We start from the raw sequence: 115,343 nt of genomic DNA, 5'->3' as shown, positions 1-115,343 counted from the left end.
CGAGCTTGTGGATCGCCGCAAGCGCGCCGGCGATGCGGATGAGCGTGCTCTGGGCCATCTCGGCGGTCATGCCGCTCTTGATGATTCCGCGCAGGTCGCCGCCCGGGAAATGCTCCATCGCGATGTAGGCGAAGCGCTGGGTGAAGCCCTGCTCGAAGATGCGCGCCACGCTCGGATGATCGACCTGCGAGATCGTCGAGTACTCCTGGATGAAGCGCTGGAGCGTCTCGCCGAGCGTCTTGTCGTTGATGGGCAGCAGCTTGAGCACGACCTCGCCGGCATCGCTCTCGCGCTCGGCCAGATAGACGAGCGACATGCCGCCCTCGCCGAGCTTGCGCAGCAGCCGGTAGCCCGGAATATCGGGCTGGCCATCGGGGCCGACGCCGCTGCCGTTGCCGCTCGCGGGGCTGGCGCCAGTGGCGCGGCGGGAGGGCCAGCGCCGGATGATGTCGGAGTTGGTCTGCACCGCCGCCGATACCGCTTCGTAAAAGCGCCGTTCCTGCTCGCTCGCGCGCTGCTTGGGGTCGAGCCCGACCACCTCGACGATGTCCACCGGCTGCACCCGGCCCTTGAGGCTGACCTGGCTGCGGCGTCCGCCGCGCAGGCGCGGGCCAGCGCCGTCGAAGGCGGGCTGGCTCGCAACCACGCTCCATTGCAGCTCCTTCGTGGCTTCTTCGAGCCGCGCGGCGGTGTTGACCGTGTCGCCGATGATCGTGGTCTCGACCGTGTCGTGGCTGCCCATCTTGCACACGGTGACGTCGCCGGTATGGATGCCGACGCCGATGCAGAACTCGGGCAGCTGCTTGCCCGGATGGCGGTCGGAGATCCAGGTGCGGAAGCGCGTCGCGGCCAGGATCATGAGCAGGCCGGCCTTGAGCGCGCGCTCGGCGTGATCCTGCATCTGATCGGGCGGCGACTCGAACAGCGCCACCAGTCCGTCGCCGAGAAATTTCACGACCCAGCCGTGCTGGCGCTGGATCGGCTCGCAGGCCCGCGCGAAATAGGCGTTGAGCAGTTCCACCACCTGCTCGGATTCGAGCTTCTCCGACATCGACGTGAAGTTTCGGATGTCGGAGAACAGCACCGTGCCGGTGGTGTTGCGCTTGGTGATCATCTGGCTCGCGGCCAGATCGAAGTCGGGATTGAGGATCGACTCGTTGATGAGCGTTTCCGGCGCCTGATCGATGAACTGCGCGAAGTTGGCCGGCAGGGTGTGCTGTTCGAGTTTCGGGCCGGGCTTCGGCGACGGGAGGTCGCGCGCGGGGCTGCGCGGATCGGTGCGCGTCATCGGGTTGGGCAGACGCTCCGGCTCGATGACCGGGAGGCTCGCCTGGGTGTTGCCCGACAGCGTAAGACCGGTAAGCGTGGTCGCCGCGAGCTTGCTGTGATCGCGCAATTCCTCGGCCAGCGCCAGCAGCAGCACCTCGCGCGGCATCGGGCGCGCCAGCACGATGTTGGCGCCAGCGGCGCGCGCACGGGCGGCAAGATCGCTGTCGCTGCGTTCGCCCACCAGCACGATCGGCAGATGGCGCATGCGTTCGTTCGAGCGCACCGCGCGTACCAGACCGATGCCGTCCATCTTGGGCATGACCAGTCCGGCGACGATGAGCATCGGCGCACGCATCATGATGGCTGCAAGACCCTGAAGCCCGTCGCCTGCGGTGCGCACCCGGTAGTCCGCCGATTCGAGATCGAGACGCATCCGCGCCAGGCGCTCGCTGTCGCTGTCGATCAGGAGAATGTCGGAGGGGGGCGTTGCCATGGCCGAGCGGCAAGTTCAGCAGAGGACATATTCTGCAACACGCACTGTGCGAATTCTCCCTGCTTCGGGCGCCTAAATTTGGTTGGCGCTGACTTCGGGGCATGACGGGTACACTTCCCGCCGCGAAGCGGATCGGACAGCCGCCGGGCCGGCTTGCCGGCCGGGAGGAAAGTCCGGACTCCGCAGGGCTGCGTAGCAGGTAACACCTGTCCGCCGCAAGGCGCGGATCAGAGCAACAGAGACGAGCCGATTCAGTTCGGGTGAAACGGGCAATCTCTACGCGGAGCAACACCAAATAGGCGGTCGATGACCTTGCCCGGCGAGGCCGCGGGTAGGTGGCTTGAGCGGCGTGGCGACACGTCGCCTAGAGGAATGGCTGTCAGGGCGGGGCAACCCGCCGTCACAGAATCCGGCTTACAGATCCGCTTCGCACTTCTTCTTCTGCGGTCGGGACAGCGGCGGCGTCCCACCCTTTCCCACGATCGACACGTTTTCGGCTGTCCGGCGGCCTGTGCCCGATCGGCTCCCTCCATCCGCTTTTAGATTCCGATTTCCACGAGTGCTGCCGCCTGGCGGAAAGGCGGTTTTGATCCTGCGCATTCAAAAGCGACCGCAAGGCTCTAATTCCATGGGGTTTTTTGCCGTCGCGCGACTTGGGGCTGAAAGGCTAAGTGCTTGTTCCGATTGGGTAATTCCCCTGACCTCGCCTTGACCCGGTTACAGCCCGTCGGTAGAGTGGGAAAAAGTGCAAAAAAGTGAGCTTTTGTGGAACGAATCGGCCTAAATCGGGCCTAAGTCGCGCTTCCCCATATAGCTTGCGCGGCCTCGACACAGGGGCTCTCCCGGTCGATTCGACTCCAGGCGGCAGGCGTGTTCCAAGGCAATTCGGCGTTGACCCTCGATGCGAAAGGAAGGCTTTCCGTGCCATCCCGGTATCGCGACGCCCTCAATGCGCTTGGCGGCGGCCAGATCACGATCACGCGCTCGCCCGACCGCTGCCTGCTCATCTATCCGCGTCCTACCTGGGAAGCGAAGCGGGTCGAGATCGCGGCGTTTCCGGCCTCTGCGCGCGGTTTCCAGCGCCTGCTGCTTGGCAATGCTCAGGAAGTTGAGCTCGATGGCGCCGGGCGAGCCTTGGTCAGTCCCGAGCACCGACAGTTCGCCAAGCTCGAGCGCGAGGTGATCCTGCTCGGCATGGGCCAGTACTTCGAACTGTGGGATCGGGCCAGCCATGACGCCGCCGAGGAGGCGACCGTCGCGGCGGGCATTCCTGAGTCGATTGGTGACTTTTCCTTCTGACTCATGGCCGATCGTCCCGTCACCGGGCAGCACGTCAGCGTGCTGCTCGAAGAATCCCTTGCAGCCCTGCGCATCCGCGCCGATGGCGTCTATGTCGATGGCACCTTCGGTCGGGGCGGGCACAGCCGTGCCCTGCTCGCGCAACTTGGGCCGCAGGGCAGGCTGCTCGCCTTCGACAAGGACCCGGCCGCCATCGCCGTCGCCGCATCCATCGACGACCCGCGCTTCGCAATCGTCCACGGCAGCTTCGCGACGCTGGCCGGTGCGCTGGCCGAACGCGGCATCGAGCGCGTGGATGGCGTGCTGCTCGACCTCGGCATCAGTTCGCCGCAGATCGACGAGGCCGAGCGCGGCTTCAGCTTCCGTCACGACGGTCCGCTCGACATGCGCATGGACCCGACGCGCGGGGAATCGGCGGCCGACTTCGTCAACACGGCCGACGTGGCCGAACTCGCACGGGTGATCCGCGACCATGGGGAAGAACGGTTTGCTCTTCCGGTTGCAAAGGCGCTTGTGGCTCGCCGCGCGAGCCGGCCTTTCGACCGTACCCTCGACCTCGCGCAGGTCGTGGCTGGCGCAGTCCGCACGCGCGAAAAAGGCCAGGATCCGGCCACGCGCACCTTCCAGGCTCTACGGATTCACATCAACCGCGAGCTTGAGGATCTTGAGGTGACGCTCGACGCGGCACTCGGCGTGCTGGCCGAGGGAGGGCGGCTGTCCGTCATCTCCTTCCACTCGCTCGAAGACCGCATCGTCAAGCGCTTCCTGCAGGCGCATTCGCGCGTGTCCGATGAGTACGCGCGTCTGCCGTTGCGCGAGGACCAGCTGCCGCAGCCGGCGCTGGCCGAGGTGGAGCGCGTGTTCCCGTCGGACGAGGAAGTGGCGCGCAATCCGCGCTCGCGCTCGGCGGTGCTGCGCATGGCGACGCGCACGGCGGCGCCGGTCGGCGGCAAGCCGCGCATCGGCGGCGCGGCGGGCGCGGACGACATGGCGGGCGAACGCGCCGTGGCGCTCGCGCGCGGTGGCCGGACGAAGGGGCGCGCATGATCCTCCGCGTCATCCTCATCGTCGCCGTCATGGCGAGCGCCTTCTCGATGATTACCGCGCAGCAGCGCATGCGCCGCGCGATGGGCGAGACCTATCGGCTGCAGAACGAGGAACGCGCGCTCAACCTGGAGTGGTCGCAGCTCCAGCTCGACCAGACCACCTACGGCAAGCACAGCCTGATCGACGCGAGCGCGCGCCAGTTCGGCATGCGCACCGTCACGCCCGAGCGCACGCAGTTCCTGTCGCCGGGCGAACTGGGCGGAGGGGCCAAGTGATGCGCGCGGGTGCCAAGGGAGTCGGTTTCGCGTCGAGTCCGGTGCTGGCGGTGCGGCTGCCGGCCGGCCGCTCGCGCCTGCTGCTGCTGATCATGACGCTCGCCTTCGCGGCGCTGTTCGGCCGCGCGCTCTACCTGCAAGGCATCTCGACTGCCTTCCTGCAGAAGCAGGGCGCCCAGCGTTACGAGCGCACCGTCATCCTGCCGGCCATGCGCGGCAAGATCACCGACCGCAACGGCAGCGTGGTCGCGTCGTCGCTGCCAGTGAAGGCGGTCTGGGCCGACGACGTGCCGCTCGACAACCCGAAGCTCGACCAGCTCGCCGGCCTGCTCGCGATGCCGGCCTCCGCCCTGCGCGCGCGTCTCGCGGAAGACGACGGCAAGCGCAACAAGTTCACCTACCTCAAACGCCAGGTCGGCGATGAGCTCGCGGCCAAGGTGGCGGCGCTCGCCATCCCCGGCGTGCACGAGCGCACCGAGTTCAAGCGCTACTACCCCGAAGGCGAGACGCTGGCCCACGTGGTCGGCTTTTCCGACATCGAGGAAGTCGGGCAGGAAGGCATCGAGCGCGCGTTCAACGACCAGCTCACGGGCCGCACCGGCAAGCGCCGCGTCATCAAGGACCTGTTCGGCAGCGTCGTCGATGAAGGCGAGCTGGAGCGCACCGCCTACGACGGCGAGACGCTCGCGCTGTCGATCGACACCAAGATCCAGAGCGTGGTGTTCGCCACGCTCAAGGCCACCGTGGAGCAGTTCCGCGCCAAGGCGGGCGCGGCCGTCGTCCTCGACGTGCGCACCGGCGAGGTGCTCGCGCTGGCCAACATCCCCACCTACGACCCCAACGACCGCGCACGCCTGCGCGGCGAACAACTGCGCAACCGCGTGATCACCGACCAGTACGAACCCGGCTCGATCATGAAGCCGTTCACCGTCGCGCTCGCGCTCAACACGAAGCGCGTCACGCCCGACACTCCCTACAACACCGCGCCCGGCCACATCACCATCGACGGCAAGACCGTCGGCGACAGCCATGCCCACGGCGTGCTGACGGTGCGCGAGATCATCCAGAAGTCGAGCAACGTCGGCACCGTCAAGATCGCGATGCCCATCCCGCCGAAGGAGATGTACGAGTTCTTCAGCTCGGTCGGCTTCGGTCAGGCGCCCAAGATTCCCTTCCCGGGCGCGAGCGCCGGCCGCGTGCGGCCGTGGAACACCTGGAAGCCGATCGAGCAGGCCACCATGGCCTACGGGCACGGCATCTCGGTGTCGCTGCTCCAGATGGCGCGCGCCTACACGGTGTTCGCGCGCGAGGGCGACATCATCCCGATCACCATGCTGCGCACCGAGAAGCCGGCCGTGGGCCAGCGCATCGTCTCGCCCGAGGTCGCGCGCCAGATGCGCGAGATGCTGGAGATGGCCTCCGGCCCCGGCGGCACGGCGCCCAAGGCCCAGGTCGTGGGCTACCGCGTCGGCGGCAAGACCGGCACGGCGCGCAAGCAGGAAGGGCGCGGCTACGCGGCGGGCAAGTACATCTCGTCCTACGTCGGCCTCGCGCCGGTGTCGAACCCGCGCGTGATCATCGCGGTGATGGTCGACGAGCCGTCGAGCGGCACCTACTACGGCGGCGACGTGGCCGCGCCCGCGTTCTCGCAGATCGCGGGCACGGCGCTGCGCCTGCTCAACGTCGCGCCCGACGCGCCGTTCAAGGCCAGCGTCATCGCGCCGGCGCCTGCGGTCGAGGAGAGCATGTGATGGTGATCTTCGATCCCGCCGCGCTCGATTCGGCGCTCGCCACCGCCGCCCGCTGGGCGCTCGCGCATGCGGGTGCTCAGGGCCGGCTCGTCAGCGACAGCCGGCAGATCCGGCCGGGCGACATCTTCGTCGCCTTCCCCGGCGACCATGCCGACGGCCGCCGCTTCCTGCCCGCTGCACAGGCCGCCGGCGCGGCCGGCGCCATCATCGAATCGCGCGGCGCCGAGACGCCGCCGGCCGGGCTGCCCTTCATCGCCGTGCCGGAGCTGCGCCGTCACAGCGGCGAACTCGCGGCGCAGTTCTACGGCCATCCCAACGCGCGCATGCAGACGCTCGCGATCACCGGCACCAACGGCAAGACGACGAGCGCGCTCTGGCTCGCGCAAGCGCTTGCAAGACTGGGCCGGCGCGCGGCGATGGTCGGCACGCTCGGAGTCGGCCTCGTGTCGGCCGACTCGGCCGAGGTGCAGGCGACCGGTTTCACCACGCCCGACGCGGTGCAGTTGCAGACGCGGCTGGCCGACCTGCGCGCCGCCGGCGCCGACGCACTGGCCATCGAGGCCACGTCCATCGGCCTGGAACAGCACCGGCTCGACGGCCTGCGCATCGACGTGGCCGTGTTCACCAACCTCACGCACGACCATCTCGACTACCACGGCACGTTCGCGGCCTACGAGGCGGCCAAGCACGCGCTGTTCCGCTGGCCGGGGCTGCGCGCGGCGGTCATCAATCTCGACGATCCGGCCGGCGAGCGCTTCGCGCGCGTGGTGCGCGAACGCGCCGACGCCGTGGCCGTGAAGCTGCTGCGCACCTCCTGCACCGACGCCTCGGCCGAGCTGTTCGCGCACGGCATCGTCGCGCGGCCGGCGGGCATGGGCTTCACGTTGCGCTGGCAGGGCGAGACGCATGCGGTCGAGATCGGCGTGCCCGGCCTCTACAACATCCACAACTGGCTCGGCTGCACCGGCGCGCTGCTGGCGGCGGGCTATCCCGTGGCCGACGTGCTCGCGGCGATGCGCGCCGTCACGCCCGCGCCGGGCCGCATGCAGATGCAGGGCGGCGCGCTCGACGCCGACGGTCGCGGCGAACCGCTGGTGGTGGTCGATTACGCCCACACGCCCGACGCGCTGGAGCAGGCGCTGGTCGCGCTGCGGCCGATCGCGCAGGTGCGCGGCGGCCGGCTCGTGGCGCTGTTCGGCTGCGGCGGCGACCGCGACCGGCGCAAGCGTCCGGTCATGGCCGCGATCGGCGCCGAATCCGCCGACGACGCCTGGCTCACGAGCGACAACCCGCGCTCCGAGGCGCCCGAGGCCATCCTGGCCGAGATGGCGGCCGGCGTGCCCGAAGGCCGGCGCGTGCGCGTCGAGCCCGACCGCGCGCGCGCCATCGCCGACGCGGTGGCGATGCTGGCCGACCGCGACGTGCTGCTCGTGGCCGGCAAGGGGCATGAGCGCTATCAGGACATCGCGGGTGTGAAGCACCCTTTTTACGACCCCGACCATGTCGCCGCCGCGCTCGCGCGTCGCGCCGGCAGGGGTGTGGTCTCGGCGGCGGCCGGGGCTGCGGCAATCGGGCCGACCGACGCGGCCGGCAAGGCTGTCGAAGGCGGGGAGGCCGCATGCTGAGCCTGCGCGCCGCCGCCGCCATCCTGGGCTGTTCCGTCGTCGGCGACGGGACGGTCGTGTTCGACCGCGTGTCGAGCGATTCGCGCGACCTGCGCGCCGGCGACCTGTTCGTCGCGCTGCGCGGCGAGCGCTTCGACGGTCACGGCTTCATCGCCGGGGCCGCGCAGGCCGGCGCCGTCGCGGTGCTGGCCGAGTCCCTGCCCGAGGGCTTTTCGGGCAATGCGCTGGTCGTGCCCGACACGCGCGTCGCGCTCGGCCTGCTGGCCGAAGGCTGGCGTCGGCGCTTCGCGCTGCCGGTCATCGGCGTGACGGGCAGCAACGGCAAGACCACCGTCAAGGAAATGCTCGCGGCCATCCTCGCCGCGGCTGTCGGCGAAACCGCGCGTCTCGCGACCGCCGGCAATCTCAACAACGACATCGGCACGCCGCTCACGACGTTGCGGCTGCACTCCGGTCATCAGCTGGCCGTCATCGAGATGGGAATGAACCACCCGGGCGAGATCGCCCAGCTCGCGCGCATCGCGCAGCCCACCGTCGCGCTGGTCAACAACGCCCAGCGCGAGCATCAGGAATTCATGCAGAGCGTGGCCGCGGTCGCGCAGGAAAACGGCTCGGTCTTCGCGGCGCTGCCGGCGGACGGCGTGGCCGTCTTCCCGGCCGGCACGGAGTTCGACGCGCTGTGGCGCGACCTCGCCGGGCCGCGCGCCTGCCGCAGCTTCGCGCTGGATGACGGCTTCGTGCCGGGCGCGGATGGCGCCGGTGCCGAAAGCGCCGGGCGCGCCGACGGCGCCGGGGCCGGCGCGTCCGCCGCCGCTGCCGCTTCCGCCGCTGCCGATGTGATCGGCCACGCGACGCCGACCGCCACCGGCTGGTCGCTGTCGCTCACGGGCGCGGTCGAGGTCGCGGGCATCGACCTGCACCTGTTCGGCCGCCACAACGCGCTCAACGCCGTCGCCGCCGCCGCCAGCGCGGCCGCCGCCGGCGTCGGCGCCGAGGCGATCCGCGCCGGCCTGTCGGCATTCCGCCCCGTCAAGGGCCGGCTCCAGGCCAAGGTCGCGGCGCTCGCGCCCGCCACCGGCGCCCGCGTGCTCGACGACACCTACAACGCCAATCCCGACTCCGTGCTCGCCGCCATCGACGTGCTCGCCGCGCTGCCCGCGCCGCGCGTGCTCGTGCTCGGCGACATGGGCGAGGTCGGCGACAACGGCCCGCAGTTCCACGCCGAGGTCGGCGCCGCCGCCCGCGAGCGCGGCATCGACACGCTCGTGACGATGGGCGAACTCGCGCGCGAGGCGCTCGCCGCCTTCGCCAATCCGGGCACGCCCGCGCCGCGCCATCCGCAGCCGCCGGCCGAATCGGCCGAGCAGGCCGCCCAGGCGGCGGCATTCGCGGCCGGCAGCGGCGGCAGCATCCTCGTGAAGGGCTCGCGCTTCATGCGCATGGAACGGGTCGTCGCCGCGCTCTGCGGCGAGGCCGCGACGGGGGCGCACTGACATGCTGCTCGCCCTCGCTCAATGGCTGTCCCAGGACATCCGCGCCTTCCAGGTCTTCAACTACCTCACGCTGCGCGCGGTGCTCGCCACCATGACCGCGCTCGTGATGGGCCTGCTCGCCGGGCCTGCCGTCATCAGCCGCCTCACCGCCTGGAAGATCGGCCAGGCCGTGCGCAGCGACGGCCCGCAAACCCACCTCGTCAAGGCCGGCACGCCGACCATGGGCGGCGTGCTGGTGCTGATCTCCATCGCCATCTCGACCCTGCTCTGGGCCGACCTGAGCAACCGCTTCGTCTGGGTGGTGCTGATCGTGACGCTCGGCTACGGCTGGATCGGCTGGATCGACGACTACCGCAAGGTCGTGCACCGCAATCCCAAGGGCATCACGCCGAAGGAGAAGCTGTTCGGCCAGACCATCATCGCGGCCGGCGCGTCGATCTATCTGGCCTTCTGCGTCGGCGCCGAGACCAACCAGCGCGCGATCGACCTGTTCATGGCCTGGGTGCACGGCGGCTTCGCGATGGACCTGCCGTCCAAGGCCGACCTGATCGTCCCGTTCTTCAAGCACGTCGGCTATCCGCTCGGGGTGTGGGGCTTCATCGTGCTGACCTTCTTCGTCATCGTCGGCACGAGCAACGCGGTCAACCTCACCGACGGCGCCGACGGCCTCGCGATCATGCCGGTGGTGATGGTGGGCGGCGCGCTCGGCATCTTTGCCTACGTGACGGGCAATTCGGTCATCAGCAAGTACCTGCTGTTCCCGCACATCCCCGGCTCGGGCGAGCTGCTGATCTTCTGCGGCGCGATGGCGGGGGCGGGGCTGGCCTTTTTATGGTTCAACGCCTATCCGGCCCAGGTGTTCATGGGCGACGTGGGCGCGCTCGCGCTCGGCGGCGCGCTCGGAACGATCGCGGTGATCGTGCGGCAGGAGATCGTGCTGTTCATCATGGGCGGCGTGTTCGTCGCCGAGACGGTGTCGGTGATGCTCCAGGTCGCCTACTTCAAGTGGTCGGGCGGCAAGCGCATCTTCCGCATGGCGCCGCTGCACCATCACTACGAGCTGTCGGGCTGGAAGGAGACGCAGGTGGTCGTGCGTTTCTGGATCGTCACGATGATGCTGGTGCTGTTCGGCCTCTCGACGCTGAAGCTGAGGTGAACGCATGAGCCTGTTCGCCAGCTTCACGCAAACGCCGCCGCGCGTGCTCGTGCTGGGCCTCGGGGAATCGGGCCTGGCGCTCGCGCGCTGGTGCGCGGCCCAGGGCGCGCCGCTGCGGCTCGTCGATACGCGCGACAACCCGGCGCTGGCCGAGCGCGCGAAGTCGGTGGCGCCGGAGGCGGAAGTCGTCATCGGCTCGACGCTCGATCCCGCCCTGCTCGACGGCATCGACATCGTCGGCATCTCGCCGGGGCTGTCGCCCTTCCTCGCGCCGGTCGCGGGGCTGGTGGCGGCGGCGCGCGAGCGCGGCATCGCGGTGTGGAGCGAGATCGAGTTCTTCGCCGAGGCGCTCGCGGCGCTGAAGGAACAGCGCGGCTACGCGCCCCGACTGCTCGCGATCACCGGCACCAACGGCAAGACGACGGTCACGACGCTCGCCGCCCATCTCTGCGAGCACGCGGGCCGCAGCACGATCGCCGCCGGCAACATCTCGCCCGCCGCGCTCGAAGCGCTGTCCGACGCGCTCGCCGCCGACAAGCTGCCCGAGGTGTGGGTGCTGGAGCTGTCGAGCTTCCAGCTCCAGACCACGCACCGGCTCGTGGCCGACGCGGCCGTGGTGCTCAACATCACCGAGGACCATCTCGACTGGCATCCGTCGATGCACCAGTACGCCGAGGCCAAGGGCCGCATCTACGCCAACGCCGGCCTGCGCGTCGCCAACCGCGCCGACGGCCCGACCGTCGCGCTCGCGCGCAATGACCTCGCCGCGCTCGGCGTCGCGTATCCGGTGCCGGTCGGCGCCGCCTTCGACGGCACGGTGTTCGACGCCGCGACCGTCGCGCGCGCCGGCGCCGCGCTCGGCAGCGCCTCGGCCGCCGCCGCGCTGCCGCCCGCGCCGGTCGAGCCCGAACCCGCCGCGCCCGGCCGCCCGCCGCGCCGCGCGCCGAAGCCGGTCGAGCCGGTGTACGAGCCCTACGTGAGCTTCGGCCTCGACGCGCCCGTCGCCGCCGGTGACTTCGGCCTCATCGACGACGGCGGCCTGCGCTGGCTCGCCCATGCCGAGGCGCTCGAAGACGAAGCCACCGGCCGAGGCCGCAACCGCGAGGTGCCGGTGCGCCTGCTGCGCCTCATGCCCGCTGACGCCGTGCCGCTCACCGGCGACCACAACCTCGCCAACGTGCTCGCCGCGCTCGCCCTCGTGCGCGCGGCCGGCGTGCCGATGGCCGCCGCGCTGCACGGCCTGCGCGAGTTCCACGGCCTGCCGCATCGCGTCGAGACCATCCGCACGCTCGATGGCATCGACTGGATCGACGACAGCAAGGGCACGAACGTGGGCGCGACCGTCGCCGCGCTCGACGGCCTCAAGCGTCGGCTGGTGCTGATCGCCGGTGGCGATGGCAAGGGCCAGGACTTCGCGCCGCTGCGCGAGCCGGTCGCGCGCTGGGCCCGCGCGGTGCTGCTGATCGGCCGCGACGCCGGCCGGCTGGCCGAGACCTTCGCCGGCATCGACGCCGCCATCGAACGCTTCGACAGCCTCGAAGCCGCCACGCAACGCGCCGCCGAGATCGCCCAGCCTGGTGACGCGGTGCTGCTCTCGCCCGCGTGCGCGAGCCTCGACATGTTCCGCAACTACGCGCATCGCGCCGAGGTGTTCGCCTCCACGCTCACCGACATCGCGCTCGACCGGGGGGAACCGTGCTGAACGGACTGCTCGGCAAGCTCGGCATCGGCTGCGCCGCGCCCAACTCGGGCGTGCGCACGCCGCGCCGCGCGCGCATCCCGACCGCCGACACCATGGCCTTCGCTACCGGCGTCGGCAGCGTCGGCGGCGCGCCGGTGAACGTGCGCGGCATGGCCACGCACGACCGGCTGCTGATGGGCGCGACGATCGCGCTGCTGCTGCTCGGCATCGTGATGGTGTACTCGGCCACGATCGCGCTGCCCGACTCCAACCGCTACGGCAACCTCACGCCCACCTTCTTCGTGGTGCGGCACATCGCGGCCGTGGCCTTCGCGGCGGTGGTGGCGGCGTTCTGCTTCCAGATCCCGAGCGCGGCCTGGCAGGCCAACGCGCCCCGGCTTTTCCTCATCGGCCTCGGCCTGCTGGTGCTGGTGCTGATCCCGGGCGTGGGCAAGGGCGTGCTGGGCGCGCGGCGCTGGATTCCGCTCGGCATCATGAACATGCAGCCGTCGGAACTCATGAAGCTGTTCTGCGTGCTGTACGCGGCCGACTACACGGTGCGCAAGCAGGAATGGATGCACAAGCTCGGCAAGGGCTTCGCGCCGATGGCGGCGGTGATGATGCTGGTCGGCCTGCTGCTCCAGCTGGAGCCCGACATGGGCGCCTTCATCGTCATCGTGGCGATCGCCTTCGGCATCCTGTTCATCGGCGGGCTGAACGGCATGCTGTTCATCGCGCTGGTGGGCGCGCTGGTGGTGGGCTTCGTCGGGCTGATCGAGCTGTCGCCCTACCGCGCGGCGCGGATCCTGGCCTTCTGGGACCCGTGGAGCGAGAAGAACGCGCTCGGCAAGGCCTACCAGCTGACGCAGGCGCTGATCGCCTTCGGTCGCGGCGAATGGACCGGCGTGGGCCTGGGCGCGAGCGTGCAGAAGCTGCACTACCTGCCCGAGGCGCATACCGACTTCCTGCTCGCCGTCGTGGGCGAGGAACTGGGCTTTGCCGGCGTGGCGCTGGTGATCGGCCTGTTCTATCTGATCCTGCGCCGCTGCTTCGACATCGGCCGCCAAGCCATCGCGCTCGACCGCACCTTCCAGGGCCTCGTGGCCCAGGGCGTGGGCGTGTGGTTCGGCGCCCAGGTGTTCATCAACATGGGCGTGAACCTCGGCCTGCTGCCCACCAAGGGCCTGACGCTGCCGCTCATGAGCTATGGCGGCTCGGGCATCCTGGTCAACCTGATCGCGCTCGCGATGGTGCTGCGCATCGACTGGGAAACGCGCCGGATGATGCGGGGGCAGCGCGTATGAGCCCGCCCCGCCATCTCGTCGTGGTGGCCGCCGGCACCGGCGGCCATGTGATGCCCGGCCTCGCCGTCGCCGATGAAATGCGCGCGCGCGGCTGGACCGTGAGCTGGATCGGCACGACCACCGGCATGGAGAACGACCTCGTGCCGGCGCGCGGCATCGCGCTCGACCGCATCGCCTTCACCGGCATGCGCGGCAAGGGCCCGCGCCACATGATCGAGGGCGCCGTGCGCTTCGTCGGCGCGATGGCCGCGAGCCTGAAGCTGCTGCGCCAGCGCCGCGCCAAGGTGGTGTTCGGCACCGGCGGTTATGTGTGCGTGCCGGTCGGGCTGATGGCGCGGCTCGGTCGCCGGCCGCTCGTGCTGCTCAATGCCGACGCGGCGCTGCTGCTGTCGGCGAAGCTGCTCAAGCCCTTCGTGACGCGGCTGGCGACGGGCTTTCCGCCGTCGGGCCGCAAGGCCGACGTGGTCGAGCGCTGGACCGGCAACCCCGTGCGTGCCGAGATCGCGGCGCTGCCCGATCCGGCGCAACGCTTCGCCGGCCGCGGCGGCCCGCTGAAGCTGCTGGTCGTCGGCGGCAGCCTCGGCGCGCGCGTGCTCAACCAGACGCTGCCCGAAGCCGTCGCGCTGATGCCAGCCGGCCGGCGTCCGGTCATCACCCACCAGACCGGCCGCATCGAGGCCGATGCGGTGCGCAAGGCCTACGAGCGCCACGGCATCGACGCCGAGGTGCTGCCCTTCATCGACGATATGGCGCGCCGCTATGCCGAGGCCGACGTGGTGCTCTGCCGCGCCGGCGCGATCACCGTCTCCGAACTCTGCGCGGGTGGCGTGCCCTCGCTGCTCGTGCCGCTCAAGGTGAGCACCACGAGCCATCAGCAGCACAACGCCGAGCTGGTCGAGCAGGCCGGCGCCGGGCTGCATCTGCCCCAGGCCGGCCTCACGGCCGAGAAGCTCGCGGCGACGCTCGGCGGCCTGACGCGCGAGCGGCTCGCGGCGATGGCTGCAAACGCTCGCAAGCTCGCCAAGGCCGAGGCGGCCAAGGCCGTGGCCGACATGCTCGAAGAGGTGGCGGGATGACGTCACCGCGCACTCCGGCCGTCGCGCGCAAGCACGCACTCGTCCGCCCGCGGGCATGCGCCCGCCATCGCGTCATCACACTCCCGCCCGCGCGCGTGTTGCAGCGCAGCGCGGCACAGGAACCTTCCTCCAAATGAAGCACCGCATCCAGCACATCCACTTCGTCGGCATCGGCGGCTCGGGCATGAGCGGCATCGCCGAGGTGCTGCTCAATCTCGGCTACACGATCAGCGGCTCCGACCTGTCGGCCAGCGCCACGGTCGCGCGCCTGCGCTCGCTCGGCGCCACCGTGCACGTCGGCCACGAGGCCGCCAACATCGAGGGCGCCCAGGCCATCGTCACGTCCACGGCAGTCAAGCCCGACAACCCCGAAGTCATCGCCGCGCGCGCCAAGCGCATCCCTATCGTGCCGCGCGCGCTCATGCTGGCCGAGCTGATGCGCCTGAAGCGCGGCATCGCCATCGCCGGCACCCACGGCAAGACCACCACCACCAGCCTCGTCGCGAGCGTGCTCGCGGCCGGCGGGCTCGATCCCACCTTCGTCATCGGCGGCCGGCTCAACAGCGCGGGCGCCAACGCCCGCCTCGGCAGCGGCGACTGGATCGTGGTCGAGGCCGACGAGTCGGATGCGTCCTTCCTCAACCTGCTGCCCGTGATGGCCGTCGTCACCAACATCGACGCCGACCACATGGAGACCTACGGGCACGACTTCTCCAACCTGAAGAAGGCCTTCGTCGAGTTCCTCCAGCGCCTGCCGTTCTACGGCTCGGCCGTGCTGTGCATCGACGACCCGAACGTGCGCGAGATCCTGCCCTTCCTGAGCAAGCCGGTTCTCACCTACGGCTTCTGCGCCGAGGCCCAGTTCCGCGCCGAGAATGTGCGCGCCGAGGACGGCCGCATGCGCTTCACCGCGATCCGCCCGGCCAACGGCCACACGCCGCCGCCGCTCGACATCACGCTCAACCTGCCGGGCCGGCACAACGTGCTCAACGCGCTCGCCGCCGTGGCGATCGCCGACGAGATCGGCGTGCCCGACGCGGCGCTGGTGCAGGCGCTGGCCGAGTTCAAGGGCGTGGGCCGCCGCTTCCAGCGCCACGGCGAACTGCCCGCGCAGGGCGGCGGCACGTTCACGCTCATCGACGACTACGGCCATCACCCGGTCGAGATGCAGGCGACGCTCGCGGCCGCGCGCGGCGCCTTCCCGGGTCGGCGCATCGTGCTGGCCTTCCAGCCGCACCGCTTCACCCGCACGCGCGACTGCTTCGAGGATTTCGTGAAGGTGCTGTCGGGCGCCGATGCGGTGCTGCTGGCCGAGGTATACGCGGCAGGCGAAGCCCCGATCGTCGCGGCCGACGGCCGGGCGCTCGCGCGCGCGGTGCGTGTCGCGGGCAAGGTCGAGCCGGTGTTCGTCGAGAGCATCGGCGACATGGCGGCGCAGATCCGCGCCACCGCGCGCGACGGCGACGTGGTGATGACCATGGGTGCGGGCAGCATCGGCGGCGTGCCGAGCCAGCTCGCGCAGGAGCTGACGGCATGAGCGACACGATCAACAGCTTCGAGGCGCCGCTCGCGCCGCTGGCCATCGAGCCGGCTTCGCTCGGCAAGGTGGTCGTGCTTTATGGCGGCACGTCGGCCGAGCGCGAGGTCTCGATCAAGTCGGGCTCGATGGTGCATGCGGCGCTGCTGCGCTCGGGCGTGGACGCGACGCTGTTCGACACCGGCACGCAAGCGCTTGCAGGGCTGGCCGAGGGCGGCTTCGACCGCGCGGTCATCTCGCTGCACGGCCGCGGCGGCGAGGACGGCACGATCCAGGGCCATCTCGAACTCATCGGCCTGCCCTACACGGGCAGCGGCGTGATGGCCTCGGCCGTCGCGATGGACAAGGTGTTCACCAAGCGCATCTGGCAGACCCACGGCCTGCCGACGCCGAAGTACCGCCTGCTGCGCCGGGGCGACGACCTCGCGCAGGCCGCCGCCGAGCTGGGCCTGCCGCTGTTCATGAAGCCGCCGCACGAAGGTTCGACCGTCGGCGCGAGCAAGGTCACGTCGGCCGACGGCATGGCCGCCGCCTTCGACCTCGCCGCGAAGTACGACGACGGCGTGCTGGCCGAGCAGTTCATCGCGGGCGCGGAACTCACCTGCGCCGTCATCGAGCGCGCGGGCCGGGCGGTGGCGCTGCCCGCCATCCGCATCGTCGCGCCCGGCGGCAACTACGACTACAACAACAAGTACCTGACCAACGACACGCGCTATCTCTGCCCGGCCGGCCTTCCGCCCGAGGTGGAACGGCGCGTGCGCGAACTGGCCGTGGCCTCCTTCGAGGCGCTGGGCTGCGCCGGCTGGGCGCGCGCCGACTTCATGCTGCCCGGCAGCGACGGCGCCTGGGGCGAACCCACGCTGCTCGAAATCAACACCTCGCCCGGCATGACCGACCATTCGCTCGTGCCGATGGCTGCGCGCGCTTCGGGCATCAGCTACGAGCAGCTCGTGGTCGAGATCGCCGCCGGCGCCGCCCTCAAGGGCGGCCTCGGCAAGCGGCGGGAGGCCTGACGCCATGTGGAACGACGTGCGCGCGCTGAACTACGCGACCGGTGCCTGCCTGGTGCTGGTGGCGTTGCTCTGCCTGGGCACGTTGGTGCTCTGGGTCGTGCGGCACAACAGCTTCGACCTGCGCGGCATCGTCGTGCGCCCCTCGGGCCGCGAGCCGCTGCGCCATGTCGATCCGGCGCTGGTGCGCGCGCTCGCGCTGCCGCAGATCAAGGGCAACTTCTTCACGATCGATCTCGCCAGTGCGCGCGAGGCCTTCGAGTCGGTGCCCTGGGTGCGGCGCGCCACGGTGTCGCGGCAATGGCCGGCCCAGCTCGTCGTCGAGCTGGAGGAGCACAAGCCGATCGGCGTCTGGGGTGATGGCCGCGGCGTGGACGAGAACGGACAGCTGTTCGTCGTCAACGAAGGCGAGCTGGAGCAGTACGAAGATCTTCCCGTGCTCGACGGCCCCGAAGGCAGCGAGCGTCAGGTGGTATCGCGCCTCGGCGAGGCGCGGGTGTGGTTCGAGCGGCTCGGCATGGAAGTGCAGGCGATCCGCCTGTCGGCGCGCTATGCCTGGACCATCGAGCTGCTGCCCGACGGCGCGCCCGAAGGATCGAAGCCGATGGTGCTCGACCTCGGCCGCGAGGATGCCGACCAGATCCTCCAGAAGCGGGTCGCGCGCTTCGTTGCCGCGTTCGCGCGCGTGCGAGCCTACTGGGGCGCACTGCCCGAACGCGTCGATCTGCGCTACTCGAACGGATTCGCATTGAAGGTGCCGGGTCTCAAGTTCAACGATACGAATACGAAGGCGGTCGGCGCGACGCGCTGACCGGACAGCAAACATGGCCAGAGACAACAAGGACCTCATCGTCGGTCTCGACATCGGCACCTCGAAGGTGGTGGCCGTCGTCGCCGAACTGCTGCCCGATGGCCGCTTCGAGGTGGTCGGCATGGGGCAGGCCGACTCGAAGGGCATGAAGAAGGGCGTGGTGGTCAACATCGACGCGACCGTCGAGTCGATCCAGCGCGCGCTCGAAGAGGCCGAGCTGATGGCCGACTGCAAGATCACCCATGTCTATACCGGCATCGCCGGCAGCCACATCCGCAGCTTCAGCTCCAGTGGCATGGTCGCCGTGAAGGACAAGGAAGTGACCCCGGCCGACGTGGCGCGCGTGATGGAAACGGCCAAGGCCGTGAACATCCCGACCGACCAGCAGATCCTGCATGTGCTGCCGCAGGAGTTCATCGTCGACGGCCAGGAGGACGTGCGCGAGCCGCTCGGCATGAGCGGCGTGCGGCTCGAGGTGCGGGTGCATATCGTGACCGGCGCGGTCAGCGCGGCCCAGAACATCGTCAAGTGCGTGCGCCGCTGCGGGCTGGAGGTGGTCGAGGTGATGCTGCAACCCCTTGCATCAAGCCTCGCGGTCCTGACGCCGGACGAGAAGGATCTGGGCGTGGTGCTGGTCGACATCGGCGGCGGCACGACCGACATCGCGATCTTCACCAACGGCTCGATCCGGCACACGGCGGTCATCCCGATCGCCGGCGACCAGATCACCAACGACGTGGCGATGGCGATGCGCACGCCGAGCGCCGATGCCGAGGAGATCAAGCTCCAGCACGGCGTGGCCAAGCAGGTGCTGGCCGATCCGCATGCGCAGATCGAGGTGCCGGGCCTCGGCGACCGCGGCCCGCGCACGCTCAGCAAGCAGGCGCTGGCGGCCGTCATCGAGCCGCGCGTCGAGGAGCTGTTCGCGCTCGTCCAGCAAGTGGTGCGCGCCTCGGGCTACGAGGAAGTCATCGGTTCGGGCATCGTCCTGACGGGTGGCTCGTCGCTGCTGCCGGGCGTGGTCGAGCTGGCGGAGGACATTTTTCTCAAGCCGGTGCGCCTCGGCGTGCCGGACTACCGTGGCGGCTTGGCCGATGTGGTCAAGAGCCCGCGTTATTCGACGGTCATGGGTCTGCTGTCGGAGGCCAAGCTACAGAACGAGCGCGGCCGCGTGGTGCGCTCGCAGACCGGAGGTTTCAAGCAGACGTTCAGCGCGATGCGCGAATGGTTTGCGAATTCGGCGAAGTGGTTCTGAGCCAGGAGGCGAAGGCCGCTGCGCCAGCAGTGAAGTTCGGCAGTAGCAGTTCGAAGCAGGTAACCAGGAGGACGCACAAATGGGTTTTGAAATGATCGATGCACCGGCCGAACAGCTCGGCACGGTCATCAAGGTGATCGGCGTGGGCGGCGCGGGTGGCAACGCCGTCGCGCACATGATTTCGCGCAACGTGCAGGGCGTGGATTTCCTCGCCGCGAACACCGACGCGCAAGCGCTTGCACGAATCCCGGGCGCGAGCACGATCCAGCTCGGCAAGACCGGCCTCGGCGCCGGCGCCAAGCCGGAGGCTGGCCGCATGGCCGCCGAGGAAGCGCGCGAGCGCATCCGCGAGCAGCTCCAGGGCGCCAACATGGTGTTCATCACCGCCGGCATGGGCGGTGGCACGGGCACGGGCGCGGCGCCGGTGGTGGCCGCGGTCGCCAAGGACATGGGCATCCTCACGGTCGCGGTCGTGACCAAGCCCTTCGAGTTCGAGGGCGGCAAGCGCCTGCGCACCGCCGAGGCTGGCCTCGAAGATCTCGCGAGCAATGTCGATTCGCTGATCGTCGTGCTCAACGAGAAGCTGCAGGAAGTGCTCGGCGACGACGCGACGATGGAAAGCGCGTTCAAGACTGCCGACGACGTGCTGCACAACGCGGTGTCGGGCATCGCCGAGATCATCACGGTGCCGGGTCTGGTCAACGTCGACTTCGAAGACGTGAAGACGGTCATGCGCGAGCAGGGCAAGGCGATGATGGGCATCGGTCAGGCGAGCGGTACCGACCGCGCGCGCGTCGCGGCCGAGCAGGCCGTCGCGAGCCCGCTGCTGGAGGGTGTGGACCTGTCGGGCGCCTCGGGCGTGCTGGTCAACATCACCGCGTCGAAGGGCACGCTAAAGCTGCGCGAGACCAGCGAGGCCGTGAACACGGTCCGCAACTTCGCGGCCAAGGACGCCGAAATCATCTTCGGCACGGTGTGGGACGACAACCTCGGCGACGCGATGCGCGTGACCGTGGTCGCCACCGGCCTCGGCCGCGCGGCGGCGGTCGCCAAGCCGATGGTGCTCGTCAACAACGAGCGCGGCCTGCGTACCGGTACCGACAACCTCGCCGTCGCGGCGATGACGGGTGGCACGACCGGCACCGCTCCGGCCGGTCGTGGCGCCGACTACAGCAACTACGACATGCCGTCGATCTGGCGCGATCCGCGCTCGGCCGCCGCGCGCGTGTCGGCGCTGGAAGAGAACGGCATGGACCGTCTCGACATCCCGGCCTTCCTGCGCAAGCAGGCCGATTGAGGTCGCGTCGGTCGGGCCGGGCGCTGCGTCCCGCCCGGTCCGACCGACGGGTCCGTGCGCGGCGCGTGGGTAGCCGCGCGCCGCGCACGGACCGGTTATTGCACGGGATGTGAAATCGCAACCCGGTTCTGGCAATTGCAGGCGCCTGCACATAGTGAAATTTCATCGCGTGCGATGCAATCGCGTACCTTTGCTTGCCGACCTTGGCTTGCATCAAAACCAATGGGAACAGCAGCGACGATAGAATCCGCCGCATCCCACGTCAGGCGCCGACAACGGCGATCGTCCCCATGCTCAAGCAGCGCACGCTCAGGCAAATCGTCAAGACCACCGGTGTCGGCCTTCATTCGGGCCGCAAGGTGGACCTCGTGCTGCGGCCGGCGGCGCCCAACACCGGCATTCTGTTTCGCCGCATCGACCTCGATCCGCCGGTCGATCTGCCGGCCGATCCGATGTCGGTGAAGGACACGCGCATGGCGACGACGCTCGACCGCGACGGCGTCAAGATCGCCACCGTCGAGCATCTGATGTCGGCGCTCGCGGGCCTCGGCATCGACAACGCGGTCATCGACGTGAGCGCGCCCGAGATCCCGATCATGGACGGCAGCGCGAGCACCTTCGTCTTCCTGCTCCAGCAGGCGGGCATCGAGGAGCAGCCGGCGGCCAAGCGCTTCGTGCGGGTGAAGAAGACGGTCGAGGTGCGCGAGGGCGACAAGTGGGCGCGGCTCGAGCCCTTTCACGGCTTCCGCATGAACTTCTCGATCGCGTTCAACCATCCGGCCATCGACGCGACCGGCCAGTTCGCCGAGATCGACTTCGACACGACGAGCTATGTGAAGGAGATCGCGCGCGCCCGTACCTTCGGCTTCATGCAGGAAGTCGAGGCGCTGCGCGCTGCCGGCCTCGGCCAGGGCGGCACGATGGACAACGTGATCGTCATGGACGAGTACCGCGTGCTCAACCAGGACGGCCTGCGCTACGACGACGAGTTCGTGAAGCACAAGCTGCTCGACGCGATCGGCGATCTGTACGTGCTCGGCAAGCCGCTGCTCGCCGCCTACTCGGCCAACAAGTCGGGGCATGCGATCAACAACCAGCTGCTGCGCGCGCTGCTGGCCGACGAGACGGCCTACGACATCGTCGATTTCACCGACGATGCGAAGGCGCCGGTGGCCTTCGCGCGGGCCGGCCTGTCGATCGGGGCGGCGACGGCGTTCTGAGCCGCGCGGCGGTCGCGCCGCGGTGTCGCGGTGGACGGGTTGCGACACAGGCCAGCCGCGATGCCGGCCTGGCGTGACGGGGGAAGGGCGGATTCGCGGCAGCGCGATCCGCCCTTTTTCATGGCCGCGTCAGGCCGAGGCATCGGCCTCGTCGGTCACCGTCGGCCGGCGGTTGAGGTGGGCGAAGGCGACGCAGCGCGCGAAGTCGGGCAGCCAGCTTTCGGTATCGGGCACGTAGCGCACGCCGGGTTCGCGCCGCAGCGCGAGCCAGGGCACGGGCGGCAGCGCGGCCGGATCGGACTTGAGTTCGACCTTGCTGGAGTCGTGCAGCACGCCCCAGAGCCGCGCGGCGATCGTGCCGCTGCCCGCGATCGCGAGCGTCGCGATCGGGATTTCCTCTTCGTTGCAGATGGTGGCGTAGAGCCAGTCCGGCCCGTGGTCGCGCACGACGATGTCGCAGATCGGCCGCGACCAGGGAATGCGCGAATGGCCGCGTTCGAGCGCGTCGGCGAGCCAGTGCCGCAGGTGCTGGAGCAGCTCCGGTTGCACTTCGTGCAGCCAGGCACGGCGCGAGCTGCCGTCGTGCAGGATCAGGTGGTCGAGATGGAAGATGGCCATGGCGGGAACGGGTCGGGGCAGGGAAGGGCGGTGCAACCCCGACAAAGCCGTGGGCTTTCCGCCATGCGCGCGCCCGGACTGCAATTACCGTTCCGTCGGACTTCGCACAAACGCGGCGGAAGCGTGAGCCCATGGCGATCGGTCGTCCGCCGTCCCGGCCGCGCCGCCTCAGAGCCGCGCGAGCAGTTCCGCCTTCTTCGCGCTGAATTCGGCGTCGGACAGGATGCCCTTGCGATGCAGCTCGGCCATGCGCTCGATCGTCGCGAGAATGTCGTCGCCCGTCGCGCTTGATCCGCCCGACGCCTGGGCGTTGCCGGTCGCGGGCGTGGCATTCCACGCGGGCGCGGGCGGCGACGACTGGCTCCAGGCATCGGCGGGCGGTGCCGGCGCCGGATTCCAGGCCGGTGCCGCCGGGGCGTTCCAGGTCTGGGCTTCGGGCGTGGGTGCCGGACTGCCCGCCGCGCCGCCGCTCACCACCGGCAGGCTGTCCACGCCGAAGCTGCCGTACTGGCTGTTGAACGTGACCGAGCCGGGCCAGCCGCCCTGTTGCTGCTGCACGCCGCCGATGTTGTGGTCGAGCGTGTCGTACACCGTCACCTGTCCGCCCTGCGAGATCGCGAGCCGGCGGCTCTGCGGGAAGACGGCGTAGCGCGAATCGTTCTGGCCGCCGCTCGAACTCGGGCTGCCCAGCTCGGCCGGCCACCAGTTGCCGCCCGAGGCCATGAAGCCGCCCTGCGACTGTTGCTGCTGCTGTGCCGGCGCGTACATCGGCTGGTTGGCGAGCAGCGACGACAGCTCCGAGCAGATGCCGGCCACCGTCGATTGCAGGCCGCTGTTGAACATGTCGCCGACCATCGTCATGCCGCCGCGCATCCACTGGCCGTTGCCGCCGAGTTCGGGGTGCCAGAACTGGGCCATCGTGCCGCCGCCGGCCGAGACGGCATCAAGCAGCGTGCGCACCGCATCGGAACTGACGCCGTAGCGCCGCGCGAGGTCGGCGACGGCCTGTTCGCCGGACGGGGTGAGTTGTTGCATGGCTGCCTCCGCGCAGCGTGAAAGGCAGGGCAGGGTAGCGCATGCGCATGACGGCCCCGCGCCGGTCACATCGCGGGGAGCGCAGGCGGCATCGCGTCGCGGACGCGGCAGCGGCCGGCCGGAACCGCGTGCGGGCGGATCAGCGCTGCGAGGTCTTCCAGTTCGGATTGACCCAGACCGGCGCATCCGACGGCACCAGCGGCTTGCGGCCGCGGATCGTGTCGGCCAGCTTCTCGGCCATCATGATCGTCGGCACGTTGAGGTTGCCGCTGACCACCGCCGGCATGATCGACGCGTCCACCACGCGCAGGCCCTCGACGCCATGCACGCGGCCCTGGCCATCGACCACGGCCATGTTGTCCGAACCCATCTTGCAGCTGCATGACGGGTGATAGGCGCTCTCGGCCTTCTCGCGGATGAAGGCGTCGATGTCGGCGTCGCTCGTCATCTTCGGGCCGGGCGCAAGTTCCACGCCCCTGAACTCGTCGAAGGCCTTCTGCGCGAAGATTTCGCGCGTGAGCTTCACGCCGTTGCGGATCTCGCGGCGGTCCTGCTCGGTCGTCATGTAGTTGAAGATGATTCTGGGATGCGCCTTCGGGTCGGCCGACTTGAGCGTGATGCTGCCCCGGCTGGTCGGGCGCATCGGGCCGATGTGGGCCTGGTAGCCGTGCTCGGTCGCGCTCGCGCTGCCGTCGTAGCTGATCGCCATCGGCAGGAAGTGGTATTGCAGGTCGGGGTGCAGCACGCCCGGCTCGCTGCGGATGAAGCCGCCGCTCTCGAAGTGGTTGGTGCCACCGAGGCCGCTGCCGTCGATGAGCCATTGCGCGCCGATCTTCGCCTTGGCGAACAGGCTTTGCGCGCTGTACAGCGTGATCGGCTGCTTGCACGACACCTGCACATAGCACTCCATGTGGTCCTGCAGGTTCTGGCCCACGCCCGGCGAATCGTGCACGACCTGGATGCCGAGCTTGCGCAGCGCATCGGCCGGGCCGACGCCCGACAGCATCAGCACCTGCGGCGAATTGATCGCGCCGCCGCTGAGGATGACTTCGCGCTTCGCCGTCACCGAATGACGCTGGCCGCCCTGGGCGTACTCGATGCCGATCGCGCGCTTGCCGCGACCGTCATGGTCGAACAGCACGCGCGTGACCAGGCAGCGCGAGCGCACGACGAGGTTGGGCCGCTTCATCGCCGGCTTGAGATAGGCCACGGCCGCGCTCTGGCGCTTGCCCTTGTACACGGTCATGTCCATCACGCCGAGGCCTTCCTGCTGGTGGCCGTTCATGTCGGCGGTGACGGGGTAGCCCGCCTGCCGCCCGGCCTCGATGAAGGCGCGGTACAGCGGATTGGTGCAGGCGCCGGTCGTGACCTTGAGCGGGCCGCTGTCGCCGCGGTACTTGTCGCCGCCCTTCACGCGCGTCTCGCTCTTGCGGAAGTAGGGCAGGACGTGGGCGTAGTCCCAGTCGGCCAGGCCCGGATCCTTGGCCCAGCCGTCGTAGTCGAAGGCGTGGCCGCGGATGTAGACCATGCCGTTGATCGACGACGAGCCGCCGATGACGCGACCGCGCGGGCAGTGCAGCCGGCGGTTGTTCATGCCGGGTTCCGGCTCTGTGTCATAGAACCAGTTGTACTTGTCGTTGGCGAGCGGATAGGCGAAGGCCGACGGCATGTGGATGAAGATGCTGGCGTCGCCCGGGCCGGCCTCCAGCACCAGCACGCGGACGTCGGCATCCTCGGTCAGCCGGTTGGCGAGCACGCAGCCGGCCGAGCCGGCGCCGACGATGATGTAGTCAAAGGCTTCTTGTTTCATGGCACGGAGCGCCGCTCGTGGCGGGCGTCGGAAGATGCTTCTGTTCTGCGGGTTCTGTTGAACGGCCCGCCAGGATGGCGGCGTGCCGGTCGGCGGCGCGCGGTCCCGCGCCGGGGCGCACGGGCGGCGCGGCCCGCGCCGTCGGCGTCAGGCGTAGGGATCGGCGATCTTGCCCAGCTCGACGTACACGCTCTTGATGCGCGTGTAGTGCTCGATCGCGGCGTGGCTGTTTTCGGAGCCGATGCCCGATTCCTTCGTCCCGCCGAACGGCATCTCGATCGGCGTGATGTTGTAGTTGTTGATCCAGCACACGCCCGCGTCGAGCTGGCCGGCGACGCGATGGCCGCGCGCGATGTCGCGCGTGAACACGCCGCCCGCGAGACCGAAGGGCGTCGCGTTCGCGCGCGCCACCACTTCCTCCTCGCCGGAGAACGTCAGCACCGACATCACCGGGCCGAAGATCTCTTCCTTCACGATCGTCATGTCGTCGGTGCAGCCGGTGAACACGGTGGGCAGCACGAAGTTGCCGGCCGCGAGCGCGGCATCGTCGGGGCGACCGCCGCCGAGCACGCACTCGGCGCCCTCGGCCTTGCCCTTGTCGATATAGCCGAGCACCTTGGCCGCGTGGTCGCGCGAGATGAGCGCGCCCACCTGCGTCGCCATGTCGAGCGGATCGCCGAGCTTCAGCCGGCCGGCGCGCTCGACCACGCGCTGGACGAAGCGGTCGTGCACGGCCTCGTGCACGAACACGCGCGTGCCGTTGGTGCAGATCTCGCCCTGGGTATAGAAGTTGGCCAGCAGCGCGGCGGTGACGGCCTGCTCGATGTCGGCATCGTCGAAGACGATCAGCGCCGACTTGCCGCCGAGTTCCATCGTCACGCGCTTGAGCGTGTCGGCGGCGGCGGCCATCACGCGCTTGCCGGTCGGCACCGAGCCCGTCACCGACACCTTGGCCACGGCCGGATGCGTGCTCAGCAGGCGGCCGGTGCGGCCGTCGCCCTGGAGCACCTGGAACACGCCGGCCGGCACGCCGGCCTCGAGGTAGATCTCGGCCAGCTTGGCGGCCGTGTTCGGCGTCATCTCGCTGGGCTTGAAGATCATCGCGTTGCCGCAGGCGAGGGCGGGCGCGCTCTTCCACAGCGCGATCTGGATCGGGTAATTCCAGGCGCCGATGCCGACGCAGATGCCGAGCGGCTCGCGGCGGGTGTAGGCGAAGGCATTGCGCAGCGGGTACTGGTCGCCGCGCAGCGTGGCGGCCATGCCCGCAAAGTACTCGAGGCAGTCGGCGCCGCTCGCCACGTCCACCGCGATGGCTTCCTGCAGCGGCTTGCCGGTGTCGAGCACTTCGAGGCGCGCGAGTTCGTCATTGCGCGCGCGCAGCAGCGCGACGGCGCGCATCAGCACGCGGCCACGCTCGGCGCCCGTCAGGGCGGCCCAGGCGCGCTGACCTTCGCGCGCGGCGGCGATCGCGGCTTCCACCTCGGGTTCGAGCGCGATCTCGACCTGGCACAGCGGCGCGCCGGTCGCGGGGTTGAGCTTCTCGAAGCATTCGCCCGAGACCGAGGCGCGATAGCCGCCGCCGATGTGGTTGAGAAGTCGCTGCACGATGTCGCTCGTCGGGTGGTGGGCCGTCCGGCGCTGAAGCCGGAAATGAAATGCGGGAATTCGGCCGGTCGTCTTGCGCGCCGATGGCGCGGCGCAGCCGGACCGGGACGGCTGCTGCATCGCGGCATCGGCCGCGAGCGGAGGGGGCGGTGCGCCGGCGGCAGTCGCATCGTGCCGGCCGCCTTCGTTGCGCGGTGCCTGCCGGGGCTGCCCGGCTGGCACCGCGCATCGATCAGAACGTGCGCGTCGCGCTCACGAACACCGTCGTCTTGATCGGGTTCGACACCGCCGGGTTGCCCGACGAATCGAGCGCGCCGGTCGTGTAGCGGTCGTAGTAGCCGCTCTTGTTGCCCCAGCCGCGCGTGACCGCGCCGGTGAGCAGCCAGCCGCCGTCGAGAGCCTTGGTGACCGCGAGCTTGGCGTCCTTCCAGCCGGCGTCCTTGAAGTTGCTGACCCGCTGCTGGCCGAAGTGCAGGCTGGTGCCGAAGCTGTCGCCGAGGTCGAGCGTGGCGTTGAGGTCGAGATAGCCCGACCAGCGGCTGTGCTTGTCGTCGCCGGTCAGCAGCGAGCGGCTGTTGTAGCCGAAGTAGTCCTTCGTGTAGGTCAGCCAGTACTTGGCGGTGAACCACTTCCAGCCCGCCTGCGGCACGAACTCGCCGTAGTTGTAGCTCGCGTCGGCGAACTTCAGCTTCGCGCCCGGATAGAGGTAGTAGTAGAGCTGGGCGCCGTAGGTGAAGTCGTCGGTCGCGCCGGTCCAGCCGCCGTACAGATCCCATTCCACCGAGCCGTCCTCGATGAACTTGTTGCTCACGCTGGACATCCAGGTGCCGATGCTGAAGCCGTTGCCGAGCGCGTAGTCGGCGCCGCCCTGCAGCGCCGGCTTGCCCCAGGTCTGGCGGAAGCCGCGCGACACGTACTGCGACGCGAGGGTGACGTTGGTGGTCAGCGCGGGCGCCTCGGCGGCATCGGCGGCGGCCTCCTCGGCGTGCACGGCCAGGCAGCCGCCCGCGAGGAGGAGGGCGAGCGCGACGCTGCGCGCGATCTTGGTCTTGTGGTTCACGGCGAATCCCCTGGAGTACGGTGGTTTCGGGCGCCCGCGTTTCGCGCCGGCGGGCTTTCGGCCAGGGGATTATTCGAGGGCCTCACGCAAGCCATCCGTCCATACGCGACCGGAACAATCGCTTTCCCGACAGCGACAGGCGGCTGTCGTTCACAGGCAACCGCGTGTCGTTTGATGACGCTTTCGGGTTTCGGGCGCCGTCTATCGTTCGTGCCATCACCGGGAGTTCAAGCGTGACAACAACCCACAATTTCAGCGGCGCGCGATGTCGCCGGGGGGCGCGATGATGGCGAAGGACAAGATCGTCGTCGAGAACCTGACCAAGATCTTTGGCGAGAATTCGGAGCGCTGGCTGTCGCTCATGAAGGCTGGCTGGAGCAAGGAACGCCTGCTCGCCGAGCACGGCGTGACGGTCGGGGTCTGCGACGTCAGCTTTACTGTGCGCGAAGGCGAGATCTTCGTGCTCATGGGCCTGTCGGGCTCGGGCAAGTCGACGCTCATCCGCCTGATCAACCGGCTGGTCGAGCCGACCGCCGGCCGCGTGCTGATCGACGGCCAGGACGTCGTGACGCTGCCGGCCGACAAGCTGCGCGACCTACGCCGGCGCGACATGAGCATGGTGTTCCAGAGCTTCGCGCTGCTGCCCAACCGCACCGTGCTCGACAACGCCGCCTTCGGGCTGGAAGTTGCCGGCGTCGGCCGCAAGGAGCGCGAGCGCGCCGCGATGGAAGTGCTGGAGCAGGTCGGCCTCAAGCCTTTTGCCCGCAAGCATCCGCATGAACTCTCGGGCGGCATGCGCCAGCGTGTGGGGCTGGCCCGCGCGCTCGCCGTGAACCCGTCGCTGATGATCATGGACGAGGCCTTCTCGGCGCTCGACCCGCTCAAGCGCCGCGAGATGCAGGACGTGCTGCTCCAGCTCCAGGCCGAGCACAAGCGCACCATCGTGTTCGTCTCGCACGACATCGAGGAAGCCTTCCGCATCGGCAACCGCATCGCGATCATGGAAGGCGGCCGGCTGATCCAGCTCGGCGAGCCGCGCCAGATCATCGAGAACCCGGCCAACGACTACGTGCGCGCCTTCTTCGACGGCTTCGATACCTCGCGCTACCTCACCGCCGCCGACCTGCTGCGCGCCGACGCCGTGCCGGTGCTCACGCGCCAGGACAACAGCCTCGACTTCGACGCCGACGCCCTGCTCGGTGAGCTGTTCGCCGATGAGCGCGGCTGGTGCTTCGTGCTCGACCGTGACCGCCGCGTGAGCGGCGCGCTCGACGTGCCGACGCTGCGCAACTGGCGCGCCGGTCACGGTCCGCGCGAGCTCATCCGCGTCGAGCCGGTGCGCGGCGCCTGCCGCCTCGACCAGATCATTCCGCAACTGATGCGCAGCGCCGGGCCGCTGCCGGTGGTGGACGACGATGGCCGCTATCGCGGCGCGATCAACAAGCGCGCGGTGCTCGGCCGGCTCGCTGCAAAGGGAGGGGCGCTCCATGGCTGAAGCCTTCATTCCGCTCGGCGACTGGGTCAATGAAGCGACCCAGTTCGTCCTCGCCCATGACGATGGCCTGTTCGAGAAGGCCGGCCATGTGATCGAGACCTTCACCGTCGCGGTGCAGGACGGCCTCCAGGCGATGCCCGTCTGGATGCTCGCGGGCGTCTTCGTGGTGCTCGGGCTGTGGCGCGTAGGGGCGGGCTTCGCGGCCTTCACCGCCGCCTGCTTCGGGCTCATCTACGGCATCGGCCTCTGGGACCAGACCGTGGTGACGCTGGCGCAAACGCTTGCAGCGACGGTCATCAGCCTGCTGCTGGGCGTGCCGCTCGGCATCGCGTCGGCCAAGAGCAAGCATGTGTCGATGGTGATCCGCCCCGTGCTCGACTTCATGCAGACGATGCCGGCCTTCGTGTACCTGATCCCGGCCGCGATGCTGTTCGGCCTGGGCATCGTGCCGGGCGTGCTCTCGACCGTCGTGTTCGCGATGCCGCCCGCCGTGCGCCTGACCGCGCTCGGCATCCGCCAGGTCGATCACGAGCTGGTCGAGGCGGGGCTTTCGTTCGGCTGCACGCCGACGCAGCTCTTGTTCAAGGTGCAGCTGCCCAATGCACTGCCGGCGATCATGGCCGGCGTGAATCAGACGATCATGATGGCGCTGTCGATGGTCATCATCGCGTCGATGGTCGGCGCGGGCGGCCTGGGCAACGAGGTACTGGCCAGCATCCAGCGGCTCGACATCGGTCTCGGCTACGAAAGCGGCCTGAGCGTGGTGCTGCTCGCGATCATCCTCGACCGCATCACCGAGAGCTTCGGCGGCAACGGCGGCAAGCGCCTGGGGTTCGCTGCCCGCATGAAGAAGCTGTTTGGCGGCTCGCGTCCGGCGGCGGTCGCCACGCCCGACACGGTCGCCAAGACCGTGGGCTGAACGGCTCTCCAACCGTCTTTTCTCCTGTCCCTGCCATGGGGCATCTGGCTGCGCTCCGCAAGGTGCGCGGCCTTTTTTCGTATCCGCGCGCAGCCGGCCAGATACAGCATCCGGCAGTGATCTGCTGTCAATTCGTGCATACGTGTCGGCATTCGGCACTCTTCTTGCTGACATTTGCGCCATCCTGTTTCCGACTTACAGAACTGACGCCGGTGGCACGCAGGCCGCATCACGGCGCAGCCCGCAAAGCAAAGAGGTTCCAGCATGTCCAGCAAGAGCGCAGCGCAAGACGAAGCCCTCAGCCTCACCGCCGCCGGCGCGCGGCCCCAGCCGCCCGCCGAGGTGAAGGCGCGCCGTGGCGGTGCGCCGCTTGACGATGCTGGTGCATGCAAGCCTGTGCATATCGCCTTCGTCACGCTGCCGCGCTTCACGATGATCGCGTTCAGCGCCGCGATCGAGGCGCTGCGCATGGCCAACTACGTGAGCCGGCGCACCCTGTACCGCTGGTCGATCATCACGCCCGACGGCACGCCCGCGAGCGCGAGCAACGGCCTGTGCCTGTCGCCCTGCGCGCCGCTCGATCCGCGCGACATGCCCGACGTGGCCTTTGTCGTGGGCGGCGTCGATGTGCGTGAAGCCGTAACGCCGGGGCATCTTTCGCTGCTGCAACAGCTTGCGTCGGCCGGCGTCAAGCTCGGCGCGCTCTGTACCGGCGCCTATGCGCTGGTGCGCGCCGGCCTCATGAACGGCCACCGCTGCGCGATCCACTGGGAGAACCTCGCCGCATTGCAGGAAGAGTTTCCGCGCGTGAGCTTCACGACCGAGCTGTTCGTGATCGACGCCGACCGCTACACCTGCACCGGCGGCAGCGCGCCGCTCGACCTCATGATCCATCTCATCGGCGCGCGCTTCGGCGATGCGATCGCGGCGCAGATCTCCGAGCAGTTCGTGCTCGAACGCGTGCGCGACAGCCGCGACCAGCAGCACATGCCGATGGTCGCGCGCGTCGGCTACAGCCGCAAAAGCCTCGTCGAGGTCGCGGCGCTCATGGAGGCCAACATCGAGGAGCCGCTGTCGCTGGAGGAGGTGGCCCGGCTCGCGGGCCTGTCGCAGCGCCAGCTGCAACGGCTGTTCAAGCATTTTCTGGGCGTCACGCCCACGCAGTACTACCTCAACCTCCGGCTGCGCCGGGCGCGCGAACTGCTCCTGCAGACGGACATGACCGTCACCGACATCACGGTGGCCTGCGGCTTCCAGAGCACCTGCCACTTCAGCAAGTGCTACCGCTGCCGCTTCGGCTATGCGCCGAGCACCGAGCGCCGCCGCAAGAAGATCGACGAGGTGCGCGAGACGCTCGCGCGGCCGGCGCATGAGTTCGCCGCGCTCGCCGGCCACGGCTCGCATGCCGACGACGGACGCGACGACGCCGACCTCGACGCTGCCCATGACGGGCATGACGACGCCGGCTTCGGCGCCGCCATCCATGCGGCTGAAGAGGCGCTCGCGCTCGAAGCCGACGCCGCGCTCGCGGCCGAGGGCCGGTCGCGCGGCCGACGCGGTGAACTGCCCTCGCTCGCGGCGCATGCGGCGGCGGTTGCCGGCGGCAAGCCGGTGGTGGAGGCACGGGTTTCGTGACTGTCGGCGCGGTGTGACGGCCGCGCCGGGCCATCGCGCGCAGCCGCGCGATGCGCGCCTTCTTGCTGCTCCGGCATCTCGCGGCGGACCATTCGCAAGCGCATGCATTCAGTCGGCTTTCCAGTGCGCGCCGCCGCTGGCGCCGCACGGCGCGACCGATCGGCGCACGACGTTCCTTGCCGGATGCGAGTCGTTTTCCGGCTGCTTTGCCCCTTCGGGCGACCCCAAGATTGCCGCGTCACTTCCCACGCCGCAGACCCTCAGGAGTCGCCAGATGAACCTTCGCAAGCTCGCGCTCGGCACCGCAATCGCCGCCGTTGCCGCCGCCAGCAGCACCGCCTTCGCCGCCGATCCCGCCGCCTGCCGCAAGGTGCGCTTCGCCGATGTGGGCTGGACCGACATCACCGCGACGACCGGCGCCGCGATGGCCGTGCTCGACGCGCTCGGCTACCAGCCGACCAAGCAGATCGCGTCGGTGCCGATCACCTTCGCGGGCCTGAAGAAGAAGCAGCTCGACGTCTTCCTCGGCTACTGGAACCCGTCGATGACGCCGATGATCGAGCCCTTCGTGAAGGACGGTTCGCTCAAGGTGCTCGACGAGCCCAACCTGGTCGGCGCCAAGTACACGCTGGCCGTGCCCGACTACGTGGCGGCGATGGGCCTCAAGAGCTTCCAGGACATCGCGAAGTTCAAGGACCAGCTCGACGGCAAGATCTATGGCATCGAGCCGGGCAATGACGGCAACCAGCTGATTGCCGACATGATCAAGAAGAACCAGTACGGCCTGAAGGACTTCAAGCTCGTCGAGTCGAGCGAGGCGGCGATGCTGGTGGAACTCGGCCGCGCCGAGAAGGCGAAGAAGCCGATCGTCTTCCTGGGCTGGGAACCGCACCCGATGAACGTGCAGCACAAGATGGTCTACCTGACCGGCGGCGACGACAGCTTCGGCCCCAACTACGGCGAGGCCAAGGTCTTCACGGTACTGCCGGCCGACTATGCGACGCGCTGCCCGAACGTGGCGAAGCTCGTGACGCAGATGCACTTCACGACCGACATGGAAAACCGCCTGATGGCGCCGATCATGGACAAGAAGGATCCGGTCAAGGTGGCGAAGGACTACATCAAGGCCAACCCCGGCGTGCTCGACAAGTGGCTCGACGGCGTGACGACCTTCGATGGCAAGGAAGGTCTTGCGTCGGTGAAGAAGGGCGTCGGTCTCTGACCTTGGCCGCACGGCCCGCGCGACGGCGGGCCGGCAATGAAACGGCGCCCCGCGAGGCGCCGTTTTCGCTTGCGCGCGGCGTCGGTACCGCGACGCGCAAACCCTTGCACCAGTCGCGGATCACCCCGCACGCGCCTCGCTCGGCGGATGGCCGTACACGTTGCGGAAGCTGCGCGAGAAATGCGAGTTGCTCACGAAGCCGCATTGCATCGCGATGTCGACGATGGGCTGGCGGGTCTTCTCCAGCAGCTCGCGCGCGCGCCGCAGCCGCAGCCGCAGCGCGAAGGCCGACGGGCTCATGCCGACCTGGCGCTGGAACAGCCGCGCGAGATGGCGCGGGCTCACGCCCACGTTGCGCGCCAGTTCGTCGAGCGCGCAGGGGCCGTCGATGTGGCGCTCCATGAGCAGCATCGCGCGGCGCACGCGCGCGTCGTCGGAGCTGATCTCGTTGACCGGGCTGGGCTGGGGCGCGTCGCCGGCGCGCGGCAGGTCTTCGAGCATGATGCGCAGCGCCTTGGCGGCCGTGGCCTTGTCGCGGTGGCGCGCGACCAGATGGGCCGCGAGGTGCATCACGCTGGTGCCGCCGGCGCAGGTGAGGCGGTCGCGGTCCTCGATGAACTGTTCGGTCGAGCTGGCGGTCAGATGCGGGAAGCGCGATTCGAAATCGTCGTGATGGAACCAGCTCACGCACACGCGGCGGTCGTCGAGCAGGCCGAGGCCGGCGAGGATGAAGCTGCCGGTGCACACGCCCGCGAGCGGCACGCCGGCCGCCGCCGCGCGGCGCAGGAAGTCGCCGGTCGCGCGGTTGATGCGGCTGCCGTCGAGCAGGCCGCCCACCACGACGATGTAGTCGAAGTCGCGCGGGTCCCCGAAGCGCGCCGTGGGCGTCACGTCGAGGCCGCAGCTCGCGCGGATCGGCTTCGGCTCCTCGCTCAGCACGCGCCAGTCGCAATGGATCGGGCGGCTCCAGTCGTCCTCGTCGGCGGCGAGGCGCAGCGTGTCGACGAAGGCCGACAGCGCCAGCATCGTGAAGTTGGGCGCGAGCACGAAGCCGACGCGCAGGGCAGCGGGGACGGATGCGGGCATGACGGGTCTCCTGCGGGATGACTGCCGGTGCCGTCGCGGGCGTTGCCGCCGGCGCGACGACGGTGACCGCCGGCGAATGCGATGCGGATTGCGCCGCCGGTCAGGTCCGATGACGGGCTGCAATTTCCACGCCACGAACGGATGAGGAAAGGTCGCAAACGGGCAAGCGGATGTCCGGCCCATGTCCGGCGGGGCGCGCGCGATTTGGCCCAATGGGCTTGCAAACACCCGCCGCGGGTGTTCCGAACTTCCGGCCCATCACGAGAGTCCGCCATGCCCTTCCGCCACAAGCGCCAGACCCTGACCGCGCTCGCCGCCGCCACCGTGCTCGCCTTCGCGCCCGCCGCCAGCTTCGCCAGGGACGTGGTGAAGCTCGCCTTCATCGGCCCGCTCACCGGCTCCAACTCGGCCCACGGCCTCGGCGGCCGCAACTCGGCCGAGACCGCCGTGCGCCTGCACAACGCAGACCCGAAGTCGAAATACCAGTTCGAGCTCGTGCCGCTCGACGACGAGTGCAAGCCCAACGTCGGCGTGCAGGTCGCCACCAAGGCCGCGACCGATCCGAGCATCGCGGTCGTCATCCCGCACTACTGCTCGTCGGTCGCGATCGCCACTGTGGACGTGTACAAGCGCTTCAAGGTGCCGACCGTGATCTGGGCCGCCGTGCTGCCCGAGATCATCTACGGCCAGAGGACGCACGAGATGCACCGCGTGAGCGCCACGCTCATCAACCAGAACAAGGTCGCGGCGCAATGGCTGACCGGGCCGATGAAGTTCGGCAAGTGGGTCGCGGTGTACGACACGACCGACTACGGCAAGTCGATGTTCAAGTACTTCAGCCAGTACCTCGCCGACAACAAGGGCGAGATGCTGGCCAGCTTCGGCGTCGGCGCCGACCAGCAGGACTTCTCGGCCGAACTCACGAAGATCAAGGAACTCAAGCCCGAGGTCGTCTACTTCGGCGGCCTCACGCCGCTCGGCGTGCGCCTCGCCAAGCAGATGGAGAAGTTCGGCATCAAGGCGGTGTTCCAGGGCACCTCGGGCATCGTCGGCGACGCCTTCATCGCGGGCCTGGGCGCGGCGGCGGCCGAGGGCACGGTGGCGATGTACGACATGCCGCCGATCGACAAGCTGCCCGGCGGCAAGGCCTTCCTCGACGCCTACGCGGCGCAGAAGTTCGGCGAGGCGCCCGAGGCCTACGGCCCCTATGCCTTCGCCGCGACCTCGCTCGTGATGGACACGATCGAGAAGGTCGGCCCGAAGCGCGCCGCCATCAACGACGCGCTCGCCGGCGTCAAGGACTACGACTCGGTCGTGGGCAAGATCACCTTCGACGACTACGGCCAGAACATCAACCCGACCACCACCAAGTACGTGGTGCAGGACGGCAAGTGGCTGGCCTGGGAGGACAGCGAGTACGCCACCGGCAAGCGCCGGCTGGTCGGCCGCTGAGCCGGGGCGCGGTCATGGAACTCGGCTTCCTCGGCCAGCAGCTGTGGAACGGCGTGATGCTCGGCACCATCTACGCGATGGTGGCGGTCGGCTTCACGCTGTTCTTCGGCGTGCTCGATGTCATCAAGTTCTCGCACGGCGACGTGCTCACGCTCGGCGTGTTCGCGGCGCTCGCCACGCTGGGCGGCCTGAGCGCGCTCGGCGTGGAATCGACCGCCGTCAGGCTGGTCGCGGCCACGCTCGCGGGCGTGGGCGGCATGGCGCTGCTCGGCGCGGGCATTGCAAGGGCTTTCATCCTGCCGCTGCGCGAGGCGCCGTCCTTCATCGTGCTGCTGGTGACGCTCATGGTCGGCACCGTCATCCGCGAGGGCATCCGGCTGTTCTATCCGGGCGGTTCCAACCCGCAGTCCTTTCCGCATCTGCTGCCGTCGGGCGGCATCGAGCTGGGCGGCGTGACGCTGCGCTTCGACAGCCTGATCCTGCTCGCGGCGGGCCTCGGCACGATCTGCGCCGTGCATCTGCTCATCACGCGCACGCGGCTCGGCCTCGCGATCCGCGCCGTGGCGCAGGACGGCGAGACCGCGCGCGTCATGGGCATCGACTTCACGCGCGTGGTGCTGTTCACCTTCGCGCTCGGCTCGGGGCTGGCGGCGCTGGCCGGGCTCATCAACGGGCTGTACTACAGCGAGGTCAACTTCGGCACCGGGCTGATGCTGGGCGTGATCGGCTTCAGCGCGGCGGTGGTGGGCGGCCTCGGCAACCTCTACGGCGCCATCCTCGGCGGCTTCCTGTTCGCGGCCTTGCAGATGCTTGCCGTGGTCGCGCTGCCGCTCGCGAGCGAATACAAGGACGTGGTCGCCTTCGCGGCCGTCATCGCGCTGATCGGCCTCAAGCCGACCGGCCTCATCGGGGAGCGTGCCTATGAGCGCGTCTGACATGGCGGCCGATCCGGCCCTCGCGGGCGGCGGCGTCTCGCGCCGGCCCGCGCGCTGGCTGGTGTTCGCGGGCGTGGCGCTGATGACCGCGGCGCTCGGCCTCATCCTCGGCAGCGACAGCCAGCCGATGCTGCTCGGCACGCTGGGCGCGATGGCGGCGCTTGGCGTGGGCGCGCGGCGCCTGGGCGTGGCGGCGCGCTTCGGCGCGTCCTGCGCCGCGCTGCCGGGCACGCTCGCGCTCGCGGGCCTGCTGGCCTTCGGCGCGCTGGCGACCGCGCTGCGCGAAGACCCCTTCCCGCTGCTGATCCTGTGCACGCTGCTGCTGTACGCGACCGTCTGCCTCGGCCTCAACATCCAGATCGGCTACGCGGGCGTGGTCAACTTCTCGGCCATGGCCTTCTTCGGCGTGGGCAGCTACGCGGCGGCCTGGCTCACCACCAACGCGCCGACGCTGCCGCATCTGGCGGTGCTGGCGCTGGCCGGCGGCGCGGCGGCGCTCGTGGGCGCGATGCTGCTGTTTCCGGTGCTGCGCACGCGCGGGCATTACGCCTCGCTCGTGACCGTGGCCTTCGCGGTGCTGTTCCGCAGCTTCATGGAGGTGAACGAGACCTTCGGCGGCGCCCAGGGCATGAAGCTGCCCGGCCTGTCGATGTTCGGCCACGACTTCAATGACGACATCGAGCTGTTCGGCCTCACCTTCACCTTCTATGCGGGCTATGCGGCCGTGGCCTTCGCGATCGCGCTCAGCGCGCTGGCGCTGACCTGGCGCATCGAGCGCTCGTGGATCGGCGTCAACTTCGACGCCGTGCGCAGCGACGAGATCGCCGCCGCCTGCTTCGGCATCAACATCGCGCGCTGGAAGATCACCGCCTTCCTCATCGGCAATGCCTTCGCGGGCGTGGCCGGCGCGCTGTTCGCGCTCATGACGGGCTTCGTCGCGCCCAACAACTTCAACTTCGGCGATTCGCTCGTGATGCTGTCCATCCTCGTGCTCGGCGGGCTGGGCAACCTCTGGGGCATCCTGCCGGCGGCGCTGATCGTCATCATCCTTCCCGAGAAGCTGCAGGCGATCCAGGAGTACCGCTTCCTGCTGTACGCGGCGGCCGTCATCGCCATCCTGCTGTTCCGCCCGCAGGGGCTGTTTCCGCGCGGCGTGCGCGTGCTGGGAGGTCGGTCATGAGCGGCGCGATCCTCGTGTGCGACAACGTGACGATGCGCTTCGGCGGGCTGGTGGCGCTCGACGGCCTGAGCTTCGACATCCGCCACGGCGAGGTGCTGGGGCTGCTCGGCCCCAACGGCTCGGGCAAGACGACGTTCTTCAACGTGGTCACGGGCGTCTATCGTGCAAGCGCCGGCAGCATCGACTTCGAGGGCCGCGAGATCCTCGGGCTGTCGCCGCAGGCGGTGTGCCGCGCGGGCATCACGCGCACCTTCCAGCGCTCGCGGCTGTGCCTCGGCCTGAGCGTGTTCGACAACATCATGATCGGCCACCACCGGGCGCTGAACCACGGCCTCGGCTTCAACCTGTTCCGTCGCAAGGCGCTGGCGAGGCAGGTGACCGAATCGCGCGAGCTGGCGCATGAACTGGCGAGCAGCTTCAGCCCGACGCTCGGCCGCCGGCTCGACGAGCCGGCCGGCGCGGTGAGCATGATCGACCGCCGCCGCATCGAGGTCTGCCGCGCGCTCGTGAGCCGGCCGCGCCTGCTGCTGCTCGACGAACCCTCGGCCGGCATGACCCACGAGGAATGCCGCCAGCTCATGGACGACATCCTCGCGGTGCGCGAGCGCATGCCGGGCCTGAGCATCGTCATCATCGAACACGAGATGGGCATGATCGAGCGCATCACCGACCGCTGCGTGGTGCTCAACTACGGCAGGAAGCTGTGCGAGGGGCGCTACCGCGAGGTCGCGTCCGACCCCGAGGTGCAGCGCGCCTACCTGGGCGCGGCGCTGAGCGAACAGCGGGAGGCGGCATGAACGCGGTGCTGAAGGGATCGGGCGCGTTGCCGCGCGCCGACGGCATGCAAAGCCGCAGGCCGGATGAATCTTCACGGCTCGTGGTGTCGGGCCTGACCGCCGCCTACGGCAAGGCCGATGTGCTGACCGACGTGTCGATCGAGGTCGAGCCGGGCGAGATCACCTGCATCCTCGGCGCGAACGGCGCGGGCAAGTCGACGCTGATCCGCGCCATCCTGTCGCTCACGCCGCCGCGCGCGGGCAAGGTGAGCTTCGGCGGGCGCGACATCACCGGGCTGGCGACGCATCTGGTCAACCGCGCCGGCATCGCCTGCATCCCCGAGGGGCGCAAGGTGTTCGGCAGGATGACCGTGCTGGAGAACCTGCGCATCGGCGCCTTCGGCATCGCCGACCGCGCCGAGGTCGCGCGCCGCATGGACGAGGTGTTCGCGATCTTCCCGCGCCTGGCCGAGCGCCGCGCCCAGCTGGGCGGGACGATGTCGGGCGGCGAGCAGGCGATGCTGTCGATCGGCCGCGGGCTGATGGCGGCGCCAAAGCTGCTGCTCATCGACGAGCCGTCGCTCGGGCTGTCGCCGCTGTTCGTGGCCGAGACCTTCGCGGTGGTGAAGCGCATCAACGAAATGGGCATCACCGTGCTGCTGGTCGAGCAGAACGTGCACCAGACGCTGGCGGTTGCGCATCGGGGCTATGTGCTCGCGCAGGGGCGGGTGGTGGCGCGCGGCTCGACGGCGGAGCTGAAGGAGGATCCCGAGGTCAAGGCCGCGTACTTCGGGTGAAGGGGCTTTGCGCCGGGGTGGCGCGGGGCGAGGGTGGCGGGCTCGACGGGAGCGGTCGGCCCGAGGGGCCGACTTCCCTCGGCGGCGGCGCGTGGCCGGGCCCGGGGCGGAAACTCGCCGCTGCGCGGCTCAGACAGCCGCCCCTGAGCGCTGCGCGCTCACCCGGCCACGCGCCGCCGCCGAGGCGCTCCCGAGTCGCCCGCCACCCTCGCCCCGCGCCACCCGGGCGCCGTCACGGGCCGATGCGTGCCGGCAGGCCGGCACGTTGGGGAGGGGCAGGCTTCGGGCTTGGGGCGTCGTTGTGGGCAGTTGGTGTGGATCGATGGCCTAGCTTCGCGGCGCTGGCGGTGCAATCCTTTGCAAGCTTCGAGCTTCGAGCTTCGAGCTTCGAGCTTCGAGCTTCGAGCTTCGAGCTTCGAGCTTCGAGCTTCGAGCTTCGAGTCCTGTGCCCGACGCTCGCCCGAGCCTCGTCGAACCGTTCCGGATCGGCGGGGCGTGGCGGGGTAGTGATGGCGGGCGACTTGGCGGCGCCCCGGGATTGCGTGGTGGCCGGGTGAGCGCGCAGCGCTCAGGGGCGGCTGTCTGAGCCGCGCAGCGGCGAGTTTCCGCCCCGGGCCCGGCCGCCGCGCAATCTCGGGGGAAGTCGGCCCGTCGGGCCGACCGCCGCCTTGGAGCCCGTCATCACCACCCCGCCGCGCCACGCGAAGCAAAGCCGCCGGACCGCAGCCTCAAAGCAAACGCACCTCAGCCGCGCCCGACAAACGGCATCGATGACGCCAGCACCGTCATGTTCTGCACGTTCGCCCCGAGCGGCAGCCCCGCCATGTAGCGCACCGCATCCACCACATGCTTCACGTCCAGCAGCGGCTCGACCATCACCTGCCCGTTGGCCTGCACGATGCCGCGCGCCATCGCCTGCGCCATCTCGGTCGCGGCGTTGCCGATGTCGATCTGGCCGGCGCAGATGCTGAATGGGCGGCCGTCGAGCGAGGTGCTCTTGGTCAGGCCCGTGATCGCGTGCTTGGTCGCGGTGTAGGCCACGCTGCGCGGGCGCGGCGCATGCGCCGAGATCGAGCCGTTGTTGATGATGCGGCCGCCCTGGGGCGACTGCGCCTTCATGAGCGCGAAGGCCGCGCGCGTGCACAGGAAGCTGCCGGTGAGGTTGATGTCCACCACGCGTTTCCAGTCGGCCACGCTCAGCTCGTCGGGCGTGCTGGCAAACGCGCTCACGCCCGCGTTGTTGAACAGCACGTCGAGCCGGCCGCACTCGGCCCTGACGCGCTCGAACAGCGCATCGACCGAGGCTTCGTCGGCCACGTCGCAGGCCACCGGCAGCGCGAGCTGGCCGCGCGCTGCGGCCTCGGCGGCGAAGGCATCGAGCGCGGCCTGGTCGCGCGCGGCGAGCACCACGCGCCAGCCGTCGACGAGAAAGCCCTCGGCCACGGCGCGGCCGATGCCGCGCGACGCGCCGGTGATGAGGATGGTCCTGGGGTCGGGAGAAGTCATGCGCGGTCCTGCGGAAAGGTTGGGGCGTCGCCTGCGACGCCCGGAACCGCGCGATTGTGAGCGATGCGGCGCGCCCGTCGCGCCGCTGGCGGCCGGCGCGTGCGGGCCGCGCGCGTCGTCGGGCCGCGCCGCGCGCGACCCGGCGCGTCTTCAGCGGGCTCCGCCCAGATTGACGATCGGCGTCGCCGCGCCGCTGCCCACCACCACCGTGTTGCCCGGCTTGGACGCCAGCGCCACCGCCGCCTCGCGCTGGATCTCGGCGATGCGGATGTCGCGCAGCGCGGGCGTCATGCTCTCCGCGATGATGCGGTTGGCGCGCGCCTGGCCCTCGGCCTCGACGATCAGCCGCTCGGCCTCGGCCTTGGCCAGCTCCACTTCCTTGCGCTTGCGCTCGATGGCCTGGTCGGTCTCGGCGCGCTGGCGGATCGCCGCTTCGATGGCCGGATCGGTCAGCAGGTTGCGCACGTTGACGGCAGTGACCGTGAAGGCGCCCTTGTCGGTCGCGTCGAGTTCGGTCTGGAGCGCGACACGGATCATCTCCGACAGCTCGACGCGCTTGGTGTGCATCGTGGTCGCATCGAGCTGGGCGATGGACTTGTACACGGCCTCGCGCGCCTCGCGCGACACCCGGCTGTAGGCGATCACGAGGTCGCGGCTGCCGCCCTGCACGATGTCGGCATGGCGCACCACGTCGCCCTGGTACTTCACGTACAGCGCCGGGATCGCGGCCGGCGACACCTTGAAGTAGATGTCGATGTCCACGTCCTTCATCGTCAGGTTGTCGCGGCTCTTGGGCGTCATGTCCATGAGCGAGAAGCTGACTTCCTTGGCCGTGAACTCGTCCACCCGACGGATGACCGAGAGGTAGACGCCCGGCGGCAGCGGGTCGGGATCGACCTTGCCGAAGGTGCGCGAGATGCCGATGTTGCCGGTGTCCACCTGGGTGCAGCCGGCCGCGAGCGCGGCGGCGAGGATGAGGGCGAGTCTGGCGAGCGTCATGCGGGTGTCCCTGTCGTTGTTGGCGGTGGCGGCCGGCGCGATGCGCGGACGCTGCGGCGCCCGCCGCACGGCCGGGGTTGCCTTCTATCAGCTTTCTCCGACGAGGACAGGTGGAGCCGATCAGGAAAGGTCGAGTGCCGCAAGCAGCCGGCCGAGGGCGGCGAGCGCGGGGCCGGGCGCGCCGTCCATCTGGGCGCGCAGGATCGCGCCGTCGACGGCGGTGGCGATGGCTTCGGCTGCGCCGGTCGCTCCGTTGCCGACGCCACTGCTGGGCGTGGCGGTGAGAGCGCTTGCATCGCCGGCAGGCAGCAGCCCGGCGATGACCTCCGTCATGTCGGCCTTGTGCCGCCGCGCGATTGCGCGCACCTCGGGCAGGTCGCTGCCCAGTTCCACCACGGTGTTGAGGAAGGCGCAGCCGCGATAGGCGTCGGCCGAGAACCATTCCTCCAGCGCGCCGAGCAGCGGCGCCGTGCCGCCGCCCTCGCGCGCGCCGTGGCGGCCGAGCGCATCGACGAACCAGGCCATCCACACGTCGTGGCGATGGTCGAGGAAGGCGCGCACCAGATCGTTCTTGCTCGGGAACTGGCGATAGAACGTCACCTTGGTGACGCCGGCGGCGGCGATGACCGCGTCGATGCCGGTCGCGCGGATGCCGTCGCGGTAGAACAGGTCGTGCGCGGCGGCGAGGATGCGCTCGCGCGGGGAGGGCGGGGCGTCGGCGGGCGCGGGCGGCGCGGCGCGGCGGTTGGCGGCTGGGCGTGAGGTCATGGAACGCGAGTGTAGACAGCTCGTTCCACCTGTGCCAGCCTGAAGGTAGACAAAGCTGTCTACCACCGATGCGCGAGCGCGCCGTCACTGCCAGGAAAGGCCAAGCCATGGAATCCCGTCCGCCCCTGCCGCCCTTCACCCTCGACACGGCGCGCCAGAAGGTGCGCATGGCCGAGGACGCCTGGAACAGCCGCGACCCCGAGCGCGTGAGCCTCGTCTACACGCCCGACACGCGCTGGCGCAACCGCGCCGAATTCGTCAACGGCCGCGAGGAGGTCAAGGCCTTCCTCGCGCGCAAGTGGGCGAAGGAGCTGGACTACCGGCTCATCAAGGAACTCTGGGCCTTCACCGACAACCGCCTCGCCGTGCGCTTCGCCTACGAATGGCATGACGACTCGGGCAACTGGTTCCGCAGTTATGGCAACGAGAACTGGGAGTTCAACGGGTTCGGGCTGATGGAGCGGCGGTTCGCGTGCATCAACGATCTGCCGATCGCGGAGGGGGAGCGGAAGTTCCGGTGGCCGTTGGGGCGTCGCCCCGACGATCATCCGAGGTTGAGCGAGCTGGGTTGCTGAGCGGCGCCGGCGGGTGCCGGCTGGCTGGGCAAGCACCGATCGCTGGTTTCCGCGCCGTTGCATCCGGCGGGGCGATTGCGTCACGCGCCAACGGCCGTCGCAACTTCACCAGGCAGCGCGCGGGCCGGCCCCCGGCGGCGCGCCTCTGGCCAGCCGAGCCCGAGGACGGCGCGGGTGAGCCGCGCAGCGGCTCAGGCGATCCTGTCTGAGGTCGGCGCAGCCGACCGAGTTGGATCGCCGGCCCGCGCCGCCCGTAGGCGCGAGGGAACCCCGCCGCGACGCGGCGGGGCGCAGCCAGTGAAGCGCCGCTGGGGGCCGGCCCGCGCGCTGCCGCTGCCGGTACCACAGCCGCACCGTCTCCAACGCGGCTCCTGCCATGCCACCCCCGCCGCCGACACTTGCCTGATTCCGACATCGCTCAATCCGACGCCCGTTGTCGGATTCAGCAAAGCCCGCGTCCACCGCGAGCAAGCCGCGCAAAAGCGTCAGCCCAACAATCGTCCCCAATCCGAGCACCGCCTCGACCGCCAGGGACACCCCAATGACCAACCGCTACTCCTTCTGGAGCCTGTTCAAGCAAGGGCTCAAGCATCACGAAGGCTGGACGCCCGCGTGGCGCAGCCCCAAGCCCAAGGCGTCCTACGACGTGATCATCGTCGGCGCCGGCGGCCACGGCCTCGCGACGGCCTACTACCTCGCGAAGGAACACGGCATCCGCAACGTGGCGGTGGTCGAGCGCAACCACCTCGGCGGCGGCAACATCTGCCGCAACACCACCATCGTCCGCTCCAACTACCTGTGGGACGAATCGGCGCTGCTGTACGAACACGGCCTCAAGCTCTGGGAAGGCCTGACGGAAGAGATCAACTTCAACGTCATGTTCAGCCAGCGCGGCGTCTACAACATCGGCCACACGCTCCAGGACATGCGCGACATCGAACGCCGCGCCAACGCCAACCTGCTGCAGGGCGTTGACGTCGAAGTCGTGGACCGCAAGACGCTCGCCGAGCGCATCCCCACGCTCGACTGCTCGTCGCGCGCCCGCTATCCGGTCATGGGCGCGAGCTTCCAGCCGCGCGGCGGCGTCGCCCGCCATGACGCGATCGCCTGGGGCTTCGCGCGCGCCGCGAGCGCGCTCGGCGTGGACATCATCCAGAACTGCGAAGTGCAGGGCTTCGACATCGAAGGCGGCCGCGTGCGCGGCGTGCAGACCACCAAGGGCCTGATCCGCGCCGACAAGGTGGGCGTGGTCGCCGCCGGTCACACCTCGGTGCTCGCGAAGATGGCCGGCATCCGCCTGCCGATCGAGAGCCATCCGCTCCAGGCCTTCGTGAGCGAGAGCTACAAGCCGGTGCTCGACACCGTCGTCATGTCGAACGCGGTGCACGGCTACGCGAGCCAGTCCGACAAGGGCGAACTCGTGATCGGCGCCGGCATCGACGGCTACCTCGGCTACGGCCAGCGCGGATCGCCGCACATCATCGAGCACACCGCCGCCGCCATCTGCGAGATGTTCCCGGTGTTCTCGCGCGTGCGCATGAACCGCCAGTGGGGCGGCATCGTCGACGTGTCGCCCGACGCCTGCCCGATCATCAGCAAGACGAAGGTCAAGGGCCTGTACTTCAACTGCGGCTGGGGCACCGGCGGCTTCAAGGCCACGCCGGGCTCGGGCAACGTCTTCGCGCACACGATCGCGCACGACCAGCCGCACCCGTTGAACGAGGCGTTCAGCATCGACCGCTTCCACACCGGCCACCTCATCGACGAGCACGGCGCCGCCGCCGTCGCGCACTGATCGCGCCCTCGCCACCTCACCGAATACCCAGGAGTTCCAGATGTACGTGCTGACCTGTCCGCATTGCGGCGAAGCGCGCGAGGAAGAGGAATTCGCCCCCGCCGGCGAAGCCTTCATCGCGCGGCCGCTCAACCCCGAAGCGACGAGCGACGAGGAGTGGGGCGACTACCTGTTCTGCCGCAAGAACCCCAAGGGCTGGCACTGGGAGATGTGGCAGCACACGACCGGCTGCCGCAAGTTCTTCGTCGCGAAGCGCAACACCGCGACGCTCGAACTCGGCGCCACCTACACCCTGGCCGAAGGCAAGAAGGCCTACGTCGCCGAAGAAGGAGCGAAGGCATGAGCGGCTATCGCGTCAAGGGCGTCTCCAGTGCCCGCATCGACTGGAAGAAGGAAATCGCGTTCACCTTTGACGGCGAGCGCATGTTCGGCCACCCCGGCGACACGCTGGCCTCGGCGCTCATCGCCAACGGCACCGGCATGCTGGCGCGCAGCTTCAAGTACGGCCGTCCGCGCGGCATCTACGGCGCCGGCCCGGAAGAACCCAATGCGCTGATGCAGATCGAGACCGGCGCGCGCACCGTGCCCAACCTCAAGGCGACGCAGGTCGAGCTGTACGACGGCCTGACCGCCGCGCGCACCACCGGTCGCCCCTCGCTCGGCTTCGATCTCAAGTCGATCGGCGGCAAGTTCGCCCAGTTCATGCCGGCGGGCTTCTACTACAAGACCTTCAAGTGGCCGCTGTCGATGTGGCCCACCTACGAGAAGGTCATCCGCGCCGCGGCCGGCTACGGCACGGTGCCGACCGAGTTCGACCCCGACCGCTACGACCATCTGCACCATCACGTCGATGTGCTGGTCGTGGGCGGCGGCGCCTGCGGCCTGCTCGCGGCGCTGATGGCCGGCCGCGCCGGCAAGCGCGTGCTGCTGGTCGACGAGCAGAACGAGCTGGGCGGCTGGCTGCTGTCGATGCCCGATGTCGAAATCGACGGCAAGGCGTCGGCGCTCTGGCTCGACCGCATCGTCGCCGAGCTGCGCAACATGGCCAACGTGACGCTGCTGCCGCGCACCACGGCCTTCGCGCTGCACGACATGAACATGGTCCAGGCCGTCGAGCTGTGCCAGGACCACCTGCCGCTCATCGCGCGCAGCAGCGACCTGCCGCGCGAACGCCTGCACCGCATCCGCGCCGAGCGCGTGGTGCTCGCGAGCGGCGCGATCGAGCGTCCGCTGGTCTTCGCCGACAACGACCGTCCCGGCGTCATGACCGCCGCCGCCGCCACGACCTACCTCAACCGCTACGCGGTCGCGGCCGGCCGCAAGGCGCTGGTCATGACCAACAACGACTTCGCCTATCGCGGCGCGATCAACCTCGCGCAGGCCGGCGTGGCCGTGACCCTGGCCGACCTGCGCGAAGCCCCGGGCCAGCACTGGCTGACGGCCGCCAGCAAGGCCGGCGTCGAGGTGCTGCGCGGCCACGGCATCGTGGGCGTCAAGGGCAGCAAGGCGGTGCAGGGCGCCCAGCTCGCGCGCTTCGACGGCAGCCGCAATGCCATCAGCGCCGGTGGCCCGGCCTGGAGCGGCGACCTCATCCTCAGCTCGGGCGGCCTGTCGCCGACCGTGCACCTGTTCTGCCACAACGGCGCGCGCCCGGTGTGGGATGCCAACGCGCATGCCTTCGTCGTGCCCGAGCAGGGCCGGGGCGACATCAGCTGCGTGGGCAGCATCACCGGCGCCTTCCTGCTGCGCGACGCGCTCAAGCAGACCGAGAAGGTCATGCGCGGCCTGGTCGGCGGCAATGCCAGCGTCGGCATCGCCACCGACGAGCCGGGCGTGGGCGCGACGCGCCGCATCTTCCGCGTGACCGACGGCAAGCCCGAAGGCCACGGTGCAAAGGCTTTCGTCGATTTCCAGAACGACGTGGCCGCGTCCGACATCCACCTGTCGGTGCGCGAGAACTACAAGGCGGTCGAGCACGTCAAGCGCTACACCGGCCTCGGTTTCGGTACCGACCAGGGCAAGCTCAGCAACGTCAACGGCTTCGGCATCCTGGCCGAGGCGCTGGGCGTGTCGATGTCGGAAGTCGGCACCACCACCTACCGCCCGGCCTACACGCCCGTCACCTTCGGCGCGCTGGCCGGCGCCCACGCCAAGGAAACCTTCGACCCCGAGCGCTTCACCTCGGCGCATCAATCGCACGTGCGGCGCGGCGCGGAGTTTGAAGTCGTGGGCCAGTGGCAGCGCCCCTGGTACTTCCCGAAGGGCAAGGAAGACATGCACGCCGCCGTCAAGCGCGAATGCCTCGCGGCGCGCAACGGCGTGGCCGTGATGGATGCCTCGACCCTCGGCAAGATCGACCTGCGCGGCCCCGACGTGCGCGAGTTCCTCAACCGCGTGTACGCCAACGCCTGGAGCCAGCTCGCGGTGGGCAAGTGCCGCTACGGCTTGATGCTCGACGAGAACGGCATGGTCATGGACGACGGCGTGACGGCCTGCATCGCCGACGACCACTTCCTCATGACCACGACCACCGGCGGCGCCGCCAGGGTGCTCAACTGGCTGGAGAAGTGGCACCAGACCGAATGGCCCGAACTCAAGGTGTACATGACCTCGGTGACGGACCACTGGTCCACCACCTCGGTCGTCGGCCCCAAGGCCCGCGCCGTGCTGCAGAAGCTGTGCTCGGACATCGACTTCGGCAAGGACACGTTCAAGTTCATGGACTGGCGCGCGGGCACCGTGGCCGGCGTGCCGGCCCGCGTGTACCGCATCAGCTTCTCGGGCGAGCTGGCCTATGAAATCAACGTCGATGCGAACTACGGCGAGCACATCTGGGAAGCCGTGATGGAAGCCGGCGCGGAGTTCGACATCACGCCCTACGGCACCGAGTCGATGCACGTGCTGCGCGCCGAGAAGGGTTTCATCATCGTCGGCCAGGACACCGACGGTTCGGTCACGCCCTTCGACCTCGACATGAGCTGGGCCGTGAGCATGAAGAAGTCGTTCAGCTTCATCGGCAAGCGCTCGATGGCGCGCGCCGACACCCAGCGCGCCGACCGCAAGCAGCTCGTCGGCCTGCTCACCGACAACCCGAACGAGGTGCTGGCCGAGGGCGCGCAGATCATCGCCGCGCCGGCCGAGGCGCCGGGCGTCGGCGGCAAGCCGGTGCCGATGCTCGGTCACGTCACCAGCAGCTACTTCAGCCCGACGCTCGGCCGCTCGATCGCGATGGCCGTGGTCAAGGGCGGCATCAAGCGCAAGGGCGAAACCCTCTACGCCTGGAAGGGCGGTTCCTCCACCGCCGTGAAACTCGTCTCGCCCGTCTTCGTCGATCCGGAAGGAGCCCGTCACAATGTCTAAGGTCTTCACGCCCGTCGCGCGCTCCCCGCTCGCGCATCTGGAACTCGGCAAGCGCGCCCGCAAGCAGGACGAGCGCTGCGCCGTCTGGGCCAACGAACTGCCCGTCGGCGGCTACATCAGCCTGCGCGGCGAAGCCACCGACGCGGCCTTCCTGCAAGCCGTTGCAGGCGTGCTCGGCGGCGCGCTGCCGACCGTGCCCTGCACCTTCGCGCTGCTGCCCAAGGCCGAAGCGCTCTGGCTCGGCCCGGACGAATGGATGCTGCTCTGCGCCCACAAGGACGTGGCCGCGCTCGTCGCCGCGCTCGAAGGCGCGCTCGCGGGCATCCACCATCAGGTGGCCGACAACTCGGGCGGCTACACCCGCGTCACGCTGCGCGGCAGCAAGGCCGCCACGGCGCTGGCCCATGTGAGCGTGTACGACTACGCCAGCCTCGCGGAAGGCCGCGTCGTCGGCTCGACCTTCGGCAAGTCGTCGGCCTACATCCGCCGCGATGGCGAGGGTTATCTCGTGCTGTTCCGCCGCAGCTTCGCGGAGTACATCTGGAAGTACCTCGAACGCGCAGCGACGCCCTACGGTTTCGGCGTCTGCACGCTCGAACCGGCGAGCGCGCCGGCGCGCGCAAAGGTGGCCGCGTGAACCTCAGCGTCTTCGACGTATTCCGCATCGGCATCGGGCCGAGCAGCTCGCACACCGTCGGGCCGATGCTCGCGGTGAGCCGCTTCCTCGGCGAGCTGGAGGCCGCGGGCAAGCACCGTGATATCGGTGCAGTCCGCGTGCATCTTTACGGCTCGCTCGCGCTCACGGGCGTGGGCCACGGCACCGACAACGCGGTGCTGATCGGCCTGCTCGGCGAAGTGCCCGACAAGGTCGATCCGTCCGGCGTGGCCGACCAGGTGGCGGAAATCCGCTCGATGGCGCGCCTCAGGCTCGGCGGCTGGCATGTGATCGACTTCGATCCGGCCACCGATCTCCTGTTCCACAAGAAGGAGACGCTGCCCGAGCATCCGAACGGCATGGTGCTGGAAGCCTTCGACCGCCAGCACAACGCCTGCCACCGCAACACCTACTTCTCGATCGGCGGCGGCGCCGTCCTGAGCAAGGACGAGATCGACCGCCGCGAGGCCGAGAGCCTCGCCACGCCGGGCAAGTGCGAGAAGTGCGGCGGCGATGAAGCCAGCTGCCCCGACGCGGCCAGCTGCGGCATCGCGGCCGAAGGTACGACGCCGCAACCCACGCCCGCGCCGCGTCCGGTCGAGCCGGAACTCCCGCACCCCTTCGCCTCGGGCGCCGACCTGCTGGCGATCGGCAAGCGCACCGGCCTGTCGATCGCCAGCATCGTGCGCGCCAACGAACTCACGCGCATGGACGCCGCCACGCTCGACGCGAAGCTGCTGGAGATCTGGCGTGTCATGAACTGCGCGATCGAGCGCGGCCTCGTGACCGAAGGCATCCTGCCCGGCGGCCTCAACGTCAAGCGGCGCGCGCCCGCGCTGCACCGCCGCGCGATGGCGGCCGGCGACGACTTCTCGCAGATGGACACCGTGAGCGCCTTCGCGATCGCGGTGAACGAGGAAAACGCCTGCGGCGGCCGTGTCGTGACCGCGCCGACCAACGGCTCGGCCGGCGTCATTCCGGCGGTGCTCGCCTACTACTGCCGCACGCATCGCGGCGCCGACGACCAGAGCGTGATCCGCTTCCTGCTCACGGCGGCCGGCATCGGCATGCTCTACAAGAAGAACGCCTCGATCTCGGCCGCCGAGATGGGCTGCCAGGGCGAGATCGGCGTGAGCAGCTCGATGGCCGCGGCCGGCCTCGCGGCCGTGCTCGGCGGCACGAACCAGCAGATCGAGAACGCCGCCGAGATCGCGATGGAGCATCACCTCGGCATGACCTGCGACCCGATCGGCGGCCTGGTGCAGGTGCCCTGCATCGAGCGCAACAGCATGGGCGCGATCAAGGCCATCAACGCGGCGCGGCTCGCGCTGCAGGGCGACGGGAGCCATCTCGTCTCGCTCGACGCCTGCATCGAGACGATGCGCCAGACCGGCATCGACCTCCAGGCCAAGTACAAGGAAACCGCGCTCGGCGGCCTTGCCATCACCGTGGTCGAGTGCTGATACCCGCATTCGCCGCACACCTTCACTGACCCCGAAACGCTCCGGAGCTCCGACATGAGCAGCCATCTCCACGCCTTCTTCCATGCCAGCGTCGCCGCGAGCGACCCGGCGATCCGTGACGGCCTCGACGCCGAGCTTGTCCGCCAGCAGGAAGGCATCGAACTGATCGCGAGCGAGAACATCGTCTCGCGCGCCGTGCTCGAAGCCCAGGGCTCGGTGCTGACCAACAAGTACGCCGAGGGCTATCCCGGCAAGCGCTACTACGGCGGCTGCGAATGCGTCGATGAAGTCGAGGCGCTCGCGATCGAGCGCATCTGCAAGCTGTTCGGCGCGCAGTACGCCAACGTGCAGCCGCACTCGGGCGCCTCGGCCAACACCGCCGTCATGCTCGCCATCGCCAAGCCCGGCGACACCATCCTCGGCATGTCGCTCGACGCCGGCGGCCACCTCACGCACGGCGCCAAGCCGGCGCTGTCGGGCAAGTGGTTCAACGCCGTGCAGTACGGCGTGCGCCGCGAGGACCAGCGCCTCGACCTCGAACAGGTCGAGAAGCTCGCCCACGAGCACAAGCCCAGCGTGATCATCGCCGGCTACTCGGCCTACCCGCGCGCCATCGACTTCTCGGCCTTCCGCAAGATCGCCGATGACGTCGGCGCAACGCTGATGGTGGACATGGCCCACTTCGCCGGCATCGTCGCGGCGGGCCGTCACCAGAACCCGCTCGACCACGCGCACATCGTCACCACCACCACGCACAAGACGCTGCGTGGCCCGCGCGGCGGCGCCATCCTCACCAACGACGAGGCGCTGGCCAAGAAGATCAACTCGGCCGTGTTCCCCGGCGCCCAGGGCGGCCCGCTGATGCATGTGATCGCCGCCAAGGCCGTGGCCTTCGGCGAGGCGCTGCGCCCCGAGTTCAGGAGCTACATCGACCAGGTGCTCGCCAACGCCCGCGTGCTGGGCGAAGTGCTCACGGCCGGTGGCGTCGATCTCGTGACGGGCGGTACCGACAACCACCTGCTGCTGGTGGACCTGCGCCCCAAGGGCCTCAAGGGCAACCAGGTGGACGCGGCGCTCGGCCGTGCCGGCATCACCTGCAACAAGAACGGCATCCCCTTCGACCCGGAGAAGCCGATGGTCACCTCGGGCATCCGCCTGGGCACGCCGGCCTGCACGACGCGCGGCTTCGGCGAGGCCGAGTTCCGCAAGGTCGGCGAGCTGATCCTCAAGGTGTTCGACAGCCTGGCCGCCAAGCCCGAAGGCGACGCCGAGGTGGAAGCCGCCGTGCGCGCCGAAGTCAAGGCGCTGTGCGAGCAGTTCCCGATCTATTGAACCCCACGAGACGCGATCCATGAGCCTGCATAGCGACAGCATCGTCATCGACGGCCTGAACATCAGCAAGTTCGACCGTCCGGTGTTCGAGGACATGAAGAAGGGCGGCGTGACGGCCGCCAACTGCACCGTGTCGGTGTGGGAGAACTTTCCGGCGACGATCGAGAACATCGCCGAGATGAAGCGGAAGATCCGCGCCAACAGCGACCTGCTGAGCCTCGTGCGCACGACCGACGACATCCTCGCGGCCAAGCGCGACGGCAAGACCGGGATCATCCTGGGCTTCCAGAACGCCCATGCGATCGAAGACAACCTCAGCTACATCGAGACCTTCGCCGAGCTGGGCGTGCGCGTGATCCAGCTCTGCTACAACACGCAGAACCTGATCGGTACCGGCTGCTATGAGCGTGACGGCGGCCTGAGCGACTTCGGCCGCGAAGTGATTGCCGAGATGAACCGCGTCGGGATCATGGTCGATCTCTCGCACGTCGGCGGCAACACCTCCACCGAGGCGATCGAAGCATCGAGCAAGCCGGTGTGCTACTCGCACTGCCTGCCGAGCGGACTCAAGGCCCATCCGCGCAACAAGAGCGACGAGCAGCTCAAGTTCATCGCCGACCGTGGCGGCTTCATCGGCGTGACGATGTTCCCGCCCTTCCTCAAGCGCGGCATCGAGGCGACCGTCGAGGATTACGTCGAGGCCATCGGCTACATCATCAATCTGGTCGGCGACGACTGCGTGGGCATCGGCACCGACTTCACGCAGGGCTTCGGGAAGGAGTTCTTCCAGTGGCTGACGCATGACAAGGGCCGCTACCGCCGCCTGACCGACTTCGGGACCATCAAGAACCCCGAGGGCATTCAAACGATTGGCGAGATGCCCAACCTGACCGCCGCGATGGAACGCGCCGGCTGGAGCGCGACGCGAATCGAAAAGGTGCTCGGCCAGAACTGGCTGCGCGTGTTCAAGCAAGTCTGGGGAGCCTGAAAGCATGCAACCGCAACTGCCCATCGAGGTGAATGAAGAGACCGGCGCGTGGACCACCGACGGTCTGCCGATGATCTATGTGCCGCGCCACTTCTTCGTGAACAACCACGCCGCCGTGGAAGGCGCGCTGGGGCGCGACAAGTACAGCGAGATCCTCTATCCGGCCGGCTACCGCAGCGCCTACTACTGGTGCGAGAAGGAAGCGGCGACGCACGGCTTGCAAGGGCTTGCAGTGTTCGAGCACTACCTCAAGCGGCTGTCGCAGCGCGGCTGGGGGCTGTTCGCGTTCGAGAGCGCGAATGTCGAGACCGGCGAGGCGCGCATCGTGCTGCGGCACTCGGTGTTCGTGCTCCAGCAGCCGGACCTGCACGGCAAGCTCTGCTACATGTTCGAGGGCTGGTTTGCCGGCGCGATGGACTGGGTGGGGCAGAACCTCGGGTTCTCGTACAAGACGGAGTCGCGCGAGGTGCAATGTGCCTCGGAGGGTTCGTCGGAGTGCGTGTACGTCGTCAAGCCCATCGCTGCGTGAGTGTGGTTTGAAGGTCCGTCGCGCGCCGGGGATCGGTCCGGTTCGCGGCTGACGGAGCCGGCCGCGCCTGGACGGCGCGGCTGCCCTTCGCTCCTTCGGTAGCCCGCGGGCCCGGCGTCGCAACTCGCGCCGCTGCGCGGCGCTCAGACAGCGACGCCTGAACGGCCTGCGGCCGTTCGCTCGCGTCTACCTCGTCGCTCGGCGGCTCCGACAGCCGCGAACCGGACCGATCCCCGGCGCGCGACTCTTTCTTTCTCCAAGGGCGATGGGGCCGCGTTGCGGCCCTTGGCTTGCCGGCGTGGTCCGGTTCCGATGCCGGTTGCCGGGTCTCTGCTCGGTCTTCATCGGCTCGGGTGCTTCGTTCAGGTCGTCATCACTCGATCCAGTCCACAAGACGCAAGCCCGTCACGCGCGCGAACTCCTTCGTGTTGTGCGTGACCAGGGTCGCGTCCTCGGCCAGCGCATGGCTCGCGATCCACAGATCATTTCCGCCGATCGGCGTGCCGGCCGCCTTGAGGTCGGACCCGGATCCGGTCAGCCGCCAACCACGCCATGGGCATTCACCGCCGACCCATCCCCGCCGCCTCAGCGCGAGGCCGGCGACATGCGCCGCCGGCCCTCGTCGCCGTCGGCGCCGGGGCCGAGCAGGCCGAGCTGGAAGGCGCGGATCACGGCCTGGGTGCGGTTGCGGGCGCCGAGGCTGCCGAGCAGGGCAGTCACATGCAGCTTGACGGTGCGCTCGGCGATGTCCAGGCGTGCCGCGATGCGCTTGTTGGGTTCGCCGCGCGCGATCCAGGTCAGGACTTCCTGCTGGCGCGGCGTGATGGCGGCGGTGGCGTGAGGCGTGGGCGCGCGCGCATCGGCGAGCCGGATCAGGCGCTCGACGAAGGCCTGCGCCGGCAGGCGGCGCGCCACCACTTCCCAGGCGCCCCAGTCGGCGTGCAGCGACGGCATCGCGCCGCGATCGCGGACGACCAGCATCCGCGCCGACTCCCGCGCGCGGTGCGAAATCATGGCCAGCGCCGTGCGGGCGTCGGGGCCGAGCGCGGCCACATCGACGACGACGATGCGGGCCGGCGGCGCCAGCGCCTGCGCGTCACGCATCCATTCCATGACGTCGCCGTACATGCGCGGTCGCAGCGCGACGCCCCGGCTTTCGAGCGCATGGTCCAGGCCGAGGCCGAACAGCGGTTCGCGGTCGATGAGATCGAGCCGAGGGGCGGTGCGGGGCGGGATGGTCATGGCGGGCGGCTCCTCGCGGCGATGCCGGTGTTCGGGGAGGTCGCAGCATCGGCGAACGAAGCTTTGGGTTGGCCCAGTCGCGCCGCCCCCGGCCTCAGCGCAGCAGCGGATTGGCGGCCGGCTCGCCCTTGCGCGAGCACACCGCTTCGGACACCGAACGGCCGAGCACGCTGATCGAGCCGCCGACGAAGCAGCGGTAGTCCTGACCGTTGCGGGTGTGCACGGCGTAGCGGGTGGTGGTGCCGTCGTCCACCCGGTTGCTGATGGTGAAGGACTGCCTGTCGAGGCCGAGCGCGGCGGAGGTGCGATCGACGATGGCGTCATCGGTCACGGCAATCGAGGCGCAGCCGGCCAGCGCGGACGCGGCGACGAGCAGGGACGGAACAATGAATCGGAACATGCGGACTCTCGGTGTGGAAAAAGGGCGCCGCCGGCACGACGCGCGGTCGTCCGGCGGCCGTGAAAAGAGGCATCAGCGCAGCAGGTTCACCCACAGGCTGCGGCGCGCGCCGCTGCCGGCCGTGTCGCCGCGCACCCAGGCCGCGACCGCCTTGCCGTCGCGGTTGAAGGCGCCGTTGACGGCCGCGCCGAGGCCGTCGAGCGGCTCGATCGGCGTGGCGGCGCTCCAGCCTTCGCCCCAGACCAGACGGCGCGCGTACAGGTCGGAGCCGGTGGTCGGCGCGGGCCAGCGATCGGGCGCCAGATAGACGACGACCGCATTGCCGTCGGCGTCCTGGCCGAGCTGGGGATCGATGCCGTAGCTGTTGACCTGTACCGGCGCGGTGAAGCCCGTGCCCGGCGCGTACTGCATCGCCTTGAGCGCGTAGATGCCGCTGCGCCACAGCACCACGGCGCGCCCGGCCGCCGTCATCGAGACGCGGATCTGCGCCGTGAAGCTCGACTCGACCGCATTCGTGTCGACCTCGGTGGCCGGGCTCCAGCCGCCGGTCGTGCCGTACAGCGCGGTGTAGAGCGAGTCGCCCTGATGCCAGACCGCCAGCGCATTGCCGCTCGCGTCCATGACCACGTGCGGCGGGGTTTCGGGGCTGACGTTGTCGGTGCTGCTGTCGAGCACCTGCGGCGTCTGCCAGCCGCTCGCGGGCAGGAAGCGCGCGGCCTTGAGGCTGAACCTGCTGTCGCCGGGATTGCGCTCGCGCCAGACCGACATGGCGCTGCCGTCGGCCGAGACCGCGAGGTCGGCATCGCGCGAATCGAGATCGCCGCCGTTGTCGATGCGGGTCCAGCTGCCCCAGGCATTCGTGCCGGCCGGCAGGACGATCGAATACACATCGGCGCCCGAGGTGATGACGCGGATCGTGCCGCCGGCGTCGATCGCGGCGCCCGTCAGCAGGCCGGCCGCGCGTGCCGGCGGCGCGAAGGGCGCGCTCCAGCCGGCCGACGGCGTGTAGCGCCGGGTTTCGAGGTTGGGCCGGATCCAGGTCGCGACGCCGTTGCCGTCGATGAACAGCCGGCCCGAGGCCAGATAGGACGCCGGCCCGGCCAGCCCCGGCACCGCGACGGCGGTCGTCCAGCCCTGGCCGGCGACGTAGCGGCGCGACCAGACCTTGCGCGCGCTGCCGTCGGGCTGGCCGTCCGACTGTTCCCACATGACCAGCGCGTCGCCGTTGGACGCGATCGCGGTGAGCGCGCCGTTGGCCACATCGAAATCGTTGCTGGCTTCCAGCAGCATCGGCGTCTGCCACGCGGCGGCGGCCGGCGCCGCGGCGAAGTTGCCGACCACGCTGCGGTCCTGGGTCAGGCTCAGCGTGCAGGTCGCGCCGCTGCCGGCGCAGGCGCCGCTCCAGCCGGTGAAGCGCTGGCCGGTCGCGGGCGTCGCGGTGAGGGTGACGCTGCTGCCGTCGTTGAACGAGGCCGCGCAGGTGCTGCCGCAATCGATGCCGACCGGCTGCGACCGGATCGTGCCGTTGCCGTTGCGCGTGATGTCGAGCCGGCGCAGCACGGCCGCGACCGGCGCGAAGCTGGCCGACACGCTGCGCGCCGCGCTCATGGTCACGCTGCAACTCAGGCCCGCGCCGGCGCAGGCGCCGCCCCAGCCGCTGAACACCTGGCCGAGATCGGGCGTCGGCGTGAGCATGACGACGGTATCGACCGCGTAGCTCGCTTCGCAGGTGCTGCCGCAATCGATGCCGGGGGGTGTCGAGCGCAGCGTGCCGCCGCCGGTCACGCTGGTGGTGAGTGTGACGCTGGTCGGCGGCACCGGCACGAAGACGGCGGTGACGGTGCGGTTGGCGCTCATCGTCACGTTGCAGGTGGCGCTGCTGCCGGCGCATTCGCCGCCCCAGCCGCGAAACAGCTGGCCCGTGCCGGGCAGGGCGGTCAGCGTCACGCGGGTGCCGTCGGCAAAGTCGGCGGTGCAGTTCGGGCCGCACTGGATGCCGGCCGGCTGCGAGGTGACGCTGCCGTTGCCGCTGGCGGCGACGCTGAGCCGGTGCATGCCGGCCGCGGGCCCGCCGACCTCGACGTCGGTGCCGCAGCCGGCCAGGGCGACGCCCAGCAGCAGCGCGGCGCAGGCACGCCGGCCGCGCCGGAACAGGACCGACAGGAGGCATCGGGATTGGGGTGTTCGGGACATCACGAGACTTCTCCAGCAAGGGGGACAGTCCACGGTATCGACGGGTACGCGGGCGGCGCCATAGCACCAAAGGGCATCGGACAGGACCGGCCATGCGCCGCGCGACAGGCCGGCGGCGGGCGCATTCGGACCTAGGCCGGGGCAAAGACGGGCTGACGTAGGCTGGCTGCCGGAATCGCAATGACGGGGAAAGGCATGCATCTGCTGCTGGTCGAAGACGATCTGGAACTCGGCGCCGAATTGCAGCGCGCGCTGGCGGCGCACGGACTCACGAGCGAATGGGTGCGCGACGTGCGCCATGCCCGCGCGCTGGCCGAAGTCGCGGACGAGGAGGGCGCGCCGCGCTTTGCGTGCGCACTGCTCGATCTGGGCCTGCCCGATGCCGATGGCCTGAGCCTGCTCGCGCACTGGCGCGGCCGGCGGGTGGCGCTGCCGGTCATCGTGCTGACGGCGCGCGATGCGCTCGACGCGCGGGTCGCCGCGCTCGACGCCGGCGCCGACGACTATGTGATCAAGCCCTGCGCGCCGATCGAGATCGCGAGCCGGGTGCGGGCGGTGGTGCGGCGCTCGGCCGGCCAGTCGACGCTGGTCTGGCGGGTCGGCGCGCTCGGCATCGATACCGGCCGGCACGAGGTCACGCTGGACGGCGTGCCGGTGACGCTGTCGCCGAAGGAATTCCGCATCGTCGTCGAGCTGGCGCGTCTGCCCGGCGAGACGGTGTCCAAGCATCGGCTGGCGCGCGCGGTCGCGCCGCTGGCCGAGCCGATGGAATTCAGCGCGCTCGAATGGCACATCCACAACCTGCGCCGCAAGCTCGGCAACGAGCGCGTGCGCACGGTGCGCGGCGTCGGCTACTGGCTGGAGGGCAGATGAACACCGCCGCGCCAGAAGCCTCCGGTGCCGCCCGCTCGCGCTGGACCGACTGCCATCGACCATCGGTCGCGCGCCGCGTGCTGCTGGCCATGCTGGCCGCCTGCGCCATGGGCTGGGGCGCGATCTATCTGACCGGGCGGCTGGGCGTGAACGCGCCCGGCAGCGGCAACTTCGACCGCGAGGCGCGCATCACCGCTGGCGCGGCGGCGCAACTGGCCGACACGCATGCCGATCCGCGCGAACTGGCACGGGCGCTCGAAGGGCTGACCGCATCGATCGCGTGGACGCAGCAGATCGAAGACTCGCCGCCCGGACTGGTGGCGTTCCGGGTGGTCGAGGCCGACGGCCGGGTGATCGCCAGCGGCGGCGCGGCGCCGCCCGACTGGCCGGCGGGCGACGCGCCGCTCGGCTTCGTCGCGCATGACAGCGCCGGGGGTGGCTACCGGGTGCTGCGGGCGGTCGCGCCCGGCAGCGGCCGGCGCGTCGAGGTGGCCTCGTCGGAGCAGGCGCGCGAGCAGCTGTTCAACGACGTCATGATCAGTCCGCTGGCGGTGCGGCCGCTGTTCTACGTCGTGCCGATGCTGCTGTTCCTGGTGTGGTTCGCGGTGGGGCGCGGCCTCAAGCCGCTGCGCGAGCTGGCGGCCGAACTGCGCGAGCGCCGGCCCGACGATCTCTCCCCGCTCAAGGTGCAGGGCGTGTACCGCGAACTGTCGCCGGTGATCGCCGAGCTGAACGCCGCCTTCGCGCGTCTGCGCACGCTGATCGAGCGCGAGCGCGGCTTTCTCGCCGATGCCGCGCATGAATTGCGCACGCCGCTCGCGGTGATGGTCGCCCAGTGCGACAGCCTGCACAGCGCTACCACCGAGGCCGCGCGCGCGGCCGCGCTGACCCGGCTCGACAGCGGCGTGGCGCGCGCCTCGCGGCTGGTCAACCAGCTGCTGTCGATCGCGCGGCTCGATGCGGCGGTCGAGGCCGAGCCGGTCACGATCGATCTGGCCGATCTGGCGCGCGACTGTCTCGCGATGCATGCGGCGCTGGCGCATGCGCACAGCATCGAGCTGAGCTACGCCGGGCCGGACAGCCTGCCGCGCCGCTGCCCGCGCGACTGCTTCGAATCGATCGTCGACAACCTAGTGGCGAACGCGGTGCGCTACGGCGGGCCGGGCGTGCGCATCGAACTGGCGCTCGATGTGCTGCCGGGCGGTCAGGTGCAGCTGCGGGTGCGCGACGACGGCCCCGGCATTCCGGCCGAGGACATGCCCAGGCTGTTCGAGCGTTTCCGGCGCGGCGCCAACGCGAGCGCGAGCGGCTCCGGCCTCGGGCTGGCCATCGTGCGGTCGGCGGCGCGGCGGCTGGCGGCGCGGGTCGAGGTCAGCGCCGGCATCGACGGGCGCGGGGTCGAGTTCCGCCTCGCCTGGCCGGCCGGCTGAGCAGGGCGCGTCGCCGGGACAGGCGCCGACGCGACGCCGACGCGGCCCCTGCGGCCTCATGACGAAAAGGCGCGGGGCGGGGGGAACGCGGGGCGCGGCTGTCGGAGCCGCCGAGCGCACGAGGTAGACGGCGGCAAGCGGCGCAGCCGCTTAGGCGTTGCTGTCTGAGCCTTCGCGCAGCGAAGGCGAGTTGCAACGCCGGCCGCCGGGCTACCGAAGGGAGCGAAGGGCAGCCGCCGCGTCCAGCGGCGGCCGGCGCCGTGTAGCCGCGCCCCGCGTTCCCCCCGCCCCGCGCCAGCAGCGCGACCAAAAGGCCGTATAGCCCCCCCCCGCGAAGCCGCATAACGACGCCTCCCTGTCGTTTTAGCGATGGTCCGCCCCCAGCCGGAACGGCACCCTCGCTTGCATCGAAAAGCCGCCACCCAGGCCGCCGACCGCAAGCCAGAGAGCCGATCCCGATGCGCTACCCGAACCTGTTCTCGCCCTTCAAGCTGGGCCACCTCACGCTGCGCAACCGCGTGTGCAGCACCGCCCACGCCGAGGTCTATGCCGAACCCGGCGGCCTGCCGGGCGACCGCTACATCCGCTACTACGAAGAGAAGGCCAAGGGCGGCCTCGCGCTCGCCGTCTGCGGCGGCTCCAGCCCGGTGTCGATCGACAGCCCGCAAGGCTGGTGGAAGTCGGTCAACCTGAGCACCGACAAGGTCATCGACCCGTTGTCGCGCCTCGCCGAGGCCATGCACCGCCACGGCGCCTACATCATGATCCAGGCGACCCACATGGGCCGCCGCTCTGCCTGGCACGGCGAGCACTGGCCGCACCTCATGTCGCCCTCGGGCGTGCGCGAGCCGGTGCATCGCGGCAATGCCAAGACCATCGAGGTCGAGGAAATCAAGCGGATCATCCAAGACTTCGTGCTGGCCGCGCGCCGCGTCAAGGCGGCGGGCATGGACGGCATGGAAGTCTCGGCCGCGCACCAGCAGCTCATCGACCAGTTCTGGAGCCCGCGCACCAACTTCCGTACCGACGAATGGGGCGGCTCGCTGGAGAACCGCATGCGCTTCGGCCGCGAGGTGCTGGAGGCGGTGCGCGCCGAGGTGGGCCGCGATTTCGTGGTCGGACTGCGCATGTGCGGCGACGAGTTCCATGACGACGGCCTCGATCACGAGACGCTCAAGGAGATTGCCCAGGCCATGGCCGGCACCGGCCTCATCGACTACATCAGCGTGGTCGGCTCGGGCGCCGACACGCACAACACCATCGCCAACTGCATGCCGCCGATGGCGCTGCCGCCCGAGCCCTTCGTGCATCTGGCCGCCGGCATCAAGAGCGCGATCGACATCCCGCTCATGCACGCCCAGAGCATCCGCGACCCCAACCAGGCCGAGCGCATCCTCAACAACGGCTGGGTCGATCTGGTGGGCATGACGCGCGCGCACATCGCCGATCCGCACTTCGTGACCAAGATCCGCGACGGCAAGGAAGACCAGATCAAGCAGTGCGTCGGCGCCAATTACTGCATCGACCGCCAGTACAACGGCCTCGACGTGCTGTGCGTGCAGAACGCCGCCACCTCGCGCGAGGCGACGATGCCGCACCAGATCAAGCCGACCACGGGCGCCAGGCGCAAGGTGGTGGTGGTGGGCGCCGGCCCGGCCGGGCTGGAGGCGGCGCGCGTGGCGCGCGAGCGCGGCCATGACGTGGTGCTGTTCGATAAGAACGACGCCGTCGGCGGCCAGATCCTGCTCGCGGCCAAGGCGCCGCAGCGCGAGCAGATGGCCGGCATCGTGCGCTGGTTCGATCTTGAGACGAAGCGCCTCGGCGTCGATCGCCGCCTCGGCATGCGCGTGACCGCCGACGAGGTCATGGCCGAGCAGCCCGACATCGTCGTGCTCGCCACCGGCGGCCGGCCGCATCTGAAGCAGGTGCCGGCCTGGGGCGCCGACGAAGGTCTGGTGGTGAGCAGCTGGGACATCCTCTCGGGCAAGGTCGAGCCGGGCAAGAACGTGCTCGTGTACGACAGCATCAGCACGCACGCGGGCTTCGGCGTGGCCGACTTCCTGGCCTCGCGCGGCAGCCTGGTCGAGATCGTGACGCCCGACGTGAAGGTGGCCGACGACGTGGGCGGCACGACCTTCCCGATCTTCTATCGCCGCATGCATGCGCTCGGGATCATCCCGACGCCCAACTACTGGCTCGACCGCGTGTACCGCGAGGGCGACAAGCTCATCGCCGTGATCAAGAGCGAATACACCGAGGCGCTGGAAGAGCGCGCGGTCGATCAGGTGGTGGTCGAGAACGGCACGGTACCCAACGACGAGATCTACTGGGAACTCAAGGACCGCTCCGCCAACAAGGGCCAGACCGATGTGCGCGCGCTGTTCGCGAGCGAGCCGCAACCGGCGCTGCAACAGCAGCTCGGCGGCGGCAAGTTCCTGCTGTACCGCGTGGGCGATTGCATCAGCCAGCACAACATCCACGGCGCGATCTACGACGCGCTGCGTCTCGTGAAGGACTTCTGACATGAGCCTGGCACTGGCGGTCACGGCCGCGTTCTGGGGCCTCGTCGTCGTGGTGGCGGCGGGCGTGATGAAGCGGGCGGCGCTGTGGCGCGCGGGCGCGACGGCGCCCGTGAATCTCGCGCTGCTGGCGACGATCCCGAAGCGCTACTTCGTCGATCTGCATGACGTGGTGGCGCGCGAGCCGGAAATGGCGCGCACCCATGTGTTCGTCGCGGGCGGCGCGATCGGCGCCTTCGGCGTGATCGCGCTCAACTACGGCCTGATGCTGTACTGGCCGCTGCTGGACTGGGCGCTGCTGGCGCTGGCGGCGCTCATGACGGTGGGCGCGGTGCGCGCCGTCAAGCGCCGCATGAACGCGCCGGCGCGGCTGTCGCGCGGTGCGTGGCAACGCTTTCCGCAACTGCTGCTGCTGACCGGCGCCGGCCTGCTCGTCGCGGGCGCGGCGCTGCTGCTGTCGCAGGGCGTGGGCGGTGAGGCGCAGGCGGCCGAGGGCGCGAGCGCGGCGGCACCGGTGGCGGGCGGCTTCGCGCTGCTGCTGATCCTGCCGATGCTCGCGGGCGCGCTGCCGCTGGCGCTCGGCATCGGCAGTGGCGGGCCGCTCAAACATGCATTTGCCGGTCTGCTTCATCTGGCCTTCCATCCGCGCCAGGCGCGCTTCGACAAGCGCGCTGCCCAGGGCGAGCGCACGGCGCTCGCGCCGCTCGATCTGCCCGCGAAGGAATACGGCGTCGAGAAGCCGGTGCAGTTCGCCTGGAACCGCCTGCTGTCCTTCGATGCCTGCGTGCAATGCGGCAAGTGCGAGGCGGCCTGCCCGGCCTTCGCCGCCGGCCAGCCGCTCAACCCGAAGAAGCTGATCCAGGACCTCGTCGTCGGCATGGCCGGCGGCACGGACGCGGCCTATGCCGGCAGCCCGAGCCCCGGCCTGAAGGTGGGCGCGCACGAGGGCTCGCCCGACGCGCCGGTCGTGGGCAAGCTGGTCGAGCCGCAGACGATCTGGTCCTGCACCACCTGCCGCGCCTGCGTGCAGGAGTGCCCGATGCTGATCGAGCATGTGGATTCGATCGTGTCGCTGCGCCGCCATCGCGCGCTGGTCGAGGGCGACATCCCGGGCAAGGCGCCCGAGACGCTCGACAACCTGCGCGAGACCGCCACGCAGGGTGGCCATGACAACGCCGCGCGCGCCAACTGGGCGATCGACCTCGGCGTCAAGCTGGCCGAGCCGGGCGTGAAGACCGACGTGCTCGTCATTGCCGGTGAAGGTGCATTCGACATGCGCTATCAGCGCACGCTGCGGGCGTTCATCAGGACGCTCAAGGCCGCCGGCATCGACTTCGCGCTGATGGGCCCGCGCGAACGCGATTGCGGCGACACCGCGCGCCGCCTCGGCGACGAAGCCACCTTCGAGCGGCTGGCGCGCGAGAACATCGCGGCGATCTCTGCGCTGAGCTTCGCGCGCATCGTCACGCCCGATCCGCATGTGTTCCACAGCCTCGCCAACGAATATCCGGCGCTCGGCGGACGCTGGGAGGTGCTGCATCACACCACCTTCGTCGAGCAGCTCGTTGCGGGCGGCAGGCTGAAGGTCGGCCAGTCGGCCGAGCAGCGCGAAGTCACCTATCACGACCCCTGCTACCTCGGCCGCTACAACGCGGGCTACGAGGCACCGCGCAAGCTGCTCAAGACCATCGGCATCGCCGTGGTGGAGATGGAGCGCGCGGGCCCGCGCAGCCGTTGCTGCGGCGGCGGCGGCGGCGCGCCGCTGACGGACATCCCGGGCGAGCGCCGCATTCCCGACATGCGCATGGACGATGCGCGCGCGACCGGCGCCGGCCTCGTGGCCGTGGCCTGCCCGCAATGCACGGCCATGCTCGAAGGCGTGACCGGCAACCGTCCCGACGTGGTGGACGTGGTCGAACTCGTGGCCGCGACGCTGGAGGTGAAGTGATGAACGCGCCTGTCCATTTCAACGCGGCCGCCGCGCATGACGACGGCCCGGTGCCGCGCATCAACCCGCGCCGGCCCTACATCGTCACGGCCGAGGGGCTGAAGCGGATCATCCTCGGCGCCACGACGGGCGAGGGCGGCGACGCCGGCGCCCACGGCGGCGCGCATGCGGGCGGCAAGCGCCTGCGGCTGCGCGCCGAGCCTGAGCAGTACTGGCTCGCGGTCGTGCATTCGGAGCGCGGGCTGCTCGACGGCCATGCGCGCCAGACCATCGCCGGCGCGGCGCTGCTCGCCGGGCCGCGCACGGCCGTGGTCGCGCTGGTGCTCGGCGGCATCGACGAAAGCCTCGCCGAATGCGGCGCCGACCTCGTCGTGAGCCTGCCCGAGGCCAGCGCCGAACGCTGGGAGCCCGCGCGCGATCTCGCGCTGGTGCAGCAGGCGGTCGCGCGCTGGCAGCCGGCGCATGTGTTCCTCGCCGACGGACCGGACGGCGGCGCCGATCTGGGCCGGCGGCTGGCGGCGCGGCTCGGCGCGAGCGTGGCGACACGCGCGGTCGAGCTGGCGCGGCCGGAAGGCAAGGGCGGGGCGAGTGCCGGTGGCGCGGGCGGTGCCGAACCTGCCTTCACCGTGCGCAGCCTGTGCGACGGCGGACGCGGCTATGCCGTGATGCCCGCGCCGCGCGTGGTCATCGTCGCGCCGGAAGCGGTGGACGAGCATTTGCAGGAGCTGGGCCGCGACGAGGCGGTGACGCTCGATGGCGCGTCGTCTGGCGCCGGCATGAATGGCGCGGCAGCCAACGGCGCGGCGGCAGGCGGCGCAAGCCTTGCCGGCAAGCCCGCCCCGCTGCTCTCGCGCCCCGGCGCCGCCGGCAACGCCCCGGCGCTGCGCACGATCGCGCTGGAGCGCGTGCCCGCGACCGACGTGGCGCTGGAGGAGGCCGACTTCATCATCGCCGCCGGCGCCGGCGTGAGCGACGTGGGGCTGCTGCAATCGCTTGCAGCCGATCTCGGCGCGGCGGTCGGCGCGAGCCGCGTCGCGGTGGACGAAGGGCGCTTTCCGCGCACGCGCCAGGTGGGCGCGACCGGCAAGACGGTGCGCGCGAGCTGCTACATCGCCTTCGGCATCTCGGGCGCGGTCCAGCATCTGCAGGGCATCAAGGACGTGCGGCATGTGATCGCCGTCAACACCGACCCGGGCGCGCCGATCGCCAAGCGCGCGGGGCTGACCATCATCGACGACGCGCAATCGCTCATGAAGGCGCTGCGCGCCGCGATCGCGCAGGAAAACGGAGGCCGCCATGGCTGACACCAGAATCGCGGTGCTCGTCTCGGTCGAGCGCCATCCGGTCAGCGGCCAGTGGCGCCGCAACCGCAATGACGCGGCGGCGCTCGCGCTGGCGCTGCGTCTCGCGGCCGACGGCGGCGTGAGCGTGGAAGTGATCCACGCCGGCGACGCCGCCAATCCCGCGCTGCGCGACTACCTCGCGCTCGGCGCGGGCAGGGTGGAAGTGCTGCCGCTGCCGGCCGGCGCCGATGCGCTGCCGGCGCTCGCCATGCGCCTGCGCGGCGCCGACCTGGTGCTGTGCGGCAGCGCGGCCGACAACGGCCTCGGCTCGGGGATGCTGCCCTATCTGCTGGGCGAGGCGCTGGGCCGCGCGGTGCTGCCGCAGGCGCTCGACGTGACGCTCAAGGCGGGCGGCATCGAGTCGCTGCAATTCCTGCCCAAGGGCCGGCGCCGGCGCGTCGAGGCGACGGGCGCGAGCATCGTCTGCGTGCATCCGCTCGCGGGCGGCGAGCAGCGCTGGTCGCATGCGAAGGCGGTCGGCGGCAGCGTGGTGACGGCCGGTACCGGCGCGGCCGGCGCCGTCGCGAGCGGACAGGCGGGCGTTCAAACGGGTGCGCAGGCCGCTGCCTGGCAGCCGCCCGTGGTCGAGCCCGCCACGCGCAAGCCGCGCCGTCTCAAGCCCGTGGACCGCCGCAGCGGCCATGCGCGCATGAGCGCGGCGGTCGATACCGGAGGCGCCGGCGGCCAAGTCGTAAGCGACGGGGGTTCTGTCGAAAAAGCACAAGTCCTGCTGCGCTACCTCGGAGAGCATGGATTGCGGTCGACACGCACCTGAAAAATCCCGACGACAACGCAGTTCGACAACCCCTCGACACCCTGCACCCGATCATGAGCTCCACCACCGCCCTGACCTTCCAGCCGACTCCCGGCAAGATCCGCGAACTCATCGCGAACCGTCGCCCGGGCTACTGCCTCGACGCGCCGTTCTATACCGACGAGGCGATCTACAAGCTCGACATCGAGGCCATCTTCGGCAAGCACTGGATCTATGTCGGCGTTGAGCCGGAAGTGGCCGAGGCGGGCGACTTCCTGACGGTCGAGATCGGTGGCGAGTCGGTGCTGGTGGTGCGTCATGACGACGGCAGCCTGCGCGCCTTCCACAACGTGTGCCGCCATCGCGGCGCCCGCCTGTGCGAAGAGAAGCACGGCTCGGTCGGCAACCTCGTCTGCCCCTACCACGCCTGGACCTACAACCTCGACGGCGAGCTGGTGCATGCGGGTCACATGGGCTCGGGCTTCGACGCGAGCAAGCACGGCCTCAAGCCGGTGCACGTCAAGAGCATCGAGGGCCTGATCTTCGTGTGCATGGCCAAGGACGCGCCGGCCGACTTCGACGAGCTGGCCAAGATCATGTCGCCGTACATCGCGCCGCATCGCCTCAAGGATTGCAAGATCGCCGCGTCGGTGGACATCGTCGAGCAGGGCAACTGGAAGCTCGTGGTCGAGAACAACCGCGAGTGCTACCACTGCGTGCCCAACCATCCCGAGCTGACGATCTCGCTGTTCGAGTTCGGCTTCGGCTATGCGCCCGGCAGCAACAACACCGAGGCGATCGAGGAGTTCAAGCGCATCGTCGAGACCAGCGCCTGCCGCTGGGAAGGCATGGGCCTGCCGTCGCGCGAGATCGACCATCTGGACGACCGCACCACGGGCTTCCGCACCCAGCGCCTGCCGCTCACGCAGGCCGGCGAATCGCAGACCATGAGCACCGAAGTGGCGTGCAAGAAGCTGCTCGGCGACCTGACCGAACGCGCGCTCGGCGGCCTGAGCTTCTGGACCCAGCCGAACAGCTGGCACCACTTCATGAGCGATCACATCGTGACGTTCAGCATCCTGCCGGTGAGCGCCGGCAAGACCATCGTCCGCACCCAATGGCTGGTGCACAAGGACGCGGTCGAAGGCGTGGACTACGACGTCAACACCCTGACCGAAGTCTGGCGCGCGACCAACGACCAGGACCGCAAGCTGGTCGAGATGACCCAGCGCGGCGCGACCAGCTCGGGCTACGAGCCGGGCCCGTACTCGGAATACACCGAGGGCCTCGTCGAGAAGTTCATGCGCTGGTACATCGGCCGCCTGAACGCGGTGATCGGCTGAGACGGGAGCGGGCGTGATGGAACAGGCGGGCAACAACGCGGGCGGCATGGCCGCGACGGCTTCGGCCGCCGGGGCGGCGGCGATGACGACGGGCGGCGCAACCGCGAACGGCGCCGACGCGCTCGGCCTGCTCGGCGGCGCGCTGCCGCCGGTGTGGGACCGCGAGGCCGACGACCGGCTGGTGTGCGCCCGCGTCATCGACGAGACGCACGACGTGAAGACCTTCGTCTTCCGCGCCGAGCCGCCGCGCCTGTTCCGCCAGCTGCCGGGCCAGTACATCACGCTCGACCTGCCGATCGGCGGCGAGACCGTCACGCGCAGCTACACGATCTCGTCGTCGCCGCTCACGCCCTACGAGCTGGCCGTCACGGTCAAGCGCGTGCCGGGCGGACCGGGCTCGAACTGGCTGCATGACAACCTCAAACCCGGCATGGCGCTGGGCGCGATGGGGCCGGGCGGCGAATTCAGCTGCCTCGCTACCGGCGCGAAGCCGGACGCCAAATACCTCTTTCTGTCGGCCGGCTCGGGCATCACGCCGATGATGAGCATGACGCGCACGCTCGCGGGCCTGAAGCCGGGCAGCGACATCGCGTTCATCCACAGCGCGCGCACCCCGGCCGACCTGATTTTCCACGACGAGCTGCAAGCCCTTGCGCGCCGCGATGCCGGGCTGAAGCTCGGCTTCATCGTCGAGAGCCGCGCGGGCGATGCCGCCTGGGCCGGCCTGACCGGCCGCCTGAGCATCGAGGCGCTGCGGCTGCTCTGCCCCGATTACGCGCGGCGCGAGGTGTACGTGTGCGGCCCGGCGCCGTACATGAAGGCCGCGCGCGCTGCTGCTCGCGGGCGGCCTGCCCGAGGCGCAGTACCACGAGGAAAGCTTCGATTTCGCGACGCTGATGGCGGCGGAAGGCGCCGATGCGGCGGCGGGCTCGGAGGCGGCCGCGGCCGCCCCGGCACCAGCCGTGGCCTCGGATGCGTCCGTGCCGGACAGCGCCGACGCGGTGCTGGCGACGGCGGGCTTCACCGTGAAGCTGAGCCGCTCGCGGCGCGAGTTCGCGTGCCGGCCGGGGCAGACCGTGCTCGACGCGGCGCGCGCGGCGGGCGTGGCGGTGCCGGCGTCGTGCTCGAAGGGCGTGTGCGGGACGTGCAAGGCGAAGCTGCTGGAGGGCAGCGTGGAGATGAAGGCCAACGGCGGCATCCGGCAGCGGGAGATCGATGCGGGGATGCGGCTGCTGTGCTGCTCGGTGCCGACCAGCGACATCGTGGTTGAACGTTGACGCTGTGGTTGCCGCGCGGGGGCGGTGCTTGAGGCATCGCCCGCCCCGGCCGGGCCGTCGCGCCGACTGACGCGGCCCGCTGCGCGGGCTGCCCTCGCGCCGCGCGGGTGACGGGGCCGGCGTGCGAACTCGCGGGCGTTGCCCGCTCAGACATGCACGCCTGAATGCCTCTGCGGCATTCACCCCGCCCCCCGCACGGCACTCGGCGCGTCAGACGGCGCGACGGCCCGGCCGGGGCTGACGCTTGTGGTTGAACGTTGACGCTGTGGTTGCCGCGCGGTTTTTTGTTTGGTTGAACGTTGACGCTGTGGTTGCCGCGCGGGGGCGGTGCTTGAGGCATCGCCCGCCCCGGCCGGGCCGCGACTGGGGAAACCGGGGCTGTTTCTGCGAGGCCGATCAGGGGCAAAGAGGAATCCGGCTGCCGCGCAATGCGCTTGCCAGGTGGCGGTGCAGGCCGCCGCTGTCGGGATCGACGAGAGGCTGGCGGCGGGTGATCCGGCAGGTCTTGATCGCGTCGCCCCAGAGCACCCAGCAATCGGCGCCGGCCTGCTGGGCCGAGCGGTAGAGGATGCCGTCGCAGCCCTGGGCGCGGATCGCGAGCGCGAGTTCCTGCGTCTCGTTGAAGCGCAGCGATTGCAGGACGGGGTAGTGACGGGCGTGCGGTCGCAGGTCGGCGACGCTCAGCGGGCGGCGCGTCTCGACGGTGAGCAGCGTGCGTTGCGCGACCGTGGCGAAAGATAGTTCGCGTGCCTCGCGGCGGGCGAGGGCTTCATAGAGGGCGGTTTCCGGTGCCTCGGCCAGATAGCACGCGGCTTCGTCCGGAAGATCGAAGCGCCCAGACAGCAGCCCGGGCGGCGGCAGCAGGAATCCGCTGATGCGCAGGCTCGGGCGTGTCTCGCGTGTCGTGCGGATGCGCTGGACCCGCGCGAGCGTCTGGCCGGCGGGGAAGGTGGTGATGCTCAGGAACTCAAGGTCGTGAGGCTTCATTGATGGCGTTCAGTTCCCCTCCGAGGCGGCGAGCGCGATCACGCGCTGCGACTGGCCGGCGAGCAGTGCATCGAGCGGCGTCTTCCCGTCGAGCGCGCCGAGCGGCGTTTCGAGGAAGGCCAGCAGCGCCCAGCCCTCGGTCACGCCGAGCGCCTGCGACAGCGCGGGCAGCGCATCCCACACGGCCGGTTCGAACTGCCAGCGCGGCAGGCGATAGCCGCGCTTGGTCTGCGTCAGGCCGATGCAGCGGCCCTTGGCGATCCAGGCATTCACGGTCACGCGAGTCGTTCCCAGCATTTGCGCTGCATCTTCGGTGGACAGCATGTCGTCCTGCGCGAGCCGGTCGAGGCGCGAGGCCAGGCTGTCGGCGAGCAGGGCGCGGGTGTCGGCGGGCGAGAGGTAGTCGGCGGCGGGGGAAGGCGCGGCGGCGCGGCGGCGGGCGGAGGGTTTGGTTTCGGACGAGGTGGATTGGGGCTTCATGGGGTCTCGTCGAAATCAGGGTGCGTTGCGGCCGTCGAACTTGCGCGTGTTGAAGAAGCTCGATGCACGGGGGCTGCGGTTGGTTTCCCGTGGGCGAGGATCGTGCAATGACGCGTGCGAGGTCATCGGAGAGTCGTTCGGAACGGAAAGTTCGTAAAGTCCGTTCAGTATAACGAGTGCGGCGCAAGCCGCGCGACCCCGCCCCCCCCCCCCAGCGGCCCGCCGTTGCGGCCCCCACCGCTTCACGAGGCCCCGCGCGGTCCGGTGCCGGTCGGCGCGCCTCTGGCAAGCCGGACGGCGAGGAGGGCGCGGGTGAGCCGCGCAGCGGCTCAGGCAATCCTGTTTGAAGCCCGCGCAGCGGGCTGAGTTGGATTGCCGGCCCGTGCCCCCCGCAGCCGTCCGGGAACCCTTGCGCGCAGCGCAAGGGCGCCGCCAGTGAAGCGCCGGCGGGCACCGGACCGCGCGGGACCGCTTTCAGCAAGAAGCCGCCGCCGATTCGGCCTCCAGCGCCGCGAGATCCCCCCCCGCGATCGCCTCCAGCCGCGTCGTCACCCGCGCGACCGGCCAGTCCCACCACGCCATGCGCAGCAGCCGCTCCACCGTCGCCGCGTCGAAGCGCATCCGCACCACGCGCGCCGGATTGCCCATCACCACCGCATACGGCGGCACATCCGCGTCCACCACCGCGCGCGGCCCGATCACCGCGCCGTGGCCGATCGTCACGCCCGGCAGCACCAGCGATTCGAAGCCGAGCCGCACATCGCTGCCGACCACCGTGTCGCCGCGCCCCGCCAGCTCGGCCGGGCCGGGCGTCACCTTCTCCCAGCCGCGCCCGAACAGCTCGAAGGGATAGCCGCTGAAGCCGCCGCGCCGCGTGTGGCAGCCGTTCATGAGAAAGCGCACGCCGCGCTCGATCGCGCAGTAGCGGCCGATGACGAGCCGGTCGCCGCGCACCGGCAGGTGGTCGAGCACATGGCGCTCGAATTCGGCCGCGCCGTCGGGGTCGTCGCAGTAGGTGTAGTCGCCGATGAGCACGTTCGGATGGCGCACGACATTGGCGATGAAGCACACGCGCATGCGCCCGGCGAGCGGATGCGGGTCGCGCGGGCTGGGGCCGAGCATCGTCCGGCCTCAGGGGCGCAGCAGCGCGACGGGCGAGCCGGGCAGGGGCGCGCTCGACACCGGCCTGGCGCCGGCCGCGCTCGGTTCGGCCGGCTTCGGCGCGGCGAGCGCGGGCGGCTGGGGTGCGGGCACACGGTTGCGCACCGCCGGCCGCGACTTGAGCCAGGCCAGCATCGCGCGCAGGTCGTCGTCGCTCAGGCTGCCGGTCGCGCTCCAGGGCATGGGCGGCAGGACCGGGCGGCCGACGCCGAGATGCTTGCCGGTGCGCATCGTGCGGATGAAGTCGGCGTCGCTCCAGGCGCCGAGGCCGGTGTCGGCGTCGGGCGTGAGGTTGGCCGAGTAGCTGACGCCCCACGGCCCCCAGAAGGCGGTGTTGCTGCCGGCGCCGCCCCACAGCCACGGACCGGCGGCGGCCGGCGCGGGTGGCAGGGCCATGCCCTCGGGATGGCCGGACAGGCCGCGCGCGAGGTCGGGCTCGGGGCCGTTGGGACCCATGCGCAGCGGCGTGTGGCAGTCGGCGCAGGCGGCGCCGCGCACGAGGTAGCCGCCGCGCGCGACGAGGCGACGCAGGGTGGCGGGGTCGGACGGGCGGACGCCATTGGCGCCGGCCGGGGCCGAGGTGGCGGTGGCCGGGCTGGTGGCGTGGGGCGCGTCGGTGCCCTTGGCGGCCGGTCCGCCCGTCTCCCCGGCGCGCGCCGGCAGCGGCAGGGCCGCGAGCGCGCCGAGCGCGACGATCGCCGTGCCGACCGCGGCGCGGATGAGCAGGCGGTCAGGCGACATCGACGAGCCCCTCGTGCTGGGCCAGGCCGAGGCCGCGCGCGAGCTTGTCCCAGCCGCTCGCGGGCAGATGGCGGCGCGCGATCGCGAGCACGCCGTCGAACACCGGCGCGGGCATGCCGGCGCGCATGCCGCCGAACATCTCCAGCCGCTCCTGCGGCGTGAGCGCCGGGATCATCCAGCGCAGCGTCGCGGCCATCTCGCCGGGCGGGATCGCGGCGTGGATGCGCGCCTCGATCGCGCGGATCTCGTGCGGGTCGAAGCAGGCGTGGAGCACGTCGGTGTTGTGCGATTCCTCGTGCGCCATGTGCTCGAAGTTCTCGCCGGCGAACACCGCGAAGCGCCGGTACAGCGCGAGCGTCGCCTCGCGCGCCTCGGCGCCGCGCCGGCCGCGTGCGAGCGCGGCCTGGGCGCGCAGCGCGCCGATGCCGGCGAGGTGATCGACATGGTCGTCGGCGGTCTGCGCGACGGCGCCGGGGCGGACCGCGTCGATCGCGGCGTGGATGAATTCGTTCTCGTGCGCGACATGCGATTCGCAGAGGTCGAGCGCCTCGTCGAGCTGGGCGTGGACGACGTCGCGCTCGGCCTCGTCGTCGCAGTCGAGGCGGGCGAGGGCGCAGAGCGTGTCGGCGAGCATCAGGCGGATCGCCTTGTGGATGAAGCGGTAGATGTCGGTCTGGGCGGGGCGGGTCATGCGGGTCTCCTGACGGCGTTGCTGGCCGGGTTGCGTCCGGCGCGAGAGGCGTCGGGCGGGTGAGGCAAGTCTCGTCAGGCGGGCTTCGGGGCGTTGCTAAATCTCCGCTAAGCCTTTCCTAAGAAATTGCTAAGCGGGCGGGTGCCGCGCCGCCGGTGGGAGGGCAGTGCGAGGGCGGGCCGGCGAGGGGGCCGCGCGCCGTCGCGGCGAGGCCCGGCTTCCGGCGCGCGGTGGCCGTCGCCCGCCGTCCGGCCCGTGACTTTCGTCACGTACCGCCCGGCCGCTGATTACAGTTGCGCCTTTCCCGCTCCCCGCGCCCGCGCCCATGGCCGCCCTGCCACCCGATCTCAAGGAGTTCCTGCGCCTCGGCGTGTCGATCCACATCGGCGGCTGCGATGCCGAGGGCCGGCCGGCGCATGCGCGCTGCCTGGCGCTGCGCGTCGAGCCGGACGAGCGGCTGTCGGTGCTGCTGTCGGGCGTGTCGGGCGCGCAGGTGCTGGAGGCGATCCGCCAGACCGGGCTGGTCGCGGGCGTGTTCTGCCTGCCGACCACGCACCGCACCTACCAGATCAAGGGCCGCGACGCGGTCGTCGCGCCGCCGCGCGCCGAGGACTGGCGCCACCGCCTCGCGCACAAGCACGCCTTCGCCACCGAGATCGCGCCCTTCGGCTTCTCGTTCGAATTCACGTCGGCCTGGTTCGACGCGCCGGCCGAATCGTTGATGACCGTGAGCTGGACCGTCACCGGCGCCTGGGACCAGACGCCCGGCCCCGGCGCGGGCGCGGCGGTGGAGCTGCTGCCGTGAACCGCCGTCCGCCGAGCCGCCCGACCGTCGCCACCGCCTCATCCCGGAGCCGCGCATGAACCGCCCCGCCGGCTTCGACCTCCCGCTCGCCAGCGTGCGCCGCATGTTCGAGGGCGTGATCCCGGCCACGCTGTGCACCGCCTCGCCCGACGGCGTGCCTCACCTCTGCTTCCTCACCCAGGTGGAATACGTGGACGACGAGCACGTCGCGCTGTCCTTCCAGTTCTTCAACCGCAGCCGCCAGAACATCCTCGCCACCCGGCGCGCCGCGCTCACGGTGGACGATCCCTACACCGCCGCCGGCATCGAGCTGGACATCGAGTACCTGCGCACCGAGCAGTCCGGCCCGCTGTTCGAGCGCATGAAGGCCAAGCTCGCCGGCATCGCCGCGCACACCGGCATGACCGGCATCTACCGCCTCCAGGGCGCCGACGTGTACCGCGTGCTGGCGGTGCACAAGCTGCCGGGCCGCAACGAGCTGGAAGCGCCCGCGCCGCGGTGCGACCTCGCCTCGGCGAGCCGCGCGCTGTCCGAACGGCTGGCCGCCTGCACCGACATGGCCATGCTCATCGACACCGCGATGACCGGCCTGCGCGAGCTGCTGCGCATCGACCATTCGATGCTGCTGCTGGCCGACCCGGCGCTCGGCCGGCTCTACACCGTGGCCAGCCTCGGCTATGAGCGCTCGGGCCTCGGCTCGGAGATCGCGATCGGGCAGGGCATCGTCGGCCTCGCCGCGCGCGAGGGTGTGCCGATGCGCATCGGCCACATGAGCCAGGCCTATGCCTACGGCCGCGCGATCCGCGCCACGGCGATCGCCCAGGGCGTCGAGGCCGTCGCCGACGAATCGCCGATTCCGCTGCCCGGCCTCGCCAACCCGCGCAGCCAGCTCGCCGTGCCGCTGCGCAGCATGGGCCGCGTGATCGGCGTGCTGCTGGTGGAAAGCGACCACGACCAGCACTTCAGCTACGACGACGAGGACGCGCTGACGGTGCTCTCGACCCAGCTCGCGATGGGGCTGACGCTGCTTCAGCCGGTGGAGCCGGAGCCGGTCGCGCCCGAGCCGGCGGGCCGGGGTGCGGTGGGCGGCGCGCTGCCGAGCAGCGGGGCGGCGGCCGGGACTGGCGGCGGGGCGGGCGCAGCCGGTGCCGACGCTGCCGGCATGACGGACGCGGGCACCTGCCAGCCACCGCCCGACGCGCCGCTGCTCGTGCTGCGCCACCACGCGCCGACCGACAGCGTCTTTCTCGGCGCCGACTACCTCATCAAGGGCGTGGCCGGCGCGATCCTCATGCGCCTGGTCGAGACCTGGCAGGCCGAGGGCCGCTGCGAATTCACGAACCGCGAGCTGCGCGTGGACCCGCGCCTGCGCCTGCCCGACATCACCGACAACCTCGAAGCGCGGCTGATCCTGCTCCAGCGCCGGCTGGCGGAGCGCGATGGCGGCATCCGCATCGAGAAGACGGGGCGGGGGCGGTTCCGGCTGGTGGTGGCGGGGGCGGTGCGGGTCGAGGCGATCGCCTGACGTTCGGCTGTGAGCCGTGGTTGCGTGGTTGCGAGTGCTGCGCCGGGGGCGGTGCTTGAGGCAGCGCCCGCCCCGGCCGGGCCGGGCGCTGCCCGATGCGTCGTGCTGCGATCAAGGAAACCGGGGCTTGCCTCGGCGGCCCGGGCAGCCCCGCGCTGTGCAGATCAGCCCGATCCGCGGTCGGCTCCCCAAGCAGCGCGACCGTCACACTCGCGCGGCCCCCAACGGCCGTGACCGTTTCACGAGGCCCCGCGTGGTCCGGTGCCTGTCGGCGCGCCTCTGGCAAGCCGGACGGCGAGGAGGGCGCGGGTGAGCCGCGCAGCGGCTCAGGCAATCCTGTTTGAAGCCCGCGCAGCGGGCTGAGTTGGATTGCCGACCCGTGCCCCCCGCAGCCGTCCGGGAACCCTTGCGCGCAGCGCAAGGGCGCCGCCAGTGAAGCGCCGGCGGGCACCGGACCGCGCGGGGCCGCTCTCAAAAAACAAGAGCTGCCGGTCACAGCCCCCGGTGATGCCGAACCAGCCGCAGCACCGAATCCCGCAGCGGCCCGTCGTCGAGCTCGCCCGCGAGCCGCTCCCAGCCCTCGACCTGCTCCGGCTTCAACCCGGGCTTGGGCGGATGCTCCGGCGCAGGCCCCCAGGCCGGATCGCCCACGCCGTACTTCACCCGCACCTGCACGTCATGAAAGTTCCAGCCCTCCAGCCGCAGATGCTCCAGCAGACTCGGCGCCGCGTTCTTCAGCTTGGCCGCCTGCGCCTGCATGCCCACCACCAGCAGCAGCCGGGGCTTGAGCGCGATGCCCACCGTCTCGCGCACCCACACCGCGCCCATGCGCCGCGCGCGGCAGAAGCGATCGACCGCCGTCTGCAAGGAAATGAGCCGGTCGACCGACGGCAGCATCGGGCCGAGGCCGTCGATGTCGGACAGCCAGTTGGTGAGGGGAAGGGCGCGCGGACGTGACATGACCCGATGGTAAGATGCCCAGCGTTTTTTCCGGCGCCCGTCAAGCGGCTTTCACGACGGCGCCCTTCGCGCAACACCTCGACCGGCCGTTCCCATTTCCCCTCGCTCGGCGCGCCCTTCGAGCCGGTTGTGCGCCCTCCCGACGGAGGCGCCACCGGCCCTGAACGCCGCGACGCGCGGTCCGCGAGGCCACCCGGCACGCGGACCTTCTGGTGTCTCCCATGCTCGGACTCGTCAAGAAAATCTTCGGCAGCCGCAATGACCGGCTGCTCAAGCAGTACCGCCGCACCGTCGCGCAGATCAACGCGCTCGAAGCGAGCATCCAGCCGTTGAGCGACGACCAGCTCAAGGCCAAGACCGTCGAATTCCGCGACCGCCTCGCCAAGGGCGCCACGCTCGACGACCTGCTGCCCGAAGCCTTCGCCGTCGTGCGCGAGGCCGGCAAGCGCGTCATGGGCATGCGCCATTTCGACGTGCAGCTCATCGGCGGCATGGTCCTGCACTACGGCAAGATCGCCGAGATGCGCACCGGCGAGGGCAAGACGCTCACCGCCACGCTGCCCGTCTATCTCAACGCGCTCAGCGGGCGCGGCGTGCACGTCATCACGGTCAACGACTACCTCGCGCAGCGCGACGCCGAATGGATGAGCCGGCTCTACGGCTTTCTCGGCCTCACGACGGGCATCAATCTGTCGCAGATGCCGCATGCGCAGAAGCAGGCCGCCTATGCCGCCGACATCACCTACGGCACCAACAACGAGTTCGGCTTCGACTATCTGCGCGACAACATGGTCTACGGCCTGCAGGACCGCGTGCAGCGCAGCCTCGTGTACGCGATCGTCGACGAGGTGGACTCGATCCTCATCGACGAGGCGCGCACGCCGCTCATCATCAGCGGGCCGGCCGAGGACCACACCGACGTCTACGTGAAGATGAACGCCGTCCCGCCGCTCATGCAGCGCATGGAGGACGAGCCCAAGCCCGACGAGCCCGATTCGCCCGGCGACTTCTGGATCGACGAGAAGGCGCACCGCATCACGCTGTCGGAAGCCGGCTTCGCCAAGGCCGAGGAGACGCTGTCGCGCATGGGCCTGCTGCCCGAGGGCGCGTCGCTGTACGACCCGGCCAACATCGCGCTCATGCATCACCTGATGGCGGCGCTGCGCGCGCACTACCTGTTCCACCGCGACCAGCATTACGTGGTGCGCAACGGCGAGGTGACGATCGTCGACGAGTTCACCGGCCGGATGATGGTGGGCCGGCGCTGGTCCGACGGCCTGCACCAGGCGGTCGAGGCCAAGGAAGGCGTGAAGATCCAGGCCGAGAACCACACGATGGCCTCGATCACCTTCCAGAACTACTTCCGCATGTACGAGAAGCTGGCGGGCATGACGGGCACGGCCGATACCGAGGCCTACGAGTTCCAGGAGATCTATGCGCTGGAGACGGTGGTCATCCCCACCAACCGTCCGCCGCAGCGCAAGGACATGAACGATCAGGTGTTCCGCAGCGCGCGCGAGAAGCACAACGCCATCGTCGCCGACATCAAGGAATGCCACGGTCGCGGCCAGCCGGTGCTGGTCGGTACCACGTCGATCGAGAACTCCGAGGTGCTGAGCCAGCTGCTGACCGAGGCCGGTCTGCCGCACGAGGTGCTCAACGCCAAGCAACACGAGCGCGAGGCGCTGATCGTGGCCCAGGCGGGCAAGCCGGGCGCGGTGACGATCGCCACCAACATGGCCGGGCGCGGTACCGACATCGTGCTCGGCGGCAATGTGGACAAGCAGATCGAGCTGGTCGTCAACGCCGCCGACGTGAGCGACGACCAGAAGCAGGCGATGGCGCAGACCCTGCGCGATGAATGGCAGGCCCAGCACGACCTCGTGCTGCGCGAAGGCGGGCTGAAGATCATCGGCACCGAGCGCCACGAGAGCCGCCGCGTCGACAACCAGCTGCGCGGCCGCGCGGGCCGCCAGGGTGATCCGGGTGCCTCGCGCTTCTATCTGTCGCTCGACGATCCGCTGCTGCGCATCTTCGCGGGCGACCGCGTGCGCGCGGTGATGGACCGCCTCAACATGCCCGACGGCGAGGCGATCGAGGCCGGCATCGTCACGCGCAGCATCGAGGGCGCGCAGCGCAAGGTCGAGGCGCGCAACTTCGACATCCGCAAGCAGCTGCTGGAGTACGACGACGTTTCCAACGACCAGCGCAAGGTGGTCTACCAGCAGCGCAACGAGATCCTGGCCGAGGCGGACGTGGGCGACATGGTGACCAACCTGCGTCACGGCGTCGTGACCGACATCTTCCGCGCCCATGTGCCGGAGGAGTCGGTGGAAGAGCAGTGGGACCTGAAGGCGGCCGAGGCGGCCTTCCGCGACGACCTGCACATCGACGTACCGCTCGCGCAATGGCTCGAAGCCGACGACAAGCTCAGCGACGACGACCTGCTCCAGCGCGTGCTGGCCGCGGCCGACGATGCCTACTCGGCCAAGGTGGCGCTGGCCGGGCGCGAGGCCTTCAACGGCTTCGAGCGCAGCGTGATGCTCCAGGCGCTCGACACCGCGTGGCGCGAGCATCTGGCGGCGCTCGACTATCTGCGCGAGGGCATCCACCTGCGCAGCTACGCCCAGAAGAACCCGAAGCAGGAATACAAGCGCGAGGCCTTCGAGCTGTTCGGCCAGATGCTCGACAAGGTGAAGCTCGAAGTCACGCGCATGCTGATGGCGGTGCGCGTGCAGACGCAGGAGCAGATTGCCGAGGCCGAGGCGCAGATCGACCGCGCGGGCGAGGCTGTGCTGGAGCGGGCCCAGGGCCGGCATGCGGAGTTCGACGATCTCGGCGAGGTCGCGGCGGGGGATGCGGGCGCGGCGGTGGCCGTGGCGTCGGCCGCGACGGCGGTGGCCACTGGCGAGCTGCCGAAGGTGGGGCGCAACGACCCCTGCCCTTGCGGCTCGGGCAAGAAGTACAAGCAGTGCCACGGACGGATCGAGTGATGGTGCTTGTGGCTTGAGAGTGCGGACGGGTCGCTTCGGCGGCCCGTTCTGCTTTTGGGCGTCGGCGGCTGTGACGGTCTTGAGGCTGGATGGCGCTGGCTTCTTTTCTGGCAGCGGCGCGGAGCGGGGATCGGGCCGGGGCGCGGGCGACTGGAGCGGCCGGCCCGGTGGGCCGGCTTCCCTCGCTGCCTTCGGTAGCTCGCGGGTCGGCTTGCTAACTCAGCCGGCTGCGCCGGCTTCAGACAGGCAAGCCTGAACGGCCTGCGGCCGTTCCCCCACGCCTACCTCGTTCGCTCGGCGCTCCAGACGCCCGCGCCTCGGCCCGATCCCCGCTCCGCGCCTCGTGAAGCGATCACGGTCGCCGACGCTCAACGGGTGGGCAGTACAAAAAGCATCGGTACTGCTTCAAGGCCCGACGCTTGACACTCTTGCGAGCACGAGCACGAGCACGAGCACGAGCACGAGCACGAGCACGGCCAAGCCGTGCAATCGGCCGCCAGCGCTTCGATCCCCCGCCGCGCGCCGTCCGAGAGCAAGCGCCGAAAGCGCAACGCGCGCGCCCCACCCGAAGGCAAGCCGCGCGCGTTGCAAACGCTGTCAGTCAGGCCAGGCCGGCAGCGTTACACGCCGACCTTGCCCCCGCCCGTCTTGCGGATCACCAGCGTCGCCGAGCGCGGCCGCGCCGTGCCGCCCTCCGGCCAGTGGCTGCCGAAGGCCGCCGGGTCCGCGACCGAGGCCGTGTCCTCGCCCGGATGCTGGATGTTCACGAACAGCGTCTCGCCGTCGGGCGTCTCGGCCAGGCCGGTGATCTCGCACTGCTTCGGGCCGACCAGGAAGCGGCGCAGCAGCGTGCCCGGCGCCTTGCCGACGTAGGTGGTAACTGTCTTCGTCGCGCCGGTGCTGTCGGTGCTCGTCACCGACTTCGACGCGCCGTCGCCGACCTTGCCCGGCACCGCCGCGAGCAGCATGCAGTTGGTCACGTCGGTGTAGGCGCCGTCGTCGGTCTCGATCCAGAGCAGGCCCGGATTGGCGCGGCTGAACCACAGGCCGTCGGGGCTGGAAAAGTCGTTGTCGGCCGTGAGGTTCGACAGGTTGATCGTCGCGGCGTCGGCCGTGGAACGCGCGCCGAAGGCGTAGATGTCCCAGGTGAACGTGGTCGCGGCGGCGTCGCCGCCCGCTTCCTTCCAGCGCAGGATGTGGCCGTTGGGATTGCCCCACTGGTCGCCGCCGGTGGTCTTGCGGTCGTTGTAATGGCGCGGGTTGGCGGCGTCGACGCTGGCCAGCGTGCGGTTGCCGGCGTTGCTGTTGGTGAGCGTGACGTAGACCTCGCCGTTGACCGGGTTGACGGCGGTCCACTCGGGGCGGTCCATCTTCGTGGCGCCGACCACGTCGGCGGCGAGGCGGGCGTTGACGAGCACGTCGGCCTGGCTCGCGAACGGGTAGTTCGCGGCGGCGGCGGTGATGCCGTTCTTGCCGAAGCTCAGTTCGATCCACTGGCCGCTGCCGTCGGCGTTGAACTTCGCCACGTAGAGCGTGCCGTCGTTCATGTACTTGTCGCCGGCGGCGTAGCCCTTGCCGATGTCGGCGGCGTCCCAGTTGGCCTTCGACACGAACTTGTAGATGTATTCGTTGCGCGCGTCGTCGCCCATGTACCAGACCAGGGGCTTGCCGACGGTCACGGGGCCGAGCCAGGCGCCTTCATGGCCGAAGCGGCCCAGCGCCGTGCGCTTGCGCGGCGCGGCGGCCGGCGCGAAGGGGTCGATCTCGACCACCCAGCCGAAGGTGTTGGGCGCGTTGCGGAAGTCGTCGGCGGCGGTTTCGCCGGTGACGCTCGCGTTCCAGCGCGCAAAGCGGGTGTCGGCCGCGTCCTCGGTCACGACCGTGGTCCAGCGGTAGTTGCCGCTGTTGCCGGCGTTGATGCCGACGCGCTTGAGCGCGGTGACTTCGGCGGCGCTGCGGCTCGCGTCATCGGTGGCGGCGCGCTTGAAGTAGCCGGCCCAGTTTTCCTCGCAGGTGAGGTAGGTGCCCCAGGGCGTGTTGCCGTTGGCGCAGTTGTTGATGGTGCCGCGCGTGGCGGCGCCGGTGGTCGAGTACTTCGTGACGACGAGCGCGCTCTGGGCCACCGGACCGGCGAGATCGACGGGCGTGAGCGAGGTGACGCGGCGGTTGAAGCCCGAGGTCGGCACATGGGCGTAGCCGCCGCCCGACCTGACCAGTTCGTTGATCGACACGCCGTGGGCGTTCATCTCCTTGATGCACTCGTCGGCCACGGTGCGCACGCCCTCGACCGTGGTCGGGCCGTTGGCATGCAGGAAGAGCTGGGTGATGTTCTCGTGGTTCATCGCGAGCAGGCCGCGCGCCGATGCGTTCGCGTCCCAGGCGGTGCCGGCGGCGTTGACGCCGAACCAGAACATGCCGTCGTGATGGTCGCCGAGGCGGTGCTCGAAGGAATCGCCGGTTTCCGCGCCGAGGTTGCCGTAGGCGGCGGTGGCGGCGTTCATCGGGTCGCCGAGCCTGAGGATCGGCGTGGCGGTGTAGCCGGCCGGCACGACGACGGCGTCGGCCAGGCTCTTGGCCACGGCGGTGAAGCCGAGCGCGCTCACCTGGTTGCCGCCGCCGTTGTCGTTGTCGTCGTCGCTGCCGCAGGCCGCGAGCGAGAACGCGCCGAACATCGACAGCGCGGCGCCGCCGACGCCGCCCTTGAGCAGGCCGCGGCGCGACAGGCGCGCATTCAGCACCTCGCCGAAGTGCGGGTTGGCGGACGGATTGACGATGGCGTCTTCGTCGTGGTCGATCTCGATGCGCGCGGGTTGCTGCTTCATGCCTTGGCTCCGGTGAAAGGACGGCGAAGGGTGAAGCGGCGGATTGAAAGTTTGATGACAGCTGGAGGGCGACTCGAGTGCCTGCGCGCCTGGATGTGCAAGCCGCGCGACCAGCGGGGGCCGCGCGGCGATCGTGCTCAGTCGGCGCAGCGGTGCCGCGCGCGCCAGGCATCGAGCGAAAGCCGGCCGCCGCCGGCGCAGCCGAGGCCGATCAGCGCCGCGCCCCACCAGGCGTGCGACTGGATCGCGGCCGGGCATTCGAAGCCGAACAGCGCCGGATACGAGATCACCGCCACCGCGTTCACGGCCGCCAGCGCGAGCGCCGCCGGCCGCGTGAGCAGCCCGACGAACAGCAGCGGCGGCAGCAGCAGCTCGCCGGCCGCGCCCGCGACGGCGGCGAGGTGGGGCGGCAGCAGCGGCACCGCGTACTCGCTCTCGAACAGCGCGAGCGTCGAATCCCAGTCGGCGAGCTTGAGCATGCCGGAGTGGAAGAACTGCCAGCCGACGTAAAGCCGCAGCGCGAGCAGCCAGAGCGACAGGCCCCAGCCGGCGAGCAGGCGGTCAACCGGCGACCAGAGCGTGAGGACGGGATTCATGGCGTGGGCTTTCATCAAGGGGGAGAAGACGGGTCCAGGCAGCGGCGGCGATGCCGGCTGCAAGCGATTGCATGAGCTGGTCGGCATCGAGGCCCGCAGCCTCGGCGGCGAGGCCGAGCGCCTGGCCGGTGGCGAGTTGCCGGAACAGGGCTGCTGCGGCCGGGTCGAGCACGACGGCATCGGCGCGCAAGGCCGGACGGCCCACGAGCAGCGTTTCGCGGCAGGCCGGGACGGGCGGTGCGGTGCCGTCGATCGCGGCATCGGCTGGCATGGCGGAAGCTGCGGCGCGAGTGCCGGCCGTCGGTTCGGGCCAAGCGTCGTCGCCGGAAACCTCCCCGGCGACGAGCCGCGCGTGCAGCGCATGAATGCCGGCATCGAGCACGAGTACCCGCGCGGCCGGATGCGGCACGAGCCTCGCGCCGGCGACCGTGGCGGGGTCGGCGGCAGCGAGGCAGGCCAGCGTCAGCACGGGCGCGTCGGGCGCCGACCAGGCGCAATGCAGCGCCCAGTCAAGGCGGGCAAGGTCGGCCAGCCAGCGACGCTCGGCAAAGGCGGGATGCGCCTCGACGAAACCGGCCAGCGCTTCGCCCCAGCCGTCGAGATTGCCGCTGCGCGAGGGGTGCAGCCGCACCAGCAGGCGGGCGAGCGCATCGAGATTGGTGGCACCGAGCACGCGTGCGACCGCGGGATAGGCGCCGCGCAGCGCGGCCGACGCATGCGCGGCGAGGCTGCCGCGATAGAGCGCGACGCGGTGCGCGAGGCTGCCGCGCGGCTGCGGCTGCGGCTGCGGCTGCGGCTGCGGCTGTGCCTGTGCCTGTGCTTGTGCCTGTGCTTGTGCGTCGTCGTCGGCATCGGCATCGGCATCGGCATCGGCGTCGGCCGGCGCCTCGGCCGTCCCGGCACCGACCTCGCGGATCGCGCACCAGGGCAGGAAGGCGGCCGCCGAGTCCCGATCGAGGATTGCCCGGGCAAAGGCCTGCTGCCAGTCGGCGATGGCGGGACGCGCCCGCCGCGCCTCGATGCCGCCGAGAGCGCGGCGCTCCGGCGCGGGAGCGGCTGGGCCGACCGAGGTCGGCGCCGATTCTGCAAGCGATTGCAGTGCCAGCTTGCGCACGGCCGTCGCCTCGTCGAGCAGCTCGGCGAGCGGCGGGAGGTTGGTGTCGCGCTCGATCAGCGTCGGCACCGGGCCGATGCGGGCGACGAACTCGCGGTAGAGCGCCAGTGCCTCGGCGCCGACGGCGCTGCCGTGGTCGTCGATCGCCACGTCATCGACGAGGCTGTGTCCGGCCAGATGCACCTCGGCCACCAGTTCGCCCGGGATCGCGGCGAGCGCGGCGCGCGGGTCGGTGCCGAGGTTGATGCGGTTGACCACGTAGTTGTTGATGTCCACCAGCAGCCGGCAGCCGCTGCGCCGCGCCAGCTCGACGAGAAAGCCGCTCTCGTCGTATTCGTCGCCGGCGGCGCGTAGCAGCGCCGAGACGTTCTCGATTGCGATCTCGCGGCCGAGCGCGTCCTGGGCCTCGCTCACGCGATCGACCATGAGCGCGAGCGTCGCGCGGTCGAGCGGCATCGGCAGCAGGTCGTTGAGGTGGCGTCCGGGCACGGCGCCCCAGCACAGATGCTCCGACACGAGCGCCGGCCGCACCCGGCGCACCAGTCGTGCAAGCCTTTGCAGATGCGCGCGGTCATAGCCGCGCGCCGAGCCGAGACCGAGGCCGACGCCGTGCAGGCTCAACGGCCAGTCGGCGGCGAGGCGATCGAGCAGCGCGGGTGCCGCGCCGCCCTCGGCAAAGAAGTTTTCCGAATGCAGCTCAAGCCAGTCGGGCCGGCGCGCGGCATGTTCCGGCCCGAGTCCGGCCGCGAAGGCGGCGTGATGCGGCGCGCGCAGCCCGATGCCGACCGGGCAGGCGCCGCCGCGCATGGCGATGTCCATGATGCGGAGGCGTCGCGCGGGCGTCAGGCCTTCTTGCCGCCCATCTTTTCGCAGCTGCCGACGGGCACCATCTTGAAGTCGGTCGGGTCGTTGTCGGCCTTGCTCTGGCCGGCGCAGGCGTGGGTGCCGGTCTTGTTGGCGCAGTCGTTCTGGCCGGCCTTGGCGACGCCGTAGCACTTTTCCTTGCTGGTGGCCTTCTCCATGTCGTCGGCGGCCGAGGCGGGCAGGGCGGCTGCGAGGGCGAGACCGGCGAGGGCGGCGGCGATGAGGGACTGGTTGCGCATGTGAAGCTCCTTCGATGACGGGATGGAAGGAGGCGGCAGGCTTGCCGCCCCGGGCCGCGCTTGGCGGTCCCGGTGCTTGATCGCGTGAGGGGCGGGGTTCTTACAGCCGCCGATGAAGATTTCTCAGCCGTTTGTCGGCGATGTCCGGCGACAAGGGGGGCGGGGGTGGTGTCGGACGAGACGTGGCGAGAGCGAGGCGATGGCGATGGCGATGGCGCGCGCTTCGCTGCCGCGCGGCGTCATTCGCCGGTACGGTCGCCGGGTTCGTCGCCGCTGTCGCGGTAGCGGCGCAGCAGGCGACGCATGACGGCGAGCTGCTCGCGGTAGCGGCGGCAGTTGTCGCAGATGGCGAGATGCAGGCGCAGGCCGAGGTTCTCGGCCACGTTGAGCTTGCGGTCCTGGGCGTCGGACATGAGGCGCGCGGCCTCGCGGCAGTTCAGCATGGGCGGCGCTCCGCGAACCAGCGCTGGTCGAGGCATTCGCGCAGCCGCAGCCGGGCGCGATGCAGCATCACGAAGAGATTGTTGGCGGCGATGCCGAGTTCGGTGCAGACCTCGTCGGTGTCGAGCCCGACCACCTCGCGCATCAGGAACACGCGGCCGAGGCGCGGCGGCAGGCCGTCGAGGCAGGCATCCATCACCGCGAGGAACTGGCGGTCGGACAGCGCGGCCTCGGGGTCGGCCCAGGGGCGCGGCGCGGTGGCGGGCGCCCAGTGGCCGTCGTTGACGAACAGCAGCTCGTCGAGATCGACGTCGGCCTCGTCGCCGTCGATGCCGGCCGGCGCGAGGTCGCTCGCGCACACGGTGCGGCGGCGCGCGCGCAGCTGGTCGGCGATCTTGTTCTTGAGAATGGCGAAGACCCAGGTGCGCGCGGCCGCGCGGCCGGTGAAGCGTTCGGCGCCCGCGAGCGCGCCGATGAGGGCTTCCTGCACCGCGTCGTCGGCGCTGGCGTCGTCGCCGAGTTGCAGGCGGGCGAAGCGCTGCATCTGCCGGCGCAGGTCGGCGAGCAGGGCGGGATCGGCAAGGAGGGCGGCGGCGCTGCCGGGCGGGGCGGTCGCGGTCATGGCGGGCTGGGGGCGAGAGCGGCGGGCGGCGGGGATGGTCGCACGCGCGGCAGGCGCGCGGCGCACGCGAGGCATGCGCGGGGCGCCCGCGCCGCGCGCCGGCCGGCAGAAGCGGCCGGCAGGCGCGGGCATCGAGCATCGGCGCGCCGACCCGCGCCCGCGCAAGCCGCCGCGCGCCGCGCTCGTGGACAATCGCGGCTTCTTTCAGGAGCCAGCACCATGTTCACCGGCATCGTCCAGGCGGTCGCGAAGGTCGCGGCCATCACCGACCGCGCGGGCCTGCGCACCTTCGGCATCGAGTTTCCCGAAGGCTTCACCGAGGGGCTCGCCATTGGCGCGAGCGTCGCCCATGACGGCGTCTGCCTCACCGTCACGCGCCTGACCGGCCCCAATTCCGCCGAGTTCGACGTGATGCAGCAGAGCCTCGCGATCACCACGCTCGGCGGCTTCGGCGTCGGCGACGGCATCAACGTCGAGCGCGCGGCGAAGGATGGCGCCGAGATCGGCGGCCATCCCATCTCGGGCCATGTCGATTTCACCGCCACGCTCGCGGCGATCCGCCAGCCCGAGAACAACTACGTGCTGCGCTTTGCCGTGCCACCGGCCGGGCTCAAGTACATCTTCCCGAAGGGCTACGTCGCGGTGAACGGCGCGAGCCTGACCATCGCCGAGGTCAACCGCGAGGAAGGCTGGTTCGAGGTCTGGCTCATCCCCGAGACGCTGCGCATGACGACCTTCGGCAGCAAGAAGGTCGGCGACCGCATCAACATCGAGATCGAGCGCGGCACCCAGGTGGTGGTGGACACGATCGCCAGCGAGATCGAGCGTCGCCTTGGGCCCCTGCTGCCGGCGCTGGAAGCGTTCGCGCGCGAGCGCGGCATCGCGGTGGGCGATCTCACGGCGCCGATCGCCACGCCGGTGATCGACTTCAACAAGGGTTGAGGCGCGCGGGCCGGGCCGGCGCCGCGATGCGCGCGGCGGGCCGGCTCGGCGCCGCGACCGTCAGCCCCGTCAGTCCCGCCTCACACCCGCCTCGGCGCCGCGAGCGCCGGCGCCATCGACATCAGCACCAGCGTGAGCGCGAGCGGGATCACCGCGCCGAAGCCCACATGCTTGAACGCGAGCGCGCCCGTCACCCCGCCGACGAAGAAGGCGCCCACGAGCAGCCCGTGCAGCCGCAGCCGGCGCCGGTTGGCCTGCACGGCCGGCCGGTCGGGCGCGCCGCCGTCGCGGTTCCAGTACAGCAGCTTGCCCAGCTCGATGCCGATGTCGGTCACGAGGCCGGTGACGTGGGTGGTGCGGATCTCGGCGTTGGAGATCTTGGTGATGAGCGCGTTCTGCAGGCCCATCACGAAGCACAGCAGGATCGCGCCGAGCGACACGCTCACGATCTCGTGCGGGCTCAGGCGCGCGCCCACGGCGCCGAACACGAGCAGCAGCACCGCCTCGGTCAGCAGCGGCGGCAGATACACATGCCGCCGCGCGCCGCGCCGGCCCCAGTTGACGAGCAGCGCCGTCGTCGCCGCGCCGCCCACGAAGGCCGCGATCGACAACAGCGCCGCCAGCACCAGCCCGATCTGGCCGAGCGCGAGGTTGTCGGCCGCCGCCGAGACCATGCCGGTCATGTGCGAGGTGTACTGCCCGATCGTCAGGAAGCCGCCCGCGTTGAGCGCGCCGGCCGTGAACGCGAGCGTGATGCCGAGATGCTGGTTGGCGCGCGCCGAGCGTTCGGGCGCGGTGAGGGCGCTGAGATAGGCGATGGGCATGGGGCGGGTGGCGAAGAACGTGGCGGCTGCCGGCCGTGGCGGGACGGCCGCTGGCGGCATGGCGGTCAGCCCGCATTGTCGCGCCGTGCCATGCGCGCGCCAGAATGCGACCCCGCGCGACCCGACCGTCGCGCGCTCCAGCAACGGCCAGCGGCCACCGGGGGAAACAGCCGATGCGGCTCTACATGGCCCGACACGGGCAGACCGATCTCAATGCGCAGCAGCGCTTCCAGGGCACGAGCGACCCGCCGCTCAATGCCGAGGGCATCGCCCAGGCCGAGGCGCTCGCGCTGCGGCTGCCGCCGGGGCTGACGCGCATCGTCGCCTCGCCGCTGCGGCGCGCGCACCAGACCGCCGCCATCGTCGCCGCGCGCCACGGGCTGCCGGTGCTGTTGATGGAGGGCTTCCGCGAGCGCGCCTACGGCGTGTTCGAGGGCCTGTGCCGCGAGGAGATCGAGGCGCGCTATCCCGAGCTGTGGGCGCGCCGCATCGCGCGCCACTGGGACGACGGCCCGCCCGGCGGCGAGACGATGCGCGCGGCGGTCGAGCGGGTGCGCGCCGCGCTCGACGCGCTCGCGGCCGAGCATGCGGGCGAGACGGTGCTGCTCGTGGCGCACGGCTTCGTCGCGCGCGCCGTTCATCTGCTGCTGCGCGAGCTGCCGCCCGAGGCCTTCTACGACGCGCCGATGATCGGCAACGCCGAGTTCGAGTTCTTCGACGCCCTGCCGCCGGGCGGCCCGCCGCGCTGACGGCGCGCCCGACAGCCTGCGCCGTTCCACAAGGAAAAATTGCGCGACAGCCCGGTCACCGGTCGTCCGTTATCCCGTGCACAGGCGAGGAATGCGTCACGGACCGAGCGAGTGTCATGCGCGCGTGCTTGCTCGCGCTTCTGCCCCGAGGCGGCGCGTGGCAGCATCGCGCCCCACAAAAAACGAACAAGACACCGCCCGGCAGCACGGTCACAAGCCCGACCGGGACGGCATGCCCGATCGCCCGTTCAGAGGCAACCGAAGGGAGACTCCCATGCTGGATTCCGCAATGCTGCAAAGGCTGCTCGATGTGACCGCCCCCTGGCGTGTCGCCGACTGCCGGCTTGAACCCGAACAGCGCCTCGCAAGCGTGCGCATCGCGCCCGAACTCGAGCGCGGCCTGTTCAAGACCCGTGAAGTGCGCACCGTGCGCGAGCTGCGCTGGCGCCATCTCGACATGCTCGGCTGGCGTGTCGAGCTGACGATCGCGCTGCCGCCCGACACCGCCGCACCCGACCTGCCCTGGTGCGGCGAAACCGGCCAGCCCTTCACCCGCGCGCTGGCCGCGCGGGTCGGCACGGCGCGCCGCGTCGGACTCGATGCCGACGGCATTGCCCGGCTGCTCGAACTGCCGTCCGACGAGGTCAAGCTCACGCTGCGCCTGCTCGACCTGACCGGCAACGCACCCGCCGCCCGCGCCGCGCAGCCGGCGCCGGCCGCCGCCCTCGGCGAGGCGGCACGGCTGTCGGTGCAGTCGGCCGCCGACGCGGTGCGTGCCCCGCAGGGCTCGGCGCCGCGCGCGGCGTCGGTCGCGGCCCAGGCGGGCGCGGCATCCGTGGCGGAGGTCGCGCCCGTCGCCGCATCCGCTTCCGTGGCCGCCCCCATCGCTGCGGCCGACGCCACGCCGGCGGTGCCCGACGCCGGCTCGCCGGTCTGGGGCGCGCTCGTGGGTGGCGTGATCGACATCGAGATCCAGCAGCTCGGCCTCAAGCTGCTGCTCAACAAGCTGCGCGCCGGAGTGGACGAACTGCCGCTGGCCGAGCGCGAGCGCCGCGCCGGCGAGCTGCACACCTACTTCGGCCGCAACCTGCGCCAGCTCGGCCCCGAGACCCTGCAACTCATGCGCGCCGCGCGGAGGCAGGCATGATCCCCGCCATGCTCGCGCGCGGCGGCGGCGTGCTCGTCAGCGTGGAGGAGGCCGCCGAGCGGCTGCGTACCGGCCGCTTCCACGCCGTCGCCGCCGACGAGACCGCGCTGCGCCGCCTGCCCGCCGGCAACTGGATCGGCGGCAGCATTCCCTACTTCATGGGGCCGGACGGCGGCGAGGCCGCGCGCGACAAGGTCTTCCTGACCGAGATCCGCGGCTATCGCGGCGCGCCCGAGATCCGCCGCTACGACCTGCGCAACATCGCCCGCATCTGCGAGGACGCGCCGGACAACGGCTGGTCCATCCTCATCCTGCCGGCCTTCACGGCGCTGCATTCGGCCTTCGCGCATGACGCGCCCGACTACGCCGACATGTACACCAAGCCGCTCGCCGGCTGGATCGCGGGCGTGCATCTCGACGACCTCGGCCAGCGCGTGCCGCTGGTGGTGGACGGCCGCTCCCTCACCTTCGACGCCGAGTCGGCGATGGTCATGCACATCGCGCTGCCGCCCGACCGCCATGCGCGCATCGACACGATCAACGTGTTCGAACCCGGCCCGGGCGAGGGCATCCGCTTCCCGAAATCGGGTTTCATCGTCGAGGGCTGCGAGGTGGACGGGCTGCCCGTGAGCTTCGCCGGCTGGCTGTCGCGGCATCGCATCGACACGCGGCTGCCGCTGGTGGCCGACTACTGCGGCGCGCGCATCAACGTGAGCATCAAGCGCATCGACCAGGCGCGCGGCACGGTCGAGTTCTACGCGCCGGTGTTCGAGGGCGTGGAATACCGCGTCGCCTCGCCGGTGCAGGACTGGATGAGCGCCTTCCGCGCCGTGCTGCCGCGCGACCTGGAGGCGCCCGCCTTCAGCTGCAACTGCATCCTCAACTACCTGTACGGCGGGCTGGAGGGGCAGCGCACCGGGCCGCTGACGGGACCGATCACCTTCGGCGAGATCGCCTACCAGCTCGTCAACCAGACGCTGGTGCACGTCTCGATCGAGGGCTGAGGCCGGCGCGCGGCTCGGCACCGCGCGCCATCGTGGTTTGCGCCAAGTGGTCTTTTCCGGGTTATGCAGACGCTTGCAAGAGACCACACTCCAGGTGCGGGTGGCCTTCCCGGCGCCCCGCCACTGTGGAGAGAACCATGCAGACCGTAGAAGAATTCCTGGCCCATGCCGTGCGCATCGAGCAGGACGCCGCCGACCGCTTCGGTCAGCTCGCCGACGCGATGAAGACCGCCGGCAACACCGAGGTATCGAGGCTGTTCCGCCAGTTCGCCGACTATTCGCGCATGCATCTGGCCGACGCGCGCAGCCGCGCCGGCTACCGCGAGATTCCCGATCTCGCGCATGACGACTACCAGTGGCCCGACATCGAGTCGCCCGAGACGGCCGCGATCTGGGCCGCCGATCCGCAGCTCGGTCGCGGCCAGGCACTGGAGATCGCGCTGGAGGCCGAGGCGTCGAGCCTGGCCTACTACCAGTCGATCGCCGTCGCCACCACCGATCCCGAGGTGCGCCGCTTCGCGAAGGAATTCGCGGTGGAGGAGGAGGAGCATGTGCGCGAGCTGACGCGCTGGCTGGAGCTGCATCGCAAGGGCGAGGCGCTGCCGGTGATCTGACGGCGGCGGCCGGCGTCCGGCCTTCAGGCAGCCGCCCGGCCGGCCCGCTGGCCCTGCGGCCGGCGGCGCATCGCAATCCGCAAGCAGCCGCAACCATTTGCATCGCGGCCGGCGGCCGTGCCGCGCGGCTCGCACACTGCGGTGCAGCAGGGCGGCGCGCCGGTCAGGCACCGGCAGCCGCCCCAAGCCAGAGCGGACACGCCTTCGCCCGATCCCGCAGCAAGCCTTCCGAAGCCCGGCCCCGCGCCGGGCTTCGTGCTTTGCGGAGCCGGCGCGTCGGCGCAGTCCGACGTTCGCACGGGACAGTCGGGGCTAGCGCGACAAAAGGCGGCGCCATGCTCAAACCCATCTTCGGCAAGCCCATCCTCCAGCCCGCCTCGCGCGGCAAGAAGGCAGCGCTCGCGGCGGCGCGCGAGCCGCGCATCATCATCGAGGCGCTCGACCCCGATGCCGGGCCGGACTGCGCGGCCATCAAGCGCTGCGTGGGCGACACGGTCACGGTCGAGGCCGACATCTATGCCGACGGCCATGACAAGCTCGCCGCCCGCATCCTCTGGCGCGCCACCGACAGCGCCGACTGGCAGTCCGCGCCGCTCGCGCTCGACGTCAACGACCGCTGGCGCGGCAGCTTCCCGCTTGAACGCCTCGGCCGGCACGAATACATGATCGAAGCGTGGTGGGACCGCTGGGCCACGCTCGCCGACCATCTCGCCCGCAAGCGCGCCGCCGGCGTGCCGGTGGGCATCGAGGTCGAGGAAGCGCGCCAGCTGCTGCACGCCGCGCGCGCCGGCGCGAGCAGCGCCCAGGCCGACGTGATCGACGCGGCGCTCGACACGCTCGACCGCCTGGTCGGCCCGCCCGCCTCGGCTGGCGCGCGCGCGCACGGCAAGCGGCGCGGCGCGCGCGAGCATCCCGCGCCGGCGCGTGCCGCCGCGCTGCGGATGGTCGAGGCGGGCACGACGGCGTCGGCGCCGGTCTGCGATGCCGACCCCACCGCCGTCGCCCTCGCCGAAGCGGCCGGCGCGGCCCCGGACGGCGCCGCCGGCGCCGACGCCAGGCGTCGCGCGGCCGGCAAGCCAGGTGCCGCCGCCCCGAGCGACGTGCCCGCCACCGACGACGACCCGAGCGGCACCGCAGGTGCGGCGATGACCGCCGTCGGCCCCGACCTCGCCGAGCGCGTCGCCCGCGCCAGCGACGACCTCATCGCCACCGCCGCGCGCCACGACACCGTCTCCGGCCCCGTGCTCGGCGCCGCGTCCACGCTCGACCTCGCTCCGAGCGACGCCGAACTCGCCAGCGGCGCCCATGCCTGGGGCGACGCCCCCGCCCATCCCGACCTCGCCGCCAAACCCCCGCTCGCCATCGACCCCGCCGCGCTCGACCTGCTGCTCTCCGCCGAGCTGGCCGCCGTCGTGCACGACACGCTCGACCGCGCCTTCCTCGCCCGCGTCGAGCCGCCCGTGGCCGTCGACGCCGAACGCCCGCTCGCCCACTTCGCGAGCTGGTACGAGCTGTTCCCGCGCAGCATCACCACCAGCCCCGAGCGCCACGGCACGTTCGCCGACGTCATCACCCGCCTGCCCGCGATCCGCGACATGGGCTTCGACGTGCTGTACTTCCCGCCCATCCACCCGATCGGCCTCAGCCATCGCAAGGGCCGCAACAACAGCCTCGTGCCCGCGCCCGACGACCCCGGCAGCCCCTACGCCATCGGCAGCGAGGACGGCGGCCATGACGCCATCCACCCCGAACTCGGCACGCTCGACGACTTCCGCCATCTGCGCGACGCCGCCGCCGACCACGGCCTCGAACTCGCGCTCGACTTCGCCATCCAGTGCTCGCCCGACCACCCCTGGCTCAGGCAGCACCCCGGCTGGTTCGACTGGCGGCCCGACGGCACGATCAAGCACGCCGAGAACCCGCCCAAGAAGTACGAGGACATCGTCAACGTCGACTTCTACGCCGCCGACGCCATGCCCGACCTCTGGATCGCGCTGCGCGACGTGGTGCTGTTCTGGGTGAAGGAGGGCGTGAAGATCTTTCGCGTCGACAACCCGCACACCAAGCCGATCCCGTTCTGGCGCTGGCTCATCGCCGAGGTGCGCGGGCGGCATCCGGACGTGATCTTCCTGAGCGAAGCCTTCACGCGGCCCAAGCCGATGTACCGGCTCGGCAAGGCGGGCTTCACCCAGGGCTACACGTACTTCACGTGGCGGCACACCAAGCAGGAGTTCATCCAGTACCTGACCGAACTGGCCACGCCGCCTGTGCGCGACGTGTTCCGGCCCAACTTCTTCGTCAACACGCCCGACATCAATCCGAAGTTCCTGCACGACTCGGGGCGCGCCGGCTTCCTGATACGCGCGGCGCTCGCGGCCACGCTGTCGGGGCTGTGGGGCATGTTTGCCGGCTTCGAGCTGTGCGAGGCGGCGGCCGTGCCCGGCAAGGAGGAATACCTCGACTCCGACAAGTACGAGATCCGCCCGCGCGACTGGAACGCGCCCGGCAACATCATTGCGGAGATCACCGCGCTCAACCGCGTGCGGCGCGAGAACCCGGCCTTCCACACCCACACCAACGCCCGCTTCCTCAACTGCTGGAATGACAACATCCTCTACTTCGCCAAGGCGACCGAGGACATGAGCAACTTCGTGCTGGTGGCGATCAACCTCGACCCGCACCACGCCCAGGAAGCCGACTTCGAAATACCGCTTTGGCTGTTCGACCTGCCCGACCACGCCAGCCTCGCGGGCGAGGATCTGATGACCGGGCACAAGTGGACATGGACGGGGAAGGTCCAGCACATGCGGCTGGACCCGTGGTTTGCGCCTTACGGGGTGTGGCGGGTGACGCGGGGGTGAGGCGGGCAGGCGCGCGAATCGCGCCGTTTGCGCACGGGCAGGGCTGCCCGCGCTCCGTCAGCCCCGCACGATCCTGAGCATCTCCGTCGCCCCCTTCTGGAAGCGATGCGCGACCGGCTCGACGCTCGCGGTCAGCCCTTCCGCCGCGAGCGCCGCCAGCACCGCCGGCAGATGCGGCGAGGGCCGGTTGTCGAGCGCGACGAGCGGATAGATGCGCACCTCGCGCGCGACGCGGCACAGCTCGCGCACGCCGGCCAGATGCGCGGCCGCGTCCACCTGGGCGCTGTAGAGGAACAGGAAGTGCGAGCACAGCGCGAGGTCGAAGGCGCCGTCGGCGAAGGGCAGGGCGGGCAGCGAGGCATCGACGTAGCGGCCCGCCGCGCGGCCGGCGTCGTAGTCGGCGAGGAAGGCGTCCATCGCCGCGAGGCGCAGCCGGCCGAGCGCATCGGCGTCGCCGGCCTCGTCCCAGAGGTAGTCGGCGGCGTTGCGGCGCAGCTCGTCGATCACGCGCGGCGCGACCTCGGCGATGCGCGCGCGGATGCCGTCGGCCGCGAAGCGGTACACCGGATCGGCCGACACCACGCGCCCGCCCAGCGCCGTGACCTCGGCGTTGAAGCTCGCCGGCCCGTCGGCGCAGCCGAGGATGCGGACGGCCAGGTCGGCGTCGGTGAGGGAGAACATCGAGCGGTACTCGCGCAGCGAGCGGCCCCAGGGAACGATCTGGTCGAGGGTCATGGCGTGGCGGAAAGGGAAGAAGGTGCGCAAAGGGGCGGCACGGGCGCCAACCCTGCCACGGCGGTCCGGGCGGCGGCCAGCGCCTGTTCCGCCAGCACCAGCGTCCCGGCCAGCCCGGCGTCATCGCCGAGCAGCGGCGGCACCATGTACTCGCCGATGCCATCGGCCAGTGCCGGATGCGCGATGTAGCCCGCCAGCCGCTCGCGCAACGTCGCGCGCACCCGCGCGAAGAACGCCGCCTCGCCCAGCCCGCCCGCCTTGCGCACGCTGCCGCCGAGGATCACGCGGCGCGGCGACAGCACGCAGACGAGGTTGCCGATGGCCAGCGCCGTCGTGTCGGCCAAGAGCGCCCAGACCGGATGGTCGGCGGGCAGTTCGTCGGCCGGCCGGCCGGTGCGCGCCGCGATGGCCGGGCCGGAGCACAGCCCCTCCCAGCAATCGCCGTGAAAGGAGCAGACGCCCGCGAAGCCGTCGCCCGCGAGGCGCGGCAGGCGCATGTGGCCCATCTCGGGATGGACGAGGCCGTGCAGCAGACGTCCGCCCGCCATGCCGCCCGCGCCGATGCCGGTGCCCATCGTGATGTAGACGAACTCCGCCAGCCCGCGCGCCGCGCCCCAGCGCTGCTCGCCGAGCGCCGCGCCGTTCACGTCGGTGTCGAAGCCCAACGGAATGCCCGGCAGCGCGGCGCGTAGTACGCCCGCCACATCGGCATCGCGCCAGCCCGGCTTGGGCGTGGCGGTGATGCGGCCCCAGCCGGGCGAGGCGGGGTCGAGATCGACCGGGCCGAAGCTTGCGATGCCGAGCGCCGCGATCGGGCCGAACGCCGCCTGCTGGGCGCGGAACCAGTCGGCCACGGCGCCGAGCGCGAGGGCGGGCGAGTCGCCGGTCGGGAAGCTGGCGCGGGAGAGGAAGCGCGGGGCGGCCGCATCGTCGGCCGTGCCGATGGCGCAGAGGAGCTTGGTGCCGCCGGCTTCGAGGGCGGCGAGGAGGGGAGGGGGCATGGTGATCGGGGTGGGGCGGCCGGCGCGCGCCGGCATCGCGAAGTTCAGCCGCCCAGCAGGTCGGCCGCGCGGTCGAGTTGCAGCATCACCGTCATCGGCTCGACGGGCGATTGCACGAAGGAATGGCGCAGGTAGAAGGCCTTGGCGCGTTCGTCGATGGCATGACACAGCACCGCCCGCCCGCCGACGATCGCCGCCGCCTGCACGCAGCGCAGCACCGCGTCCTTGAGTAGCCCGGTGCCGATGCCCATGCCCGCCCAGTCGCGGTCCACCGCCAGCCGGCCGAGCACGAACACCGGAATCGGCGTCGGCATGTTGCGGCGCACGGCGCCGGTCGCCGCCTGCGGCAGCAGCGCACCCGGCGCCAGCGCGTAATAGCCCACCACTTGCTTGCCCGCGCAGACCACATAGCTGCGCGACGCGCCCGCCCTCAGGTTCGCCAGCGCGCGCTTGCGCAGCCAGTCGTTGAGCGCCTCGTGCTCGCAAGCAAAGCTCGAGCAGTCGTGATGCGCGTCGAGCAGCGCGGGCGCCGACAGCGGCGCGCGCGTCATTGCTCCCACGGCGCCTTGTGCGCGAGCAGCGCGCGCAGCGCGTCGGCGTCGGCCAGCGGCTGCGCCATCACCGCCTCGAAGGCGTCGAGCTGCTCGGGCGACACGGTGAAGAACACCTGATCGAGCAGCACCTGCTGCGCCGCCGATTGCGCGGCCTGGAGCATGAAATCCGTGCGCGTCTTGCCTTGCAGCGTGGCGGCGCGGTCGATGAGGTCGCGCACTTCGAGCGAGGCGCGGACGTTGATGGTGGTGGATGACATGGTGGGCGGCGTTGCGGTGGTGGTGCGGGGGAGCGTTGCGGTTTGTGTGGGCAGTGTCAATACAAAATTGGCTTGATGCCCATCGTTCTCCAGTCGCTCGCCGACATGGTCATGACTTGTGCGGTAGCGCACACCAACTCGCTGCGCCCAAAACTGTCCAACTGTTCGGGCTGAGCACGCGCATGCATCGTTTTCCAAACATTTTTGCAAGGAAGAGAAGATGCCTGGAATCGACGATGCGTTGCTGGTCGAACTGTTTGCGCGCCTCGGGGTCGGGGCGCCTTACGACTGGCAGCGGCGCGCCTTCGCGCGGATGGTCGCGGGCGAGCCACCGCGCCAGATCAAGGTGCCCACCGCCGCCGGCAAGACGATGCTCGTCGCCATCTTCGTCGCGGCGCTCGCCACCCGCGCCCGCGCCGGCCTGCCGGCCACGCAGCGCCGTCTGGCCTTTGCCGTGAATCGCCGCGTGCTGGTCGACGAGGCCACCCGGCTTTGCGTGCGCATCCGCGAACTGCTCGACGCGGGCGAGCTGCCCGCGTTGCGCGATGCGCTTGCCTCGCTGTCCGTTACCGGCAAACCGCTCGCCATTTCGACGCTGCGCGGCCAGTTCGCCGACAACGGCGAATGGAGCCTCGACCCGTCCACGCCCGCCATCGTCCTGGCCACGCCTGACATGCTCGGCAGCCGCCTGCTGTTCCGTGGCTACGGACTCGGCCGCTCGCGCGCCGCCACGCATGCCGGCCTGCTCGGCATCGACACGCTCGTCGTTCACGACGAGGCCCACCTCGCGCCCGCGTTCAGCCACCTGCTGCGGCAGATCGAGGCGCGCGCCGCCGCCGATGCCGCCGCCATCGGCCGGCCGCTGATACATGTGATCGAGATGACCGCCACGCTGCGTCCCGGCGTGGGCGGCGAACCGCTGGTGTGCGACATCGCGAGCGACGCCGCCCTCGTCGCCCGCATGTCGGCGCGCAAGCGGCTCGGCTTCAAGACCATCGCGGCCGAAGGCCGCAAGGCCGGCGGCGCCATCGCGGCCGCCATCGTCGATGCCGCCGTGGCGCATCGCGACGCCAACCGCGCCGTCGCCATCTTCGTCGCCTCGCCCGACCAGGCCGCGACCATCGCGCGCGACCTCGGCCGCAAGGGCATCGACCCGGCGCGCATCGTCCAGCTCACCGGCACGATGCGCGGCCACGAGCGCACGGCCTTGCTCGACAGCCCGGCCTATCTGCGCTTCGTCAGCGACGAGCGTCGCGGCAACGACGGCAGCGCCTTCTTCATCGCAACCAGCGCCGGAGAAATCGGCCTTGACATCGATGCCGACATCGGCCTGTTCGACCTCGCCACGCTCGACCGCCTCATCCAGCGTGCCGGCCGCATCAACCGCCGAGGCCAGGGCGCGGGCGCGATCACGCTCATCCACGCCAACGGCGAGGAGGCGCCGGAGGCCGTGCGCCCGCGCTGCCTTGCCGCGATCGATCTTCTGCAAACGCTTGCAGCCTATGCCGACGGTATCGACGCCAGCCCGCTTGCGCTGTCGGCGCTGCTCGACCAGCCCGGCTATGCCGACGCCTGCGACCCGGCGCCCGCGATGCGCGCGCTCGAACCCCAGGTCATCGACATGTTCGCGATGACCAGCCTCAGCCTCGGCCAGCTTCGCTGCCCCGCGCCCGCCACCTACATCCAGGGCCTCGTGGACGAGGAAGCCGACATCACGCTCGCATGGCGCCAGCTCCCCGCCGCCCATGCCGACGTCGGCCGCTGGCTGGATGCGTGGCCGCTGGTGACGGCCGAACTCGCGCGGCTGCCGCGCGAGCGGGCGCGCAAGTTCATCGTCGATCGTCTGCTCAAGGCGCCCGCCGGCGTCGCGCCGCTCGCGTTGCTGCTCGACGCCCAAGGCCAGCTCGCGGAGGGCGGCGTGCTCATGCCCGGTGCCCATGTCTGGCGCTGGCTCGATCGCCTCCCGGCGGGCGGCACGGTGCTGTTTGCCAGCGCGGCGGGCGGACTGTCGGTGCAAGGGCAGCCCGACGCCGATGCCACGGCCGAAGTGCCCGACGTTTCCGGCCAATGCACCGACGCCCACGGCCTTGAGCGCGGCGTGGTCCAAGCCATCACGGTGAAGCTCGCCATTGAAGACGAACAGCCTGTCTGGTCCTGCGCCGACCGGCACGACGCAACGCTGCCCGGCCTGCTGGCCGCGTGTTGCGAGGGCTGGCAGATCGTCTTCCATGACTGCCCGATCGCGCCCGCCGCGCCATGCGAGCTGAGCGTCCGCGTCTGGCAGGCGCGCCCCGGCGTCCACGCGCCGGATGCCGGTGATCTGGCGGCGCTGGCGCCTCGGCCGCGCCTTCTCGGCGAACACCTCCAGCTCGCCGCGCGAGCGGGTCACGCGCTCGCCGCCGCGCTGTCGCTGCCCGCCGACTTCGCCGCCGCGAATCCGCGCGCCGCCGTCACGCATGACGCCGGCAAGGACGAGTCGCGCTGGCAGCGCGCCATCGGCAATGCCGACCTCGCGCAACCGCTCGCCAAGTCCGGCGGCGCCCGCTTCGACAACGCCATCAACGACGGCTACCGCCACGAACTCGGCTCGCTGCTGCGCCCGACGGCCGACGGCCTCACGCGGCTTGAGCAGCATCTGGTCGTCTCGCATCACGGCTGGGCGCGCCCGGTGTTTCTCGGCAATGCCCGCGACAAGCCCGGCTGCGCGGCGTTGGCCGATCGCGCGGCGCGCGATTACGCCGCGCTCGGCGCCAGCCTCGGCCCCTGGGCGCTCGCCCATCTCGAAGCGCTGCTCAAGGCCGCCGACGTGCTCGCCGAGGTGGAGGCCGAGCGTTTCGCGGCGCAGCCCGCGTGGGCCATGCCCCCCGCGCCCGCCGAAGTCGTCATCCCCACCGTCGCGCCGCAAGCCTTCTCGCTGCCCGTCGATGCCGCCAACTTCGGCGAATACCTCGCCTGCCTCGGCCTGTTCGCGCTCGCGCTGCATGCGGGCAGGGTGGTCGAGGCGAGCTGGTCGGGCGGCGGCTTTCATCTGCACGGCATCGACGCCGACGGCGTGCTCGCGCTGCTCGCCAGCCTGCGCGGCGCCACCGTCGCGCCCGACACTGAAGCCACGCGTCCCGAGATGGCCGACGCCGCCTATCCGCCCTTGCTGCTGCGCCTCGCCGGCCTGCCGCCGCTGCCGCTCAACCCCTGGCTCGGCGAAGGGCTGGACGAAGGCTCGGGCTGGAAGCTCGGCGCCGGCCAGACCCGCGCTCCCGTCATCCTCGACAGCCTCGTGGCGTCCTGCGCCGCGAGCCTCGATCTGCCCGACTTCACCCCGGCCGACCTGCCCACCCTCGGCGGCGCGCGCGTCGGCGCCGACGCCTCCAAGTTCCGCTTCGACAGCGCCACCAACTGGTCGGCGCAAGACGCCGGCTTCTCGCTCAACGAGCACGCCCGCTTCAAGAGCAGCCGGCCCTGGGTCGAGCTGCTGTCCGCCATCGGCCTCCAGCACTTCTTCCCACCGCCGGCAGACGCCAGCCATCGCTACTGGCTCTGGCCCGAGCCGCTGCCGCGCCCGCTCGCCATCGCCGCTGCGCGCGGCCTGCTGCCCGGCGCCGGCCCCGCCTACGAGGCCGCTCTTGTCCCGAGCGGAAAGATGAAAGACGTCTTCCCCGCCCAACCCGTCCCGCAAAGGAACCCGACATGCCCGCCGCACCTGCTGATGATCTGAACCGCTTCCTCACCGACGACGGCATCGTCGCGCTCGTCGCGCGCCAGACGCTGCGGCCGGTGGACGGCGAGGGCACGCCCTTCTTCCCGCCCACCTACCTCGGCGCGGGCAACAAGCCCACCTACTGCATCAGTCCGCTTACCGACGGCCGCAACCTCTGCACCGTCGATTCGGTGCAGTCGCAGGCCAACCGCTTCGAGGAAGCGCTGATGCAGCCCGCCTACCGCGCCCTCGTGCGCAAGGTCGAAGTCACGGCCACGCTTGCGAACGGCGAGACCCGCACGCTCGACATGCTCCAGCTCGGCCATCGCATCGCCGACGCCGGCATCCAGTTCTCGACGCTCGGCGACGACGCCAACCGCGCGATGCGCAGCTTCGCCAGCGGGCCGGACGACATCGCGCGCCTGTCGCCCACCAGCCTGATCTGCGGCATCTGGGAGAGCCGGGGCGAGGGCAGCCAGCTCAAGATCCCGCGCGCCTTCAGCGCCACGATCACCGCGCGCGACGTGCGCCAGCTCCGCCGCATGGCGACGTTCAACAGCGCATTTGGGTCGGCTGAACTTGGCTTCCCCGACAAGCTCTCGGAGCTTGGTCTGGATCACGTGCCTGCCGAGGAAGGCCTCGGCGGCGTCGTGGCCGACGGCCCCATCCTGCGCACCGCCACGCTCAACCTCGTCGCCCTGCGCGACAACACCCGCCAGCGGCGCGCCACGCCGCCCACGCCCGCCGCCGCCTACATCCACGCCCTCGGCCTGCTCGCGCTCGTGATGCCGACCGAATGCTTCCTGCGCCAGGGCTGCCTGCTCGTGCCGGCCGGTGCGCGCCAGCTCGTCGCGGTCGCGCGCGACGGTTCGGAAACCGCGCTCACCCTCGACCACGACGCCGTGCTCGCCCATGCCACCGCCGCCGCCCAGACCTTCGGCATTCCGGCGCTCGAACCGCTGGCCGCCACCTTCCAGAAGGAGCGCGTCACCGCCGCCAAGGCCAAGGCTAAGGCCAAGGGCGCCAAGGCCAAGTGATGGCTGCCGCCGACCATCTCGTGCTCGAAGCGCGCTTCCTCGGCGACAGCTACGGCGGCAGCGAATGGCCGCCCGCGCCTTTCCGGCTCATGCAGGCCATCGTCGCCGGCAACAGGAGCATCGACGCGCCCGGCCTCGGCTGGCTCGAAGCCCAGCCCGCGCCCGTCATCCTCGCCGCCGACGCCTCGGCGCCGATCGACTTCCGCCGCTCCATCCCTAACAACGCCCGGCCCGGCGACAGCGGCGGCGCCACCACCATGCGCGAGGTGCGCCGCCGCCTCGTGCGTGGCCCGGTGCGCTACTGCTGGCCGCTGCGTGATGCCGCCGACCGCGACGCCGCCAACCAGCTCATCGCCAGCGCCGAGAAGGTCCACACCCTCGGCACGGGCGAAGACATGTGCGTCGTGCGCGGCCTCATCGCCGGCGCCGCGCCGCAAAGCGCGGGCGACATCCGGCTGTGGCAGCCGGTGGCCGACGACATCGCCGCCTTCCTGCCCGGCACCGACGGCGCGCGGCTGCGCGTGCCGGTGCCCGGTTCGCTTCAGGCGCTCGAAGCGCGCTTCCAGGCCTTCCAGCGCCGCTTGCAGGCCGGCGACCAGGGCTGGGCGCAGCCGGTGCAGCGGGCCGCGTTGCACGGCACGCGGCTCTACCAGCCGAGTGAAGCCGCGCCGCGCAGCCTCGTGCTCGCGCTGCGCCTCACTCGGCCCGACGACGCCGCGCGGACGGCGCGCTTCGCGCCGGCCGATGCCGTGGTCGTCGCCGGCATGCTCCGCCACGCCGCCATGCAGCTCGCGCAACCGCTCGGAGACGAAGTGGCCGGCTTTGCCGCCGGCCATGCGCCGGAAGGCAATGCCGACTGCCGGCTCTCGTGGGTGCCGCTGCCGACCGTCGGCGCCGAGCATGCCGACGGCCGCGCGCGGCGTGCGTTGTGGATCGCGCGCGCCGCCGACCATGCGCCGCTGCTGTCGCTGGCCGCCCGCCTTGGCGAGGACGGCGTGCCGCTGGTGGACGAGGACACGGGCGAGGCGAGGGCGATTGCCCGGCCCATCGCCGTGGCGGGCGAGCCGGTGCTGCCGGCCTATCTCGACGCAGCCCGCGAGTGGGTGACGGTCACGCCGATGGTGCTGCCTGGCGATTTCGGCGGTGGCGATCTGCGCGTCATGACCAAGCTGCTGCACAAGGCGCTGCGCGAATCGGGCATCGATCCGGGGCTGCTGGCGGGGGCCGAGTTTTCTCGGCAGCCGCTGATCCGGCAGGCGCCCGCGCTGCGCGAAGTGAGGCTCAAGCGCTGGCAGGCGCGCAGCCTGATCCTGTATCACCTGCGGCTGCGCTTTCGGGAGCCGGTGCGCGGGCCGCTCGTGCTCGGGCGCGGGCGGCACTACGGCCTCGGGCTGTTTTGCGCGAACCCCAAGTGAACGGCAGTTCTCTAGTAGGTTCGCGCGCTCTTTAACAAGCTGATTTCAAAGGGAAATGCGGCCGGGTGACGGCGGCCGCGATGGCTCCGCAGCCCCGATACCCGGCGGTTCGCGCAAGTGGCGCGAAAACCGTCGGGGAATCAGGTGGTTGCAAGTGAGGAGCTGAATTCACTCCGAATGGAGTGACTTCGTTGAAGCATGGAGGCCCGCATGGGTGCCAACACCACCGACGAGCTGAATTCACTCCGAATGGAGTGACTTCGTTGAAGCGAGGGTCGAGCTGCCGCGCTCGGTGTCGATCACCGCGGCTGAATTCACTCCGAATGGAGTGACTTCGTTGAAGCCGCGTCGCGAACGACGACGCGACCGAATGGGCCGAGCTGAATTCACTCCGAATGGAGTGACTTCGTTGAAGCCCGGCGACGTACCTCGACATCTCCGTTGTCGCGTCGCTGAATTCACTCCGAATGGAGTGACTTCGTTGAAGCACGTACCGGCTGTGCGTCACGCGCGACTCGGCCAACGCTGAATTCACTCCGAATGGAGTGACTTCGTTGAAGCAATGCGCTGGTGGTGGACGCGTAGCAGGTCGAGCGGCTGAATTCACTCCGAATGGAGTGACTTCGTTGAAGCCCGGCAGCGATGCCCACACGCGCGCGCATCGCTCGCTGAATTCACTCCGAATGGAGTGAATTCGTTGAAGCAACAGCATGCGCGACGAGGTGCCCCAGTTGCGCGAGGCTGAATTCACTCTGAATGGAGTGACTTCGTTGAAGCGTCCATGCGTTGGTCTGCTTCACCACGCCCACGAGCTGAATTCACTCTGAATGGAGTGACTTCGTTGAAGCAGGGTTTCGAGCAGCAGCACGAGGTCGTCGATTTGCTGAATTCACTCCAAATGGAGTGAATTCGTTGAAGCACAATCATCGGCCGGGTGCTGTGGGTCTGGCGCGGCGCTGAAGTCACTCCAAATGGAGTGACTTCGTTGAAGCTGGTGATTGCGGTCCTGCCGCGTGAGCACCTCGTGCTGAATTCACTCCAAATGGAGTGACTTCGTTGAAGCACCAGCCCAGGCAGGAAAGCTAGGAACGCGATCGGGGCTGAATTCACTCCAAATGGAGTGACTTCGTTGAAGCTCGCGTCGATCGACGCTCAGGTACGCCCGCATGCGCTGAATTCACTCCGAATGGAGTGACTTCGTTGAAGCTGCGATGGGGTCGGTGGCACAGACGTGATTGCCGCAGCTGAAGTCACTCCGAATGGAGTGACTTCGTTGAAGCCTTGCGCACGTTGTCCCAGTGCTTGAGCCGGCGCGGCTGAATTCACTCCAAATGGAGTGACTTCGTTCAAGCGTGCGTCTCGCCGGGCTGCAATCGCGCCTCGCCGGGGCTGAATTCACTCCGAATGGAGTGACTTCGTTGAAGCCGGACCAAGGTGCTGGGCGACCTCGAAAAGGCACACAGCTGAATTCACTCCGAATGGAGTGAATTCGTTGAAGCTTGTAAACGAGAACGGCGGCAGTCGCGAGCGCGGCGCTGAATTCACTCCGAATGGAGTGACTTCGCTGAAGCCGCAGGGCGAGGTAATCGCGGGCCTGCTCGGCAGACAGCTGAATTCACTCCGAATGGAGTGACTTCGTTGAAGCACGTGGTGGATTGACGGATTACCGAAAGACAATGGGCTGAAGTCACTCCAAATGGAGTGACTTCGTTGAAGCGTGAACGTGGTGCCGCCCAGCGTCAGCATGATGCCGGCTGAATTCACTCCAGACGGCGTGACTCCATTGAAGCCTTGCCAACATCTTTGGCCTTTCATTCGCGGTATCCACCCAATTCGCCCTCCGGGGCGACTTCATTCCTCCGGTGAATCCCGCGAAACCCGCGCTGTCAGCCCACTCCCACACCCCCACGCGCCCCCCAGCGCTATCCCGCCAACCACTGTCCGCAGCCCAATACCCCCTCGCCGCCAACATCCGAGGGACGCTGCATGGACCGCCTGCACGACCACCGCCCGCCGCCTGCCGCCGCGCTGCGCCAGTCCGACCCGCCCGCCACCCGCGCCCCGGCCATCGCAGCTTCCGACGCCACCGTCGTGCCCGGCGCCGCCACCGCCGCCGACCCGCTCTGGTACAAGGACGCGGTCATCTACCAGCTCCACGTCAAGTCCTTCTTCGACGCCAACAACGACGGCGTCGGCGACTTCGCGGGGCTGATCGCGCGGCTCGACTACATCGCCTCGCTCGGCGTCACCGCCATCTGGCTGCTGCCCTTCTATCCGTCGCCGCGCCGCGATGACGGCTACGACATCAGCGAGTACCGCGACGTCCATCCCGACTACGGCAAGCTCGCCGACGTGCGCCGCTTCATCCACGAGGCGCATGCGCGCGGCCTGCGCGTCATCACCGAGCTGGTCATCAACCACACGAGCGACCAGCACCCGTGGTTCCAGCGCGCGCGGGCGGCCAAGGCGGGCAGCGCGGCGCGCAACTTCTACGTCTGGAGCGACAACGACCAGGCCTACTCGGGCACGCGCGTGATCTTCTGCGACACCGAGGCGTCCAACTGGACCTGGGACCCGGTCGCGAAGGCGTATTTCTGGCACCGCTTCTACAGCCACCAGCCCGACCTCAACTTCGACAACCCGCGCGTGGTCGAGGCGGTGCTGGGCGTGATGCGCTTCTGGTTCGCGGCCGGGGTTGACGGCCTGCGGCTCGACGCCGTGCCCTATCTCGTCGAGCGCGAGGGCACCAACAACGAGAACCTGCCCGAGACCCACGCCATCCTCAAGGCGCTGCGCGCCGAGGTGGACCGCAGCTATCCGGGCCGCATGCTGCTGGCCGAGGCCAACCAGTGGCCGGAGGACACCCAGCAGTACTTCGGCGGCCGGCGCGACGAGGCCAGCGGCGCCACCGTGGGCGACGAATGCCACATGGCCTTCCACTTCCCGCTCATGCCGCGCATGTACATGGCGATCGCGCAGGAAGACCGCTTCCCGATCACCGACATCCTTCGCCAGACGCCCGAAATTCCGGCCAACTGCCAGTGGGCCATCTTCCTGCGCAACCACGACGAGCTGACGCTGGAGATGGTGACCGACCGCGAGCGCGACTACCTGTGGGAGACCTACGCGGCCGACCAGCGCGCGCGCATCAATCTCGGTATCCGCCGGCGCCTGGCGCCGCTGATGCAGCGCGACCGCCGCCGCATCGAGCTGATGAACAGCCTGCTGCTGTCGATGCCGGGCACGCCGGTGCTGTACTACGGCGACGAGATCGGCATGGGCGACAACATTCACCTGGGCGACCGCGACGGCGTGCGCACGCCGATGCAATGGTCGCCCGATCGCAACGGCGGCTTCTCGCGCGCCGATCCGGCCCGGCTCGTGAGCCCGCCGATCATGGATCCGATCTGGGGCTTCCAGGCCGTGAACGTCGAGGCCCAGCATGCCGATCCGCATTCGCCGCTCAACTGGATGCGCCGCATGCTCGGCGTGCGCAAGCAGCATCGCGCCTTCAGCCGGGGCGAGCTGAAGATGCTCTACCCCACCAACCGCAAGGTGCTCGCCTATGTGCGCCGCTTCGAGGACGAGACGCTGCTGTGCGTGGCCAATGTGTCGCGCGCGTCGCAGGCGGTCGAACTCGACCTGAGCGAGTACCAGGGCCGCGTGATGGTGGAAATGATCGGCGGCTCGGCCTTCCCGCCGATCGGGCAGCTTCCTTATCTGCTCACGCTGCCGCCCTACGGCTTCTACTGGTTCGTGCTGGCCGACAAGGCGCGCATGCCCAACTGGCATGTGCCCGCGCCCGAGCCGCTGCCCGACCTCGTGACGGTGGTGGTGCGCAAGTCCATCACCGAACTGGCCGACGCGGCGGTGCGCAAGCCGCTGGAGGCCGACGCGCTGCCGGGCTGGCTGGCAAAGCGGCGCTGGTTCGCGGCCAAGGACGAGAAGATCGACAAGGTGAGCATCGTGTCGCTCGCGTCCATCGGCGAGCCGAAGCAGCCGCTGGTGCTGGCCGAGCTGGAGGTGAAGACCGCCAAGACGCTCGCTCGCTACACGCTGCCGCTCGGCGCCGTGCCCGAGGAGGCGGTCGACACCGGCTCGCCGCTGCCGATGCAGCTCGCGCTCGCGCGCATCCGGCGCGGGCGCCAGGTGGGCACGCTCACCGACGGCTTCACGCTGCCCTTCTTCGGTCATGCGGTGATGGAGGGCTTGCGCGCGCGCCGCGCCATCGACACGGCCGACGGACAGATCCGCTTCATCCCCACGTCGATGATCGACAGCCTCGCGCTCGACCGCAGCGCCGAGGTGCGGCATCTGGCGGCCGAGCAGTCCAACAGCTCGCTCGTCGTGGGCGATGTGGCGATGGTCAAGCTCATCCGCCGCGTGGGCTGCGGCGTGCATCCCGAGGCCGAGATGGGCCGGGTGCTGACCGAGCGCGGCTTTCGCAACATCGCGCCGATGCTGGGCGAGGTGACGCGCTTTGCCGCCGACGGCACGCCCTGCACGCTGATCGTGGTGCAGGGCTTCATGCACAACCAGGGCGACGCCTGGCAATGGACGCTAGCGCGGCTCGACACGGTGATGCAGCAGGTGGCGATGACGCCGGCCGACGGCGGCCTCGACGACGACCCGGCCGCGCGGCTGGCGCGCGAGGAGAGCGGCCAGCCCGACGGCTTCGCGCGCTCGGCGGCGCGGCTCGGCCAGCGGCTGGGCGAGCTGCATGCGGTGCTCGCGATGCCCTGCGACGACGCGGCCTTCGCGCCCGAGGTGGCGACGGCGGCCGACACCAAGGCCTGGGCCGAGGCGGCAAAGGTGCAGATCGAAGCCGCCTTCAACGCGCTCGATGCGGTGTACGGCGGCGTGGCCGAGGGCGCGCGCTCGGGCGGCACGCTGCCTGCGGCCGGCACAGGCATCGGCGCCTGCGACGGCGAGCTGCCCGAGACCGAGGTGGCGCGCGCGCTGCTGGCGCGACGCAAGGCGGTGCTCGCGGCGCTGCCGAAGCTGGCGGCGGCGGGCGTCGGCACGCTGCGCACGCGCATCCATGGCGATCTGCATCTGGGGCAGATCCTCGTGTCCCAGGACGATGCCTATTTCATCGACTTCGAGGGCGAGCCGCTCAAGCCGCTGGCCGAGCGCCGCGCCAAGCTCAGTCCGTGGCGCGATGTGGCGGGCCTGCTGCGCAGCTTCGACTACGTGGCGCGCATGGCCGCGCGCGGCGGCCCCGGCGACATGAGCGCCAGCGCCTGCGAGCGCAAGCAGCGCATCCTCGACGGCTTCCTGCCCGCGTCGCAGAGCGCGTTCGTCGCGGCCTACCGGCATTCGCTGCGGCAGGCGATGCATGCGCAGGCCGAGGCGGCGCGCGCGGCGGAGGAAGCCGCCCGCGCCAGCGATGCGGCAGATGCCGGCGAGGCGGTGGAGGAGGGCATCGACGCCTCGGCCGCCGAGGCTGCCGCGCCGGTTGCCGACGCGCCGCAGTCGCCCCAGTCGCGCGTCAGGGCCGGTACCGCCGCCCGCGCCATCCCGCCGCGCGACCCGGCGGCCGACATTGCGCTGCTCGACCTCTTCCTGCTGGAAAAGGCCGGCTACGAAATCTGCTACGAGGCCGCGAACCGGCCCGACTGGCTCGCCATTCCGCTGCGGGGCTTCGCGGCGATCGCCGACGACGTGCTCGCGCGTCTCACCAGGGAGTGACCCGATGACGACCGCCACCCCGACGCGCAAGCGCGCCGACGGCTCCGACGCGCCCGACGCCACCGCCCGGCCCATCGACGACGACACCGCCCGCATCGCCGCCCAGCAGAGCGGCGGCGCCCAGCGCACCGCGCACTCGGCCGCCGACGACATCGCCGTGGACGCGGGCGACACGCCCGTCAGCCACCGCGAATCCCAGCCGCCCGACGGCGACACGCCTCGCCCGGGCGACGGCGCGTCGCGGTCCGCCGCCGTCGTGCCCGACCTCACCCGCCTCGGCGACCTCGACCTCTACCTCATCAACGAAGGCCGCCACCGCCGCCTTGCCGACGCGCTCGGCGCGCATGTCGTCACCGCGCCCAACGGCAGCATCGGCACGCGCTTCGCGGTCTGGGCGCCGAATGCGCGCCGCGTGAGCGTGGTCGGCGGCTTCAACCAGTGGGACGGCCGCGCCAACGTGATGACCACGCGCAGCGGCGGCATCTGGGAAACCTTCATCGCCGGCGTCGAGGCCGGCGCGCTCTACAAGTACGAGCTGGAGGACATCCACGGCAACCTGCTGCCGCTCAAGGCCGACCCGGTCGCCCAGCGCTTCGAGCCGGCGCCGGGCACGGCCAGCATCGTTCCCGAGCAGGCTGATTTCACCTGGACCGACGACGACTGGATGGCCCATCGCGCCGCCCACCAGCGCCACGACGCGCCCATCAGCGTGTACGAGCTGCATCCCGGCTCCTGGCGCCGGCCCGACGGCGAGTCGCCCGACTGGCGCCGGCTCGCTACTGAACTCGTGCCCTATGTGCGCGGGCTGGAGTTCACCCACATCGAGCTGCTGCCGGTGATGGAGCACCCGTTCGGCGGGAGCTGGGGCTATCAGCCGCTCGGGCTGTTCGCGCCCACGGCGCGCTACGGCGCGCCGGAGGATTTCGCGGCCTTCGTCGATGCCTGCCACCGCGCCGGGCTGGGCGTGATCGTGGACTGGGTGCCGGCGCACTTTCCGAGCGATGCCCACGGCCTCGCGCGCTTCGACGGCACCGCGCTCTACGAGCATGAAGACCCGCGCGAAGGCTTCCACAAGGACTGGAACACGCTCATCTACAACTTCGGCCGGCACGAGGTGCGCGGCTTCCTGATCGCCAGCGCGCTGCACTGGCTGGAGCATTTCCACATCGACGGCCTGCGCGTCGATGCCGTCGCCTCGATGCTCTACCGCGACTACAGCCGCGCCCCCGGCGAATGGCTGCCCAATGTGCATGGCGGCCGCGAGAACCTCGAGGCCATCGCCTTCCTGCGCGAGATGAACGACGCCGTACATGCGCTGGCGTCGGGCGCCATCACCATCGCCGAGGAATCGACCGCCTGGCCGGGCGTCACGCAATCGACGGCGGCCGGCGGCCTGGGCTTCGACTTCAAGTGGAACATGGGCTGGATGCACGACAGCCTGAGCTACTTCGGCGAAGACCCGCTGTGGCGCGGCTGGCATGGCAACAAGCTCACCTTCGGCCTCGTGTATGCCTTCAGCGAGCATTTCATGCTGCCGCTCTCGCATGACGAGGTGGTGCACGGCAAGCGTTCGATCGTCGGCCGCATGCCGGGCGCGGACGACTGGCAGAAGCTCGCAAACCTGCGTGCCGCGTACACCTTCATGTGGACGCATCCGGGCAAGAAGCTGCTGTTCATGGGCGGCGAGATCGCCCAGTGGCGCGAGTGGAACCACGACGGCGAACTCGACTGGTGGCTGCTCGAAAACCCGCTGCATCGCGGCGCCCAGCAACTGCTGCGCGACCTCAACCGGCTGTACGTGGACGAACCCGCGCTGCACACCGGCGACGCCGATCCGCGCGGCTTCCAGTGGGTGATCGCCGACGACCGCGAGAACTCGGTGTTCGCCTTCCTGCGCAAGCCGGTCGGCACGCAGGGGCGGGTGGTGCTGGTGGTGCTCAACTTCACGCCGCTGCCGCGCCATGGCTACCGCATCGGCGTGCCGCTGCCTGGGGAATGGACCGAGGTACTCAACAGCGACGCCGCCTGCTACGGTGGCGGCAACCTCGGCAACGGCGGGGCGGTGCCGGCGGAGGACCGGCCCTCGCACGGCGAAGCGCAATCGCTCGTGCTCACGCTGCCGCCGCTCGGCGGGCTGGTGCTGAGGGCGCCGGAATGAGGGGCGGTCGGCTCGCGCGCGGCGCGGCCACCGCATCGCGCGCCGCGCCGCACGACGGCCCGGCGGATCGCACACGCGCCTCGCGCGCGACGGGAGGCCATGCCGGATGCTGCTGATCCCCGACCGCCTGCTGCCGGGCAAGCCCTGGCCGCTCGGCGCGCATTCGGACGGGCTGGGCATCAACTTCGCGGTGTTCTCGGCGAATGCCGAGCGCATCGATCTCTGCCTGTTCGATCCGTCGGGCCGGCGCCAGATCGCCACGCGCACGCTGCCCGAATGCACCGACGAGGTCTGGCACGGCTATCTGCCCGACGCCCGGCCCGGCCTCGTGTACGGCTATCGCGCCTGGGGCGCCTACGACCCGGCCAACGGCCAGCGCTTCAACCCGAGCAAGCTGCTGCTCGACCCCTATGCGCGCCGGCTCGCGGGCACGCTGCGCTGGTCGGACGTGCTGTTCGCCTATCGCGTCAACTCGCCGCGCGGCGACCTCAGCATGGACCGTCGCGACAGCGCGCCCGCCATGCCCAAGGCCGTCGTGACCGACGACAGCTTCCACTGGGGCAACGATCGTCGGCCCGAGACGCCGTGGAGCGACACCGTCATCTACGAGCTGCATCCGCGCGGCTTCACGATGCTGCGCGACGAGATTCGCGCCGACGAGCGCGGCAGCTTCGCGGCGCTCGGCGATCCGCGCGTCATCGACCACCTGCGCCGGCTCGGCATCACCGCCGTCGAGCTGATGCCGGTGCATGCCTTCGTGCACGACCGCTTCCTGGTCGAGAAAGGGCTGAAGAACTACTGGGGCTACAACACGCTCGGCTTCTTCGCGCCCGAGCCGCGCTACCTCAGCGACACCTCGCCCGACGAACTGCGCATTGCGATCCGGCGGCTGCACGCGGCGGGCATCGAGGTGATCCTCGACGTGGTGTTCAACCACAGCTGCGAGGGCAGCGAACTGGGGCCGACGCTGAGCTGGCGCGGCCTCGACAACGCGAGCTACTACCGCCTCGCGCCCGACCGCCGCTACTACGAGAACGACACCGGCTGCGGCAACGCCTTCAACCTCGCACATCCGCGCGTGCTCCAGATGGTGCTCGACTCGCTGCGCTACTGGGTCGAGAGCTTTCATGTGGACGGCTTCCGCTTCGACCTGTGCACGACGCTCGGCCGCGAAGCCCACGGCTACGACCCCGGCGCCGGCTTCTTCGACGCGATCCGCCAGGACCCGGTACTGGCCGGCATCAAGATGATTGCCGAGCCCTGGGATGTGGGGCCGGGCGGCTATCAGCTCGGCAACCTGCCGCCGGGCTTTGCCGAATGGAACGACCGCTTCCGCGACAGCCTGCGGCGCTACTGGCGCGGCGACGGCAGCCAGCGGCCCGAGCTTGCCGCGCGCCTCGCCGGCTCGGGCGACCTGCTGGACCGCCGCCTGCGCCGGCCCTGGGCCAGCATCAACTACATCGCCTCGCACGACGGCTTCACGCTGCACGACCTCGTGAGCCACGCCCACAAGCACAACGAGGCCAACGGCGAGGACAACCGCGACGGCCACGGCGACAACTGCTCGGCCAACTGGGGCTTCGAGGGCGTGGCGATCTCGCTCGGCAGCGGCGAGCCCGAGCACGAGTACCTGCGCCGCTTCGGCGCGCGCGACGTGGCGGTGGCGGGCGAGCCGCCTGACGGCACGCATGCCGGTGAAGCCGGTGTGGCGGCCGATGCGGCCGGCATGCCGGGGCCGAGGCTGGCCGATCCCGCCGGCACGGGGCGCGGCGCGAGCGCGCCGGCACTGGCGCTCACGGGTTTCGCGCGGGTGATGGGCGGTATTCCCGGCGCGCTGCTCGCCAACGTGTCGGCGCTGGCCGCCACGCCCGTGCCGGCCTCCCGCGCGTCCGCCACCGACCTGCCGCTCGGCGCGGTGACGGTGCTGCGCCCCTCGCTTGCCGCCATCAACCGCGCGCCCGAGGCTTTCGACCGGCCGATGCCCGTGCTGCCCGAGCGCCCTGCGCCCGCCGCCGGCCAGGACGACGACATCTGGGACGTGCGGCGCGAGGCCTTCGACGTCATCGCGCGCCGGCGCGAGGCCATCAAGCGCGCGATGCTCATGACCGTGTTCTGCGCCCTCGGCACGCCGATGCTGCTCGCGGGCGACGAGTTCGGCCGCAGCCAGCGAGGCAACAACAACGCCTACTGCCAGGACAACGAGATTTCCTGGGTGGACTGGTCGCTCGCGCAGACGCCCGCGGGCCGTGCGCTCACGCGCTATGTGGCGCGGCTGATCGAGCTGCGCCAAGCGCATCCGTCGCTGCGCGCGCGCCAGTTCCTGCATGCGCGCACCCAGCTCGCGCCCGGCCTGCCGGACATCGCCTGGTTCGACGAGCGCGGCGGCGGCCTGAGCGTGGACGACTGGAACAACCCCGAGGGCAGGGCGCTCGGGCTGCGGCGCGCGGTCGCGCTGCCCGACGGGCGCATCGACCTCACGCTGCTGCTGCTCAACAGCTCGCCCGAGCCGCTCGCCTTCCGCCTGCCCGCGCCCGACGTGGACTGGGAGATCGCGCTCGACAGCGCCCATCCGTCGCGGCCGGCGGCGCGGCTCGCGCCCGTCGATCCCGTGGTGGCCGCGACCGGCGGCCGCGCCTACGAACTCGCCCGGCACGCCTCCGCGCTGCTGGTCGCCACGCTCGTCCCCGAGGTGATCCGATGACTCCGCACCGCCCTCCGGCGCCCGGCGCCGGCGATCCGCCGCCCGGCCCCGCCCCGTCGCCCGCCGACGCCGCGTCGCCGGCTCCCGAGCCGCCCACGCCCGCCGAGGCCCGCGTCATCGCCGAGATCGAGCGCGCCGTCGAGCCGGCCTGGGGCGCGCGCACCGACGGCGGCGCGACCGGCTTCCGCCTCTGGGCGCCGGCCTGCACGCGCGTGGACCTGTGCATCGACGGCCGCCCGCCCGAGCCGATGACGCGCGACGAGCGCGGCGTGTTCTCGGTGACGGTGACGGGCGGCGCCGGCATGCGCTATCGCTTCCGCCTCGGCGACGGGCTTCAGCCCGGCCTGCTCGTGCCCGATCCGGCCTCGCGCGCCCAGGCCGGCGACGTGCACGACGCGAGCCTCGTCGTCGCGCCCGACTTCGACTGGCGCCATCCCGACTGGCCCGGCCGGCCGTGGCACGAGGCCGTCATCTACGAAGTGCATGCCGGCCTGTGCGGCGGCTTTGCCGGCGTGGCCGACCGCCTGCCCGAACTGGCGGCGCTCGGCTTCACCTGCATCGAGCTGATGCCGGTGGCCGACTTCGCCGGCCCCTGGAACTGGGGCTATGACGGCGTGCTCCCGTTCGCGCCCGACGCCGCCTACGGCAGCCCGGCCGACCTCAAGGCGCTGATCGACGCGGCCCACGGCCTCGGCCTCATGGTCATGCTCGACGTCGTCTGCAACCACTTCGGGCCGGACGGCAACTATCTCGGCGCCTACGCGCCCGACTTCTTCCGCGACGACCTGCAGACGCCCTGGGGCGGCGCGATCGACTTCCGCCGGCCCGAGGTGCGCGGCTTCTTCAGCGCCTGCGTGCTGCAATGGCTGGTCGAGTACCGCGTCGACGGCATCCGCTTCGACGCGGTGCACGCCATCCCCGAAGCCGACTGGCTCGACGAGATGGCCGCCGCCGCGCGCGAGGCGGTGGAAGTGGCCACGCCCGGCCGCCAGGTGCATCTCGTGATCGAGAACGAGCGCAACGAGGCCGCCCCGCTCGAACGCGACTTCGACGCCCAGTGGTGCGACGACCTGCATCACGCCATCCACTGCATCCTCACCGGCGAGCGCGAGGGCTACTACGAAGACTTCGCCGATCGCCCCGCCGAGCATCTGGCGCGCGGGCTGGCCGAGGGCTTCATCTACCAGGGCGAGCCGAGCGCCCACGCGGGCGGCGCGCCGCGCGGCACGCCGGGCGGCCATCTGCCCACGACGGCCTTCGTGTTCGCGCTCCAGAACCACGACCAGATCGGCAACCGCGCCTTCGGCGACCGCCTCGTCACGCTGTGCGAGCCGGCCGCGCTGCGCGCCGCGATCGGGCTGCAACTGCTCGCGCCCTTCATCCCGCTGGTGTTCATGGGCGAGGAGATGGGCACGCGCACGCCCTTCCTGTTCTTCACGAGCTTTGCCGCGCCCGAGCTGGCCACGGCGGTGCGCGAAGGGCGGCGGCGTGAGTTCGCCAGGTTCGCCGCGTTTGCCGACCCGGCGCGGCGCGAGCGCATTCCGGACCCGAACGCGAAATCCACCTTCGAGGCCTCGGTGCCCGAAGCGCCCGACGATGCCGACGACTGGCGCGCCTTCTACCGCGAGCTGCTGGCCCTGCGCGCGGCCGAGATCGCGCCGCGCATTCCCGGCGCGCGCAGCGCCGGCGCCGAGGTGCTGTCTCCGGATGCAACCGTCGCGCGCTGGCGACTGGGCGATGGCAGGCTGCTGACGATTGCCTGCAACCTCGGTGCCGAACCGCTCGCGGTCGCCATCCCGGCCGGAGGGCTGCTGTGGCGGGGTGGTGCGCGTGCCGAGGCCTCGGCCGATCTCGCCTTCGACGGCCTGCCCGGTCATACGACGCTGGTCTGGCTCGACGGCGACGCGACCGCCGCCCGCGTGACGCTCGGCGCCGAGGCGGACCTGGCCGAAGCCGCCGCGACCGATCCCGTCAATGCCGACGCGACCGGTCAGGGCGGCGCCGGCGGCGCATTGGCCGCCCGCGCCGCCGACGACGGCACCGCCCCGGCGGCGCCGTGACGCCGAGCGCGCACGCAGGCATGCCTCTCCCGCCGACCGAACCGGAATCGCCATGACCGACGCCCAGCCCCGCGCCCCTTCCGTCGCCGATCTTCACACCACGCCCGCGCTGCCACCCGGCGCCGCGCTCGGCCATCTGGTCGCCGGCCCTGACGATCGCGGCGCGATGTCCCTGCCGCCCGACCTCGCCCGGCTCGCGCGCGACTGCGGCATCGCGCCCGAATGGATCGATGCCTACGGCCAGCCCCAGACCGTGCCGGCCGACACGCTGCGCGCGCTGCTGTCCGCGCTCGGCTTCGAGGCCGACACGCCCGCGCGCGTCGCCGAGAGCGCCGACCGGCT

General features: G+C 70.7%; 86 protein-coding genes, 1 other RNA gene and 4 pseudogenes (2 of these 91 only partly in view). 61 read left to right on the top strand and 30 right to left on the bottom strand.

The window, feature by feature from the left end:
- A protein-coding gene (locus tag H566_RS27235) for a protein kinase domain-containing protein (RefSeq protein ID WP_028310594.1) crosses the window boundary here: on the bottom strand, window positions 1–1,762 show its 5' portion. Its footprint begins 419 nt before the window's first position; only the first 1,762 of its 2,181 coding nucleotides appear in the window; its start codon is at window positions 1,760–1,762; its stop codon lies beyond the left edge, outside the window.
- A gap of 124 nt (window positions 1,763–1,886) precedes the next feature.
- Here H566_RS27235 and rnpB point away from each other — a divergent pair.
- From rnpB to lpxC, 17 genes are all read left to right on the top strand, one after another.
- An RNA gene (rnpB, locus tag H566_RS27280) (RNase P RNA component class A) lies at window positions 1,887–2,195 on the top strand.
- Window positions 2,196–2,632: 437 nt separating this feature from the next.
- The gene (gene mraZ, locus H566_RS0105125) at window positions 2,633–3,061 is read left to right on the top strand and encodes a division/cell wall cluster transcriptional repressor MraZ (protein ID WP_028310593.1); all 429 of its coding nucleotides are present in this window, start codon (window positions 2,633–2,635) and stop codon (window positions 3,059–3,061) included.
- Between the two features lie 3 nt (window positions 3,062–3,064).
- Window positions 3,065–4,108: a 16S rRNA (cytosine(1402)-N(4))-methyltransferase RsmH gene (gene rsmH / locus H566_RS23030; RefSeq protein ID WP_084544765.1), complete on the top strand. Its 1,044-nt coding sequence runs from the start codon at window positions 3,065–3,067 to the stop codon at window positions 4,106–4,108.
- The gene (ftsL, locus tag H566_RS0105115; protein WP_028310592.1) at window positions 4,105–4,383 is read left to right on the top strand and encodes a cell division protein FtsL; all 279 of its coding nucleotides are present in this window, start codon (window positions 4,105–4,107) and stop codon (window positions 4,381–4,383) included. Before rsmH ends, ftsL begins: the two co-directional genes overlap by 4 nt.
- Window positions 4,383–6,134 carry a peptidoglycan D,D-transpeptidase FtsI family protein gene (locus tag H566_RS0105110; protein WP_034410503.1) on the top strand — a complete coding sequence of 584 codons (1,752 nt, stop codon included), beginning with the start codon at window positions 4,383–4,385 and terminating at the stop codon, window positions 6,132–6,134. Before ftsL ends, H566_RS0105110 begins: the two co-directional genes overlap by 1 nt.
- Entirely contained in the window at window positions 6,134–7,759 is a 1,626-nt protein-coding gene (locus H566_RS23025) for a UDP-N-acetylmuramoyl-L-alanyl-D-glutamate--2,6-diaminopimelate ligase (protein ID WP_084544764.1), read from the top strand. The genes H566_RS0105110 and H566_RS23025 overlap by 1 nt, the downstream gene beginning before the upstream one ends.
- Window positions 7,753–9,252 (top strand): UDP-N-acetylmuramoyl-tripeptide--D-alanyl-D-alanine ligase, encoded by a 1,500-nt coding sequence (locus H566_RS0105100; protein WP_028310590.1) that lies wholly within the window; start codon window positions 7,753–7,755, stop codon window positions 9,250–9,252. The genes H566_RS23025 and H566_RS0105100 overlap by 7 nt, the downstream gene beginning before the upstream one ends.
- A gap of 1 nt (window position 9,253) precedes the next feature.
- Entirely contained in the window at window positions 9,254–10,408 is a 1,155-nt protein-coding gene (gene mraY, locus H566_RS0105095) for a phospho-N-acetylmuramoyl-pentapeptide-transferase (RefSeq protein ID WP_028310589.1), read from the top strand.
- 4 nt (window positions 10,409–10,412) lie between these two features.
- Window positions 10,413–12,110 (top strand): Mur ligase family protein, encoded by a 1,698-nt coding sequence (locus H566_RS29910; RefSeq protein WP_034410501.1) that lies wholly within the window; start codon window positions 10,413–10,415, stop codon window positions 12,108–12,110.
- A 92-nt stretch (window positions 12,111–12,202) separates the two neighbouring features.
- Window positions 12,203–13,393, top strand: coding sequence for a putative lipid II flippase FtsW (ftsW, locus tag H566_RS0105085; protein WP_084544833.1), 1,191 nt, complete (start codon window positions 12,203–12,205; stop codon window positions 13,391–13,393).
- A complete protein-coding gene (murG, locus tag H566_RS0105080; RefSeq protein WP_028310586.1) occupies window positions 13,390–14,469 on the top strand; it encodes an undecaprenyldiphospho-muramoylpentapeptide beta-N-acetylglucosaminyltransferase in 1,080 nt (359 codons plus the stop codon). Before ftsW ends, murG begins: the two co-directional genes overlap by 4 nt.
- A 133-nt stretch (window positions 14,470–14,602) precedes the next feature.
- The gene (gene murC / locus H566_RS0105075) at window positions 14,603–16,006 is read left to right on the top strand and encodes a UDP-N-acetylmuramate--L-alanine ligase (RefSeq protein ID WP_028310585.1); all 1,404 of its coding nucleotides are present in this window, start codon (window positions 14,603–14,605) and stop codon (window positions 16,004–16,006) included.
- A complete protein-coding gene (locus tag H566_RS0105070; RefSeq protein ID WP_034410498.1) occupies window positions 16,003–17,019 on the top strand; it encodes a D-alanine--D-alanine ligase in 1,017 nt (338 codons plus the stop codon). Before murC ends, H566_RS0105070 begins: the two co-directional genes overlap by 4 nt.
- A gap of 4 nt (window positions 17,020–17,023) precedes the next feature.
- On the top strand, window positions 17,024–17,827 hold the full coding sequence (locus H566_RS23020) for a cell division protein FtsQ/DivIB (RefSeq protein WP_034410496.1): 804 nt from the start codon (window positions 17,024–17,026) through the stop codon (window positions 17,825–17,827).
- Window positions 17,828–17,840: 13 nt separating this feature from the next.
- Complete coding sequence (ftsA, locus tag H566_RS0105060; protein ID WP_028310583.1) at window positions 17,841–19,082, top strand: cell division protein FtsA; 1,242 nt, start codon at window positions 17,841–17,843, stop codon at window positions 19,080–19,082.
- A 79-nt stretch (window positions 19,083–19,161) separates the two neighbouring features.
- Window positions 19,162–20,379, top strand: a complete 1,218-nt coding sequence (ftsZ, locus tag H566_RS0105055) for a cell division protein FtsZ (RefSeq protein ID WP_028310582.1) — start codon at window positions 19,162–19,164, stop codon at window positions 20,377–20,379.
- Between the two features lie 290 nt (window positions 20,380–20,669).
- Window positions 20,670–21,599: a UDP-3-O-acyl-N-acetylglucosamine deacetylase gene (gene lpxC / locus H566_RS0105050; RefSeq protein WP_028310581.1), complete on the top strand. Its 930-nt coding sequence runs from the start codon at window positions 20,670–20,672 to the stop codon at window positions 21,597–21,599.
- A 129-nt stretch (window positions 21,600–21,728) separates the two neighbouring features.
- Here lpxC and H566_RS27230 read toward each other — a convergent pair whose 3' ends face one another.
- The 5 genes from H566_RS27230 to H566_RS0105025 form a co-directional block, all read right to left on the bottom strand.
- On the bottom strand, window positions 21,729–22,217 hold the full coding sequence (locus H566_RS27230) for a hypothetical protein (protein WP_051378062.1): 489 nt from the start codon (window positions 22,215–22,217) through the stop codon (window positions 21,729–21,731).
- A 168-nt stretch (window positions 22,218–22,385) separates the two neighbouring features.
- Window positions 22,386–23,252 carry an SHOCT domain-containing protein gene (locus tag H566_RS0105040; protein ID WP_028310580.1) on the bottom strand — a complete coding sequence of 289 codons (867 nt, stop codon included), beginning with the start codon at window positions 23,250–23,252 and terminating at the stop codon, window positions 22,386–22,388.
- A 139-nt stretch (window positions 23,253–23,391) separates the two neighbouring features.
- The gene (gene betA / locus H566_RS0105035; RefSeq protein WP_028310579.1) at window positions 23,392–25,062 is read right to left on the bottom strand and encodes a choline dehydrogenase; all 1,671 of its coding nucleotides are present in this window, start codon (window positions 25,060–25,062) and stop codon (window positions 23,392–23,394) included.
- A gap of 147 nt (window positions 25,063–25,209) precedes the next feature.
- Window positions 25,210–26,667, bottom strand: coding sequence for a betaine-aldehyde dehydrogenase (betB, locus tag H566_RS0105030; protein WP_425387920.1), 1,458 nt, complete (start codon window positions 26,665–26,667; stop codon window positions 25,210–25,212).
- Window positions 26,668–26,899: 232 nt separating this feature from the next.
- A complete protein-coding gene (locus H566_RS0105025) occupies window positions 26,900–27,727 on the bottom strand; it encodes a TorF family putative porin (RefSeq protein WP_028310577.1) in 828 nt (275 codons plus the stop codon).
- Between the two features lie 286 nt (window positions 27,728–28,013).
- On the opposite strand from H566_RS0105025, the gene H566_RS0105020 reads away from it, so the two are divergent.
- The 4 genes and pseudogenes from H566_RS0105020 (at window position 28,014) to H566_RS0105005 (ending at window position 32,998) form a co-directional block, all read left to right on the top strand.
- On the top strand, window positions 28,014–29,222 hold the full coding sequence (locus H566_RS0105020; protein WP_028310576.1) for a quaternary amine ABC transporter ATP-binding protein: 1,209 nt from the start codon (window positions 28,014–28,016) through the stop codon (window positions 29,220–29,222).
- The gene (locus tag H566_RS0105015; protein WP_028310575.1) at window positions 29,215–30,141 is read left to right on the top strand and encodes an ABC transporter permease; all 927 of its coding nucleotides are present in this window, start codon (window positions 29,215–29,217) and stop codon (window positions 30,139–30,141) included. Before H566_RS0105020 ends, H566_RS0105015 begins: the two co-directional genes overlap by 8 nt.
- 264 nt (window positions 30,142–30,405) lie before the next feature.
- Window positions 30,406–31,470 (top strand): annotated as a pseudogene (locus H566_RS23010) (GlxA family transcriptional regulator); the annotation flags it as partial.
- A gap of 580 nt (window positions 31,471–32,050) precedes the next feature.
- Window positions 32,051–32,998 carry a choline ABC transporter substrate-binding protein gene (locus tag H566_RS0105005; RefSeq protein WP_034410493.1) on the top strand — a complete coding sequence of 316 codons (948 nt, stop codon included), beginning with the start codon at window positions 32,051–32,053 and terminating at the stop codon, window positions 32,996–32,998.
- A gap of 120 nt (window positions 32,999–33,118) precedes the next feature.
- Here H566_RS0105005 and H566_RS0105000 read toward each other — a convergent pair whose 3' ends face one another.
- A complete protein-coding gene (locus H566_RS0105000) occupies window positions 33,119–34,084 on the bottom strand; it encodes a GlxA family transcriptional regulator (RefSeq protein ID WP_028310573.1) in 966 nt (321 codons plus the stop codon).
- Between the two features lie 273 nt (window positions 34,085–34,357).
- On the opposite strand from H566_RS0105000, the gene H566_RS0104995 reads away from it, so the two are divergent.
- Genes H566_RS0104995 through H566_RS0104975 form a run of 5 tightly spaced genes read left to right on the top strand, consistent with a single transcriptional unit; the run spans window position 34,358 to window position 39,224 of the window.
- Window positions 34,358–35,536 (top strand): branched-chain amino acid ABC transporter substrate-binding protein, encoded by a 1,179-nt coding sequence (locus tag H566_RS0104995; RefSeq protein WP_051378060.1) that lies wholly within the window; start codon window positions 34,358–34,360, stop codon window positions 35,534–35,536.
- A 14-nt stretch (window positions 35,537–35,550) separates the two neighbouring features.
- Window positions 35,551–36,471 (top strand): branched-chain amino acid ABC transporter permease, encoded by a 921-nt coding sequence (locus H566_RS0104990; RefSeq protein WP_028310571.1) that lies wholly within the window; start codon window positions 35,551–35,553, stop codon window positions 36,469–36,471.
- Complete coding sequence (locus H566_RS0104985; RefSeq protein ID WP_245591286.1) at window positions 36,458–37,651, top strand: branched-chain amino acid ABC transporter permease; 1,194 nt, start codon at window positions 36,458–36,460, stop codon at window positions 37,649–37,651. Before H566_RS0104990 ends, H566_RS0104985 begins: the two co-directional genes overlap by 14 nt.
- Window positions 37,648–38,448 (top strand): ABC transporter ATP-binding protein, encoded by an 801-nt coding sequence (locus H566_RS0104980; RefSeq protein WP_028310569.1) that lies wholly within the window; start codon window positions 37,648–37,650, stop codon window positions 38,446–38,448. Before H566_RS0104985 ends, H566_RS0104980 begins: the two co-directional genes overlap by 4 nt.
- Before the next feature lie 44 nt (window positions 38,449–38,492).
- Window positions 38,493–39,224, top strand: coding sequence for an ABC transporter ATP-binding protein (locus H566_RS0104975; RefSeq protein WP_034410867.1), 732 nt, complete (start codon window positions 38,493–38,495; stop codon window positions 39,222–39,224).
- A gap of 744 nt (window positions 39,225–39,968) precedes the next feature.
- Here H566_RS0104975 and H566_RS0104970 read toward each other — a convergent pair.
- From H566_RS0104970 to H566_RS0104960, 3 genes are all read right to left on the bottom strand, one after another.
- Window positions 39,969–40,730, bottom strand: coding sequence for an SDR family oxidoreductase (locus H566_RS0104970; RefSeq protein ID WP_028310567.1), 762 nt, complete (start codon window positions 40,728–40,730; stop codon window positions 39,969–39,971).
- Window positions 40,731–40,880: 150 nt separating this feature from the next.
- Window positions 40,881–41,729 (bottom strand): SPFH domain-containing protein, encoded by an 849-nt coding sequence (locus H566_RS0104965; protein WP_139826124.1) that lies wholly within the window; start codon window positions 41,727–41,729, stop codon window positions 40,881–40,883.
- Between the two features lie 120 nt (window positions 41,730–41,849).
- Window positions 41,850–42,497, bottom strand: coding sequence for a TetR/AcrR family transcriptional regulator (locus H566_RS0104960; RefSeq protein WP_084544762.1), 648 nt, complete (start codon window positions 42,495–42,497; stop codon window positions 41,850–41,852).
- A 107-nt stretch (window positions 42,498–42,604) separates the two neighbouring features.
- Here H566_RS0104960 and H566_RS0104955 point away from each other — a divergent pair, with 107 nt between their 5' ends.
- The 9 genes from H566_RS0104955 to H566_RS0104915 all read left to right on the top strand — a co-directional run bounded on the left by H566_RS0104955 (window position 42,605) and on the right by H566_RS0104915 (window position 53,194).
- Entirely contained in the window at window positions 42,605–43,072 is a 468-nt protein-coding gene (locus tag H566_RS0104955) for a nuclear transport factor 2 family protein (RefSeq protein WP_028310564.1), read from the top strand.
- 541 nt (window positions 43,073–43,613) lie between these two features.
- Window positions 43,614–44,867, top strand: a complete 1,254-nt coding sequence (locus H566_RS0104950) for a sarcosine oxidase subunit beta family protein (protein WP_028310563.1) — start codon at window positions 43,614–43,616, stop codon at window positions 44,865–44,867.
- 40 nt (window positions 44,868–44,907) lie between these two features.
- Window positions 44,908–45,210 (top strand): sarcosine oxidase subunit delta, encoded by a 303-nt coding sequence (locus tag H566_RS0104945; protein WP_028310562.1) that lies wholly within the window; start codon window positions 44,908–44,910, stop codon window positions 45,208–45,210.
- On the top strand, window positions 45,207–48,227 hold the full coding sequence (locus H566_RS0104940) for a sarcosine oxidase subunit alpha family protein (protein WP_028310561.1): 3,021 nt from the start codon (window positions 45,207–45,209) through the stop codon (window positions 48,225–48,227). Before H566_RS0104945 ends, H566_RS0104940 begins: the two co-directional genes overlap by 4 nt.
- Window positions 48,220–48,864 (top strand): sarcosine oxidase subunit gamma, encoded by a 645-nt coding sequence (locus tag H566_RS0104935; protein WP_028310560.1) that lies wholly within the window; start codon window positions 48,220–48,222, stop codon window positions 48,862–48,864. The genes H566_RS0104940 and H566_RS0104935 overlap by 8 nt, the downstream gene beginning before the upstream one ends.
- Window positions 48,861–50,345 carry an L-serine ammonia-lyase gene (locus H566_RS0104930; RefSeq protein WP_028310559.1) on the top strand — a complete coding sequence of 495 codons (1,485 nt, stop codon included), beginning with the start codon at window positions 48,861–48,863 and terminating at the stop codon, window positions 50,343–50,345. Before H566_RS0104935 ends, H566_RS0104930 begins: the two co-directional genes overlap by 4 nt.
- Before the next feature lie 54 nt (window positions 50,346–50,399).
- Entirely contained in the window at window positions 50,400–51,677 is a 1,278-nt protein-coding gene (locus tag H566_RS0104925) for a serine hydroxymethyltransferase (protein ID WP_028310558.1), read from the top strand.
- A gap of 19 nt (window positions 51,678–51,696) precedes the next feature.
- Complete coding sequence (locus H566_RS0104920; protein WP_028310557.1) at window positions 51,697–52,665, top strand: dipeptidase; 969 nt, start codon at window positions 51,697–51,699, stop codon at window positions 52,663–52,665.
- Between the two features lie 4 nt (window positions 52,666–52,669).
- On the top strand, window positions 52,670–53,194 hold the full coding sequence (locus H566_RS0104915; protein ID WP_028310556.1) for a DUF5943 domain-containing protein: 525 nt from the start codon (window positions 52,670–52,672) through the stop codon (window positions 53,192–53,194).
- 585 nt (window positions 53,195–53,779) lie between these two features.
- On the opposite strand, the gene H566_RS27225 is transcribed toward H566_RS0104915, so the two are convergent.
- The 3 genes from H566_RS27225 to H566_RS27220 all read right to left on the bottom strand — a co-directional run bounded on the left by H566_RS27225 (window position 53,780) and on the right by H566_RS27220 (window position 57,029).
- Complete coding sequence (locus H566_RS27225) at window positions 53,780–54,436, bottom strand: helix-turn-helix transcriptional regulator (protein WP_051378056.1); 657 nt, start codon at window positions 54,434–54,436, stop codon at window positions 53,780–53,782.
- A gap of 94 nt (window positions 54,437–54,530) precedes the next feature.
- Window positions 54,531–54,836, bottom strand: coding sequence for a hypothetical protein (locus H566_RS23000; RefSeq protein ID WP_051378054.1), 306 nt, complete (start codon window positions 54,834–54,836; stop codon window positions 54,531–54,533).
- Window positions 54,837–54,908: 72 nt separating this feature from the next.
- Complete coding sequence (locus H566_RS27220; RefSeq protein ID WP_028310555.1) at window positions 54,909–57,029, bottom strand: InlB B-repeat-containing protein; 2,121 nt, start codon at window positions 57,027–57,029, stop codon at window positions 54,909–54,911.
- A 180-nt stretch (window positions 57,030–57,209) separates the two neighbouring features.
- Between H566_RS27220 and H566_RS0104895 the strand changes: the two genes are divergently transcribed.
- The 8 genes and pseudogenes from H566_RS0104895 to H566_RS22980 all read left to right on the top strand — a co-directional run bounded on the left by H566_RS0104895 (window position 57,210) and on the right by H566_RS22980 (window position 68,516).
- Complete coding sequence (locus tag H566_RS0104895) at window positions 57,210–57,902, top strand: response regulator (RefSeq protein ID WP_342668658.1); 693 nt, start codon at window positions 57,210–57,212, stop codon at window positions 57,900–57,902.
- Window positions 57,899–59,332, top strand: a complete 1,434-nt coding sequence (locus H566_RS27215) for an ATP-binding protein (protein WP_051378053.1) — start codon at window positions 57,899–57,901, stop codon at window positions 59,330–59,332. Before H566_RS0104895 ends, H566_RS27215 begins: the two co-directional genes overlap by 4 nt.
- Before the next feature lie 458 nt (window positions 59,333–59,790).
- Window positions 59,791–61,854, top strand: a complete 2,064-nt coding sequence (locus H566_RS0104885; RefSeq protein ID WP_028310553.1) for an NADH:flavin oxidoreductase — start codon at window positions 59,791–59,793, stop codon at window positions 61,852–61,854.
- Between the two features lies 1 nt (window position 61,855).
- Complete coding sequence (locus H566_RS0104880) at window positions 61,856–63,799, top strand: DUF3483 domain-containing protein (protein WP_028310552.1); 1,944 nt, start codon at window positions 61,856–61,858, stop codon at window positions 63,797–63,799.
- Window positions 63,799–65,103, top strand: a complete 1,305-nt coding sequence (locus H566_RS29905) for an electron transfer flavoprotein subunit alpha/FixB family protein (protein ID WP_051378051.1) — start codon at window positions 63,799–63,801, stop codon at window positions 65,101–65,103. Before H566_RS0104880 ends, H566_RS29905 begins: the two co-directional genes overlap by 1 nt.
- On the top strand, window positions 65,096–65,917 hold the full coding sequence (locus H566_RS0104870; protein WP_034410489.1) for a hypothetical protein: 822 nt from the start codon (window positions 65,096–65,098) through the stop codon (window positions 65,915–65,917). Before H566_RS29905 ends, H566_RS0104870 begins: the two co-directional genes overlap by 8 nt.
- Window positions 65,918–65,970: 53 nt before the next feature.
- Window positions 65,971–67,239, top strand: coding sequence for an aromatic ring-hydroxylating oxygenase subunit alpha (locus H566_RS0104865; RefSeq protein WP_034410487.1), 1,269 nt, complete (start codon window positions 65,971–65,973; stop codon window positions 67,237–67,239).
- Window positions 67,240–67,252: 13 nt separating this feature from the next.
- Window positions 67,253–68,516 (top strand): annotated as a pseudogene (locus H566_RS22980) (FAD-binding oxidoreductase).
- 396 nt (window positions 68,517–68,912) lie between these two features.
- On the opposite strand, the gene H566_RS0104855 reads toward H566_RS22980, so the two are convergent.
- The 5 genes from H566_RS0104855 to H566_RS0104835 form a co-directional block, all read right to left on the bottom strand.
- Entirely contained in the window at window positions 68,913–69,503 is a 591-nt protein-coding gene (locus tag H566_RS0104855; RefSeq protein ID WP_028310549.1) for an RES family NAD+ phosphorylase, read from the bottom strand.
- A 9-nt stretch (window positions 69,504–69,512) separates the two neighbouring features.
- Entirely contained in the window at window positions 69,513–69,983 is a 471-nt protein-coding gene (locus H566_RS22975) for a helix-turn-helix domain-containing protein (RefSeq protein WP_051378049.1), read from the bottom strand.
- Window positions 69,984–70,457: 474 nt separating this feature from the next.
- Window positions 70,458–71,105 carry a CatB-related O-acetyltransferase gene (locus H566_RS0104845; protein ID WP_028310548.1) on the bottom strand — a complete coding sequence of 216 codons (648 nt, stop codon included), beginning with the start codon at window positions 71,103–71,105 and terminating at the stop codon, window positions 70,458–70,460.
- Between the two features lie 9 nt (window positions 71,106–71,114).
- Complete coding sequence (locus H566_RS27210) at window positions 71,115–71,885, bottom strand: c-type cytochrome (RefSeq protein WP_051378047.1); 771 nt, start codon at window positions 71,883–71,885, stop codon at window positions 71,115–71,117.
- The gene (locus tag H566_RS0104835; protein ID WP_028310547.1) at window positions 71,875–72,576 is read right to left on the bottom strand and encodes a hemerythrin domain-containing protein; all 702 of its coding nucleotides are present in this window, start codon (window positions 72,574–72,576) and stop codon (window positions 71,875–71,877) included. The genes H566_RS27210 and H566_RS0104835 overlap by 11 nt, the downstream gene beginning before the upstream one ends.
- A gap of 325 nt (window positions 72,577–72,901) precedes the next feature.
- Between H566_RS0104835 and H566_RS0104830 the strand changes: the two genes are divergently transcribed.
- Both H566_RS0104830 and H566_RS0104825 read left to right on the top strand, forming a co-directional pair.
- Complete coding sequence (locus H566_RS0104830; protein WP_028310546.1) at window positions 72,902–73,381, top strand: hypothetical protein; 480 nt, start codon at window positions 72,902–72,904, stop codon at window positions 73,379–73,381.
- A gap of 55 nt (window positions 73,382–73,436) precedes the next feature.
- Window positions 73,437–74,906, top strand: coding sequence for a GAF domain-containing protein (locus H566_RS0104825; RefSeq protein WP_028310545.1), 1,470 nt, complete (start codon window positions 73,437–73,439; stop codon window positions 74,904–74,906).
- A 492-nt stretch (window positions 74,907–75,398) separates the two neighbouring features.
- On the opposite strand, the gene H566_RS27205 is transcribed toward H566_RS0104825, so the two are convergent.
- Window positions 75,399–75,866 (bottom strand): hypothetical protein, encoded by a 468-nt coding sequence (locus tag H566_RS27205; RefSeq protein ID WP_051378045.1) that lies wholly within the window; start codon window positions 75,864–75,866, stop codon window positions 75,399–75,401.
- A gap of 221 nt (window positions 75,867–76,087) precedes the next feature.
- On the opposite strand from H566_RS27205, the gene secA reads away from it, so the two are divergent.
- The gene (gene secA / locus H566_RS0104815) at window positions 76,088–78,859 is read left to right on the top strand and encodes a preprotein translocase subunit SecA (RefSeq protein WP_034410484.1); all 2,772 of its coding nucleotides are present in this window, start codon (window positions 76,088–76,090) and stop codon (window positions 78,857–78,859) included.
- A 620-nt stretch (window positions 78,860–79,479) separates the two neighbouring features.
- On the opposite strand, the gene H566_RS0104810 is transcribed toward secA, so the two are convergent.
- The 6 genes from H566_RS0104810 to H566_RS22955 form a co-directional block, all read right to left on the bottom strand.
- A complete protein-coding gene (locus tag H566_RS0104810; RefSeq protein WP_034410482.1) occupies window positions 79,480–81,681 on the bottom strand; it encodes a PhoX family protein in 2,202 nt (733 codons plus the stop codon).
- A 137-nt stretch (window positions 81,682–81,818) separates the two neighbouring features.
- Window positions 81,819–82,277, bottom strand: a complete 459-nt coding sequence (locus H566_RS0104805; protein ID WP_028310542.1) for a DoxX family protein — start codon at window positions 82,275–82,277, stop codon at window positions 81,819–81,821.
- On the bottom strand, window positions 82,243–84,210 hold the full coding sequence (locus tag H566_RS29360) for an MbnB/TglH/ChrH family RiPP precursor modification enzyme (protein WP_051378043.1): 1,968 nt from the start codon (window positions 84,208–84,210) through the stop codon (window positions 82,243–82,245). Before H566_RS29360 ends, H566_RS0104805 begins: the two co-directional genes overlap by 35 nt.
- Before the next feature lie 23 nt (window positions 84,211–84,233).
- Complete coding sequence (locus H566_RS0104795) at window positions 84,234–84,494, bottom strand: BufA1 family periplasmic bufferin-type metallophore (RefSeq protein ID WP_028310541.1); 261 nt, start codon at window positions 84,492–84,494, stop codon at window positions 84,234–84,236.
- Between the two features lie 239 nt (window positions 84,495–84,733).
- Window positions 84,734–84,937, bottom strand: a complete 204-nt coding sequence (locus H566_RS0104790; RefSeq protein WP_028310540.1) for a zf-HC2 domain-containing protein — start codon at window positions 84,935–84,937, stop codon at window positions 84,734–84,736.
- The gene (locus tag H566_RS22955) at window positions 84,931–85,557 is read right to left on the bottom strand and encodes a sigma-70 family RNA polymerase sigma factor (protein WP_034410479.1); all 627 of its coding nucleotides are present in this window, start codon (window positions 85,555–85,557) and stop codon (window positions 84,931–84,933) included. The genes H566_RS0104790 and H566_RS22955 overlap by 7 nt, the downstream gene beginning before the upstream one ends.
- A gap of 219 nt (window positions 85,558–85,776) precedes the next feature.
- On the opposite strand from H566_RS22955, the gene H566_RS0104780 reads away from it, so the two are divergent.
- Window positions 85,777–86,499 carry a riboflavin synthase gene (locus H566_RS0104780; protein WP_028310539.1) on the top strand — a complete coding sequence of 241 codons (723 nt, stop codon included), beginning with the start codon at window positions 85,777–85,779 and terminating at the stop codon, window positions 86,497–86,499.
- 80 nt (window positions 86,500–86,579) lie between these two features.
- Here the strand turns inward: H566_RS0104780 and H566_RS0104775 are convergent, their stop codons facing one another.
- A complete protein-coding gene (locus tag H566_RS0104775; RefSeq protein ID WP_028310538.1) occupies window positions 86,580–87,323 on the bottom strand; it encodes a YoaK family protein in 744 nt (247 codons plus the stop codon).
- A gap of 173 nt (window positions 87,324–87,496) precedes the next feature.
- Here H566_RS0104775 and H566_RS22950 point away from each other — a divergent pair, with 173 nt between their 5' ends.
- The 6 genes and pseudogenes from H566_RS22950 to H566_RS30470 all read left to right on the top strand — a co-directional run.
- Window positions 87,497–88,072 carry a histidine phosphatase family protein gene (locus tag H566_RS22950; protein WP_051378041.1) on the top strand — a complete coding sequence of 192 codons (576 nt, stop codon included), beginning with the start codon at window positions 87,497–87,499 and terminating at the stop codon, window positions 88,070–88,072.
- Between the two features lie 274 nt (window positions 88,073–88,346).
- The gene (locus tag H566_RS0104765; protein ID WP_156924288.1) at window positions 88,347–89,219 is read left to right on the top strand and encodes a hypothetical protein; all 873 of its coding nucleotides are present in this window, start codon (window positions 88,347–88,349) and stop codon (window positions 89,217–89,219) included.
- Window positions 89,216–90,223: a DUF6976 family protein gene (locus tag H566_RS0104760; protein ID WP_034410477.1), complete on the top strand. Its 1,008-nt coding sequence runs from the start codon at window positions 89,216–89,218 to the stop codon at window positions 90,221–90,223. The genes H566_RS0104765 and H566_RS0104760 overlap by 4 nt, the downstream gene beginning before the upstream one ends.
- Before the next feature lie 137 nt (window positions 90,224–90,360).
- Window positions 90,361–90,837, top strand: coding sequence for a ferritin-like domain-containing protein (locus H566_RS0104755; RefSeq protein ID WP_028310535.1), 477 nt, complete (start codon window positions 90,361–90,363; stop codon window positions 90,835–90,837).
- Window positions 90,838–91,172: 335 nt separating this feature from the next.
- Window positions 91,173–91,697: pseudogene (locus H566_RS30475) on the top strand (maltotransferase domain-containing protein); the annotation flags it as partial.
- A 498-nt stretch (window positions 91,698–92,195) separates the two neighbouring features.
- A pseudogene (locus H566_RS30470) lies at window positions 92,196–93,698 on the top strand (alpha-amylase family glycosyl hydrolase); the annotation flags it as partial.
- Between the two features lie 57 nt (window positions 93,699–93,755).
- Here the strand turns inward: H566_RS30470 and H566_RS0104745 are convergent.
- The 4 genes from H566_RS0104745 to H566_RS0104730 are packed head-to-tail and all read right to left on the bottom strand — an operon-like array spanning window position 93,756 to window position 96,245.
- On the bottom strand, window positions 93,756–94,433 hold the full coding sequence (locus H566_RS0104745; RefSeq protein WP_028310534.1) for an SAM-dependent methyltransferase: 678 nt from the start codon (window positions 94,431–94,433) through the stop codon (window positions 93,756–93,758).
- Window positions 94,430–95,434: an ROK family protein gene (locus H566_RS22940; protein WP_084544831.1), complete on the bottom strand. Its 1,005-nt coding sequence runs from the start codon at window positions 95,432–95,434 to the stop codon at window positions 94,430–94,432. Before H566_RS22940 ends, H566_RS0104745 begins: the two co-directional genes overlap by 4 nt.
- 44 nt (window positions 95,435–95,478) lie before the next feature.
- Window positions 95,479–95,985 carry a GNAT family N-acetyltransferase gene (locus H566_RS0104735; protein ID WP_034410475.1) on the bottom strand — a complete coding sequence of 169 codons (507 nt, stop codon included), beginning with the start codon at window positions 95,983–95,985 and terminating at the stop codon, window positions 95,479–95,481.
- Window positions 95,982–96,245 carry a type II toxin-antitoxin system TacA family antitoxin gene (locus tag H566_RS0104730; RefSeq protein WP_028310532.1) on the bottom strand — a complete coding sequence of 88 codons (264 nt, stop codon included), beginning with the start codon at window positions 96,243–96,245 and terminating at the stop codon, window positions 95,982–95,984. Before H566_RS0104730 ends, H566_RS0104735 begins: the two co-directional genes overlap by 4 nt.
- A 220-nt stretch (window positions 96,246–96,465) precedes the next feature.
- Between H566_RS0104730 and cas3g the strand changes: the two genes are divergently transcribed.
- The 8 genes from cas3g to malQ all read left to right on the top strand — a co-directional run.
- Complete coding sequence (gene cas3g / locus H566_RS22935; RefSeq protein ID WP_034410472.1) at window positions 96,466–99,957, top strand: type I-G CRISPR-associated helicase/endonuclease Cas3g; 3,492 nt, start codon at window positions 96,466–96,468, stop codon at window positions 99,955–99,957.
- Entirely contained in the window at window positions 99,930–100,976 is a 1,047-nt protein-coding gene (gene cas7g / locus H566_RS22930; RefSeq protein WP_051378039.1) for a type I-G CRISPR-associated RAMP protein Csb1/Cas7g, read from the top strand. The genes cas3g and cas7g overlap by 28 nt, the downstream gene beginning before the upstream one ends.
- Window positions 100,976–102,391, top strand: a complete 1,416-nt coding sequence (csb2, locus tag H566_RS0104715) for a type I-G CRISPR-associated protein Csb2 (RefSeq protein ID WP_028310531.1) — start codon at window positions 100,976–100,978, stop codon at window positions 102,389–102,391. Before cas7g ends, csb2 begins: the two co-directional genes overlap by 1 nt.
- 1,986 nt (window positions 102,392–104,377) lie before the next feature.
- The gene (gene treS / locus H566_RS0104710; protein ID WP_084544754.1) at window positions 104,378–108,082 is read left to right on the top strand and encodes a maltose alpha-D-glucosyltransferase; all 3,705 of its coding nucleotides are present in this window, start codon (window positions 104,378–104,380) and stop codon (window positions 108,080–108,082) included.
- A gap of 4 nt (window positions 108,083–108,086) precedes the next feature.
- On the top strand, window positions 108,087–110,240 hold the full coding sequence (gene glgB, locus H566_RS22925; RefSeq protein ID WP_051378037.1) for a 1,4-alpha-glucan branching protein GlgB: 2,154 nt from the start codon (window positions 108,087–108,089) through the stop codon (window positions 110,238–110,240).
- A 106-nt stretch (window positions 110,241–110,346) separates the two neighbouring features.
- Complete coding sequence (gene glgX / locus H566_RS30545) at window positions 110,347–112,941, top strand: glycogen debranching protein GlgX (protein ID WP_084544753.1); 2,595 nt, start codon at window positions 110,347–110,349, stop codon at window positions 112,939–112,941.
- Window positions 112,938–115,001: a malto-oligosyltrehalose trehalohydrolase gene (gene treZ / locus H566_RS22915; RefSeq protein ID WP_084544752.1), complete on the top strand. Its 2,064-nt coding sequence runs from the start codon at window positions 112,938–112,940 to the stop codon at window positions 114,999–115,001. The genes glgX and treZ overlap by 4 nt, the downstream gene beginning before the upstream one ends.
- Before the next feature lie 52 nt (window positions 115,002–115,053).
- A protein-coding gene (gene malQ, locus H566_RS0104690; protein WP_211238031.1) for a 4-alpha-glucanotransferase crosses the window boundary here: on the top strand, window positions 115,054–115,343 show its start. 2,032 nt of this gene lie beyond the right edge of the window; only the first 290 of its 2,322 coding nucleotides appear in the window; the start codon lies at window positions 115,054–115,056; its stop codon lies off the right edge, out of view.

The organism is Derxia gummosa DSM 723, from assembly GCF_000482785.1.
Classification (GTDB): Bacteria; Pseudomonadota; Gammaproteobacteria; order Burkholderiales; family Burkholderiaceae_E; genus Derxia; species Derxia gummosa.
Note: the sequence above shows the minus strand (reverse complement) of the source record. Positions and strands in the feature narration are given on the sequence as shown.

Coding starts and splice junctions, on each gene's coding strand:
- rsmH (WP_084544765.1), top strand. CDS start 3,065: ATGGCCGATCGTCCCGTCACCGGGCAGCACGTCAGCGTGCTGCTCGAA.
- ftsL (WP_028310592.1), top strand. CDS start 4,105: ATGATCCTCCGCGTCATCCTCATCGTCGCCGTCATGGCGAGCGCCTTC.
- H566_RS0105110 (WP_034410503.1), top strand. CDS start 4,383: ATGCGCGCGGGTGCCAAGGGAGTCGGTTTCGCGTCGAGTCCGGTGCTG.
- H566_RS23025 (WP_084544764.1), top strand. CDS start 6,134: ATGGTGATCTTCGATCCCGCCGCGCTCGATTCGGCGCTCGCCACCGCC.
- H566_RS0105100 (WP_028310590.1), top strand. CDS start 7,753: ATGCTGAGCCTGCGCGCCGCCGCCGCCATCCTGGGCTGTTCCGTCGTC.
- mraY (WP_028310589.1), top strand. CDS start 9,254: ATGCTGCTCGCCCTCGCTCAATGGCTGTCCCAGGACATCCGCGCCTTC.
- H566_RS29910 (WP_034410501.1), top strand. CDS start 10,413: ATGAGCCTGTTCGCCAGCTTCACGCAAACGCCGCCGCGCGTGCTCGTG.
- ftsW (WP_084544833.1), top strand. CDS start 12,203: ATGGCCTTCGCTACCGGCGTCGGCAGCGTCGGCGGCGCGCCGGTGAAC.
- murG (WP_028310586.1), top strand. CDS start 13,390: ATGAGCCCGCCCCGCCATCTCGTCGTGGTGGCCGCCGGCACCGGCGGC.
- murC (WP_028310585.1), top strand. CDS start 14,603: ATGAAGCACCGCATCCAGCACATCCACTTCGTCGGCATCGGCGGCTCG.
- H566_RS0105070 (WP_034410498.1), top strand. CDS start 16,003: ATGAGCGACACGATCAACAGCTTCGAGGCGCCGCTCGCGCCGCTGGCC.
- H566_RS23020 (WP_034410496.1), top strand. CDS start 17,024: ATGTGGAACGACGTGCGCGCGCTGAACTACGCGACCGGTGCCTGCCTG.
- ftsA (WP_028310583.1), top strand. CDS start 17,841: ATGGCCAGAGACAACAAGGACCTCATCGTCGGTCTCGACATCGGCACC.
- ftsZ (WP_028310582.1), top strand. CDS start 19,162: ATGGGTTTTGAAATGATCGATGCACCGGCCGAACAGCTCGGCACGGTC.
- lpxC (WP_028310581.1), top strand. CDS start 20,670: ATGCTCAAGCAGCGCACGCTCAGGCAAATCGTCAAGACCACCGGTGTC.
- H566_RS27230 (WP_051378062.1), bottom strand. CDS start 22,217: ATGGCCATCTTCCATCTCGACCACCTGATCCTGCACGACGGCAGCTCG.
- H566_RS0105040 (WP_028310580.1), bottom strand. CDS start 23,252: ATGCAACAACTCACCCCGTCCGGCGAACAGGCCGTCGCCGACCTCGCG.
- betA (WP_028310579.1), bottom strand. CDS start 25,062: ATGAAACAAGAAGCCTTTGACTACATCATCGTCGGCGCCGGCTCGGCC.
- H566_RS0105020 (WP_028310576.1), top strand. CDS start 28,014: ATGGCGAAGGACAAGATCGTCGTCGAGAACCTGACCAAGATCTTTGGC.
- H566_RS0105015 (WP_028310575.1), top strand. CDS start 29,215: ATGGCTGAAGCCTTCATTCCGCTCGGCGACTGGGTCAATGAAGCGACC.
- H566_RS0105005 (WP_034410493.1), top strand. CDS start 32,051: ATGAACCTTCGCAAGCTCGCGCTCGGCACCGCAATCGCCGCCGTTGCC.
- H566_RS0105000 (WP_028310573.1), bottom strand. CDS start 34,084: ATGCCCGCATCCGTCCCCGCTGCCCTGCGCGTCGGCTTCGTGCTCGCG.
- H566_RS0104995 (WP_051378060.1), top strand. CDS start 34,358: ATGCCCTTCCGCCACAAGCGCCAGACCCTGACCGCGCTCGCCGCCGCC.
- H566_RS0104990 (WP_028310571.1), top strand. CDS start 35,551: ATGGAACTCGGCTTCCTCGGCCAGCAGCTGTGGAACGGCGTGATGCTC.
- H566_RS0104985 (WP_245591286.1), top strand. CDS start 36,458: ATGAGCGCGTCTGACATGGCGGCCGATCCGGCCCTCGCGGGCGGCGGC.
- H566_RS0104980 (WP_028310569.1), top strand. CDS start 37,648: ATGAGCGGCGCGATCCTCGTGTGCGACAACGTGACGATGCGCTTCGGC.
- H566_RS0104975 (WP_034410867.1), top strand. CDS start 38,493: ATGCAAAGCCGCAGGCCGGATGAATCTTCACGGCTCGTGGTGTCGGGC.
- H566_RS0104970 (WP_028310567.1), bottom strand. CDS start 40,730: ATGACTTCTCCCGACCCCAGGACCATCCTCATCACCGGCGCGTCGCGC.
- H566_RS0104965 (WP_139826124.1), bottom strand. CDS start 41,729: ATGACGCTCGCCAGACTCGCCCTCATCCTCGCCGCCGCGCTCGCGGCC.
- H566_RS0104960 (WP_084544762.1), bottom strand. CDS start 42,497: ATGACCTCACGCCCAGCCGCCAACCGCCGCGCCGCGCCGCCCGCGCCC.
- H566_RS0104955 (WP_028310564.1), top strand. CDS start 42,605: ATGGAATCCCGTCCGCCCCTGCCGCCCTTCACCCTCGACACGGCGCGC.
- H566_RS0104950 (WP_028310563.1), top strand. CDS start 43,614: ATGACCAACCGCTACTCCTTCTGGAGCCTGTTCAAGCAAGGGCTCAAG.
- H566_RS0104945 (WP_028310562.1), top strand. CDS start 44,908: ATGTACGTGCTGACCTGTCCGCATTGCGGCGAAGCGCGCGAGGAAGAG.
- H566_RS0104940 (WP_028310561.1), top strand. CDS start 45,207: ATGAGCGGCTATCGCGTCAAGGGCGTCTCCAGTGCCCGCATCGACTGG.
- H566_RS0104935 (WP_028310560.1), top strand. CDS start 48,220: ATGTCTAAGGTCTTCACGCCCGTCGCGCGCTCCCCGCTCGCGCATCTG.
- H566_RS0104925 (WP_028310558.1), top strand. CDS start 50,400: ATGAGCAGCCATCTCCACGCCTTCTTCCATGCCAGCGTCGCCGCGAGC.
- H566_RS0104920 (WP_028310557.1), top strand. CDS start 51,697: ATGAGCCTGCATAGCGACAGCATCGTCATCGACGGCCTGAACATCAGC.
- H566_RS0104915 (WP_028310556.1), top strand. CDS start 52,670: ATGCAACCGCAACTGCCCATCGAGGTGAATGAAGAGACCGGCGCGTGG.
- H566_RS27225 (WP_051378056.1), bottom strand. CDS start 54,436: ATGACCATCCCGCCCCGCACCGCCCCTCGGCTCGATCTCATCGACCGC.
- H566_RS23000 (WP_051378054.1), bottom strand. CDS start 54,836: ATGTTCCGATTCATTGTTCCGTCCCTGCTCGTCGCCGCGTCCGCGCTG.
- H566_RS27220 (WP_028310555.1), bottom strand. CDS start 57,029: ATGTCCCGAACACCCCAATCCCGATGCCTCCTGTCGGTCCTGTTCCGG.
- H566_RS0104895 (WP_342668658.1), top strand. CDS start 57,210: ATGACGGGGAAAGGCATGCATCTGCTGCTGGTCGAAGACGATCTGGAA.
- H566_RS27215 (WP_051378053.1), top strand. CDS start 57,899: ATGAACACCGCCGCGCCAGAAGCCTCCGGTGCCGCCCGCTCGCGCTGG.
- H566_RS0104885 (WP_028310553.1), top strand. CDS start 59,791: ATGCGCTACCCGAACCTGTTCTCGCCCTTCAAGCTGGGCCACCTCACG.
- H566_RS0104880 (WP_028310552.1), top strand. CDS start 61,856: ATGAGCCTGGCACTGGCGGTCACGGCCGCGTTCTGGGGCCTCGTCGTC.
- H566_RS29905 (WP_051378051.1), top strand. CDS start 63,799: ATGAACGCGCCTGTCCATTTCAACGCGGCCGCCGCGCATGACGACGGC.
- H566_RS0104870 (WP_034410489.1), top strand. CDS start 65,096: ATGGCTGACACCAGAATCGCGGTGCTCGTCTCGGTCGAGCGCCATCCG.
- H566_RS0104865 (WP_034410487.1), top strand. CDS start 65,971: ATGAGCTCCACCACCGCCCTGACCTTCCAGCCGACTCCCGGCAAGATC.
- H566_RS0104855 (WP_028310549.1), bottom strand. CDS start 69,503: ATGAAGCCTCACGACCTTGAGTTCCTGAGCATCACCACCTTCCCCGCC.
- H566_RS22975 (WP_051378049.1), bottom strand. CDS start 69,983: ATGAAGCCCCAATCCACCTCGTCCGAAACCAAACCCTCCGCCCGCCGC.
- H566_RS0104845 (WP_028310548.1), bottom strand. CDS start 71,105: ATGCTCGGCCCCAGCCCGCGCGACCCGCATCCGCTCGCCGGGCGCATG.
- H566_RS27210 (WP_051378047.1), bottom strand. CDS start 71,885: ATGTCGCCTGACCGCCTGCTCATCCGCGCCGCGGTCGGCACGGCGATC.
- H566_RS0104835 (WP_028310547.1), bottom strand. CDS start 72,576: ATGACCCGCCCCGCCCAGACCGACATCTACCGCTTCATCCACAAGGCG.
- H566_RS0104830 (WP_028310546.1), top strand. CDS start 72,902: ATGGCCGCCCTGCCACCCGATCTCAAGGAGTTCCTGCGCCTCGGCGTG.
- H566_RS0104825 (WP_028310545.1), top strand. CDS start 73,437: ATGAACCGCCCCGCCGGCTTCGACCTCCCGCTCGCCAGCGTGCGCCGC.
- H566_RS27205 (WP_051378045.1), bottom strand. CDS start 75,866: ATGTCACGTCCGCGCGCCCTTCCCCTCACCAACTGGCTGTCCGACATC.
- secA (WP_034410484.1), top strand. CDS start 76,088: ATGCTCGGACTCGTCAAGAAAATCTTCGGCAGCCGCAATGACCGGCTG.
- H566_RS0104810 (WP_034410482.1), bottom strand. CDS start 81,681: ATGAAGCAGCAACCCGCGCGCATCGAGATCGACCACGACGAAGACGCC.
- H566_RS0104805 (WP_028310542.1), bottom strand. CDS start 82,277: ATGAATCCCGTCCTCACGCTCTGGTCGCCGGTTGACCGCCTGCTCGCC.
- H566_RS29360 (WP_051378043.1), bottom strand. CDS start 84,210: ATGGACATCGCCATGCGCGGCGGCGCCTGCCCGGTCGGCATCGGGCTG.
- H566_RS0104795 (WP_028310541.1), bottom strand. CDS start 84,494: ATGCGCAACCAGTCCCTCATCGCCGCCGCCCTCGCCGGTCTCGCCCTC.
- H566_RS0104790 (WP_028310540.1), bottom strand. CDS start 84,937: ATGCTGAACTGCCGCGAGGCCGCGCGCCTCATGTCCGACGCCCAGGAC.
- H566_RS22955 (WP_034410479.1), bottom strand. CDS start 85,557: ATGACCGCGACCGCCCCGCCCGGCAGCGCCGCCGCCCTCCTTGCCGAT.
- H566_RS0104780 (WP_028310539.1), top strand. CDS start 85,777: ATGTTCACCGGCATCGTCCAGGCGGTCGCGAAGGTCGCGGCCATCACC.
- H566_RS0104775 (WP_028310538.1), bottom strand. CDS start 87,323: ATGCCCATCGCCTATCTCAGCGCCCTCACCGCGCCCGAACGCTCGGCG.
- H566_RS22950 (WP_051378041.1), top strand. CDS start 87,497: ATGCGGCTCTACATGGCCCGACACGGGCAGACCGATCTCAATGCGCAG.
- H566_RS0104765 (WP_156924288.1), top strand. CDS start 88,347: ATGCTGGATTCCGCAATGCTGCAAAGGCTGCTCGATGTGACCGCCCCC.
- H566_RS0104760 (WP_034410477.1), top strand. CDS start 89,216: ATGATCCCCGCCATGCTCGCGCGCGGCGGCGGCGTGCTCGTCAGCGTG.
- H566_RS0104755 (WP_028310535.1), top strand. CDS start 90,361: ATGCAGACCGTAGAAGAATTCCTGGCCCATGCCGTGCGCATCGAGCAG.
- H566_RS0104745 (WP_028310534.1), bottom strand. CDS start 94,433: ATGACCCTCGACCAGATCGTTCCCTGGGGCCGCTCGCTGCGCGAGTAC.
- H566_RS22940 (WP_084544831.1), bottom strand. CDS start 95,434: ATGCCCCCTCCCCTCCTCGCCGCCCTCGAAGCCGGCGGCACCAAGCTC.
- H566_RS0104735 (WP_034410475.1), bottom strand. CDS start 95,985: ATGACGCGCGCGCCGCTGTCGGCGCCCGCGCTGCTCGACGCGCATCAC.
- H566_RS0104730 (WP_028310532.1), bottom strand. CDS start 96,245: ATGTCATCCACCACCATCAACGTCCGCGCCTCGCTCGAAGTGCGCGAC.
- cas3g (WP_034410472.1), top strand. CDS start 96,466: ATGCCTGGAATCGACGATGCGTTGCTGGTCGAACTGTTTGCGCGCCTC.
- cas7g (WP_051378039.1), top strand. CDS start 99,930: ATGCCCGCCGCACCTGCTGATGATCTGAACCGCTTCCTCACCGACGAC.
- csb2 (WP_028310531.1), top strand. CDS start 100,976: ATGGCTGCCGCCGACCATCTCGTGCTCGAAGCGCGCTTCCTCGGCGAC.
- treS (WP_084544754.1), top strand. CDS start 104,378: ATGGACCGCCTGCACGACCACCGCCCGCCGCCTGCCGCCGCGCTGCGC.
- glgB (WP_051378037.1), top strand. CDS start 108,087: ATGACGACCGCCACCCCGACGCGCAAGCGCGCCGACGGCTCCGACGCG.
- glgX (WP_084544753.1), top strand. CDS start 110,347: ATGCTGCTGATCCCCGACCGCCTGCTGCCGGGCAAGCCCTGGCCGCTC.
- treZ (WP_084544752.1), top strand. CDS start 112,938: ATGACTCCGCACCGCCCTCCGGCGCCCGGCGCCGGCGATCCGCCGCCC.